At 49.3% G+C, this 85,518-nt stretch carries 66 protein-coding genes and 2 tRNA genes; 38 read left to right on the top strand and 30 right to left on the bottom strand.

Annotated features, from left to right (window positions below; genetic code table 11):
- The 4 genes from BUB38_RS12255 to BUB38_RS12270 form a co-directional block, all read left to right on the top strand.
- Nucleotides 1-810, top strand: an 810-nt coding sequence (locus BUB38_RS12255; protein WP_073160971.1) for an RHS repeat-associated core domain-containing protein, incomplete at its 5' end; no start/stop codon positions are given.
- A complete protein-coding gene (locus BUB38_RS12260) occupies nucleotides 807-1,094 on the top strand; it encodes a hypothetical protein (RefSeq protein ID WP_073160973.1) in 288 nt (95 codons plus the stop codon). The genes BUB38_RS12255 and BUB38_RS12260, both read left to right, overlap by 4 nt.
- A 43-nt stretch (nucleotides 1,095-1,137) precedes the next feature.
- Nucleotides 1,138-1,947 carry an RHS repeat-associated core domain-containing protein gene (locus tag BUB38_RS12265; protein ID WP_073160975.1) on the top strand — a complete coding sequence of 270 codons (810 nt, stop codon included), beginning with the start codon at nucleotides 1,138-1,140 and terminating at the stop codon, nucleotides 1,945-1,947.
- 135 nt (nucleotides 1,948-2,082) lie between these two features.
- A complete protein-coding gene (locus tag BUB38_RS12270) occupies nucleotides 2,083-2,367 on the top strand; it encodes a hypothetical protein (RefSeq protein WP_139258437.1) in 285 nt (94 codons plus the stop codon).
- 82 nt (nucleotides 2,368-2,449) lie between these two features.
- Here BUB38_RS12270 and BUB38_RS12275 read toward each other — a convergent pair whose 3' ends face one another.
- The 4 genes from BUB38_RS12275 to BUB38_RS12290 all read right to left on the bottom strand — a co-directional run bounded on the left by BUB38_RS12275 (nucleotide 2,450) and on the right by BUB38_RS12290 (nucleotide 4,259).
- On the bottom strand, nucleotides 2,450-3,040 hold the full coding sequence (locus BUB38_RS12275) for a zeta toxin family protein (protein ID WP_073160979.1): 591 nt from the start codon (nucleotides 3,038-3,040) through the stop codon (nucleotides 2,450-2,452).
- Nucleotides 3,037-3,234 carry a hypothetical protein gene (locus tag BUB38_RS12280; protein ID WP_073160981.1) on the bottom strand — a complete coding sequence of 66 codons (198 nt, stop codon included), beginning with the start codon at nucleotides 3,232-3,234 and terminating at the stop codon, nucleotides 3,037-3,039. The genes BUB38_RS12275 and BUB38_RS12280 overlap by 4 nt, the downstream gene beginning before the upstream one ends.
- Before the next feature lie 139 nt (nucleotides 3,235-3,373).
- Nucleotides 3,374-3,811, bottom strand: coding sequence for a hypothetical protein (locus BUB38_RS12285; RefSeq protein ID WP_073160983.1), 438 nt, complete (start codon nucleotides 3,809-3,811; stop codon nucleotides 3,374-3,376).
- Nucleotides 3,804-4,259 (bottom strand): DUF3990 domain-containing protein, encoded by a 456-nt coding sequence (locus BUB38_RS12290; protein WP_073160985.1) that lies wholly within the window; start codon nucleotides 4,257-4,259, stop codon nucleotides 3,804-3,806. Before BUB38_RS12290 ends, BUB38_RS12285 begins: the two co-directional genes overlap by 8 nt.
- 163 nt (nucleotides 4,260-4,422) lie before the next feature.
- Here BUB38_RS12290 and BUB38_RS12295 point away from each other — a divergent pair, with 163 nt between their 5' ends.
- Entirely contained in the window at nucleotides 4,423-4,719 is a 297-nt protein-coding gene (locus BUB38_RS12295; RefSeq protein ID WP_139258438.1) for a hypothetical protein, read from the top strand.
- A gap of 306 nt (nucleotides 4,720-5,025) precedes the next feature.
- On the opposite strand, the gene BUB38_RS12300 is transcribed toward BUB38_RS12295, so the two are convergent.
- The 3 genes from BUB38_RS12300 to BUB38_RS12310 form a co-directional block, all read right to left on the bottom strand.
- Nucleotides 5,026-6,024, bottom strand: a complete 999-nt coding sequence (locus BUB38_RS12300) for a class II fructose-bisphosphate aldolase (protein WP_073160989.1) — start codon at nucleotides 6,022-6,024, stop codon at nucleotides 5,026-5,028.
- A 111-nt stretch (nucleotides 6,025-6,135) separates the two neighbouring features.
- A complete protein-coding gene (locus BUB38_RS16790; protein ID WP_254793728.1) occupies nucleotides 6,136-7,257 on the bottom strand; it encodes an OmpA family protein in 1,122 nt (373 codons plus the stop codon).
- The gene (locus BUB38_RS12310) at nucleotides 7,257-7,658 is read right to left on the bottom strand and encodes a DUF4398 domain-containing protein (protein WP_073160991.1); all 402 of its coding nucleotides are present in this window, start codon (nucleotides 7,656-7,658) and stop codon (nucleotides 7,257-7,259) included. The genes BUB38_RS16790 and BUB38_RS12310 overlap by 1 nt, the downstream gene beginning before the upstream one ends.
- Before the next feature lie 146 nt (nucleotides 7,659-7,804).
- Between BUB38_RS12310 and BUB38_RS12315 the strand changes: the two genes are divergently transcribed.
- A complete protein-coding gene (locus BUB38_RS12315) occupies nucleotides 7,805-8,992 on the top strand; it encodes an RICIN domain-containing protein (RefSeq protein ID WP_249269344.1) in 1,188 nt (395 codons plus the stop codon).
- Nucleotides 8,993-9,254: 262 nt separating this feature from the next.
- Here the strand turns inward: BUB38_RS12315 and BUB38_RS12320 are convergent.
- The 6 genes from BUB38_RS12320 to BUB38_RS12345 form a co-directional block, all read right to left on the bottom strand.
- Nucleotides 9,255-9,330: transfer RNA gene (locus tag BUB38_RS12320), tRNA-Asp, on the bottom strand.
- A gap of 25 nt (nucleotides 9,331-9,355) precedes the next feature.
- Nucleotides 9,356-9,430: transfer RNA gene (locus tag BUB38_RS12325), tRNA-Val, on the bottom strand.
- An 18-nt stretch (nucleotides 9,431-9,448) separates the two neighbouring features.
- Nucleotides 9,449-9,649 carry a hypothetical protein gene (locus tag BUB38_RS12330; RefSeq protein WP_073160993.1) on the bottom strand — a complete coding sequence of 67 codons (201 nt, stop codon included), beginning with the start codon at nucleotides 9,647-9,649 and terminating at the stop codon, nucleotides 9,449-9,451.
- A gap of 398 nt (nucleotides 9,650-10,047) precedes the next feature.
- Entirely contained in the window at nucleotides 10,048-12,333 is a 2,286-nt protein-coding gene (locus BUB38_RS12335; protein ID WP_073160995.1) for an HD family phosphohydrolase, read from the bottom strand.
- Between the two features lie 16 nt (nucleotides 12,334-12,349).
- The gene (locus BUB38_RS12340; protein ID WP_073160996.1) at nucleotides 12,350-13,324 is read right to left on the bottom strand and encodes a PhoH family protein; all 975 of its coding nucleotides are present in this window, start codon (nucleotides 13,322-13,324) and stop codon (nucleotides 12,350-12,352) included.
- Between the two features lie 16 nt (nucleotides 13,325-13,340).
- Complete coding sequence (locus BUB38_RS12345; RefSeq protein ID WP_073161095.1) at nucleotides 13,341-13,646, bottom strand: hypothetical protein; 306 nt, start codon at nucleotides 13,644-13,646, stop codon at nucleotides 13,341-13,343.
- A 112-nt stretch (nucleotides 13,647-13,758) separates the two neighbouring features.
- On the opposite strand from BUB38_RS12345, the gene BUB38_RS12350 reads away from it, so the two are divergent.
- From BUB38_RS12350 to BUB38_RS12400, 11 genes are all read left to right on the top strand, one after another.
- Nucleotides 13,759-15,138 (top strand): aminopeptidase P family protein, encoded by a 1,380-nt coding sequence (locus BUB38_RS12350; RefSeq protein ID WP_073160998.1) that lies wholly within the window; start codon nucleotides 13,759-13,761, stop codon nucleotides 15,136-15,138.
- A 70-nt stretch (nucleotides 15,139-15,208) separates the two neighbouring features.
- The gene (locus tag BUB38_RS12355) at nucleotides 15,209-18,640 is read left to right on the top strand and encodes an MFS transporter (protein ID WP_073161000.1); all 3,432 of its coding nucleotides are present in this window, start codon (nucleotides 15,209-15,211) and stop codon (nucleotides 18,638-18,640) included.
- A gap of 16 nt (nucleotides 18,641-18,656) precedes the next feature.
- A complete protein-coding gene (locus BUB38_RS12360) occupies nucleotides 18,657-19,553 on the top strand; it encodes a hypothetical protein (RefSeq protein ID WP_073161002.1) in 897 nt (298 codons plus the stop codon).
- A 136-nt stretch (nucleotides 19,554-19,689) separates the two neighbouring features.
- Nucleotides 19,690-19,932, top strand: coding sequence for an acyl carrier protein (locus BUB38_RS12365; RefSeq protein WP_073161004.1), 243 nt, complete (start codon nucleotides 19,690-19,692; stop codon nucleotides 19,930-19,932).
- 28 nt (nucleotides 19,933-19,960) lie between these two features.
- The gene (locus BUB38_RS12370) at nucleotides 19,961-22,357 is read left to right on the top strand and encodes a beta-ketoacyl-[acyl-carrier-protein] synthase family protein (RefSeq protein ID WP_073161006.1); all 2,397 of its coding nucleotides are present in this window, start codon (nucleotides 19,961-19,963) and stop codon (nucleotides 22,355-22,357) included.
- Between the two features lie 22 nt (nucleotides 22,358-22,379).
- Nucleotides 22,380-23,111, top strand: a complete 732-nt coding sequence (locus BUB38_RS12375; RefSeq protein ID WP_073161008.1) for an SDR family NAD(P)-dependent oxidoreductase — start codon at nucleotides 22,380-22,382, stop codon at nucleotides 23,109-23,111.
- Nucleotides 23,108-23,560, top strand: a complete 453-nt coding sequence (gene fabZ / locus BUB38_RS12380) for a 3-hydroxyacyl-ACP dehydratase FabZ (protein WP_073161010.1) — start codon at nucleotides 23,108-23,110, stop codon at nucleotides 23,558-23,560. The genes BUB38_RS12375 and fabZ overlap by 4 nt, the downstream gene beginning before the upstream one ends.
- Nucleotides 23,561-23,568: 8 nt before the next feature.
- The gene (locus tag BUB38_RS12385) at nucleotides 23,569-24,300 is read left to right on the top strand and encodes a lysophospholipid acyltransferase family protein (protein WP_254794955.1); all 732 of its coding nucleotides are present in this window, start codon (nucleotides 23,569-23,571) and stop codon (nucleotides 24,298-24,300) included.
- Nucleotides 24,297-25,145, top strand: coding sequence for a patatin-like phospholipase family protein (locus tag BUB38_RS12390; protein WP_073161014.1), 849 nt, complete (start codon nucleotides 24,297-24,299; stop codon nucleotides 25,143-25,145). The genes BUB38_RS12385 and BUB38_RS12390 overlap by 4 nt, the downstream gene beginning before the upstream one ends.
- Nucleotides 25,146-25,204: 59 nt before the next feature.
- Entirely contained in the window at nucleotides 25,205-25,957 is a 753-nt protein-coding gene (locus tag BUB38_RS12395) for a flavodoxin family protein (protein ID WP_073161016.1), read from the top strand.
- A gap of 170 nt (nucleotides 25,958-26,127) precedes the next feature.
- Nucleotides 26,128-28,332, top strand: a complete 2,205-nt coding sequence (locus BUB38_RS12400; RefSeq protein WP_139258439.1) for a DUF6055 domain-containing protein — start codon at nucleotides 26,128-26,130, stop codon at nucleotides 28,330-28,332.
- Here BUB38_RS12400 and BUB38_RS12405 read toward each other — a convergent pair.
- Nucleotides 28,311-29,075: a thioredoxin family protein gene (locus BUB38_RS12405; RefSeq protein WP_073161022.1), complete on the bottom strand. Its 765-nt coding sequence runs from the start codon at nucleotides 29,073-29,075 to the stop codon at nucleotides 28,311-28,313. The genes BUB38_RS12400 and BUB38_RS12405 overlap by 22 nt on opposite strands.
- 132 nt (nucleotides 29,076-29,207) lie before the next feature.
- Entirely contained in the window at nucleotides 29,208-30,593 is a 1,386-nt protein-coding gene (locus BUB38_RS12410) for a TrpB-like pyridoxal phosphate-dependent enzyme (protein WP_073161025.1), read from the bottom strand.
- 210 nt (nucleotides 30,594-30,803) lie between these two features.
- Between BUB38_RS12410 and BUB38_RS12415 the strand changes: the two genes are divergently transcribed.
- From BUB38_RS12415 to BUB38_RS12425, 3 genes are all read left to right on the top strand, one after another.
- Nucleotides 30,804-31,787, top strand: coding sequence for a UDP-3-O-acyl-N-acetylglucosamine deacetylase (locus tag BUB38_RS12415; protein ID WP_073161029.1), 984 nt, complete (start codon nucleotides 30,804-30,806; stop codon nucleotides 31,785-31,787).
- On the top strand, nucleotides 31,774-32,259 hold the full coding sequence (locus BUB38_RS12420) for a 3-hydroxyacyl-ACP dehydratase FabZ family protein (protein ID WP_254794956.1): 486 nt from the start codon (nucleotides 31,774-31,776) through the stop codon (nucleotides 32,257-32,259). Before BUB38_RS12415 ends, BUB38_RS12420 begins: the two co-directional genes overlap by 14 nt.
- Before the next feature lie 190 nt (nucleotides 32,260-32,449).
- The gene (locus BUB38_RS12425) at nucleotides 32,450-32,740 is read left to right on the top strand and encodes a GIY-YIG nuclease family protein (RefSeq protein ID WP_073161035.1); all 291 of its coding nucleotides are present in this window, start codon (nucleotides 32,450-32,452) and stop codon (nucleotides 32,738-32,740) included.
- A gap of 136 nt (nucleotides 32,741-32,876) precedes the next feature.
- Here BUB38_RS12425 and BUB38_RS12430 read toward each other — a convergent pair whose 3' ends face one another.
- Nucleotides 32,877-33,476, bottom strand: a complete 600-nt coding sequence (locus BUB38_RS12430) for an L-threonylcarbamoyladenylate synthase (RefSeq protein WP_073161039.1) — start codon at nucleotides 33,474-33,476, stop codon at nucleotides 32,877-32,879.
- Nucleotides 33,477-33,568: 92 nt separating this feature from the next.
- Between BUB38_RS12430 and BUB38_RS12435 the strand changes: the two genes are divergently transcribed.
- A complete protein-coding gene (locus BUB38_RS12435; RefSeq protein WP_139258440.1) occupies nucleotides 33,569-33,955 on the top strand; it encodes a hypothetical protein in 387 nt (128 codons plus the stop codon).
- Between the two features lie 4 nt (nucleotides 33,956-33,959).
- Here the strand turns inward: BUB38_RS12435 and BUB38_RS12440 are convergent, their stop codons facing one another.
- From BUB38_RS12440 to BUB38_RS12460, 5 genes are all read right to left on the bottom strand, one after another.
- Nucleotides 33,960-34,370, bottom strand: a complete 411-nt coding sequence (locus tag BUB38_RS12440; RefSeq protein WP_073161043.1) for a YraN family protein — start codon at nucleotides 34,368-34,370, stop codon at nucleotides 33,960-33,962.
- Between the two features lie 148 nt (nucleotides 34,371-34,518).
- Nucleotides 34,519-36,024, bottom strand: coding sequence for a serine/threonine-protein kinase (locus BUB38_RS12445; protein ID WP_073161046.1), 1,506 nt, complete (start codon nucleotides 36,022-36,024; stop codon nucleotides 34,519-34,521).
- Nucleotides 36,021-38,069 (bottom strand): ATP-binding cassette domain-containing protein, encoded by a 2,049-nt coding sequence (locus BUB38_RS12450; protein WP_073161049.1) that lies wholly within the window; start codon nucleotides 38,067-38,069, stop codon nucleotides 36,021-36,023. Before BUB38_RS12450 ends, BUB38_RS12445 begins: the two co-directional genes overlap by 4 nt.
- A 98-nt stretch (nucleotides 38,070-38,167) precedes the next feature.
- Entirely contained in the window at nucleotides 38,168-39,361 is a 1,194-nt protein-coding gene (locus tag BUB38_RS12455; protein ID WP_073161053.1) for a pyridoxal phosphate-dependent aminotransferase, read from the bottom strand.
- Nucleotides 39,342-41,690, bottom strand: a complete 2,349-nt coding sequence (locus BUB38_RS12460; protein ID WP_170932290.1) for an MMPL family transporter — start codon at nucleotides 41,688-41,690, stop codon at nucleotides 39,342-39,344. Before BUB38_RS12460 ends, BUB38_RS12455 begins: the two co-directional genes overlap by 20 nt.
- A gap of 138 nt (nucleotides 41,691-41,828) precedes the next feature.
- Between BUB38_RS12460 and BUB38_RS12465 the strand changes: the two genes are divergently transcribed.
- Entirely contained in the window at nucleotides 41,829-43,310 is a 1,482-nt protein-coding gene (locus tag BUB38_RS12465; RefSeq protein WP_175547687.1) for a BamA/TamA family outer membrane protein, read from the top strand.
- A gap of 45 nt (nucleotides 43,311-43,355) precedes the next feature.
- Here the strand turns inward: BUB38_RS12465 and ruvB are convergent, their stop codons facing one another.
- The 4 genes from ruvB to BUB38_RS12485 form a co-directional block, all read right to left on the bottom strand.
- On the bottom strand, nucleotides 43,356-44,426 hold the full coding sequence (gene ruvB / locus BUB38_RS12470; RefSeq protein WP_073161061.1) for a Holliday junction branch migration DNA helicase RuvB: 1,071 nt from the start codon (nucleotides 44,424-44,426) through the stop codon (nucleotides 43,356-43,358).
- Between the two features lie 4 nt (nucleotides 44,427-44,430).
- A complete protein-coding gene (gene ruvA, locus BUB38_RS12475; protein WP_073161062.1) occupies nucleotides 44,431-45,048 on the bottom strand; it encodes a Holliday junction branch migration protein RuvA in 618 nt (205 codons plus the stop codon).
- A gap of 467 nt (nucleotides 45,049-45,515) precedes the next feature.
- Nucleotides 45,516-46,283 carry a lysoplasmalogenase family protein gene (locus tag BUB38_RS12480; RefSeq protein ID WP_073161063.1) on the bottom strand — a complete coding sequence of 256 codons (768 nt, stop codon included), beginning with the start codon at nucleotides 46,281-46,283 and terminating at the stop codon, nucleotides 45,516-45,518.
- An 83-nt stretch (nucleotides 46,284-46,366) separates the two neighbouring features.
- The gene (locus BUB38_RS12485) at nucleotides 46,367-47,296 is read right to left on the bottom strand and encodes a hypothetical protein (protein WP_139258442.1); all 930 of its coding nucleotides are present in this window, start codon (nucleotides 47,294-47,296) and stop codon (nucleotides 46,367-46,369) included.
- 123 nt (nucleotides 47,297-47,419) lie between these two features.
- On the opposite strand from BUB38_RS12485, the gene BUB38_RS12495 reads away from it, so the two are divergent.
- Nucleotides 47,420-54,211, top strand: a complete 6,792-nt coding sequence (locus BUB38_RS12495; RefSeq protein WP_073161066.1) for a VWA domain-containing protein — start codon at nucleotides 47,420-47,422, stop codon at nucleotides 54,209-54,211.
- Between the two features lie 125 nt (nucleotides 54,212-54,336).
- On the opposite strand, the gene BUB38_RS12500 is transcribed toward BUB38_RS12495, so the two are convergent.
- Together BUB38_RS12500 and BUB38_RS12505 are read right to left on the bottom strand one after the other, a co-directional pair.
- Nucleotides 54,337-55,590 (bottom strand): hypothetical protein, encoded by a 1,254-nt coding sequence (locus BUB38_RS12500; protein WP_073161067.1) that lies wholly within the window; start codon nucleotides 55,588-55,590, stop codon nucleotides 54,337-54,339.
- A complete protein-coding gene (locus BUB38_RS12505) occupies nucleotides 55,590-56,969 on the bottom strand; it encodes a tetratricopeptide repeat protein (RefSeq protein ID WP_073161068.1) in 1,380 nt (459 codons plus the stop codon). The genes BUB38_RS12500 and BUB38_RS12505 overlap by 1 nt, the downstream gene beginning before the upstream one ends.
- Before the next feature lie 153 nt (nucleotides 56,970-57,122).
- Between BUB38_RS12505 and BUB38_RS12510 the strand changes: the two genes are divergently transcribed.
- Both BUB38_RS12510 and BUB38_RS12515 read left to right on the top strand, forming a co-directional pair.
- Nucleotides 57,123-57,953, top strand: a complete 831-nt coding sequence (locus BUB38_RS12510) for a YkgJ family cysteine cluster protein (protein ID WP_073161071.1) — start codon at nucleotides 57,123-57,125, stop codon at nucleotides 57,951-57,953.
- Complete coding sequence (locus BUB38_RS12515) at nucleotides 57,950-58,756, top strand: hypothetical protein (protein WP_073161073.1); 807 nt, start codon at nucleotides 57,950-57,952, stop codon at nucleotides 58,754-58,756. Before BUB38_RS12510 ends, BUB38_RS12515 begins: the two co-directional genes overlap by 4 nt.
- Before the next feature lie 55 nt (nucleotides 58,757-58,811).
- Here the strand turns inward: BUB38_RS12515 and BUB38_RS12520 are convergent, their stop codons facing one another.
- A complete protein-coding gene (locus BUB38_RS12520; protein WP_139258443.1) occupies nucleotides 58,812-62,795 on the bottom strand; it encodes a hypothetical protein in 3,984 nt (1,327 codons plus the stop codon).
- A 23-nt stretch (nucleotides 62,796-62,818) separates the two neighbouring features.
- A complete protein-coding gene (locus BUB38_RS12525) occupies nucleotides 62,819-64,249 on the bottom strand; it encodes a hypothetical protein (protein WP_139258444.1) in 1,431 nt (476 codons plus the stop codon).
- 150 nt (nucleotides 64,250-64,399) lie between these two features.
- Between BUB38_RS12525 and BUB38_RS12530 the strand changes: the two genes are divergently transcribed.
- The 3 genes from BUB38_RS12530 to BUB38_RS12540 are packed head-to-tail and all read left to right on the top strand — an operon-like array spanning nucleotide 64,400 to nucleotide 68,183.
- On the top strand, nucleotides 64,400-65,956 hold the full coding sequence (locus BUB38_RS12530; protein WP_073161080.1) for a FecR domain-containing protein: 1,557 nt from the start codon (nucleotides 64,400-64,402) through the stop codon (nucleotides 65,954-65,956).
- A 32-nt stretch (nucleotides 65,957-65,988) separates the two neighbouring features.
- Nucleotides 65,989-66,987 carry a DUF6175 family protein gene (locus tag BUB38_RS12535; protein ID WP_073161081.1) on the top strand — a complete coding sequence of 333 codons (999 nt, stop codon included), beginning with the start codon at nucleotides 65,989-65,991 and terminating at the stop codon, nucleotides 66,985-66,987.
- Nucleotides 66,987-68,183, top strand: a complete 1,197-nt coding sequence (locus BUB38_RS12540; RefSeq protein WP_073161082.1) for a hypothetical protein — start codon at nucleotides 66,987-66,989, stop codon at nucleotides 68,181-68,183. The genes BUB38_RS12535 and BUB38_RS12540 overlap by 1 nt, the downstream gene beginning before the upstream one ends.
- Here BUB38_RS12540 and BUB38_RS12545 read toward each other — a convergent pair.
- A complete protein-coding gene (locus BUB38_RS12545; RefSeq protein WP_073161083.1) occupies nucleotides 68,158-69,447 on the bottom strand; it encodes a hypothetical protein in 1,290 nt (429 codons plus the stop codon). The genes BUB38_RS12540 and BUB38_RS12545 overlap by 26 nt on opposite strands.
- A 121-nt stretch (nucleotides 69,448-69,568) precedes the next feature.
- Between BUB38_RS12545 and lysS the strand changes: the two genes are divergently transcribed.
- The 10 genes from lysS to BUB38_RS12595 all read left to right on the top strand — a co-directional run bounded on the left by lysS (nucleotide 69,569) and on the right by BUB38_RS12595 (nucleotide 84,951).
- Nucleotides 69,569-71,074: a lysine--tRNA ligase gene (lysS, locus tag BUB38_RS12550; RefSeq protein ID WP_073161084.1), complete on the top strand. Its 1,506-nt coding sequence runs from the start codon at nucleotides 69,569-69,571 to the stop codon at nucleotides 71,072-71,074.
- A 68-nt stretch (nucleotides 71,075-71,142) separates the two neighbouring features.
- A complete protein-coding gene (locus BUB38_RS12555; protein ID WP_083539698.1) occupies nucleotides 71,143-71,559 on the top strand; it encodes a four helix bundle protein in 417 nt (138 codons plus the stop codon).
- Between the two features lie 22 nt (nucleotides 71,560-71,581).
- Nucleotides 71,582-72,826, top strand: coding sequence for an FtsX-like permease family protein (locus tag BUB38_RS12560; RefSeq protein WP_249269342.1), 1,245 nt, complete (start codon nucleotides 71,582-71,584; stop codon nucleotides 72,824-72,826).
- Nucleotides 72,827-72,921: 95 nt separating this feature from the next.
- Nucleotides 72,922-73,686, top strand: coding sequence for an ABC transporter ATP-binding protein (locus BUB38_RS12565; RefSeq protein ID WP_249269341.1), 765 nt, complete (start codon nucleotides 72,922-72,924; stop codon nucleotides 73,684-73,686).
- A 109-nt stretch (nucleotides 73,687-73,795) separates the two neighbouring features.
- Nucleotides 73,796-76,348 carry an ATP-dependent Clp protease ATP-binding subunit gene (locus BUB38_RS12570; RefSeq protein ID WP_073161088.1) on the top strand — a complete coding sequence of 851 codons (2,553 nt, stop codon included), beginning with the start codon at nucleotides 73,796-73,798 and terminating at the stop codon, nucleotides 76,346-76,348.
- A gap of 191 nt (nucleotides 76,349-76,539) precedes the next feature.
- On the top strand, nucleotides 76,540-77,187 hold the full coding sequence (locus BUB38_RS12575) for an adenylate kinase family protein (RefSeq protein WP_073161089.1): 648 nt from the start codon (nucleotides 76,540-76,542) through the stop codon (nucleotides 77,185-77,187).
- Nucleotides 77,188-77,360: 173 nt separating this feature from the next.
- The gene (locus BUB38_RS12580; protein WP_073161090.1) at nucleotides 77,361-79,517 is read left to right on the top strand and encodes a polysaccharide biosynthesis tyrosine autokinase; all 2,157 of its coding nucleotides are present in this window, start codon (nucleotides 77,361-77,363) and stop codon (nucleotides 79,515-79,517) included.
- Between the two features lie 61 nt (nucleotides 79,518-79,578).
- Complete coding sequence (locus BUB38_RS12585) at nucleotides 79,579-80,616, top strand: NAD-dependent epimerase/dehydratase family protein (RefSeq protein ID WP_073161091.1); 1,038 nt, start codon at nucleotides 79,579-79,581, stop codon at nucleotides 80,614-80,616.
- A 295-nt stretch (nucleotides 80,617-80,911) separates the two neighbouring features.
- On the top strand, nucleotides 80,912-81,646 hold the full coding sequence (locus BUB38_RS12590) for a DsbA family protein (protein WP_073161092.1): 735 nt from the start codon (nucleotides 80,912-80,914) through the stop codon (nucleotides 81,644-81,646).
- A gap of 122 nt (nucleotides 81,647-81,768) precedes the next feature.
- Complete coding sequence (locus BUB38_RS12595) at nucleotides 81,769-84,951, top strand: carbohydrate binding domain-containing protein (RefSeq protein ID WP_073161093.1); 3,183 nt, start codon at nucleotides 81,769-81,771, stop codon at nucleotides 84,949-84,951.
- The last annotated feature ends 567 nt before the right edge of the window (nucleotides 84,952-85,518 follow it).

Consider the following 85,518-nt stretch of genomic DNA (forward strand, 5'->3'; position numbering starts at 1 on the left):
GTATACGGAACCTCCGCCTACAACGACACCTATTTTTCTGGCTACAAGGGTGGTGTGCAGGCCGCCTACGATTACCGTGCATTCGGCGAGCAGGTCTCCCTCATGGAACCCGCCGATAAGGTGACGGAAACGTTTACAGGCAAGGAACGCGACGACGAGACCGAGCTGAATTACTTCGGCGCAAGATACCTGGATCCTATGCTCGGATTGTGGACAAGCGTGGACCCCAAGCGACAATTCGCAAGCCCGTATTTGTATGCGGGGAATGGAGTGAATCCCGTGAATGGGGTGGATGATGATGGGAAAGCCTTTAATCCTTTTGGTTTGTTGGTTGGTGTTGGGACAGGTGTTGCTGCATCGTGGGATGCTCAGGCTGAATATAGGCGAGTTAGTGGAGAGAATTACAATCCCGTGACAGAAACTATTGTAGGCGTGGTTACGTATGGCGCCTATGTTGCTGCCGGAGCTGTGGGTATCAATGGAGGTCTTCTTAAGGCTACACTTTTAGGTGGTCTTGTTGGAGGATTAACTAGTGGTGGCTCAACGGCATTTGCTGAAATTCTAGGGTCAGAAAAACTTGAAGGTTTTGATGGAGATAAAGTTGCTGAAGATTTTACTAAAGGGTTCGTGACAACTGCGTTCGGAGCAATGATGGGCGCTGGTGCTACAGAATTATTGGGTGGAGCTGCTCCTGCGGGCTATGTTGCTCCTTCCTCTGCGGAAGCTATCGGTGGTGCTGTTGGTGGTGCTGCTGGATTCGTTCTTGACCAATGTACAACGTCAGAATGGAATAAGGAATTTGCCGAATGATTTATTTTATTGCAAGTATTCCTTTTACTGTTGTGTTTCAAATACATGTTTCGGCGTTGAATAAAACTAAAAATCGTAAGTTTTGGCATTTTTTTTTACAAATACTAGTAGGCCCCGTTTTTTGTTTTTCTTTTTTTGGTCCAGCATTTTTAGGAGCTTGTATGAACGATTCCAGAATTGCTGAAGGAATTAGTATTTACACAACTTCTTTAGTTTTTCTATTTAATATGTCTAGATTTTTTTATGAATTAGTTCGATATGGGAAGGAAAATGAAAAGAAATAATTGGGTTGAATATTGATTAGTATTTTTTTGGTGCACCCCTTAAATGTATCCGTTGTCCTTTTTTAAGCAACAAGTTGCTAATTGCTGTCCGCCATTTGGCGAGCAGGTGGACTTGATGGAACCCGCCGATAAGGTGACGGAAACGTTTACAGGCAAGGAACGCGATGACGAGACCGAGCTGAACTACTTCGGCGCAAGATATCTCGACCCCATGCTCGGATTGTGGGTGAGTGTGGATCCGGCTCGTCAGTTTGCTAGTCCGTATCTGTATGCGGGGAATGGAGTGAATCCGATTTCAAGTGTTGACAATAAGGGCAATTATATGGTAAGGCAACGAGGGGGATCTTATGAGATTCGTCCAATGAGCTATAGCGAAGCTACTGTCGGATGGGTGATAAGAGACTTTGCTGTTGCTGCAGCTTCCATTGTTGGTGCATATCTTTTGACAACAGGTACGGCAGCAGCTGCTTTTGTTGGAGGATTGACTGCTTTATATGGCGCTACAAAAGGATTTGTTACAGGGGGAACAAATCGACTTGGTGGAGCTTCTATTGGAATAGGAGAAGCCGGAGTTCAGCATGTTACGGAAAGAATTATTATTGAAGGATCAGCAGCTGTTGGAAAGACAATGGCCGTCGGCTTAAATGCTTTTGATGCCTTGCTTGGTGCTTCAGATTTGTATTCAAAAGCCGATGATGAAGCTTTTATTGAAGATTTTAACAACAGCTTCGCAAATTGTAACAATGGAGGAGATTGTAATTCATTCCCGACACAACGTGCTGCAGAAGAGTTTGCGGAAGGTCTTGGCGGTGGTAGGGTTGATGTTGGTGACATTATAGTTGAAAAAGAGTGATTTGATATGAAAAGGTGTATCTTATATATTTTGGCATATGTCTTTTTTTCGGTAACGTACATTCTCATCTTTGATCCATGTCCAAAGATTTGTGTTTGGTCTTTTGTTCCGCCGTTTTTCTTTTGGTTGATATTTGTGTTGATGCATTCTCATGGTTGGAAAACAAATGCAGATGTTGTATCGGCACAAATGAAAAGTGGAACATTATTTGATTACGAACATGATGATGAGTTTGACAGTGCTTTGATGAATAAACCTCGTGATGAGAAATTCATTTTAATGGATAAGTATTTAAATCATGATTTTATTCATAATCCTGAGGATGATTTGTTTGATGAAAATATGAAAAAATTAAAGGTGAATAAAAAAGATTCAGAAACAACAATGGTCAAGCGTAATACTCTTAAGGAAAAACCATAACTATCACTACAAACAAGGGTCGCGCCTTCATTGGTGCGGCCTTTTAAAATTACAAGAATGTCCTAGGGTTACAGTGCCTTGATTACAGCAGTTCCTGAACCCAATTGGGCAATATCTCGGCGTACTGCTTATACAAGGCTCCGTCAACCATTCTGCAAATCAGCTTAGGCAACTGATTGTCGACGGAATTGTCGTAGATGTAAGCTCTGTCTACTATGGAGATTGCGACGGCAGCATTCGCTAGTGACTTGTAGTAGCGGGTCACGATTTTAGAAATAGGGACTTCGTGGCCGCCTGTGAGGAAACGGTTTGTTACACGAAGAACGTTAATTGACGGCTTTTCTGTGCATACAAAGAAAAATCGTATGAAGAATCCTGCGTCTTTTGCCTTGCGTATGAATTCAAGCTTCTCGTCTGAGGAAAAAACGGTCTCAAAGACGAAGTTTTTCTTTTCTTCAAGGCATTTGTAGCGAAGTTCGGTAGAATGCTGAGCTGCTTTTAGCACTGCTTCGGGGGAATTCCAGTTTCCGAATATTTCTTGGGCGATGTTGTCCGGGTTGATATAGACGCTATCGGCTGCCCATTCATTTTCCAGCAACTGAATGGTCGTAGTAGTCTTTCCGGAACCGTTTGGACCGGCAACAATGCATAGTGTCGGTTTCTTTTCGCTCATAGCAAACCAAGACGTGATTTTTTCTGGGCGATATTTGAAGCGACTTCTGCACGCATACGATCCATAGCCTCTTCTGCCTTGCGGGAGGATTCACGTGCTGCTGCACCGACCTTTTCCATAAGGGCTTCCAGCATTTCGTCGGAAGGCTCCTCCATGGATGATAGCCTGTATTTTTTCAATTCTTCGTCTGCCATGTCTGTAAATATATGAAAAAAATGTGATGAGTTAATACGTCGTTTTGTCCAAATCCCTGAAAATTTCCTATGATTGGAGAGGTATGCCGGTGGAGTTCAGGATGGAAAGTAAGTCGCGTACGACGGTTCCGGCAGGTGATTATGCAGCCAAAATTTCTCCGTTCTTGTAGCACGCGTCGATATATTCTCGAGATTGGTAAAACAAGTCGGAATTGTAGTTTGAAATCTTTGCCGCAAGCCAGGACCTGAAAATTTCTTTGATTCCAGAAATGGAGTCTTTTTGAGCAAAGTTGTCTTCTACAAGACGTGCGAAGACATCCCCGATGTCCCAATAGTCGGGCACAGTGTATTTGCAGCTGGCTATATTGTCAAATGATCCCAATGGTATGTTGTTCCTGACAATAAAGTCGTCGGCCACTTTTTCGATGGGTTCGCAGTGAAATACATCCTGATAATTGTAAATTCGGTCGACATCTTTTCCGAGTAGTTCAACAACACGAGATCGCTCGTTCTTCGTTATTCGTCCAATGTACTCAATGAGGCTGCATGTATAGAATAAAGCTGTATTCTTAATCATGAACTTCCCTCGCTGTTACAAAGGTCAATGAACTAATTGCGTTCTGGGTGCTAAAGCAAATCTGGTGTGTTGGGTACTTGAATTTAGCCAGGTCCCAAAATGCTTCCCTAGAAATGGTCCCATCTAGAAAACTTTGGACGTAATTAAAGATGGTGTCATCCGCCATGGGCCCTTCAATAACGTCATAATCGTGTTTGACGCCTTGTCTGCAGGCGACGATAAAGTCCAACCATTCGTCGGTCATCTTTTCAAATCTTAGAATATTTAGAGAAGGGTCTTCTTTATAATCATAGACGTTCACAAAGCCTTCACCAAATCGAGTCGCCCATCGGATCGCCTGTTGTTCGATGGAAGTGCAGTAAAAACCGAAATAAAAGTCTTTGTTGTACTTTGAGACTCTTACTTCTGGATGCTCAACAATTTGTGTACTTCCATGGAAAATCTGCATAACCCCAATATAGATAAAATTTTTTGTAAAAATTCGTCAGTCAGATTTTGTTTCATGACATAAAATCGTTCAAAAGATAGGTGTTTAGTGAATTTTTGAACGCACTATTCACAAACGCATGAAAATTTCCTATGATTGGAGAGGAATGCCGGTGGAGTTCAGGATGGAAAGCACACGAGTTTGCAGTATAGGCGATATGGACGCTGGAGGCGTCAACATGCCGCAGGGCCTGGGCCGCTACATGCCCGAGGACGCCTCGGCACCAGTAGTGCCATCGACGACTCTCGACGAAAATGGAAAGCCGACCGACTGGAGCATATTCAATCCTAAATTCGAATGGTATCTCAAGAACCACCTTGGTTCCACCATGCTGGTGTACGGCACAGGTGACGGCGCTGGCAGTGTGAAGGCAGCCTACGACTACCGCGCCACCGTGGTGGCCATGCGCAGTTGTCTATAAACTTATATGCAGAATGCAATCTGTTTATCCATCATAAAGTTCAGGGCTCGTTTGGACGAGCTTGCTTTGAACCGCCATTAAGTTATGCTGATTCTATTATTCGTGGTGAAAATCGTGTCCCACGGCACAGTTTGTGAAAAAAAAGGCACTCGGTGGAACCGAGCGCCTTTTTGAGAGCGAGAGCTACCGGAGGTTTTATAAACCCGCGGATTTGCTCGAGCGGTCTCTTTGTGAAAAAAGGCCACTTGGTTAGAAACCAAGTGACCTTTTCAACTTTTTAGTTAAGCGAGCGGTGCTCGCTAACTATTAAAGCTTGTCGTTAGAACCAAGAACGTCGACGATCTTGTGTTCGTACATCTTCTGCATGTTTTCGCGAGCCGGCTTCAGGTACTGACGCGGGTCGAAGTGATCCGGGTGTTCGTTGAAGTACTTGCGAACTGCAGCAGTCATAGCGAGACGGCTGTCGGAGTCGATGTTGATCTTGCAAACTGCAGACTTGGAAGCCTTGCGGAGCTGTTCTTCCGGAATACCAACTGCATCGGGGAGCTTACCGCCGTTTTCGTTGATGGTCTTAACTTCGTCCTGAGGAACGGAAGAAGAACCGTGGAGAACGATGGGGAAGCCCGGGAGCTGCTTTTCGATGGCTTCGAGAACGTCGAATGCCAGGGGAGGCGGAACCAGGATGCCGTCAGCGTTGCGAGTGCACTGTTCCGGCTTGAACTTGTAAGCACCGTGAGAAGTACCGATGGAGATAGCGAGGGAGTCGCAACCAGTACGGGTTGCGAAGTCGATCACTTCTTCCGGCTTGGTGTAGGTGGAGTGTTCGGCAGAAACTTCGTCTTCAACACCGGCGAGAACACCGAGTTCAGCTTCGACGGTAACGTCGTGAGCGTGAGCGTATTCAACAACCTGCTTGGTGAGGGCGATGTTTTCTTCGTACGGGAGGTGAGAACCGTCGATCATAACGGAAGAGAAGCCGTTGTCGATGCAGTCCTTGCACAGTTCGAAAGAGTCACCGTGGTCGAGGTGGAGAACGATCTGCGGATTTGCGCAGCCGAGTTCCTTGGCGTATTCAACAGCACCCTGAGCCATGTAGCGGAGGATGGTGCCGTTTGCATAGTTACGAGCACCCTTAGAAACCTGCATGATGACCGGAGACTTCTGCTTGACGGAAGCCTGAACGATAGCCTGCATCTGTTCCATGGTGTTGAAGTTGAAAGCCGGGATAGCATAGCCACCAGCAACAGCCTTAGCAAACATTTCCTTGGTGTTAACCAAGCCGAGTTCCTTATAAGAAACTGCCATTTTTTACCTCTTGTTTTTGTAATGGCGACTTGCGCCGCCGGTTTAAGATTACAGGCGAGAATTTAGAAAATTTGAGCCATTTTGGAAACGTTTCCCGCCAAAATATGTGATTTATTGAGCCTGCAGGGCCTTGTCCTGGATAACCAGGTCAACGCGGCGATTCTTCTGGCGGCCTTCCTTGGTGGAATTGTCGGCGATAGGCATGCTCATGCCCAGGCCCTTGGCGGTCAGACGGCCGGCTTCGATACCCTGTTCGACCAGGAAGTTCATCACGTTGTCGGCACGCTGCTGAGAGAGCTTCATGTTATGCTCTTCGGAACCGGTATTGTCGGTGTTACCTTCGATAGACACGTTAAACTGCTGGTATACGGAGAGAATACCGGCGACCTTGGCCAGGCTGGTCTTCAAATCGGACTTGAGGGTGGCCTTGTTCACGTCAAACAGGATGTCGGACATAGAAAGGATAATGCCGCGGGCGTCCTTGGACACCTGGATCAGCTTGGACTGGAGTTCGTTCAGCTTGTTCATGGCATCCTGCTGGCGGGCTTCAGCCTTGGCACGTTCTTCGGCAAGAGCCTTCTTTTCGGCTTCCAGGGCGGCCTGTTCTTCGGCCAGCTTCTTCTGGAGTTCGGCCTGCTGCTTCTGCAGTTCCGCTTCACGTTCGCTGGCGGCCTTCAGGGCGGCTTCCTGGGCTGCAGCTTCTGCCTGGAACTTTTCCTGGTTCTGCTGCATTTCTGCCTGGAGACGTTCCTGCTGACGCTTGGCATCTTCGTTAGACTGGGCTAGGCGGGCCTTTTCTGCTTCGAGGTCGGCGGCCAGGCTAGACATCTTGCCGCTGCGGGCGTTGGCGATCTGTTCCTGGATGGCTTCGATGGAGCGGTTTGTGGCGGCGCGTTTCTGCCAGTTTTCTGCGATATGGTTGCGCAAGGTCTGAGTTTCGGCCTGCATCTTGGCGATTTCGGCGTACTTTTGGCACTTAGCGGCCAATGGGGGAATCTGTTCGGAATTCAGGTCGTCAATTTCTACAGCCTTCAATTCGTTGAGGGTGCCGTAGGCGTGGGCGAGGGTAAGCTTTGCAGAAATAGCGTTTGCCGGTGCAGAAGCCTTGGTGTCCTGGAGGGCGGCTTCACAAACTTCGGAAGCGGTGGGGGAGGGCTGACTTGCGACATCAGCTTCGGCGGCAAAACTCATGGATGCAGCCAGAATACCCAGTGCTAAAATTTTCTTGTTCATTACTTGGCTGCTCCTTCCTTATTGGTTTCCTTGTCGAGAATGCTCTGGTAGAGGAGCTTACGTTCTACGTCGGCTCGCAAATCGGCTTCAACCTTCTGGTCTTCGGCCTTGGCGGCATCGCGTTCGCTAGTAGCAATTGCCAACAGCAATTCAAGTTCACTCTGTTCAAGAAGAACCTGAGCCTGCTCATCTTCGCCGGCTTCTTTTAGAACCCTGGCGGAATCAATCTTGGCGGTGGCGCTTGCAGTGGCGGTGGGGTTGACGCTGTTTTCGCGGGCCACAGCCATCGTGGCCTCGGTCTTACCTATGGAATTGTTCAGTGGACCATGGTTTCCTGCACATCCTGTGAGTGCGGCGAAAGCAGCCAGGCTTAGGCTGCATACTATAACTTTAGCCTTCATTAGGCTCACTCCTATATTTGAAATTTTGTCTTTAAATTATAAAATATGCGGTTTATGTGCGCAGTATATCACAAAAAAAGTTTTTTACTTGCGATAATATATGCATGAAAGTAGATTTTGGGGTGGTGCATGGTGGCGGAGTTGTTATGAATCGAATTTTTGTTTCGGCCTTTGTTTCGGGCCTTTTTTTCTTGTCGTCCGGGGCTTTCGCCAAGGTGGATTATCACCTGAACAAGGTGGCGAATCCGTCTGACGATGAATTGGATGCCTACGAGCATATTGCTGCCGCCATGGATTCCGCGGTATACATGTACAACAAGTACACCCATATGACCAAGCACATCGAGGTCTATTATAACACGGGTGTGCAAACCGCCGACGCCAGCTATAACGGCACCATGCGCTTCGGATCGAACCGTTCCTACATGAAGGTGCGCACGGCCATGCACGAAATGGGTCACACCATGGGTATGGGCACCACCAGCGAGTACACCGCCATGCTTAAGGACGGCGTCTTTCAGGGCGAAACCGCACAGGCCAAGCTGAAGGAACTGACGGGGGATCCCACCGCCGTTCTCAAGGGCGATTCCCAGCATTTCTGGCCATACGGTCTGAATTACGATTCAGAACTTCACTCCGAAGAGGATTTGATTATCCATTGCCAGATTGTAGAAGCCATGTACCAGGACATCTTTAAGGAGAAGTTCTTTATGGAGGCCCGCGTAAGGTATATGTCCGACGATAAGTGCATGGGCATTACGGCAAGCAATGGCCTTGAGATGATGGACTGCTCCGCCGCTGGAACGGTGGCGAAAATCTGGAGCATCGGGGACAGCCCCGTTACCTACCGTTTTGAATTTGGCGACCGCGTCATTGACGTGCCTAATGAATCCACCGCGGCAGGCGTCGTTCTGAGTACCTATTCCTGGAATGCCGGTGCCCATCAGCGTTATGTGCTGGAGTCTGCGCCGGTAGGCAATTCTAACGCCTATTACCTGCAAAATTACAAGAGCAAGCTTTACCTGTTGCCGTCCGAAAAGAACGTTGTCCAGGACGAACGTAGCCGCAGTATTGAATCTGGCGTCTGGGTGCTTGACCAGGTGGAAGAAGGTTCTACAGGCGGTGACACCCTGGTTGCGGATACTTCGACGACAGATACTACGGTTGTGGATCCGTCTGAAAAGGATTCGTCTAACGTGGAGTCTATCGGACAGTCCGCAGGACGGGTGGTTGCCAAACCGCTGAACGTAATGCTGCCTTCAAGATCTTTTGATGTGATGGGTAGGTCTGTAAAGAAGAACCGCAAACAGGAAAAGTTCCGTATAGTATTCTGATAGTAAAATCTTTGGACGCTGAAGATCAAGTGCGATGATGACGCAAATGATCAAGCGAAGGGCCTCCTGCGGGAGGCTTTTTTCGTGAGGCGGGACTGAGGGGGATACAGGTGGGGTGTTGAGATGTTGAGATGCTGAAACAAGTTCAGCATGACATGGTTCAGTATGACATGGTTCAGCATGACGTTGAGCGGGGAGGCTTGGTTTGTTTCACTACGTTCAACAAACGAAAAGACCTTCTCGAAAGAGAAGGTCTTTTTCGCGGGATAGACGAGGCTTGAACTCGCAACCTCCGGCGTGACAGGCCGGTGCTCTAACCAAAATTGAGCTACCACCCCAAAAACGTTTCCGTTTTATTGGTAGTGGGCGATAACGGATTCGAACCGCTGACATTCTGCTTGTAAGGCAGACGCTCTGAACCAGCTGAGCTAATCGCCCGAATGGGTGTGTTCAGAATTACTGAACGTCGTTCTTATCTTCTTTCTTGCCTTTCAAGAGAATTCCCAGAGGGATAACCACCAAGTAGGCGAGACAGAGAATAAGAGGTGCAACCGTAAGGGAAATCGGGTTTTCTGCAGGGCCAGTAGCGAGACAGATGAAACCGACTGCCAGCAAGATAACTCCAAGAGCAATAAGAACAAGATTCTTTTTTGTCATTGTGTTTCCTACCGTTTCACGATTACGAAGCCAAATATACAAAAGCAAAAATATTTGTCAAGGGAGAAAGAGAAAAAAAGTGAAATTTTTTAGGAGTGAGGTACGAGGTATGAGGACGGAGCCTGCGGCTCCTTTGAGCTAGATAGTCGCGCCGAAGGCGCCTTACTTTAGCTCACAGCTCATTACTCACAGCTCATTACTCACAGCTCGTATCTCATAAATCAAATCTACATCACAAGATCCCTCGACTCCACTTCGTTTCGCTCGGGATGACACCCGCTCTTCACTATCCGCTCTTCACTATCCACTGTTCACTAAAAAAGAGCCGTCAGCTAATCGCCCACGACTCCTTTATCCTTTATCCTTTATCCTTTAACCTTTAACCTTTAAACTATACGCTACTTCTGTCCCGGATACTTGACTCGGGTGTGGTATGTTCCGTCGAGGCTGGTGAGGAAAGCCTGTTCCAGCTTGAACAGTTCCTTCACAGACAAGTTACATTCGTTGAACTGACCTTCCATGAATCGACCTTCGATGGTGTTATGAATCATGGCGGTCAGAGCTTCGGGGGAGGTATCAGTCATAGATCGGCTGGTTGCTTCGATGATGTCTGCCAGCATAAGGATTGCGGTTTCCTTGCTCTGGGGCTTGGGACCCTTGTAGCTGTAATCCTTGATGTCGACCTGCGCTCCACTTTCTGCAGCCAGTTCCTTCGCCTTGTGGTAGAAGAACTTGATTTCAGAGGATCCATGGTGTTCGCGAATACCGGCAGCCACCAAGTCAGGAATATTGTATTCCTTGGCAAGGCTAGCACCCTGTTCCACATGCTCCACGATAATCTTAACAGATTGAGCCGGGTCAATATTGTTATGGGGATTCACACCTTGCTTCTGATTTTCGGTAAAGTATTCAGGGCGCATGGTTTTTCCGATATCGTGGTAAAGAGCCATGACGCGGACCAACAGAGAATTTGCGCCGATACTATCGGCAACCTTTTCGGCCAGGTTAGAAACCTGAATGCTGTGGTGGAACGTACCCGGTGCGATTTCAGAGATGCGCTTTAATGCGGGACGATTAAAGTCAGACATTTCCATAAGCGTCAAAACCGTCGTAATACCAAAGACTCGTTCAATCAAATGGATCAAAAGCACCGAGGCCAAGGAAGAACAGATGATCACGTTCATGCCGCCGACAATCATGTTCTGGTAGAAGGCTTCAAAGGAAAGACGGTTACGCAGGAGGAAGATGACGCAGATTGCTGCAGCCATGGCAATAACGCCAGAAAGGATACCCCACACAAACTGAACGCGATAGCGCATTCTAGCAAGAGGGTAGGTAGCGCCAAAGGTCACGCTGAAGGCGCAAATGGCAGCAGCAAGGTCATAACCGTTCAGCACACCAAAAATAAGAGCCGAGAATGCGCTGAAGGCAAATCCCAGACGGCGGTCAAAAAGCACGGTCGCCATAACAGGAGACAATGCAAACGGGTACAACCACATGAAGTCAAAATTTTCGGGCAAGATAGTCAATTCAGACCGGTTCAACGTTCCAGAAAGATTGTGGACAATCCAGAAAGCGACCAGCTGCAGAAGGACCAGCGAGGTGAAACTCCAAAGCTGGCGGGCGTCCTTGAACATGGTGCGGGAGGGAATATTCAGGAAGAACAGGAAGAACATGGTGATGATGATGACAAACACCAAGGCGTTACCGTAAATAGCGGTAAAGGTCTTGGAATTTTCTTCCTTCTGTTGAGCCTGCTGAAGTGCGTCAATCTTTTCAAGAATTTCCTTGGTAATGGGAGCGCCCTGAGTCACGATTTCCATGCCGCGGGGAACCATGCCCTTAATGAGGGTCACCTTGTTGCGAGCTTCTTCGCGGCTGGCCATAGTTTCTTTTTCTAGATAGAAAACGTTGGGCATCATGAAAACAAACAACGTTTCATAGAAGGCGCTAAGGAGCCCCTGTTCATTGGGGAAACTCATTTGCAGCTGGGCGAACGCTTCGTCGATGCGGCGGCGGAGAGGCTGAATGTTCGCCACTTCTACGGTGGATGTTTCATTATTCTTGAGCAAGGTGATGTTGGGCTTGCTGTAGATAATGCTCTTGAGATCCTGCAGATTGTAATTGTCCTTATAGAGCTGGGCTGCAGTTTCGGAGCTTGCCAACAAAGTGTTGGAAATACCCTTCTGCAGAATCTGATTGAACACAGAAAGCAAGGAATCGCGGGCCTTGGCGTTCTGGCTCAAGGGCTTGATGGCAGAAGTGGAAATTCTCTGCTTTACGATTTCATAGACACGGGATGCCTGAACCACCTTGACCTGCACGGTGGAATCGCCACCCTCGGAAGAACTGGCCTGGGAAATCTGGGCCTGGAGGGAACCGTACTGAGCCAACTTGTGCAGGAACACCTTCAGGTCTTCGTACACGCGGTTGGTTTCGTCGTTGTTGAACTCGAAAATGGCGTTTACTTTGTCTGCTGCACGAGCCTTTTCGGATTCAATTTCCTGCTGGGACTTAGGCACTTCGAAATTGATAGGTGCCACAATGGTGCGGGGGCTAACCTGACCCAGACGGGGACGTTCTGCCTGGAGGGCGATGTTCTTGTCGGGGAAGAGGAAAATGGCGGCGGCTACAACGAGAACCCAACCGATAATAAGGTGAATTTTCAGCTGCTTTTTCGTCATGTTCTATAAAGTCCTTTTAGCGTTCTTTTTGCTGATAGGCGAGGAGGATGTCTTTTACAAGGTGATGGCGAAGGACGTCGGTGGCGGTAAAGTCAACCTGAGCGATTCCCCGGATTCCCTTGAGAATATCCATAGCGTGAACCAACCCTGACTTTTGCCCCTTGGCCAAGTCGACCTGGGTGGCATCGCCAGTAATAATCGCCTTACTGTGAGGGCCCAGACGGGTCAGGAACATCTTCATTTGTTCGGGCGTGGTATTCTGGGCTTCATCAAGAATGATGAAGGCTCGCTTGAGGGTTCGACCGCGCATGTAGGCGAGGGGAGCCACTTCAATAGCGCCTGTTTCTTCGTAACGGCGAAGCTTTTCTGCGGGGAGCAGTTCGGCCAGACTATCGTGAATGGGGCGCAGATACGGGGCAATCTTTTCTTTAAGGTCGCCAGGTAAAAAGCCCAAGGATTCACCTGCTTCTACGGCGGGGCGCACCAGGCAGATGCGCTCGGCTTCATGGCGTTCAAGGCTTGCCACTGCCAGAGTGACAGCCAGGAAAGTCTTGCCGGTACCAGCGGGCCCCTTGGCGAAAATGACGTCGTTATGTTCGACCGCCTTCACCAGTTCGGCCTGAGCCTGGGTCTTTGCAAACACGGAAACACCGAAGCGATTTCGGAAGACGGGGGTGCTGGGGATGGAATTGTCCATAGGTTCGCCCAGTTCGACGGGTCCCAGAAGACGTTCCACCTGTCTAGCTCCGATCGCACCGCCATTTCGGGCAGCCATCTTCAGCTGGTCCAGTACGGCAAAAACACCGGCAATGTCGCCCTGTACAGGCTTGCCGTGTTCATCCAGATCCTTGGCGATAATAGTCAGCCCCGGCAGGCGGGTCTGTATCTCAACAGAAAAACGGCTCTCCAGTAATCGGAAAACCGCTTCATTCTCGCCTGAAATCGTACGTTTCAGGTCATCAGATAGGGAATAGCGCTTGATTTCGCTCATTCAATGTTCTTGCCAATTATTCGGCGGCGGAGTCGTCGGCAGTAGACATACCCAGCTTGTTCTTGGCTTCGAAGATTTCCTTACGGAGCTTGTGGTTCTCTTCGGTGAGAGCGGTAGCTTCCTGTTCGGTCTTCTTCAGCTTGTTTTCGTCGATTACTTCCTTGGGAGCGGCCTTCTTCTTGCTGCCGCCCTGGACTGCAGCCGGGGAATCGGAATCATCTTCGTATTCATCGTCGCTGCCACCGTTAGAACCAGCGCAAGCGGTAAACATAGCAACAGTCATAGCTGCAACAATCAACTTCCAATTCTTAAAAAATTTCATTTGTTCAGGCTCCATTTTGGTCTGTGATGGCCTAAATGTATAATATTTTGTGGCGAAAAGAATGTGAAAAACGTAAATTTTGTGGCAAAAATGAATGATTTTGAGGCTCAGAATGTCTTTAAACGAAAAAAAATCTGTTTGCGACCCTTATTCCCAAGTTTTTATATCCTCTAAGGACTACAATTCCAGAAATCTTTACAAAAAACGCCGGGAGGCCATGCTCAGGGAACTGGATTCCTTCTGCGTTATCGCCGGAATGCCCATGGAACCGGGTGGCGAAGAAGCCTTTGTGCAAACCTGGAACAAGATGATCCAGGAACCCGCCTTCCTTTACTTGACCGGAATCAACCAGGCCGGGTGCTATCTGCTGCTTGACCCCAGGGACGGGGCCGAAATCCTGTTCGTACCTGAAAAGGATCCTTTCAAGGAATTCTGGAACGGCAAACGTCTCGGCTATGTGGAAGGGGACCGCGATGTGCAGAAGGTGACCGGTTTCAAGGACGTTCGCCCCCTGGATGAACTTTGGGATACGGTGGTGGAGCGAGCCCGCAAGAAACCCAATCCCGGTTTCGCCTACGCGTTCTATTTTGAAAAGTGGCCCGATGACCATAACGACCAGTTCCGAAAGGAGATGAAGAAGGCCCTGGCCAGCGAGGGTTTGAAGGGATTTAAGCTGAAGAGTGCCGCTAGCCTTCACTGGAAACTGAGACTGCCTCTGGAAAAGGAACGCATTTCTGATGCCTGCGTGGCCCAGAACATTACTGACCAGGCATTCCGCGCAGTGCTAGGCCAGATGTCTAGCTTGAAGAATGAACGTCAGCTGGGCCTTTTGCTGGACTATGAGATGCAAAAACGTAGCGACGGTGATTTGGCTTTCCCGACCATTGTGGCCGGTGGCGCAAATGCCTGCTGCCTCCACTATGTCAAGAAGGATGAACCGCTGCAGGATGGCGACCTGGTGCTCCTGGATTTTGGTATCCGCTACAATTCCCTGCATAGTGACTTGAGTCGCACCCTTCCTGTTAACGGCAAGTTCAACCCGTTGCAGAAAATGTTGTACGAAATCGTACTGGACGCCCAGACGGAATACCAGAAGTCGGTACGCCCCGGCGTAAGCCTCAAGGAAATCGGAAATATTCCCTGGGATTTCATCATGGGTGCTCTGGATGAACGTCTTGTGAAAGGCGCAAAGGGCAAGTTCAAGTTGCTTTATGACCGCCGCCCCCATGGGGTAAGCCATTTTATCGGCGAACAGATCCATGAAGGTGAACCGGGTACCCGTTCCCTGGAAGTGGTGCTGGAACCGGGGATGCTGATTTCTTGCGAACCTGGCCTTTATGGCGAATTTTGGGCAAATATCGGAGGAAAGAAGTTCCACGAGAAGATCGGTATACGCATCGAAGACGACCTGCTGATTACAGAAAAGGGCTTCCGTAACCTTTCTGAAAATATCCCCAAAACTGTAAAGGATTTGGAATCCCTCATTAAATAGGGAATATCAAATTTTTTAGATTTAGGAGCCGAATCTATTTTCGGCTCTTTTTTATTTGAGGCATAGGAAAATGTGGAAAGTTAAAGGTTCTGTTCGATATTTCTTATCGATCCTTGCAACAGTTTTTGTTCAGACAGGTGTGTTTATTTACGCCCAGAAAATTCTTTCGGGTTCCTTTACGGCTGATGGAAGCGGACAGACCTGGCAGGCCTTTATGCTGCAGGTTTTCTTTATCGCCCCTTACATCTTGATGGTCTTTTTTGCGGGATTCTTTACCAACAGGTTCTCCAAGAATAAGGTGTTGGCATGGTCCTCGTTATTGATGACTTGCTTTGTCATTGCCCAGGCGGTGTTGGTGACTTGCGGCATCCCCCGTGTGGCGTTCTGGCTTTCTATTGGCCTTAGCAGTGGTTTTGCCATTCATAGTGCGGCAAAGTACGGCATCCTCAAGGAAATGTTTGGCGTTCGTAATCTGAGTTTCGCCAATGCCTTCCTGCAGATTTTCAGCTTGGGCGGCATGATATTCGCCTCCTGGCTTGCCATTGTCGGTGTGAACTTGATTAACCTGGATTCCCTGGTTTCTTACGAGGCCGTTCACCGCATTTTGTCCCATTCCGTGGTGATTCCCTGGATCTTGACGGGGGTTAGCGTACTTGGTACGATTGCCAGCTTTATGGTGCCTAGGGTAAAGTATGAAAATCCCAATGTGAACATCGCCAAGGTCCGTAAGCACTTGAGTCTGGGCTGGCGTGTTCCCTCCCTCCGTGGTTCCATCATCGCCCTTTCTATGTTCTGGGCTCTGGCCCAGGTGTTCGTGCTGGTTTTCCAGGACGCTTCCGGCTCTCAGATCCTGAACATGATGCAGGATTACCTGGCATTTGCCGTGGTGGGTCTTGTGGTGGGTTCCATTGTGGCTGCCGCCAAGTCCAGGGATTTTATTGAAACCGGATTCATTCCCCTCGGTATGTTTGGCGTGTCCATCTGCATGTTCCTGGTCCCGTTCATGGTGAACCCCTTCGCCCTGGTGGTCCTTTATTCCTTGACGGGACTTTTTGGCGGCTTGTTCCTGGTGCCGGTCAACGCACTTCTACAGTATAACACTCGTCCCAACAATTCGGGCTCCGTTCTAGCCCTTTCCAATATGATCCAGTCCATTGTTTTGATTGGATTCCTGTTTGTTTTCTCTTACCTGGTCCGTTATACCGATATCCTGCCCCAGTACTACTTCCTCGGAATTGCAGTCATTTCTGCATGCGTGTTCCTCTGGTCCATTTCCAACTTGCCTCAGGCCATGATCCGCACGGTGTTGCGCCTGGTGTTTAACCGTTACAAGATTCGCGTGCTGGGTGTGCAGAATATTCCCAACGAAGGTCCGGTATTGCTGGTGGGTAATCACCATAGCTTTATTGACTGGGCCATGCTCCAGATGGCTAGCCCCCGTCCGCTGTGTATCGCCAGCAACAAGGACCATTTCGACAAGTGGTACCTGCGTTCTATTCTGAAGCGTCTGGGCAATATCCGCATCGACAACAATAATCCCAAGCCTGCCATGGATCGCATTCACGAGGCCCTGCTGGCTGGTAAGGCTGTGGTCATTTTCCCCACGGGCGAAGTGTCCAAGTCACCTCATGTGGACCCCTTCCATATCGATTACTCTTCTGCCATTGACGATACTGACGCCGAAATTATCCCGTTCTATATTCAGGGTCTGTGGGGGAGTAACTACAGTTATAGTTCCTCTAACATGTATGGCGCTTCTGCCGATCGTTCCGTGACGGTAGCCTTCGGCGAAAAGATTCCGGCCACCACACCTCCTAACGAAGTCCGCGCCATCGTCCGTAAGATTTCTATTGAAGCCTGGCGCTATTCCGTGAATTTCTTGCGTCCCATTGCCGCCTCCTGGATTCGTACCTGCAAGCGCTATGTGAAGAACGGACCTGCCATCTATAACCCGGACGGAGGCCACTTTTCTGGCTACAAGCTGATGGGCGCCGTCATGGCGTTCCGCGGACTTCTGTGGAAGCTGTTGAATAAGAACGAGCAGAACGTGGGTATCATGCTTCCGCCTAGTCCGGCTGGAGTCATTGTAAACCTGGCCCTGTGGGTCATGGGCAAGACCAACGTGAACCTGAACTACACCTCCTCTGTAGAAAACGTAAAGTTCTGCTGTGAAAAGGCTGATGTATCTACGGTCATAACCAGTAGACAGTTCATTCAGAAACTGAAGGGTAGGGGAAACGACTATAGCCAGATTGCAAGCGACAAGGTTCGACTGTTCTATGCCGAAGACCTGATGAAAATGCTGCCCAAGCCTAAAATTGCCGCCCTTGTACTGCTTTGCGTGGTAATGCCCAGCTGGCTAATCCGTCTGATTTTCTGCAAGCATCGTTCCATGAACGACAATGCGGTGATCGTGTTCAGTTCCGGTTCCGAAGGTACGCCTAAGGGCATCGAACTGACCCAGCGCAATCTGATGGGTAACATCCAGCAGCTGGCCTGTATTTTGAATGTGAGCCGCGGTGACGTGATGCTTTCGGAACTGCCCCTGTTCCACAGCTTCGGCCTGACGGTGACCACGATTCTGAACCTGGTGGAAGGTTGCCCCATTGTGACCGTGGCGGACCCCACCGACGTAAAGACCATGGCTCGCGTCTGCTGCGAATTCCACGTTTCGTTCCTGGTGGCGACCCCCACCTTCTTGCGCGCCTTTACTGTTAGCCGTTACGTGCACCCGCTGGTATTCAAGTCCGTGCGCCTGATTATTGCCGGTGCAGAAGCCCTGCGTCCGGAATTGGCAACCGCATTCCGCCTGAAGTTCGGCAAGGAAATCTTTGAAGGTTACGGCTGTACCGAAACCGCTCCGGTGGCCTCCGTGAATACGGAAAACACCTTGCTGAATGACTATACCACCATGCAGCTCAATAACAAGCCTGGCACCGTGGGTCCTGCTCTGCCGGGAACCCAGTTCCTGATTGTTGATCCCGAGACCAACGAACCGTTGCCTACCGGGGAAGCCGGCATGATCCTGATTGGTGGATGTCAGGTAATGAAGGGCTACCTGAAGGATCCGGACCGCACTAAGGCCGCTATTGTCAACCTTGACGGAATTCGTTATTACCGCACAGGGGACAAGGGCTACCTGGATCAGGATGGTTTCTTGACTATCGTTGACCGTTATAGCCGTTTTGCCAAGCTGGGAGGCGAAATGATCAGCCTCGGAGCCGTCGAAAAGAAGATTCAGGACACTCCGGTCCTTGAAGGTTGCGATTATTTGATTACCACAGTTCCCGATGCAGCCAAGGGCGAAAAGATCGTTTTGCTTTACCAGGGCGAAAAGGAACCGAAAACTGTGCTTGCGGAGCTTCGCGCCAGCAATAACTTCCCGCCCATAATGTTACCTTCTGTAGCTTTCCAGGTAGAAAAGGTTCCTAAGCTTGGTACAGGTAAGGCCGACTTTACTACAGCCAAGAAACTGGCCAAGGAACTGGTGGAAGCTAAATAGGGTAAAATGAGGACAAATGAGTGAAAAGAAAGAGATAAACTACGGGTTGACCGCTGTAAGAACGGGGCGGTTGGTGGCCGCCGTAATCGCCTTTGCCGGCATGTTGATGCTGTTTATTCAGCGGGTTCTTGCAGCGGTTCTTGTTATGGCGAATGATGCAGTGACTTTGGGTCTTGCACGCTATAATAATTTTACAGGGCGATTCGCCTCTAACAACTTTGCAGAAGACAAACAGCTTTTAGGTCTTCTGAAAGAAGTTCAGGATATTTTGCCTGCAGCAGATACGGCGCTGGCCATTTTGTTAGCCTTATCAATCGCCCTGTTGGCAATTGCCTTAATCGGTCTTGCCTTGCCGAGGCAATTTGTCCACATTCTGGTGGCCCTCAAGTTGCTAAAATGGGAAAATGGGGAAGGTGACGACGAAGGAGAAAGGGTTAACCCGCGACAAGTTCTCGAAACCATCGGCAACGTTCCCTTAAAAAAGTTAGCGTTTCCTGTTGCCATCATTATAACACTTATTATACTCTGTTTGGGAATTTCTACCTGTCATCAGCGAGTTATCTCCAATTCCGTTGAGGGAAATCTGGAAGATATGCAGCTGAAAGCCCTGGCCTATATCGATGCCCAGAAAGCCTATTTTGGCAAGAATAAGACTATTGGAGGTCCGGCTGCCTTAAAAATGACAGATTCCCTGTCTACAGACGCATTTGACATGAAGGTAACTGCAACCCGTTTTAGTGCCGTATCTAAAATACCCCTGGGAGAATGTCCGGCAGGGAGCCGTTGGCAGGTTGCGGCCAGCACAAAAGGTGTTTTTAACGTGGAATTATCCCTTTATCGAGGGGTTCCCAAGGACACAAATTGTGTAAAATTGACTCCGGATTTCAAAAATTTAGGACGAAAATCACGCTAAAATTCATTTTTTTCTTCATTCATACGCCAAAATGGCCCATTCATGCACCACGCAGCCTTTTTGGGGATTTTTTGAAGAAAGATTTTTGTATCTTTGTGCCAAAAAAAATTAAACCATAAAAAAAGAGAGGATTAGCATGGCTAATGAAGAAGTTAAGAGCAAGTTGAAGGCATTCTTTATGTCTGATCTGGGTGTGGATGGTGACGTTCTGAACTATGACACCCCGCTTTTCGGTGAAGAAATCGGCCTGGATTCCGTCGACTCCCTGGAAATCATCTCCTTCGTTGACAGCACCTTTGGTGTTTCTATGACTGGCGTGGGTAAGGAACCCTTCCAGAGCATCGATACCATTGCTGACTTTATTGAATCCCACAAGTAATTCAATCTGATTTTCGGATTTATCTTTTATGACTTCTAATGACTGCCGCTGTGTCGTTACCGGTCTTGGCGTTATTTGTGCCATCGGTAACAATGTTGAAGAAACTTGGAAAAATGCCCTAAATTCTGTTTCGGGTATTCATAAGACCACCTCTGTAGATACCAAGAACTGCTATGCAGATCTTGCCGCAGAAGTGAATTGCGACTCCCTGGATGCAATTGATGCTCCCGAAGAAAAGGATCGCGCCTCCAAACTTTGCATTAAGGCGGCAAATGAAGCTCTAAAAGATGCCAATCTCGGAAATTTTGGCGACGACCAGCGTGTCGCCGTGATCATCGGTAGCTGCGTGGGTGGTGTCATTAGCGTGGAACATTACCACCAGAATGGCCGCCCGGCTGCTGATATTCCCAAGATGCCCATCGCTTCCATCGCATCCCAGGTTGCTGAAACTTGTGGAGCTGGCGGCATCGTGACCAACGTGGCAAATGCATGTGCTGCAGGTACCATCTCTATCGCCCTGGCTTGCGACTTGATTCGTGCCGGTCGTGCCGACGTGGTGATCGCAGGTGGTGCAGATTCCTTTGCCGCAGTGCCTTATTCCGGCTTCCTTTCGCTCCACGCACTTGACGAAAACGGTTGCTCTCCCTTTAACCATTGTAATGGTATTACTCTGGGTGAAGGCGCCGGCATCGTAGTTGTGGAATCTTACGAACATGCCCAGAAGCGCGGTGCCAAGCAGTATTGCGAAGTGCTGGGTTCTGGCGTGACAAGTGATGCCCATCACATTACCGCCCCCCGTGAAGATGGACTGTGCCTGACCGAAGCCATGAGTCGCGCTGTCAAGAATTCTGGTATCAAGAAGTCTGACATTGGCTATCTGAATGCCCATGGTACTGGTACCGGCAAGAATGATAATGCCGAAATCAACGCCTTTGGCAAGTTCTTTGCCGAAGAAAATCCCACTATTAGTGTAAGTTCTACCAAGGTGATGACTGGTCATTGCCTGGGTGCCGCAGGTGCTATCGAAGCCGTCTTTAGCATTAAGGCTCTTACCACAAATACCGTTCTTCCCACACTCCATTATACTGCCGAAGATTCTGAAGCCCTCAAGGCCAAGGTCGGTCAGATGGACTTTGTGCAGAACACCCCCAAGTCCAAGGAACTGAACTGCGTTATGAGCAATAACGTGGCATTCGGTGGCACCAACGCAAGCATTGTCTTTAGTAAGATGGCTGGCGATGTAGTAAAGCAGCCGGCAAAGGGCAAGAAGATTGCCGTTACCGGTATCGGTATCGTAAGCCCCCTGGGTAATTCCAAGCAGGCTTACCTGGATGCTGTCAAGAACGATGCCAAGCCCGAAAGTGCCTCTGTCCATTCCACCATCACCAACGATGACTACAAGGAATTGGGAATCAAGATGGCATTCTACCGCAAGTTGGATAATCTGGGTCAACTCCAGACCGTTTCCGGCATGCGCGCTCTCCAGGACGCAAACTTCACCGTTACCGATGACAATGCCAAGGACGTGGGCATTATCGTAGGTACCAGCGAAGGTGGCCTGGGTGCAACTTATGATTTTGAAGAATTGATTGCGGAACAGGGCAATGCCAACGGCAGTGCTTTCAAGTTCCCCCATACCGTTTACAATGCCGCAGGTGGTTACCTTTCCATCTGCTCCGGCATCAAGGGCTACGGCGTGACCATTACGACGGGTCCTGTTTCTGGTCTCGATAGCATCGGATACTCCATGGGCGTTATTTATGACGGTCAGGAAAGCGCCATGATGGCTACCGGTTCCGACGAAAACCTGCCCATTATTACTGAATTTGCCCAGAAGTTGAATGTGGCCGCCGATAAGGTCGTGGCTCCCTTCGACAACGCAGAAGGTTTCGTGGTTGGCGACGGTTCCGTTTCTATTATGATGGAAACTGAGGAATATGCCAAGGCTCGCGACGCCAAGGTTTACTGCTACGCCCTGGGTTACGGCAATGGCCGTAAGAACGTGAAGTTCGGTAAGGTTGCCGGTTCTGGCGAAGCTTTGGACAACGCCATTAACGATGCCCTTAAGGATGCTGGCCTCGCTGTGGCTGACATTGACGCCGTTTGCGGTTTTGCCGACGGTTTCAAGACAGTGGATGACATTGAAAAGGAATCCCTGGCCCGCGTATTTGGCGATAAGCTGGAAACTCTTCCCCTGTTCGAAGTGAAGGAACGCGTTGGCGAAGGCCGTGCCGCTTCTGCCACTTTGGCTGCCGCCGAAGCCGCCCTGCTGCTTTCTGGCGAAATGGAAAGCGACAATGCCTACTTCGTGGCCAAGGACGGATCCGTTTCCAGGAAGAACGTTGACGCAGCTGGTCTTAAGAAGATTTTGGTGGTTGCCTTTGCTACAGGCGGCTCCTATAGCGCCGTAGTATTCGGTAAGTAATTTACTTGAGAAGGAGATATTGATGAAGGTTGCGATTGTTACAGGTGCATCGAAAGGTATCGGTAAGGCTTGCGCCCTGCGCTTGGCCCGCGATGGTTTCACCGTTGTGGTGAACTACTCCAGTTCCGACGAAGCTGCTGCCGAAACCCTTGACTTGATCAAGGCCGAAGGTGGCGACGGCATGGTGTATAAGGCTAACGTTGCCGATCTGGCCCAGGTAAAGGCCATGGTCCGTGATGTGTTTAAGGCTTATGGCCGCATCGATGTGCTTGTGAACAATGCCGGTATCGTCCGCGATCAGTACCTGCTTGAAATCAGCCAGGAAACCCTGGACAAGTGCTTCGACCTGAACGTGAAGGGCTACCTTTACTGCGCTCAGACTGTGGGCCTCAAGATGTTCAAGCAGAAGTCCGGCGTCATCATCAATATGTCTTCGGTCAGCTCCAAGTTCGCCTTGCCCGGCCAGAGCGTCTATAGTGCCACCAAGGGTGCAGTAAACTCCATGACCCAGACTCTTGCCAAGGAACTGGGTGGCTGGGGCATTCGCGTGAATGCCATTGCTCCGGGCTTTATCGCTACCGACATGATCGAGGCCATTCCCGAAGAAACCCGCGAAGGTTACCTCAAGAATATCCCCCTGAAGCGTTTTGGTACCCCCGAAGACGTGGCCAACATGGTTTCGGCTCTTGCTTCTGACCAGTTCTCCTATGTAACCGGCCAGGTATTTGTGCTGGATGGAGGTCTCTCTCTATGAGTTCCATGAATATTTTTGAAATTAGCGAAAAGATCGCCCAGCGTCCGCCTTTCCAGATGATCGAGAAGGTGACGGAACTGGTTCCCAACGAATCTGCTGTGGGCATCAAGAACGTTAGCGTCAATGAACCCTACTTCATGGGTCATTTCCCGGGCACCCCCATTATGCCGGGAGTGCTTATTGTGGAATCCTGCGCTCAGCTCTGCTCCCTGGTGATTGAAAAAAAGCCCGAAGATCTGGATGACAAGCTGTATGTGTTGCTGAAGATTGACGGTTTCAAGTTCGTGAAGCCTGTGATTCCCGGCGACCAGCTTGAAATTGCCGTGAACAAGACCAAGGGTGGTGGCATTATTGTTGGCTTTGACTGTGTGGTCAAGGTAAACGGAAATCTTCACGCCAAGGGCAGTCTTACCTTTACCACCATTCCCAAGGACTCCTTGGGTAAGTAGGTCTGGAATTGAAACGCATCCTAAAGTTGTTGGCGGAACCGTTTATGCAGCTTGCTGTATGGACGGTCATCTACTCGGTTCGAGCATACTTCTTTATTGTATTCCGCCCCAAGGTTACTTTTACCGATCCTTCGGTTCAATCTTATAAGTTCAAGGAACCGCGAATCATTATCGCGAACCATTGTTCTCCTTGCGACCCGATCATGCTCCTTTCACTGATTTTCAAGAACAGGAACATCGTGGTGGCCAAGGACTGGTTCGAGATGAAGTGCTTCCACTGGATTTTGACCCGCGTCCATGTGATTCCCTGTGACCGCTACAATCTGGACACAGAATGGGCCTTGATCGCCAAGAAAAACCTGGAAGCCGGTAAGTCCGTCATTATTTTCCCCGAAGGCAAGTGCCGCGAAGATGGCTTGATGAACGAATTCAAGTCGGGCTTTGCGTTCCTGGCCCGCAGCACAGGCGTGCCTGTTGTGTGCGTCGGTCATGACGGTACTTATAAGCGTGGGCATCGCACTGCGCTGGTCTTTGGCGGAGAAGAAAAGATTGAACGTGTGAAGGGAATTCCTTCTTCCCAGCACCTGGCGGAACGCAGCGAATACTTCCGTCAGAAGGTCTGGAAGCTGAAGCAGCAGGCTCAGGGTAGGAACGTAAACGAAATCCTGCCGCCCCCCGAAGAAACGCCTGAAGAAGTGACAGCAGAAAATGCGGCTAAAAGTGCAGAGGTGTCAAAGTGAAGTTCGGTCTTGTTCTAGAAGGCGGTTCCCGTCAGACTATGTTCAGCGCCGGTGTGCTTGACACCTGGATGGACGAAGGCATAGATTGCTTTTCTTACGTGGCTGGAGTTTCGGCCGGCGCCCACGCCGCTTTAAACTACATCACCCGCCAGCAGGGCCGTCTGCGCTTTATCATGCTGCCTACCCGTCTGCAGAATGGTCATAAGTGGGCTAACAAATATATTGGCATCCACAAGGAATACTACGCCTTGAATTACGATGCCGCCGACGGCAAGATGCCTCTGGATTTCGAAGCCTATTCCAATTCGAAAGTCGAGTGCGAAATTGGCTTGACTTGCTGCGAAACCGGCCGTGCAGAATTCATGTCCGAAAAGAACGACAAGAAGCGCTTGCTGGATTTGATCAGTGCCAGCTGTGCCTTGCCTATGCTTTTCCCCATGGCGCCCATTGGCGATAAGCATTACGCCGACGGATGCATTACGGTGCCGGTTCCTTTTGAACGAGCCTTCGAAAAAGGTTGCGACAAGGTGGTGGCCCTTTCGACCCATTACCCTGGCGAGGCGGTAACGGATTTCCGCAAGTATCGTGCAGTGCTGAACCCGATGTATAAGCGCAAGTATCCCGACTTGTTCCGCGCCCTGATGGTTCGCCTGAAGCGTTACGACAGGATGTTCCTGGAAATGGAAAAGCTTGAAAAGCAGGGCAAGCTATTCCTGATTCGCCCCGAAATCGACTTGTGCGACCAGTTTGATTGCGACATGGGAAAGATGAACGAATCTTACGACCATGGTGTTGAATACGCCAAGCGCCGCATGGATGAGCTGAAAGCATTTTTACAAATCTGATTGTGCAAAAAAGTTAGAAGTTTTAAATTCGCTACCTCATAAACATTAGGAATAGAAAAGTGTCCGATAAGAAGAAAGTGCTTGTAATGGTGGCTAGCCCCAAGAATGAACGGAGCGGAACCCTTGTTCCGACCAATGCCTTTGTTGAGGGCATGCTTGAAGGTGGTGAATTCGAAAGCGAATACATCTACATCGATCGCATGAACATTAAGCCATGCCGCGGTTGCCTTAGTTGCTGGGGTCGCCCCGATGGCAGCTGCTTTATGAAGGACGATGACGTTCCCATGATTCGCAAGAAGTTGGAAGAGGCTGACATCGTCATCTGGAGTTTCCCCCTTTACCTGTTTGGCGTTCCTGGCCAGATGAAGTGCTTGATGGACCGTATTGTGGGTATGGTTCACCCTTATATGGGACAGAAACTGGATGATCCCGACGCGATGAACAAGCCTATGCATGGCTTGCAAAATCAGAAGCCCGGCCAGAAGATCATCTTGCTTTCGAGCTGTGCCTGGTGCGATCTGGATGTTGTTTATGAACCCATCATCAAACAGTTCAACATCATTCTGGGTGCTGATGGTTACACCCTGGTGGCTTGCCCTCAGATGCGCGCACTGCACCATCGTGGCGGCGAACGTCGCCTGAACATGCTTCGAGCCAAGTACAAGAAGGGCGGTCTGGAACTGGCAAAGACTGGTGCCCTTTCCAAGGAAACCATCGACTTGCTGCAAAAGCCCATGTTCAGTGAAGAAGTCTACAAGGAACTGGTGGTGCAGTTTGTGACCCACATGTTCGATCGCGACGACAACTTCTAGAAAAATTCCGCTTTATGAATCGTTTATGTCCCGCTTTAAAAGGCGGGATTTTTTACACGGATTTAAACACAATTAGCGCTTGTCGCCCCGAGGTCCAGGCCCTTTTTTTAGTTAAGAATTTATATTCCAAAGTAGGCCAATTAGGGATGATTGGTTATTAAGGAGTGTTTATGATTGGATTTAAATCGCTGGCGGTAACCGCTAGCCTTATAAGTTTCGTTGGAGTGGGGACCGCCTTCTCGGCCGTTACCTGGAAACCGGTTTGTGCATCGGCGGGTCACACACTTTTGGCAAGCTCAGACCATTTTGAAATCTGCAAGAAGGCGACTCACGACGATGGCTCCGCCAACAATGCCACCTTGGATAATTCCACTGCGCAGAACGCCTTGAACACTCTGGAGCACATTTTCTCGGTTTACCACGATTCCGCAAAGTGGATGTACCCCCAGCCCAGCAACGCCAATGAAAAACTGAAGAGTGTGGCCTACCTTTTCGAGGATTCCAAGATGGCGGCCCTTTACGGCGGCGGCAACACGGAAGCCTGCGTGAAGAACGGGGCAGGGAAGGACGAATGCTCCCCGGGTCTCTGGCTAGGTTCTGGAGCCTTCAAGGACCTGTGGGGTCTGGCACACGAATACGCCCACGGCCTGCAGAGCGTTGCCGGATGGATGGGTTCCAACGCCACCGCCGGCTGGATCTGCGAATCCCACGCCAACTGGATGGCCCATCAGGTGAACCCCACTGACGCCCACTACTGTTCCGAGGCGCTGATCAACTTTCCGTACTTGTATTATGGAAGTTCCCGCGACCGCTATTGCAACTGGCAGTTCATGGAACATCTGAAAGAGGAATTTGGCGGAGGCTGGAAAGGCGTGCAGATGGTGAACCGCATGTGGATGGATAAGATCGACGATGGCGAAATTGGCTACTCCTCCCAGACGCCCTTTAGCGCCATGATTGGCGCCTACGACTGGACTTACGAAGATTTGACTGCCCAGTTCGGCAAGTTCGCCATGAAGAACGCCACCCTGGAATATGCCGGGGCAAAAAAGGCGCTGTACCAAAAGACCTGGGGAGACTACGAATTCGCCACCCGCCGCACCACAGGCTCCGGCGACATCTACCGCAGACACAGCCGTGTTACCATGTTGGATGAAGTGGATAGTTTCTATCAAGTACCCAGTTACTGGGCTCCGCAACGTTTCGGCTACAACCTGGTGCGAATCTATCCCAACTCCGCAGGAAAGGTAACCGTCAAGTTCCGCGGCATTGTGCAGGCTTCTAAACCGTCGTCTGAATTTGGTTGCCTGGGAACCGAAACTGTGTGGGAATGGTCCGATGCCCAGAACAAGTGGGTGCAAAAAAATCTCTGCAACCTGTCACCTGAAATTATGCCCGACCCTGGCTCCAGCTGGACTGTGGGACTGGTGGCCGAAGGCTCCGACGGAACGCCCCGTTACAGTGAAATGAAGTCGGGAACGGCGTTCAATCTGAGCATCGAGACCAAGGCAAACGACAAGGCCCTTTGGCTTGCGGTGACAGCTACTCCCAAGGACCTTTACACCGTTACCTGGGACCAGTTTTACTACACCATCTACAGATACCCCTACATGGTCCGTGTTGAAAACGGCAAACCGGAAGGTTATGAGGATGGGGCTTGGACGCCGACAAGTACCGCTAACTATACAAGGCATTCCAATGGCGGAGGCTGGGTAAGCTCCAAGGCAAAGGTGGCTGCAACCGCCTACGTAGGCCCCGATGCAGTTGTCAACGGGGGAACCGTTAGCGGTGAAGCCCGCATTGAAGATTACGCTGTTGTTAACGGCGGGACCATCAGCGGAAATGCGGTTGTTTCTAGACGCGCCCTGGTGTCTTCGGGAACCATCAGCGATAACGCTAGATTGACGGACGACGCTTGGCTAGTTAGCGGTAGCGTTTCTGGCAACGCCAAGGTGGGCGCACTTTCTATTATCGTGAATTCTACCATCGCAGATGATGCCCAAGTTTATGGCGTCATGTGGGCGGTGGCAAGCAAGAAGCTAAGCGGAACCGCACAACTCCGTGGAGACCTTGAAAACAACTTTACCAAGGAACTGACTTCTGGCGTATTCTACGGAATGGTGGATGACGGTATGCTCAGCGATCCCGTTTATGGAGCAGGCCGTACCCAGGCTCCCGAAGATGCTACCCAACTCCCCGAAATTTCAAAGTGGTACACCATTGACGAAGATAAGGAACTTGTCGAAAATAAGGATCCCACAGGAATTGCCAATCGCGTGCGCCCGACAATAATAAAAAAGACCCAAGGCAAGTTCGATGCCATGGGCCGTAAGTTAAAAGGGCGCAAATTTAATTACTTACACTTGAAGCCCTGAAGTTCCAGGCCAGCCTTCATTTCGGCATAGCTGGACTTGCGCTGCATATTCATTGCCTTGATAAAGGGGCTTTCATTTGCAGTGTGGAGTCTAAAGCCGGTAATCGTTTCTTCTACAGTACCCTTACCGCTTTGAATAAACATTTGCTTTATATGATCACGACGGCTGTCCATTTCAGGCGGAACAAAAACGTCGGTAACCAGGTCGACGTTATCGATATGGTCATCGGTAATTACAAGGGTCATCGTCACATGGTTCTGAAGGCCTCCAAACTGGCCGTTGGCGGAGCAGCTCAACTTCTGGGTGCCGGTCTTTTTCTTTGCCTTGGCTGGCTTTGCTGCGGGCTGGGCCTTAGGAGTATACTGAAGAGCTGCGAGCAAATCCGCTTCGCTGGCGGCACCCTGGATACGGTTGATGACTCGGCCATCCTTAATCAAGAAGAAAGTGGGGAAGGCCTGGATAGGCAAGGTATTCTTGATCTTTTGAACGTTAGGTTCATCAAAGCCCACGGAAGCCACCTTAACATCGGGATACTTCTTTGCGATATCGATGAGGGTCGGAATCATGATCAAACAAGGCGGGCAGCTGGAAGAGAATACATCCAGGATGGTAGGTTTGTCGGTATGGAGAATTTCCTTTTCGAAATTATTGTCATCCACACGGACGATCTTGATGACATCTTCAGCCTGGGCTGCAGAAAAAATCAATGCAACTGAAAGTGCTAAAATTTTCTTAAAGTTCATTGTAAGGCCTTCCTTTTTTATAAACGATAAAATAGAAAAAATCTCGTAGGGAACCCACGAGATTTAGGTTGAAGTTTAAAGGATAAATATTAAAGAAATTTCTTTACGCTTTAACCTTTCTGCTTTCCGCTATTAGACCTGCGGGAGCTTGGCGAGGCTTGCTGCGATGTCTGCATCGGTGGGGATGTAGTCATTCATTTCGCCGTCGTTGAACTTCTGGTAAGCCACCATGTCGAAGTAGCCAGTACCGGTGAGGCCGAAGAGGATGTTCTTCTGTTCGCCAGTTTCCTTGCACTTGAGAGCTTCGTCGATAGTAGCGCGGATAGCGTGGCTGGATTCCGGAGCCGGCAGGATACCTTCGGTCTGAGCGAAGAGCTTAGCAGCTTCGAACACCTTTGTCTGTTCTACGGAAGCAGCGCGCATGAGGCCCTGATCGTAGAGTTCAGAAAGGACAGAGCTCATGCCGTGGTAACGCAGACCACCAGCGTGGTTTGCAGACGGAATGAAGCTGGAGCCCAGAGTGTACATCTTGGCCAGCGGGCAAACCTTACCCGTATCGCAGAAGTCGTAAGCGTACTTACCGCGGGTAAGGCTGGGGCAGCTTGCAGGTTCGATTGCCAGAATATCGTAGTCAGCTTCGCCGCGGAGCTTTTCGCCCATGAACGGGGAGATAAGACCACCAAGGTTAGAACCACCACCTGCGCAGCCGATGATCAGGTCCGGCTTCACACCGATCTTCTTGAATGCAGCCTGAGCTTCCAGGCCGATCACGGACTGGTGCAGCAGAACCTGGTTCAGCACGGAACCCAGAACATAGCGGTAGCCTTCCTGAGTAACGGCTGCTTCAACAGCTTCAGAAATAGCGCAACCCAGAGAACCAGTGGTGCCCGGGAATTCTTCGTTGATCTTGCGGCCAACGTTGGTGTTCATGGAAGGAGACGGGGTGACAGAAGCGCCGTAGGTGCGCATCACTTCGCGACGGAAAGGCTTCTGTTCGTAGGAGCACTTCACCATGTAAACCTGGCAGTCAATGCCGAAGAAGGCGGAAGCCATGGAAAGAGCGGTACCCCACTGGCCTGCACCAGTTTCGGTGGTCACGCCCTTAAGGCCCTGCTGCTTGGCGTAGTAGGCCTGGGCGATAGCGGAGTTCAGCTTGTGGCTGCCGCTGGTGTTGTTACCTTCGAACTTATAGTAGATGTGAGCCGGAGTGCCGAGGGCCTGTTCCAGGAAGTAGGCGCGGACCAGCGGAGACGGGCGGTACATCTTGTAGAAAGTCTGGATGTCCTGAGGAATGTCGATATATGCGGTATCGTTGTCCAGTTCCTGCTTGACCAGTTCGGAGCAGAACACGCCTTCCAGTTCGGCGGCAGTCATGGGCTTACCGGTACCCGGGTTCAGGAGCGGTGCCGGCTTCTTCTTCATGTCGGCACGGACGTTGTACCACTGCTTCGGAAGTTCGGATTCTTCGAGGTAGATCTTGCAAGGACCATCAATCTTAAGAGAGGAGCAATTACGCATATTATTCCTTTTGGTTTGTAAAGCTTGGTCGGGCAAAGCCCGTTTTTGAAAAATCAAAAAAAGTTCGCCTTAAATTTACACAAAAAAAGACGGATGTAAAACGCAAACCTTGTAAAAACATCGTTGAAAATGCGAAAACCGCACTAAAGATGCTACTGACAAAAGGCAAATCACAAGGTATGGAAAGTTATACTATCTTTGCCCAAAGTTATGACGACCAATTCACAGCATTACGAATTTAAGTCTCCGTCGCTGAGCTACAAGAACGCCATGGTGACGGTGGACGTTCTGGAAAGGGATCCTACACACAAGCCCCGAGTGGTCTGGAGCGTAGATGGTAAGGAAGTCTACCGCACGGATCTTTGCAAGATTTTTTCTGACTTGAAGTTTGAAGCTGCCCGTACAGCCATCTACACCTACGACGACGAGGCTCGTGCCCATGCTGTCGGTTTGAACTGCGGTGCTATGGCCAGCCCGGAACATCTGGCTCCTGTTTTTCTGATGTGGCCCCACCGCCGCTTTAACGTGAATATCGTGAGCGGAGCCGATGTGAATTGTGGAGCAGACGGCAAGTCCGCCGCGAAGGTTGCAGAACTTCCCTTGATGGATGGTTCTGCTGCACCGTTTTTCTATGGCCTGCGCCGAGCTGCGGGGGAGCCTGAAGAACTTGTTTTTTACGATGCCCCGGTAAACGCTAACTGGGATTTGAAAACGTCGGGTGATAATCCGCGAACCTATGGCCATGTACGTATCATGCCTGCAGAAACTTTCGAGGTGGAGTACGTTCTGGACCGCAGTGTGGCCCGCGGTGACACCTGCGACTTGCAGTCGGCCGCATCGGTTAGCCTTTATTCTCCAGAGAACCTGTTTCAGATTTTTATGGCCCGCACGTTTATTTCTCAGTTAGAACTTGACGCTGCGCGGTCCAACGGTCTATTAAAAGGCGTAGATGAAAGCTGCGGACTTCTTTTAGACGCAAAAGCCTCCGCAGGATGCCCCTGCAACGAAAATTTCCGTGTCGCCAATGAACCTGCCATGCATAAAATACTAGATTTAATTGGCGATATAACATTCATTTGTCCTGCACTCCCCAAGGTGCGGATTGAAATCACCAACGGTGGGCACGTTTCTCACCGACAAATCATGGAGAAGTTAATACCTTATGTCTCTGCTGGACTCTTTGAAAAAATCTGATAAAGAAGGCGTTCTCTACGGCGAAGATGTTTGCCACGAAGTTCTTCCCCAGAAGTTCCCCTTTGCTTTCGTTGACGAAATCCTGGAATTGAACATGGGTGATGGCACTGCAGAAAATCCCCCTTCTCTGGTGGGCCGTATGCACGTTACTGGCGAACAGGACTTCTTCAAGGGCCATTTCCCCGGCAATCCGGTGATGCCCGGCGTGATCCAGATTGAATCCATGGCTCAGGCAGCAACTCTCCTGACCATGATCGCAATGGAAGATAAGACTGTTGGCAAGCGCCCCGCCTTCATGGGTGTGGAAAACTGCCGCTTCCGCAAGGCTGTGATTCCTCCTACCGATATCATCCTGAAGGTCCGTCTCACTGACCTCCGCATGGCTCGTCGCGGCATCTTCAAGTATGCCGGTCAGGTGTTCATCGGCGAAGACCTGGTGACCGAAGCAGAATTTTCTGCAGCTATGGTTTAATTGCTCTCCCCGCAAGGGGGATCATGCCCACTAAGCACTAAAGTGCTAAGTGGTCAAAGTGTGTCGCGGAAATGCTGGTTCGTTAACGGCGTTACGTCATCCTGAAGGGCGTAGCCCTGAAGGATCCAGTACATAAGTAAAAAAGAGGATTGTCATCAAATGACAGTCCTTTTTTGGTATCTTCGTTTTTATGGAGAAACATAGCTACACATATATACTTTTTAGTCAACGAAATGGGACACTATATATTGGTGTTACTAATGATCTGAAACGCAGAGTTTCCGAACACAAAAGCAAGGCAATTCCTGTTTTTACGCAGAAATATGGAGTTGATAAGCTTGGATATTTCGAAGTGTATAATGATATCCGCTTTGCTATAGAACGGGAAAAAGTGTTGAAAGGGTGGAGAAGGGTGCGCAAGATAGAATTGCTGGAAAGCATGAATCCAACATGGAGGGATTTGTATTTTAATTTGTTCTAGGTTCGTCGTGGATTCTTCGAGCCTGTGGCTCTCAGAATGACGAAATGCGTTTAAGGTTCGTCATGGATTCTTCGAGCCTGCGGCTCTCAGAATGACGATAATTGAAGGCTCGGGATGACGATGGTTGACGTGAAGTCTACATCTCCGGGTCCAGCTCGCCGCGGATGATTTCCACTTCGCCGTGTTTGACCAGGCTGATGATGTTGGTGGGGCAGATTTCGATAGGGCCGCAGTCCACCATCATGTCTACGGAATGCTCGAAGGTTTTCCAGAGTTCGTCGGGCTCGTAGATGTCTTCGTCGCTGAGCTTGGCGGCGGTGCTGAGGATGGGCTTGTCGAAATGCTGGAACAGTTCCTTGAAGAAGGGGTGGGTGGGCATTCTCACGCCGATTTCGGGGCGCTTTACGTCTAGGCGGCGGGCGATGTGATGGTCGGCGGGCAGAATAAAGGTGAAGGGGCCGGGTACGCGGGGCTTCATGATGTTGAAGGCGAAATTGTCGATGCGGGCGTAGTCGGTGGCGGCACGGATATCGGGAATGATCAGGGCCATAAAGAACTTCTTCATGGGCTTTTTCAAGGCATAAAGTTTGTGGATGGCCTTGGGGGATTCTGCGTTACAGCCGATAGCATAACCGGATTCTGTAGGGTACAGAACAAGACCGTCGTCTTCCAGGGCGGCGGCGGCCAGCTTAACAATGCGGGCCTGAGGATTTTGTGGATGTACTTCAAATCGCATGTGCTGAATTTACACAAAAAAGCTTGAATTGGCTCAAAAAAATTTATTTAAGGATAGTCCATGTTGACTATCTTTGCACTATGCGTTATTCTATGATTGTTCTCCTGGTTGTTTCCGCCCTCCTTTCCGGATGTTTTTCTGCGGGGGATGACTTCTATTCCTACGTACTTCTGAAGGGGAGTATCCAGCGCGAAAATCCCGAAGATATGGTGGACGTGGCTGTTGATTCCCGCTGCACCTTGATGGCCAATGACCTGGAAGGCGGTGACTATGAGGTTTCTATCGGAGCCATCGAGAACTGTAACGTGGTATGGACCATCAACAACGAAATTGTCCAGAGGGCGGTGGTTCATAAGGATTGGGATACCCAGAATCACCTGATCGGTATGGAAATTACCGTTATAGATGAACGTTCCAAGTCTAGCAAGACGGTCTATTCCAAGACACCGGATTCCAGAGAATGGATCATCGAACTTTAATGCGCTAACATTGGGGAACCACCTGGGTTCCTTCGAAGGCGTTCTGAATGTGTGAAAATTGCAGGGGAGACTGGTAGACCCTGGCACTCAGTACATCAAAACGACAAGGCTGGTCAAAACCCCTGGGGGCAATCTGGGGGTGAGAGTGGAGAAAGTGGCAGGCGGTGTGCCAGATCTTTTTCTGCTTTAGGCGGTTCACGCGGGCGGCGGGATTCCCCTGCTGATTATTCCAGACGGACTTGACTTCTACAAAGACGATTGTTTCGCCTTGTTTTGCCACAATGTCCAGTTCCCCTCCGCGGTAGGCATAGTTGCGGGCCACCACCTGATAACCGTTACGGGTCAGGAATGCGGCTGCCTGGTCTTCGATGGCGTTGCCTTTTTTGCGTGTGTCAGAATGTACGGTCTTGTTCATGCATAACCTTCTTTTTATTAAAAGTTTAACGAACCGCGCAATGAAATTGCGCGACCCCTCTTTCATATAGTCAATGCATGTCCTGTACACGTTTCGTGTTCAGGTCGACGATTTTTGCCCGTTGCCCGGGCGGTAGAGGCTTTGCCTCTTAGGGCAGTTCCATTCCCAGCAGGCGGATTTCAGAAACAGCGAAGTCTGCGTTTTCACCTTCGTGGACGTTGTCCAGGTAAATCTTCAGTTCGGTGGTTTCCATGGCCTGGATGGTGGGGTACTGCATACCCTTGATGTTTTCCAGCTTTACCTTCTGCTTGAAACCGTCCTTGGTTTCGAGGGTCAGGGTGCGGGGCTTCTTGAAAATGCGGAAGCGGTCACCGAAGGCGTCGTCCACGGACTTCTGGTAGCCAACGGCGATACCGAAATGGGTGACCACGGCGTTGGTTTCAAAGTAAAGGGTCAGAACGGGATTCTGGGGCTTCTGGGGGACGGGGGCCAGCCAGGCGGTCTTCAGGTCATTGTCCTTAAGGTTGTCCAGCGGATATCCCTTCTTCTGGTCGATTTCCAGTGCCTTAGTTTCGTAGTTGCCCATGGCGTCGTTCCACTCCAGTTCGCGGAGGGTGCTTTCGGGCTTGTGGGTGAGCATCAGCAGGATCAGCAGCATGATGATCAGCGGGAAGATGAACACGGCCAGGGCGGTGAGCTTCTTTTGCAAGAGGCGGGCCTTGGGCGAAATCTTGTTGGCCATGTCGGCGATGGACTGGGTGTGCTTGTGGAGCAGAGTCTGGTTTCCCATGCGTCCAGTCTGGCGATCGCGTTCGGTGGTGAACACCTGGTCACAGGCATCCAGGAATTCCTGCATGTCGTGGAAGCGTTCGTTCAGCTTTTTCTTGAGGCACTTGAGGATCAGCTTGGAGAGGCCTGCAGGCATATCCTTGCGGAACTGTTCCGGCGGAGGGGGCTGCTGCTGAACGTGCTTCAGGGCGATTTCGATGGGCTTTTCACCTTCGAAGGGGAGGCGACCGCAGGTCATCTCATAAAGAATGACGCCCATGCTGTAGATATCGGTCTGCAGGGTGACGCTGTCACCGTGGCACTGTTCGGGGCTCATGTATTCCGGGGTACCCATGGTCATGCCGGTGCGGGTCAGGCGTTCCTTTTCCATTTCCTGGATGTAGGAGATGCCGAAATCCATGATGTACACGCGGTTGTCGCGGGTCAGCATGATGTTGGAGGGCTTGATGTCGCGGTGAACGATACCCTTGTTATGGGCGTAGAGCAGGCCGCGGGCAATCTGGCGGATAATGACTTCGATGGCCTCGAAGGAGAGCTGTTCCTTGTTGTGGAGGATGTCCGAAAGGTTGGTGCCTTCCACATAAGTCATGGAAATGAACAGCTGGTTGTTCTGCTGACCAAAGTCGAACACATGAACCACGTTCTGGTGGTCCAGTTCCTTCATGGCCTGAGCTTCCATGTAGAAACGCTTGATGGCCTCTTCATCGGAGGAGGCGTCCAAGATCTTGAAGGCTACTTCGCGGTTAAGCCTTTTGTCCATGGCCTTGTAGACGTTGCCCATGCCCCCTTTACCCAAGGTTCCAATGAGGTCATAGTTTGCGTTAAAAGGACGAGGAAATACTTCTGGCTTCTGCGGTGCGATCATTTTGCGTTCTTGGATCTAAAAAGTTTAATTGCCATCACAATATAAAAACCTACGGCGATGGCGATGGCGGCAACAATGTTTACAACGGGGTCTTGACGCTCTAAAAGTAGGTTCAAAAGGCTATTTTGGTTGTAGCGGGACCAGATTACGGTAGACAGGGCGCGGCCAAGAGCCTGCATCTGATCTAGGGGAACCAGCGCACCGGCAAGTGCTACCTGGGGAATAATAAGCAAGGGGAGGGTAGCGTTTGCCTGTCCGGAATTCCTGGAGAAGGCGCTCACCATTAAGCCCACCATGACGGCTGGCAGGACCATGGCTGCCGTAGTAAGCAAAAGTGCTGTCACGGGAACGTGGGAAGCGATCCTGAAATTGACGAAGGCGTATACGATAAGCGTCTGAATCCAGGCCACCAAGGTGGGGAGGGTGGCCTTTGAAAGCAGGGTGGGCAGGACCTTTACGCCCTTACGGAACTCGCCCTGGAGAATCTGACGTTCCTGAACAATTTCGCGGATCGACAAGGAAAGGGCTAACCAGTTTGCCGAAAGGATGACGGCGAAGGCTACAATCCAAAGAGAAGTCAGCTCCGAGAAAATCAGGGAGAAAAGTCCACCGATAACCAGGGGTTGAATAATCAAGGTGAGGGTCTTTCCCAGGTCGCGGAACCATTGTTTTGCTGTAAGACCTATCTTGTAGAACAGCACAGGGGCAAGTTCATTCTTTACGAAATAAATGTTTGGATGGGCGCTCTCGTCGCCGTTAGAATCGTCCTGATTATCCTGGGCCTTACGTTCCCAGGAGTTCTTCCAGTTGGTGGCGGATTCGTCGTTCAGGTCCGAAAGAATTTCTTCGGGATCCCTGGTGTTGAAATAGCGGAAGGCATCGGCGGGGGTGCCATAAAAACCTTGTTCCCCGTGATGTAATACCAGCACCTTGTTGGCGATGTCCAAAGCTTCGTAGCTATGGGTGGTAAGAATCACCGTGTGCCCCAGGAACGAAAGCTGTTGCAGATGGGTGCAGAGGATCTTGGCGTTGTAAGGATCCAATCCGGAAAGAGGTTCATCGAGAACGATAAGGCCCGGGTTGCCCATGAGTTCGCGGGCCAGGGCCACACGACGGAGTTCGCCTCCGCTCAGAGTCTTTACCAGATTGTCCATGCGTTCGGTCAGACCGAAAAGCTGACAGAACTGCTCCATGCGTTTTTGGGCATTGGCCTTGAATTCATGGCGGTTCATGCTGGTGCGTCCGCCATCCAGAAGTGTTTCGCGGACTGTCAGGTCGCGGCGCAGTTCCGGATCCTGCTCCAAGAATGCAATATGCTTGCGGATTTCTGCATTGCGGTAATCCAGGCCTCCGATGCGGACCTGTGATTTTTCGCCACAGCTGTGAATGCCCTGTAGCAGTCGCAGGAGGGTGGATTTTCCCTGGCCTGAACGACCGATAATAGCCATGATTTCGCCGGCGGGCAGCGTGAAATTCAAGTCGCGGACAATCTGCTTTTTACCTGCAAAAATATCCAGCTGGCGGGCGGTGACGCTAAAACCCTGAGGGGCGTTAAAGCAGGCGACACGGCCTTCCGAAAGTTCCAGCTCATAACCGGGAATCTTGAGAATTTCACCTTCGTTCAGGGGTATGGAGCGAAGGACTTTCCCCTGGGGGGAGACCATCTTCTGTGTAAAGTTGATCAGGGCGGCGCTCGCAGACGTCTCGACGGAAATACCTTCAGGCAGTTCCGTTTCAGAATTGTTGAAGGCATCCATCACCAGTAACGACAGATGGCGATCCTTCAAGGTGGCCTGCAACTTCTGCGTTCCGATAAGAATGACATCGCCATCCTTAATGGGAAGCGGTGCAGAAACGTCGGCACCATTCAGCTGCGTTACGCTGTTCTCGGTCAGGTTCCGCAAAGTCCATTGGCCAGAAACGCACTCCAATACCGCATGCTGTCTAGACACCATCAGGTTATCTAGCACCAGGCAATTATCCGACTTACGGCCGATAGTAAAGGGCTTGTCGGCTGAAGGAGTGACGATCTGGAAGGAATGCATATAACTAATTATAAGGTAGGAATTATGAATTACAAAACTTTAAGATAGTTCTAAAACCATCTTGATGAATCTCATAATTCATAATTCGTAATTCATAATTAAACCAGAGCCTTCAGGCCGGCGATAAAGCGGTCGCATGCCTTTTCCAAAGTTTCGTCACTGGCTGCGTAAGAGAAACGAACACAGGTATCGTCACCGAATGCGGCACCCGGCACAATGGCAAGGCCCTGAGACTGCAGCAAGTATTCGCAAAGTTCAACGGAACCGCCAATGACCTTACCCTCGGGAGTCTTCTTGCCGTAGAAACAGGTCACGGGAGCGAACAGATAGAATGCGCCCTCCGGTGCGTGAGCGGGAACCGGCAGGATTTCTGCGGTACGCTTCAGCATGTAGTTGCGACGCTTCAGGAATGCAGCCTGCATGGCTTCTACGTTAGACTTGTCCATTTCAAGAGCGCCCAATGCGGCGTACTGCGCTACGTTGCTAGGGTGGTGTGTTGCCTGTCCCTGGATTTTGCCGATGATCTTTGCGATGTCGGCGGGGGCTGCGTTGTAACCGATACGCCAACCGGTCATGCAATGGGACTTGGAGAAACCGTTAATGACGATGGTACGTTCAGCCATGCCGGGGAAGGCGGCGGCGCTTGTAAATTCGGTATCGTAGACGAAGTATTCATACACTTCGTCAGAAATGCAGTAGATGTCCTTTTCCACGATTACCTTGGCCAGTTCACCCAGTTCTTCCTTGGTGTACACGGCTCCGGTGGGGTTGCAGGGGTTATTCAGGAGGATTGCCTTGGTCTTGTCTGTAATGGCGGCGCGGAGCTGTTCTGCGGTAATCTTGAACTTGGCTTCCTTGGTAGCTTGTACAATTACGGGCACACCACCAAGCCACTTTACCAGTTCGGGGTAAGTGACCCAGTAAGGAGCGGGAACGATCACTTCGTCACCCGGATTCACAAGTGCAGCCAGGGAGTTGAACACGGCATGCTTTGCACCGCTAGTCATGATGATCTGTTCCGGCTTGTAGTCCAGACCGTTTTCATCTTTCAGTTTCTTGGCCACGGCCTTGCGGACTTCCATAATGCCCACAGGTGCGGTGTAGCGGGTCTTGCCCTCGTCAATAGCCTTGCAAGCAGCAGCACGGATAGGCTCCGGTGTAGGGAAATCCGGTTCACCGGCACCCAGACTGACAACGTCCTTGCCATCAGCAATCATCTGCTTGGCCAAAGTATCGATAGCGACCGTCAAACTGGCGGCAATATTCAAAGTTCTAGTGGATAGAGGTTTCATTTTTTCTGAGCCTTGATTTCTTGATGACGCGGTAAGTATCCAGCGTACTTGCGATAAGGGGGTAAATGGTTAACTGTGAAATGAATATGCAAATCAATCCGATGGCACTGATAATGCCCATGCTGCGAATACCCGGGTGGGACGAAAGCAACATGGCGAAAGAGCCGATAAAACCGGCCCCCTGTGCCGTAAGGATTGAAGAAAGCTTTGCGCGCAGAACGGTCCAGGCGGTTCCATTCTGCTTTTCGTAATAGGATGACCAGAGCTGCAAGGAACCATCAACACTGACCCCAATCAGCAGCACGAATACCAGGGAACTGTAGAACGAAATATGGATTCCCCAACCGTGAACAAGAATGGTCAACCAGCTCATAGAGAACATGGAAGGGAGTACCGTAAAGAAGGCTCGGCTCAATTTATTGTAGTACAGCAGCAGAATGAACCAAAGCATGATAATCCCAAGCACAATGGACTTGTCGACATTCTGGAGCACCAGGTCCAATACGTTTGCTCTAAGGATGGGGGTTCCGCAGACCTTGAATTTGTTGTCCTGGATGCCGTCAAACTTCTGGAGCTGAGCATTAATGTGGCGGCAGGCCAGGCCATTGTCAGGATCGGAAGAGGGGATGATAAAGGCAAATACTCCGGACTGACCGTCCTTGCCCGAGAACTTGCGGCGGATATCTTCAGAAAGTTTGAATTCCTGGATGTCATTCTCATAGTTAGAGAGCATCTCCACGATAGAAACACTGTCGTCTGTGGCCAAGCGAGACAAAATCTGAGGAGTCAGCTCCGCCTTCAGGTGTTCCAGCATATTTTTCTTGTTCTTGCTCATCTTGGGCATGAACTGGTACTGGGTGTAAATTCTTCCCAAGTCGGGAATCTGTCCACGATCCTTCAGGTGTTTGAAGTCTTCCTGGATGCTGCTACTGTATGAGGAGTCCGGCAACATCACAATGACTGGATCGAAGGTGGAGAATCCGGTCTCTTCGATCAGGGCGTTCACCTTCTGCTCATCCAACTGCATTTCGGTCTGCCTGAAATCGTAAAGGAAGGCCAGGTTGTTGCCGCTGTACAAAAGGCCTGCGCTACTGAGGATGCTGATGCATACAATGATGGCCCAGTTCACCTTATTGGGGAACAGCTTGAGACGTCGAGGAATGTGTCGGGAAATTTCGGCAATGTTGAACATCTTCTTCTGCTGGGCAAAGCGCAACAGCGATACACCCAGAAGGGGGCAGATATAGAGGTTCATCAAGACTCCGATGGCTCCAAGGATTGCCAATTCCCGCAAACCCGGCAGAGGAATCAGCAACAGCGAAAGGAACAGGGCTGCCATGATTAGCGAAGAGGCCGCAACCGGAGGCATAATACCCAGGATAGCACTTTCGGTACTGAGGGTGGGGCTTAAGTTTTGGTCACGTTCCTGGAAGAATCGGGTCAGGAGGTGCGTCTGTATTTGCATGGCGTGGCCCGGCAAAATCAAGGCCAGGTTTAACGTAAACAGATTGATTCTTCCAAAAAACAGGTAGGCAATCCCGAACATGAATATGGTGGGAAGTGCAATAGGCAAACCAGAAATCAGGATCAACTGGGGCCGTCTATAGAAATGGAGCATGGACAGCACCAGGAGGATGATGACAGCCATTCCCCCCGCGAATTTTGCCTCGGGCAGAAGTTTCTTACCGGTCTTGATTGACTTGTAAATCTTTCCGGTATAGTAGACTTCAATGTTTCGTGAGCTTGCTGCAGAGTCAAGATAAGCTTTGGCTCGGTTGTAAAGATTGCGATTTGACTGCAGGTCGGTCAGGGAATGGGTGGGGTAGATGTCAATGACACGGATTGTCCCATCATTGTTGGCATGGGACTGTTGGAGTTCCCTAAAGTATTTTTCTTCAATCTGCTTTACCAGTCCATCAGCCTTTTCTGCAGTTGCACCTGCACTATCTGCAGATTCAGTAAGGTCGACTAGAAAGGGATTGCTTTTACGGAAATGGGCGTTTTTGACACTGTCAACCATGTTGACTACAGCGGCAACTTCGTCTTCATTGGCATACAGGAGGCGGTTCTTCTTGAAAAAGTTTTCGTCGGCGGCAAACTCAATAAAGTGAACCAGAGGGTCCTTGGAGAAATCCCTGGCGAAATTACGGGCCAGGTTGAAATTCGTCAAACTGTCTTTTGATTGTAAGACAATAGTGAGGCTGCCTAATCCACCAAAAGAATTTTCAATATCCTGATAATCTAGTTGTACCTCATTTCCCTTCAGAGAATCCTGCAACTGGAGTTCCCAACGCAAATGGTTAATGGGATAGATACAAAGTGCGGCCAATACCAACGATACGATGATATTCGCCCTATAATTTTGCCCTAATCTCTTAACTATTTTTGCGAACGCAGAAAACATGACAACAATATAATTATAAATTGGGGGGGTATGAAGTTGGGTTTATGTAGGAAGATCGCTACGATGGCGTTTTGTTTGCTGCTGATGGCTGCAAGCCCTTTTGCACAAACCAAGGAATCCAATGATCCTGCACCTCAAAATTCAACTTCCGAAAATCCCGAAACAGAGAACGTCGAAGAAGAAGATTCGTTCAAATGGTCTAACCTGTGGAAATGGCCCCTGGACTACATCATCCAGCCAGTACTGAACATCCTCATCTACCCGATAGCGACCCCCATCGATTACGCGGTCAAGAACGGAGTCATCGAAAGGTCGGTGGATTTAATCACCTTCGGCGAACGCAAGAACATATTCATTTACCCTAGTTTCAACTTAAAACCGGGCGCAAGTACCGAACTGGGCGTTGTCTATCGACACCGTAGCGTATTCCTGGATCGAGATTATCTAGTGCTGCAAGGGGAATTTTTTGCCAACGGCGACTTGGCCTTCGATACACGATACACCAAGCAGTCTATCCTTGGGACTCCGCTTTTCGCCGGCGTTCGTTACAGTATCAACTGGAACCGAGACAAACATTTTATTGTTCCCGAAACAAAGGCTAGCTATCTACAGCCGGATTCCAGCTTTAGTATTACCTGGCGACTTGGCGCACCGCTTTCTGACAACCGCAACTGGAATGCTGAAATCTGGACAACCCAAAACTTCATCAAGGCCGATGTTCCCGATATCGAAGACTCCCTGTTATTTAGCAAGAAGTTTTCCATCGAAGACCGCGGACTATATCAAGACCATATGGAATTTCCCATTGGTGCATCCATCATCTACGACGACCTGGATTACCCATACGCCCCATCCCGAGGTTCCCGCGTCAGTTTTTCAGGTTCCTATAACATTGTCAGCAAGTACGACGGCGTAAGTGTCAAGGAACTGGGCGATGAAGCCAAGGACTATTATGACGAAGATATCATTAATGGTTCCAAAAGAAAGCACGATTACATCCGCACGGAGTTCTTGCTCCAGCATTATTTCTTGCTAGGCAGCAGCCCCAACTATATTCTAAGCGCAACAGAAGCCCGACAGAACCGTAAGTTCTATACCGACTTTTCCTGGGATGAAGCCATTCGTGTATGGCGTCCCGAAAACATGATGCAAACCCTTTTTGAGAGAAGGGTTATCGCCTTACAGTATAGGCTAATTGATTTATGGGAAATGGAAAAAGGCGGCGCACCCTTTAACGCATTCCCCACATTGAATGCAAGAACTCCGCTGCGTGGATATGGGGATACATGGGCATCCCATCATATCATGTCCTTAAGCGCAGAATATCGCTGGCCGGTAGACCGCTTTGTTGATGGAGTCGTGTTCGACGAATACGCACTTATCGCCGATAAAATCGACAAGTGGAGTTTCGACCATTACTACAACTCATGGGGCTTTGGCATCCGAGTTCGTCAGCCCAACATGTTCCTGTGCCGTGTGCAGCTGGGATTCCACGGACTGCACGGCGTCAATATGATTATAACCATCGCACCGGAATTCCGATAATAACCGAAGCTGCAGCAAAAGGAACGGCAACAACTCGAGCCGAAACTAAAGAGGCATTTCTTCTTGCAAATTGAAGCCCGCCTGCGTCTGCCCCTGGAACTGCGATACAGCTCTGGGTGGAATCTGCCTGTGCAGCATCTCGTACGCGTTGTGGGTGGCCATGCGCCCTCTAGGAGTGCGGGAAAGCAGGCCCTTTCTAATGAGGTAGGGCTCATACACTTCTTCAATGGTATCGGGTTCTTCGCCAATAGCAGCCCCGATAGTTCCAAGGCCCACTGGACCTCCACCGAAATTGTCTATAAGCATCGTAAGAATTTTACGGTCCATGCCATCTAGGCCTTCGCCGTCGATTCCCAGCATATCCAAAGTTTTCTGGGCAGAATTCAAGTCGATAACTCCAGTTCCACGAACCTGAGCCACATCGCGGCAACGCCTTAACACGCGGTTGGCGATACGGGGTGTTCCGCGGCAACGACCACCTAGCAATCTGGCGGCATCTTCATCCAATTCAATATCCAAAATTCTTGCGCTACGCATCAAGATCAGCATGATATCTTCTTCATCATACAATTCCAGGCGATACTGAAGACCAAATCTATCACGCAAGGGGCCAGTCAGAAGGCCGCTGCGGGTGGTCGCGCCCACCAGGGTAAAATGCTTCAGGGGGAGGTTTACGCTGCGGGCCGCAGGGCCGGAATCCAGCATGATGTCCAACCTGAAATCTTCCATGGCGGGGTAGAGGTATTCTTCTACAACGCGGTTCAGACGATGGATTTCATCGATAAAGAGAATATCGTTTTCCTGCAGACTAGTCAAAAGACCTGCCAAGTCACTGGCTTTTTCAAGAACCGGTCCGCTGGTAATATGGATGTTCACGCCCATTTCCTTGGCGATAATCCCAGCCAAAGTCGTCTTACCAAGTCCCGGAGGACCAGAAAATAGACAATGGTCCAGGGCGTCTCCGCGATGCCTTGCCGCCTCAATGGCGATAGAAAGACTTTCCTTAATGGATTTCTGTCCGGTAAATTCCGCAAGTGATGGGGGACGGAGGGTGTTTTCGGCATCGCCTTCGTCACCAGAACGTCTTTCCGGAGAAATAATACGCTGATCTTCCATAGGATTACAAATACTTTAAAGCTTCGGGAATAAGTTGAGCGGCATCGGCGGAATCGCCCAGAACTTCGACGGCCTTCACAACGGCCTTTTCGGCAGCAGGATCCTTGACACCGAGAGTATGGAGCGCAAGAACGGCTTCAAGTTTAGCCCCGGTAAGGGCGCCCATGCTAGTAACGCCGCTACCTTCTACGTTGCCTAGGCCCTGAAGCATGGTGCCTGCCTTGTCTCTCAAGGTAAGGACCATCTGTTCGCAGGTCTTTTTGCCAAGCCCCTTGATTTTACTCAGGGCAGACTTGTTATCGCTGGCGATCATATTCAGAAGATCCGCCGGCGTGACTCCACTCAGTATGCGCTGGGCCATCTTAGGTCCAACGCCATTGACGTCCAACAACATCAGGAAGGTGTCCTTTTCCGTCTTGTCGGCAAAACCGAATAACGTCATGGAATCTTCACGAACGACCAAGTTTGTATAGATGGTCACTAGGGTGTTACCATCGCCAACTTCAGGCAATTTTCCAGCCGTGTGGGCCGAAACATTGATTCCATAGCCAATTCCATTTACATCCACCACAATAAAAGTGGGGGACTTTTCTATAAGACAACCTTTGACTTGTTCGATCATAGTTCCAAATGTGCAGTATAAAAAACTTACTGCACAAATATACACTCCCGTACGGGCTGTGTCAAGTCGTTTCGTACACAAAAGTGCAGGTCTTATAAAAAAAGAACCCCGCCAGCTTTTGCCAGCGGGTTCCTTTATATTCTAACTGGATAGAAGTCCGTTTATTAATTGGAGTCCTTTATGCAACGGACGGAGAAAAGTCTTGTGTCAGAATCCTCGTGGCTAACACGACTGAATGCATCCTGTTCAACAAGGGAGAGGCCCATAAACAGGGTTAAAGCACTCCAAGCTGCGCTAACCCGAGAAAAACTGAACGATCGCTTTATAACAAACCTTTTTTCTCTAAAATAGGAAATGTTAATATTACCGTCAGTAAAAAATAAGTTTCCGTAGTATGTTTAGGACATGAGATTTATCAAAAAAAGCCGACCTTTATGGCCGGCATTCTCATTTTCATGGTTTGCTTTTTATTTTTTGCGGATTCCACTCAATACTAACATGAGCAACGCAGGAACATAGAAGAACCAAACCAAGTTATTGGCAACGGTAGCAACGACTTCCTGAGTACTATGGTCGTCTCCAGTTGCCAAGGAAAATCCCACGCAGACATCGCCCAAGTAGAAAAGTATCATGCCAAGCCTAATAAGAGAGGCATTCTTTTGGGGGAAGTAACCGTACCTGGACACGCGAAGACCTTCGAAAAGGGCGCAAGTCAAGAATGTTCCATAGACAATGATAGTGGGAACCAGACCGGTTTCAAACACTCCCAGAAGACGAAGGTCAAAGAGGACCAGCACAGAGGCGAAAGGAACCAGGATAATCCACGGAATGCTATCGTCAGTCTCGTTCTTACGGGTAAATCGATAAATGAGAATAGACTGGAACACAATAAAGAAACAGACACCCATGAGCATAAATTCCACGCTGAACTGAGCGAGTGATTTAGCGTTATGCAGAAGCTTAAAGCAAATATCGGCCAAAAAAGCCGCACCCATGGCGGTCAACAACAGACGATGGTCGCGCTTGCCTAGACAATCCTTACCAATAGCAATGGCCAAAATAGCGATAAGCACTGTCGTTGCGAACTTGGTATAGTGCTGCACATAGCTTGAATCTGCCAAGCATTGTTCAACAGCCCCGCACTGGTAAAAAACAAACCAGTCTCTAATAAAATAGAATACAAAAAGGACTGTAATAACGCCCAGAAGGACCTTGATACGCTTTGGAAGAATCATGGCGTAAATAATAAAAAAATATTTATTGCGAAAGTTGCTTTTAACGTGTAAACATTACTTTAATGCAAATTGTCTACCCGCCATTACTTCTTGTTTTTGGCACTCTTTTTAGAGCTAGTCTTCTTGGGCTTGGTATTTTTCACCTTAGCCTTGCGTTTTTTGCCAGTCGATTCCGAAATTTCACTAGACATTTCAACAGATTTGCCATTTTCCGACTGTTTTTCAAGAGCAGACGGCTCCTCAGAAGCTATTTTGGCATTCTTTTGAGCATTTACGACAGTCAGACTGTCTTCGAAAACCTGAAGACTCTCTTCAAAGGAAGAACCATCGCCAGAGTTGGCAGGACCAACTTCGTATTCATCGTCTTCATCATCGGCATTACGGATAATCGTACGACGTTCGTTTCTTCTATGACTAAATTCAAAGCCAACCGAGAGACGAATCGCAATGCGCCCCGAAGAAATTCTAAACTTTTGCTTCTTCCATTCGAAAGACTTAAGAATGGAGGTGTAATCGTAGCCCGCCTCCAGGGCGATACGGTAGGGGAATACACAGCCTGCACCGATGTATACCATAAAATCAGTAGGCGTTTCCCACCAGGGATCGTCGAAATCCAACGGCATAACATAACCTAGACGGGTTACAACATAGGGGTCAAAAATACTTTCGTCGTAAATTGAGCCGAAAGTAAGGTTCAGCCAAAGGGGGAGGGTAGCCGGAGTGAAATCGATTCCATCGCGAGTCTGCTTGCTCTTATAGCCAAGACCTAGACCATAACGAATGGGGGCGTACTGGGCAGTGAACAAAAATTCCAGGTCGCCCTGATACATAAATTGCGTTTTCTGTTTTCTTTCAGACTTCACACCGTCATCGTTATTCTCGATCGTGACAGATGCGGGGGTCAAAAAACCGAAACCCGGGCGAATTTCCATGGCGAAACTGACGACGGAAATTGCAACGACTAGAATTACAATCTTACTGCAATTGGCAAAAATGCGTGACATAGCTTTCATTTCTCCTAACTTCCTTATCCAACCGCGGCCAAAGATAGCTTTTTTTTCTTACAAAATTGCGCTGAAGAAAGAATTTTTTTTCTACATTTCACGTCAATGGGATGATTTCTTAGGAGGTTCTTCATGAAATTGAAGAGCGATTTTGGTGCGTTTCGCATCGTAATGGCTTTTTTGTGTTTCGTTTGCTCTATGGCTTTTGCCTCGGGTACTGTACTTAACATTACCGAAACGCCATTAAGCTTTGATCACACAAACGACTATTACTTATCGAAGTCCAACGGAACCCGATTCTGCTTTAAAGCTCCCAAGGCAGGGAGTTACATCATTCAGTTCTCTACTGTTAGCGGAAGAGATGAACTTTACTACTACGGGTCCGATAGCTCTTTTAGTTCTTATTCTGCGTCTGCGCATAAGGTTCTGTACTATGGCTATACTGAAAATTTCGGTATAACAGCCACTTCAGCTGGAGAGAAATTCTATTTCAGGATAGAACCTTATACCTCTTCCTATTATTCTTATACCCGTACGGTAGTCGCCAAGGACGGGGCCAAAGTCACTTTTGAAAACCTCAAGGCCGACAATGCCAGTTCCGATTCTGTTTACCTGGCTGGAGACACCGTTTCAATCTACGCTCCTGGCGATAAAGACCACAAGTTCAGCAAGTGGAAAGTTTCTTCGGGTACTTGCACCATCGGCGACGCAACCAAGGCAACCACAACCCTCGCCGTTAATGGGAATTGCAAAGTGACCGCCGAATTCACAGATGCCGTCATGTACAAGATTACCACCACACCGGTAGAATATAGCCCTGCGGCCAACTATTATTCCGGATCGGCGACAAACGGGGTCCGTTTTTACCTCATAGCCCCCAAGAGTGGCGGCTATCGCGTTACCGTTTCTCCGAAAAACAACGATCGTTTCTATTTCTACCGCCATGTCACTTCCACATTCGCGACCACCGCCTGGTATGACTACAGCGGTTATGACATGAGCGATTCCATGTTGGTCAGTGCAGGCGACACCCTGTTTTATAGTGTCAGATCCTATAACACTCGCGACTCCAACAAGACATTCTCTATCAGTTATTCCACCATCAAGACAAATACAATTTCCTTGACCAGCGCATCGGCTAATTGTTCTACCGCTGTGGCCCTGGACACAGCCTTGCCTGGTCAAATTGTTTCTTATACGGGTTACAGCAAGGTGGGTTACCGCCCCAACGGCTGGAAAGTGCTGACTGGCGATAAAAAACTTTACGACAGTACCGCTTACACCATTAGCGACACCATCAATACCGATACAAAATACCAGCTGCAGTGTATTGCCGGTAAATATTACGACATTACCTCCCAGAAAAAGGGCTATACCTTCATAAACGATTTCTATGACCGTTCTCCGGAGTATGGTATACGATTCCGTTATACAGCTCTATCTGCCGGAATCTATGCCATCAGAGCCACCTCCAAGAGTTATTCACACTACTTCTACGATTACGGCAATGATTCCACCGCAACTAGTTACAAAAGGCGTAACTCATTCTCCTACTCATCTCCCGTTACCCAGTACATAAAGGTCAATGCAGGAGACAAGTTCTTTTATACCCTTACGTCTAACTACTCTAGCTATTTCAGCGATTCCGTTTACATTGTAGCCAAGAAGGCAGCCCTCATACAATCTCCCAACAAGTCTTATCCAGACACAGTTGCATTGGGCGACACCTTAACTGTTACAGCAAACACCGCTCAGGACACTCGATTTGGCGGATGGTATGTGGAATACGGTTCCGGTAAGTTCCTGGATTCCACTTCCATGACAACCAAGTTCATTCCCTCATCGGATTCCATCAAGATCAATTTCCATGTAGATTCCGCTAAGGTCTATACAATCTCCAGCAAGGAATCAACCTTCGACTATTTCAAGTACGGCAGCAAATCCTATAAATACGGAGTGCGTACCGTATTCGTAGCCCCGGATACTGGAACTTACGCCCTGGTGACGAATACAAATCAGACAACCTACGTCTACGAATACTCTTATAATACATTCGGATCTAACTACAAAGACTATGATTACGCATATTCCGGAACATCAAAAATTATGTTCAACATGAGTAATGTGGGTGATAGTCTATATTTCCTTATCGCACCCTATTCCACCACAGTAAATGACAGTTTCAAGGTAAAGGTTCTCAAGACGGTCAAGGTGCGTGGCGATACCGCAGGATACGGTTATGTCTACGTGGGAACCAATTCAAGGAACTACGACTCTACCTATGTGAGCGGGGATTCCATCCTGCTTAGGGCCTACAGTAGGAATACATCCAAGTTCTCTCACTGGGAACGTGTTTCTGGATCCTGCACGATTTCTGATTCCACCTTGTCAACGACTTACGCCCGCCTGAAGGGGGATTGCAAAGTCCGTGCCGTATTTGTTGATGGTATCATCTACAACATTACCCAGACTCCCACCGCCTACACTGTTGACAAGCACTACTATATCGACAATTATAACAGTGAAGTTCGATTCCGCTTTGTGGCTCCCAAGACCGGCATCTACATTATTGCGGCAACAAGAGAAGTCAGCTCCAGCTACTACGAAAACACCCTATATCTGTATCGATATAGTTCCAGTTCGTTCTCTTCCTATACCGCCAGTAGGAACAAGGCCAACGTAGTCGTGGATTCCATATCGGTTAATGCAGGGGATACTGTCTATTACAAATTCCAGAACTACAGTTCATCTTACGCAAGGAATTTACCGTTCTGGATTAGCTATTCCTCCGCAGATAAAGGCTCTATCACCGTTCTTTCCGACATTCGCGGCCATGTGACTCCCGATACCGGATATGCCTCTGCCTGGCTTAATGTGGCTTACCCCATTTCGGCATCGGCCGACAGCGGATACAGATTCAACAAGTGGCGAGTACTTTCGGGCAACGCCAACATTGCCGATACCCTGGCCAAAAATACCGTAGTTTCTACAAAGGATTCTGCAAAGGTAAAAGCAACCTATAAGAAGGGAACCATCGAAACCTTGACCACCAAGGAACAGAAGTTCTCCTTCATGCACAATTACTTTAGTGATTACACAGGATCGTCTATTTACTTTAAGTGGACTGCACCCGATACGTCCTGGCGTATGATCAGTTTTGTGTTTAGCGAATCGATTAGCGGCACGTTGTACTTCTATGGTAACGACTCCACGTTCTCCAACTCCGTTAGCTATTCCACGATCACTTCCAATTTCCAGAAGGGTTTCCAGCCCGGCAAAAAGGGCGAAACGCAGTACTGGAAGTTCGTATCCAGCACCACCAATAACTTTAGCAATGCAGAGTTCTCGGCCTTGGTGGCAACACCCTATGTGCTTACTGTAAACTCTCCGTCTAAGGGTTACACAAATCCCGCCGGTGACGTGGCTCTGGCTCCAGGAATGGATACCCTGATTTACGCCATTCCCTATGGCGGTTATACCTTTGATTCCTGGGTAACCAGAAAGGGGTCTGTTACCATTGACAATAAAAATAGTTCTAGGACTAGAATGAAGCCTACTACGGCTCAATGTATCGTAGAGGCTACATATTCGTTAGACTTTACAGTTCAGCCCAAGTTGACCATCAATAGTCTGGATCTGAACAACCACCCGGGCGTATGCGCAACCGTATCTGTGATAGACGAAAATTCCGGTCGCGCTATTCCAGGTCTGGATTCAACGGACTTTGTCCTCCATCAAGACAAAAAATCCGTTCCCATTCAGATCTCCTCTGTAGAAAAAATCGGTGGCGTTTCCGTGGTTCTTGTGGTAGACGAAAGTGGATCCATGGGTTCTACAAAAATGACTAGCGCCAAAAATTCCATCCGTCAATTCATTAACGAGATGGGACCTTACGACAGGACGGCTATCGTCGGTTTTGAAAATACTATTCGTGTACACCAGGCCATGACTTCCGACAGGGATGCCCTCCTTAATGCCGTTAATAATTTGAGCGCTCGAGGCGGAACCTACATCAACGATGGCATTTCCAAAGGCCTTGATCAGCTGGTGGGCGAAACTAATGCCACCGCAGTGATTGTTTTCTCTGATGGTTATGACGCTAGTGATGACGAGAGAAAGACTAGTTCTGTTGTTGCTCAGGCCAATGGCATGAATACAACAATCTATTCCATCGCCGTGGAATGTGATTCTGAAGAACCCCTAAAGACTCTTGCCGAAAGTACTGGAGGTTCCTTTACCATGGCCCCCTCTGCCGACCAATTGGCAGACATCTATGCAAGCATCCGCAGTGCCGTGCAGGCTCGATATGTGCTTTGCTACAACAGCCCCGACGCCGTTCTGGATGGAGATACCCACCAGGTGGTCATCAAGGGCACCTTCCTGAACAAGGTTAGCCGCGATACCGCCTACTGGGACGAAAGCTTCTTGCCCCCAGTCGTGACCTTGACCGATTCTACCAAGCGTCTGATTGGTTATCAACAATCTGAAGGAGTGGCAATCACCATTAAGGTTATTGTAAAATCCAAGAAGAATATTGGTTCTGTTTACATCTATACCAAGACATCGGACCTAAAGAATACACCTATGGTGTCTCACGCCATGACCCAGGTTAAGGATAGTCTATGGAGCTATACCATACCTGCAAGCAGTGTGGTCGCTCCGGGTATAGATTTCTATGTGGTGGCCACCGATGTCGACGGACTTGTGGGCAAGAGTCCTTCTGTTCCGAATCCGGCTAAGGAACCTTATACCATTCCCGTAAAGAACAACGTACCTAAAATTACATCTCTTGTCGAAGCCTGTATCGATACGACCAACGGTAAGGGAATCTTTGATTTCCAGGTTTCCGATACCGATGGTATTAATCAGGTTATCCTGTATTACAAGAATGATATTGGCGTCGTGTTCGAAACCCAAAACTTCATGCAGGATAGAGGCGATAAGAACCTCTGGTTTGCCGAAATTCCTACATCCTACTTTGTGGACAGCGAAGTAGAATTCTATGTCCGAGCCCTAGACAATAAAGGAGTTTCTGCACGCTGGAATAAGTTCAAGAATGCATCCGTTCCCGCCTGTAAGGACGGAAAGACCATCAGAGAAGTCAAGGATTCTATCGCCCTGGTAAACGTCTCTAACAAGAACGAGGCCATTGCCCGCGAAACAGAAGTCATCTCGGCGACCCTCACCACAGAAGACTTCTCCCGCGGAGTGGATACCGTGCTGGTGAACCTTTCTTGCCTTGTTTCCGGCGACATGGAAGAAAACCTGAAAATGGTGGAGACTTCTTCGGGCAAGTACAAGCTGCTTAACGACATGAAGAAGGATGAACGCAACGCCAAGCGCAACGACGGACGTCTTTCCTGTACCGCAGCCGACACCATCGTGGTTTCCTACAAGGATCCCATGTTCGGAACCACCGTGGCCGACTCCGCCGCAATCAGTTCCATGGAAGGTATTGAATACCGCTTTATGGATAGTAAGTGCTACGAAGACCTGGATTCTGTACTCACTTCTTCTACAGCACCGTTCTGCCTGGTCATCAATATGGAAAGCCCCACTTTGGACAAGGCTGACACTCTTGACGTAATCCTGTTTACCAACACCGGCGACACCTTGAAGGTAAAGGCTGTTGAAACAGGCAAGTACACATCTGAATTCAAGGTAAAGAATGCATACTTTACTTATGTAAGCGAAAAGAAGGCCCAGAAGGATACTGTACTGGATGCAGTCCTGAATTTTGACGGGGAATCCAACCGCATCAAGATCCAGGCTGAAGTAAAGTCCGACAAGTCCAACCTGAAGACTCGCGACTACCTGATCGTGAACTCCGATTACGTCGGCGCTGAATTGGCAGAACTGTACGACAGCGACCTGGACGGACAAGCCGACTCTATCCGCATTCACTATAAGAAGGCTATTACCGCCAAGATTGAAAGTATCGATACCCTCTACTGGAATAAGGCCGGCGACGAATGGCGTAGCGTCAAAAAATCTGAAATTGTCCTGGAAAGCGACAACAAGTGGATTCACGCCAAGCTAGAAAAGCCTTTCGAATACGGAAAGACCGCAATAGACACTTCTGCCAAGCCCTACCTGCAGCTGACCAAGAGCAAGGGCGATATCATGCAGAAGATGTTTATCGAGGATCATATCGGCGCCGTACCTGTTGAAGCGGTAAAGCATCCTGGCGAAATGACTATTTCTGAATATCTGGATGCATCCGACAAGCTTCCGCCCGATACTCTGGTCATTACCCTTTCTGAACCCATCAAGAACGTTGGCGACAGCGCCGCCTGGAAGAAGCTGTTCCGTTACAGCAAGAGCTGCAGCGATACAGCAACCCATTCCATTAACGCCGAGGCTCCCACCATCGATTCCACCGGAACCGTCTGGACCTTCGTTCTCAAGGATTACAACATTTCTGTGGACAACTGCATCAGGACCAACCCCGCAGCGAACTACGTAGACCGTTCCAAGAACCCCATGGGCCGCGGCGGAATCGACGTGACGGGTAAGGATGGCAGTGTCTACCTGTATGAAGTGGCCGGCAACCCCGCCATCAGCGGTTTGGGCAAGAAGGCCAAGTGGATCCCCGAAAAGGGCGACCAGTGGGAAGTTCAGCCCGACACCATTTCTAGCGTCAGGTTCCAGACCATAGCCCCCTTCCACGCCTTCATCACCATTTACGACGGGCTCTCTCACATTGTCACCTCCTTCCAGAAGGACTTTGGCCATAAGGGCGAAATGGAACAGGAAATCCGCGGTAACGACAAGAACCACTACAAGGTGGGATTCCTGAAGTGGAACCAGAGATCCAGCGATGGCCGCAAGGTGGGTACAGGCGTGTATATCTGGCGAATCGACTTCAAGTTCGAAGACGGACATGCCGAATACAGAATCCTGCAGACCGGCGTAAAACGGTAAGCATTCCCGAAAGTTCGACCTAGAATACTCCTCAAAAAAAAGGAACCCCGCCACACATCACTGTGAATTGGCGGGATTCTTTATTGTGTTTTATATGTGCGATTTAATTGTTTAACGGTCTAACATTAGAAACCGATACTTAACTCAGCCATATAGACACGTTCTTCATCTTGACCGGTGTAATATCCAAGTTCTTCAGCCCAGGTGGCAATTTCCAAGGTAAAGAAACGAAGTGCTTCTACAGCAATACCGGCAGTAGGGTAGCCACCCTTGAAGCCACCAGAAACTCGCAAGGCCAAGGCACGGAAGGCGTTGTTATAGCCGGGCCAGGCCAAGATATTCTGTTCCACTTCCAGACCGAAATTCACATGGGAAAGGGGCTTATAGTTGTTCCCCTTGCCAAAGGCGTCGGCATAGTCGCAGGCGAAATTGAATTTACGGCCATAGGCGGTATTCTTGTTAAAGAAACGGGGGCTATAGTTAAAACCGGCAGAAAGGTTCGGAGTGATCTTATCGCCAGCAAGATCCTTGAAGTAGACATCTCTAAGAGACATACCCAGACGAACTTCGCGAGTCAACTGATACAGCACACCCAGATCCATACCCATAGAAATGGAACTGAAATCCAGAATATGGTCGGTAGCGTCGTGGTAACGATCTTCAAGAGTATCCTGCAGGGTTGCATAGTTCATGATATCCAAGGTCATCATTTCGACCTTGTGACGCTTTGCAGCCTTTACACCGACACCCACAGACAGGTTGTCGGTAAAACCGTATGCCACTCCCGCCTGAGCCACACCATCCACGTAGAACGTATCCACAGCCAGGTAGGGGATAATCAGACCGCCATCCAAATGGGGAGAAATATTACCGTCAACCCAAATGGCACCACCAAAACCATGGAACGCCATTTCAGCATCCATCTTGATTTTCATGGTCAGCGACTTATGGTCATAATTGTTGATCTTGTGGATCAGTTCCGGATGAGCCGCCAGGGAGTCCATGAGAACCTTCGAAGAAGATAAGCCCAAAAGTTTCGCCGTATTATTGGCGTCGTTGTAGATCTTCTGAAGATCCTTGGCTACGTTATAGGTGGAGAAGTAAGTTTCGAAAGGGCCTGCTCCGCCAAGATTCAAACGCATGTCGCCTATGTTACGGGGGTAGTACCCCTGCTCCGGACGCAACTTGTAGTTTCCCAGTCTGTTAATCTGAGAAAGGCCTGCGTAGTTAAAATAAATAGCTTCCTTATCATCTACAACAGCCACATGGGCATTACCCATAGCTTCAGCACGCAGAGAATGGTGTGTAGGCGCCTTGGCAGCAAAGGACAATGCCGCAAGCGAAGTCGCCAGCATCAAAAAGGACTTACAAAAATTCATTAAAAATTCTCCCACTCATTAACCCAAATTCTAAACTGCTCCTCGGTATAGTTCACCCAGCATCCGCCCACGCTATCCTGGCGTGCCTTCAAATTGTAGATCCTTCCAGAATAATCCTGAGCCACTCTCTTCTTGAGGGCCTTGAATTCTTCGGGGGACAAGCCCATGGGGTTGAACTTAATCTTCTTGGCAAACTTCAACAAATAATTCTGGCCATTGCTTTCACGCTTTGCATAAGAGGGATAGATATATTCCCATTCACCGCAATTCTCTTCGGTGCAGAGTTTGCCGTCACGGTCAATATCCACATTCATGTACTTTTCGTTGGGGCCGAAAGAGGAATAGACCACACGGTCCTTGGTCTGTGTTTTACCGGCAGCAATATTCTTTGTCTGCGTTGCCAGGTCAAGGGAAAATTCAGCATTTACGTCACGCAAATCTTCATCAACTTCACCGTCGCCATCGTTGTCCATGCCGTCCATAATTTCTTCATCATAACAGCCATCACCATCGTCATCCATGATAGTGCTCTTGCCAGTAACTGCAATAATGCTGTTGACAGACATATCGATTGCATCTGCATCTTCAGATGGTTCGGTAATGTCGGCAAGGACGCCGCACATGGTGGATGCCACCTGAGTCTGGGAATTATCGGTCAGCCATTCGTCAAAGACGGGGATTGCCTGACCAGCCACAGAGGACATGGTTTCAGGATTACTTTCGCATGTGCTGAAGACTTCGTGCAGAGCGGCAGTAGACTCGCCATCCTTGTTTCTTTTCAAGGTATTGAGGACAGCACCCACATCGCAGCTGTACTTTCCGGTATTAGGATCCACCATACCGCAACCGACAACCAGTTTGGTCGCATCGCGGAGCACGAACAATGTCTGCAACATGTTCAAAAGCATATAGCTTTCAGAAATGGTCCTGTAGGTAATCTTGCCATCCAATCGACCTGTGGTGTCGCGGGCGATAAACTCCTTCAACAGCGTAACCACCGTATCGATACCGGCTTCGTACTTGTCGACCACGGACTGTTCCATATCCAGCAAGGCCAGTCGTTCAGCTCCGCCGCTAATATTCACGTACTTCAAAAGTTCGAAGGTATTCAAGTCCTGTATGTTCAACTTGGCCTTGGCCAATCCATACCAAGCCTCGGAGTGAGTTGAATCTGCAGCGATTGCCTGATTGAAATAATCGGCAGCCAGAGTGTACTCGTTGTTTCTGAACTTGATGTAACCTTCGTAAGTCATGGCATCGGCATCACCAGACCTGATGTTCGCATCTTCAGTAGGGTTGAACAAGTTGCAACCCGCCACACCCAAAGCGGTTGCCAGTGCTGCTGCAAGCACGAATTTCTTAGTTTTGAATGAAATCATCTTTGTTTTCCAATTTTGCTACAAAGATAACATTATTCTTACAATAAATATACTTCATTAGTTTTTTACACTTCGTTTTTTGTATTTTTTTCTTTTATGGACGTCAGAAAATCAAGCGCAAACTGAGGGGATTAAAAAAATTATATTTGGACCATGGATTCTTACCGTGAATATCTCCCGACCAAGGCATTCCGTATTGCCGAAATGCGCCTGGCAACCCTGCTCAGGGCCGAAAATGACCGTCTTGACGCCCTGGCCCAAAGCCTTGGACGCGAGTGCGCCATCGGGCCAGATAACCTGGCTCAGGAACTGCCCAACATCATCAAGTTCACGGACGAGTACCACGACCTTTATATGAAGTACCTGGATGCGGTTCTGCCTCAACAGCCGCGCCCCATCCAGTGCAGGCCCGCCTGTGGCAATTGCTGCCACCATTACCCCATGTCGGTGGAGCCCTTCGAGCTGGTGTTTCTGTATGCCAACCTGCGAAAGCGCGACGACCTGCTGAACATCCTGGAAGCCTGCCAGCTCAGGTCTTCGATGTTCGAGGATTTCTACGAAAAGCGCAAGGCCGAAGACCAGGCGACCCTTCCCATGAATGCAGACCCAGCCAAGGTAACGGAACTGGACGAGTTTGACGACCGCGCCGAAGACCTAGCCCTTCATGATTATTTTTCGGCCTGGAAGCCTTGCCCCTTCTCGAATCCGGTGGGGGACTGCATGGCCTACAAGATCCGCCCTGTTTCTTGCCGCATGTACTTTAGCGAAACTGACCCGCAATTCTGTACGCCGGAACATTTGCAGAAACCCGAAAACGACAGCTATATCGTCTACCTGCCCGACAGCATCGAAGATGCGGTGTACCGCGTTTCGGAGCATTACGCCCTGCTGGACCTGCCCGAAAGCTATTTTGGCGGTCTGTTGGCTGTAAACAAGTACGAAGGTGTCATGAGCAATACCGACGGAGGCAAAGTCGTCGGATGAGTTTTTCGGATTTTGTACACGAAATCCAGATGGACCTTTTTGGTGCGCCTCCTAAGCCAAAGGAGAGCGATAAGCCCAAGGTTCCCAATTCCGTTTCACAGAACGGATTGGTGGGTTTTAAGTACAGTAACTTCATGAAGAAGAGCATCCGCTGTAGGGGCGGAGTACTGTTTGGCCACCCCGAGGTGATTTTCCCGGCCTACATGAAGTCTGATGAATTTGCGCAGGCCCGCGAACTGGCAGCAGAATGGGCTGAACACGCCACCAAGCGCAAGACACAGAAGAACAAGGAAGTGACCAAGGAACTGGTGACCCGTTTCTGGACGCTGGTAGACCAGATTCTTGCCGACAAGGGGGAGGCACCCCTGGCAACCCGCCACAAGCTTCCGCCCATGAAACCCAAGGGCAAATATCACGACCTGACAAATATTTTGTCTGCAATCAACAATACCTATTTCGAAAACAAGCTGACATGCCGCATTACCTGGAGCAATAGGGTAGGGGGTCTCAGTTTTCATTCGGTACGCAAGGACCCTGTAACCGGCGAAGACTTCAACCTGATCAGCATCAGCAAAGGCTACGATGCCGCCAACTGCCCGGAATACGCCGTGGCCGGTGTGGTGTACCACGAATGCCTGCACATCGCCATTCCCCCCGAAGTAAAGAACGGCCGCCGCATTGTACACGGCCGCGCCTTCCGCAAGCAGGAACGTCTATACCTGTACTACGCCGAATGGATCAAGTGGCATAAGGAAGTGCTTCCTAAAAACATCCGCGATATGCGCCGTCATAAGGAATTATAAGGAACTATAAAAAAAGACCAGCAGAAGCTGGTCTTTTTTGACGCTATAAGAAATATTACCTTGTCGGATACCACTGAGTTATATTATCGAAATCAGGTACTGTAAATCCGCCATTTACACCAGAACATTGATTAGAACTTCCAATTTCATAAATGCTGAAATAACCTTCTTTACCCAAAGCATCCGAATAGGTTAAACCAATACTTCGAACCATCTTCAAAGCATTGTTCATATCAGGAAATGTTTCTGTTGGAGAAAAATGAATGTCACCAATTACTTTTTCATAGGAAGACATAAAATCATTCCAGGTAAAGACTAATGTTTTAAGAGAATCATTTCTTGTCTTAGGCAGTAACGCAACAGGCCTTTCATAAGAATAAGGGTCGACTGCACTGTTATCAATAATATCTATCTTAAGGTATGCAGTATCGGTACTTGTATAGGTGATACAAATTCCGTCCCACGAGGAAATGTCTTTCCCTACAGAAAAGGCAACTCCGTTATAAGGAAAGTAATGTTCATATTCAGCCTCAAATCCATACCGCCCGACTACGGCTTTGTACTCGGAAACAACTGCATCTAGAGTTCCAGACTCTTCATTGTTTTCACTAGTTACGATTTCAAAATCTACTGGCCACGTAAATACGGGGTCCTGAGAGTATAATCCAACAACTCCTTCGTTGTGTGCTTCGCTACCGTTCCAATAGAAACACTCTTCTGTATTTTTATTATTGCAACGTGTCTCTATATTGTTATCGAAGTTGCAGAACTCTGTAAGAGGGGAGAAAGTCTTGTTGTTGCACAAATTGTAAATTTTTCCATCTTCGCCGCAGAATTCAGACTGGTCGTTATATTCTTCACCGCCACATTTTTCACGAGGTTCGCCCTTTGAATCACAAAATTGTTCATCCGGGTTATAGGTTTTCGTTTCGCTACAAGCATATACCTTGGGGCCGACAATATTATCCACTTTTTTTAGCGTAGTAATCTCGTAAACCTGGTAATTATATGATTCTTGTGTAAATGAAAAATGACTTACAACGATGCTTTTACCAAAGGGCTTTTCTCCGTCACCAAAGGCAATTTTCGTTGTTGTATAGTTTTCTGTCGCATCAAGGCCATCAGACCATGTATATTTCCCCATGTTATCATAAGTTGCGACTAAAGTAAGAGACGTGCTTGCCTTATAGGTGATACATAGTCCACCCCAATCAGAGATGTCGTGGAGTTCTCCATCAGAAGATATATTTGCTTCCATATTTCCTATGAAATTCGAACCAGATATTTCTCCGACCGAGCATTCAACTCCATCATCATCTTGCCAGCATCCCCAATTCAAGTTTTGTTTTTCGCCCCAACTTGAGTTGTACAACACATTTCCTTCACAAGTTGATTGTACTTCAATCTTCATGGTGTCGCAGGTGATTGTATCCTTGATACCATTGTAGTATTCAATATAGGCTACAGGAGTATAACTGCGTCCTTGTTCATTCAGTTCCAGAGTTGCCATGTTGTTTTCTGTTTCATTGCCAACGGCATCCTTCCAGGTTACTGTAACCAGAGAATCAGGCAACTTTCCAGACATTCCGTTGAGGGTTATAGTTTGAACATTACCATAAGCGATTTCGCTTGCGGCGGTTTCGTAGACGCAACTTTGATAGCGATAGAGAGCCGTTCCTGTAGGGCATTCAATATTTTGATAAACCCCGTCATCAAGAGTGATTCTTAAATTACGACCATAAGACTGCGTACTTTCATCCTCAACAATGAGGGAATCCGTGACTGTTCTTGACGTGGTGTCTCTTTGGAACCATACAAATGTCGGGTTCAGGGTATTAACTACTTCATTGTACAAGAACGAGTATGTAAAGTTCCATCTGAGAGTATCACCCATCAAGACATGTTCTTTTTCGATGTTACAGCTCTTAATAATGTTATCCGTAAAATATGGATCATCGGAATTTTTCATTGCCGAGTATTCGCCAATTTCAAGAAGTTCAAATGCACCCTCCAGAGCACCATCAGTACTATTCAGGGTAAAGGATATCTTGATTTTTTCAGCATTAACAGATCCATCCTTATTATCCACAATGGATTTGCCTTCATTATCAAGGAAGCTTCCAAACTCGAAGCACCTTATATGGAACTTGGTGGGATCAGAGGGAAGTACCGCAGAATATTCATCATTTTCGTTTTCAATGGTCAATCGGGCTGTTATGGGATTCTCTATAGCAACCTTGTTCCAATTATTTTTCCAATTATAGTTTACACAGATTCCTTGCCAGTCTGTAATGTCCTGACTGGTCTTATCTCCCTTAAGATAGAAGAACATCTCAGGATTGTTATTAGTATAAACGGTGGTGTAAATATATCCTTGTTTATTGACACATTCTTTAGCAGTTAAATTGTCTTCTCCGAATCCAAACTTGCCGTTGGATTCCCATTCGCTGGTGATGGTGTCGCCGTCAAACCACATGAAGATATCATCTTTTGTATTAGCATTCCAGCCAAATTTGAAGTAGCCATTTGTAGTATTTCTTACAAATTCCGGAGGCGTGGGAAGGGTTATAGAAGAAGAACATTCATTTAAGCTACCAAAGGTAATCAGGTTAAAGTAGGCGTTCTGGCGCTCGGTCGTCTTGATTACAAAATCGACTTGAGTCAAAGAGCCAACCAGTAACAAGATCTGCTCCAAATCGGTGTTACCCAAGGTATACGTAAACTTGCTGTACTGATCAGTAGACGTAGTTTTAGGCATGTCAATATCGACATATTTATCATCGAGTCCATGCAGTCGCAGATAAGCCCTTGCGGTACTGACATAATCAACACAAACACCTTCCAAATTGTTAATGTCAATAGACTTTTCCATTTTGACAGAAACCAGAACAGAATCCTTTGTATTCGGATAGATTTCGCCGCAAATACCACTACAGGATTGAATGATATCGTCTAGTTTTTCGTTGGCGTCATAACCCACATAATCCTCAGGAACCATCCACATGTCATTGTAGTTTCCAGCCAGTTTCCATTTCCAAGTGTATTTGTCATAGAAGAATGAGCTTCCATTTTGTGCGTTCCATACAAAGCGAGGAGCACTGGATTCATCTGCGCTGGACTTCGGTTCAACACTAGCGCTGGATGCAGGCTTCACGGAATTGCTGGACTTAGGCGCAACACTTGCACTAGAGGCGGGTTTTACTGATCCACTGGACTTCGGCTTAACGATTTCGCTGGAATCGACATCGGCAGATTCGCTGGAGTTTTCCTGAACGTCTTCACTTGATTTCAGGTAAGAGGAACCATCGCTATAGAATCCCAGGGCAACAATGTTGAAACTGAATTTTTCGTCAGAGTCTCCTGCAAAGGAAACCATGATGGCATTGGCTTCGCCCATAAACTTGTTGAAATCGGATTCACCGAAGATATATTCCAGGGAACTGAACGGAACCAGTGTTCCGCGGACCAAAGTATCGTTGGCGAAGTTCTTAAATTCACAGCAGTATTCAGATATAACGGAACCGTTATCATCCAAGTGTAGCAGGCAGATATTTGTGGAGGCGTAGGTGCTGCCAAGAGCTAGAGCGATTCCACTGTAACTGGATTCGTCGCTCAGGTCCACTGATTCAAAACGGAATGCGACACCTGCTTCGGCATAGCCATCTGCATTGTACAAGGAACCTGCAAGGCCCCCACTTCTAGAGACAATTGAACTGATGTCGTCTAGAGAGTTTGTGGCGAAGTTGTTGCCCGATTCATCTTTAGCGTGGAAAATAATGCTGCTTTTATCGTTAGCAATTATAAAAGGGCTGAATCCAGATGAGGTTGTTTCAGAAATGTAATCGTCAGCATAACCCTGCCAAACAAGATAGGCCGATTCAAAATCGTAGGTGGGAATCTCCGTATTACCTTCGGGAGTTATGACTCCGTATGTTCCCTTGTGTTCTTCCTTGAATTCTTCGGCGTAGTCAGTACAGGCAGAGGTGTTCAGCAAAAAGCCCAAAGAAAAAAGGGCAGACAGGCGAGTTGCAAATTTCATGTTATCCTTCATTTTTCAGCCCCTTAGAACAAGAATGTTACACCAACGGCAACAAGGCCTGCGGCGGCGATTCCGATACCGACGGTTCGCATGGTTTGAGCAGATTCAATCTTATCTAACTGATCATTATACTCTTCGTGGCTACTGATGCTCTTTTCACGTTCAGTCTTAGCCTTGTTGTTGAAGACGGCAGCCATAACGCCACCGCCAACAGCGACGGCGCCAGAAATGGCCAGGGGTACCCAGTGGACCTTGAAGCTGGACTTTTTCTGTTCGTTCTTTGCGTCCTTGGCGGCTTCGGCAGCCTGAGCCTGTTTCTGTTCTTCGATGCGGACCTTTTCTTCGGCGGCCTGCTTTTCAAGATTCTTGTCAGAGGAATCCTTGGCAGGTTTGGCGACGGCAGTGGTGGAGTCGGGGAGAGGCTTGACCACGGGAGCAGGAAGGGTAGAATCACCTACGGTTGCAGTCGAAACAATTTCACCCTTGGCAACGGCAGCGGTGGCGTTAGAATCCAGGGAACCCCAGCTCCAGCGGCCCATCAAATCCTTTTCTTGATAGGCAGCGGTAAATTCCACACGTCCCCTAAAATTTTGCATGGAACCGTCGGTTCCCAAGGGGAGTTCTACCTTGCGACGGGGCATGTTTACGAACAGGTGGCTGAACTTACGACCCATGGGGAGGGCTTCTACGCTAAACAGCTTGGCTCCGCTCAAATAGTAAGCGCCAGAAACCGGACGTTTCAAATCAAGATAGAAGTCCAACAGGTCCGGTTCCAACACAATGCGCACATTGGCAGAACTGTTACTCAGGGAATCGTTAATTTTCAAGACAGATTCAATAAAGAGGGGTGCGAACTCGCCACCGCCCTTACGCATGACGATGTCACCACATTTTTCAAGCCAGCGTTCCATAATGTTCTGCTGGGACTTCATACGGTCGGCATCAAAGTACAGGTTGAAGTTATAGGTGGCGTCAAAGGCACCGTCAAAACTTAGGGGTTCAAGGTCTACGGAACCATTCAACTTTAACAACTGTTCCTTGGAAACCAGGATTCCGCCCAAGGCCGTAGCGCAGGTTTTGATCTGTTCGGTACGTTCTGCCAGGGAATTGCCCATCTTCATGGCACCCAGCCGCAGTTCACCGGTAAGTTCCATGTACTTGGTTTCGAATTCGGGGAGTTCAACGGCATAGAAGTGACTACAGGCGTCGTCCAGCACATCGTTGATAGAAATCATGGAGCACTGGTCGTTCATCTTGGCGATCTTGTTGGCTTCTTCCCACAAGGCGTCCAGTTCCGGGTTGCCCTGGCCCAGTCCCTGTTTCAAGGATTCCAAGTCTTTCTGAATGGCCTGAAACTCCGAGGCGTCTTTCACAAAGATGGAGGCGGTGGGGTCGGACCATACAAATTGAGTAAGTGCGACAAGCAAAAGCGCGATTTTAGGCAAAAATCTCATAACTTCCCTTTAAAAATTTTCACAGCAAAAAAATAAGAATTTCTTAAGATTTTGGAATTGCTTGGAAATCGTTTGGGCTGTCTTATAGGGGGAGTCCTGAAAAACTGATATTTTTATTACATTTGGAATAAATTTTGGGATATTCATAGCATGTTTTTGAATTTTGACAAGATGAAGTATTTGGCCGTCGGGGCTGCCCTATGTGCCATTTGTGGATGTAAAGATGAAAATCCTGGGGGAACAAAGGCTTTGGGTACCCAGGTGACCGCCAATCAGGTTCAGTCTGACGAAAATAAGGCTGCCGCAAAGAAAGCGGCCGAAGAAAAGTCCATTATCAAGGGCAAGGTCCGTAAGGTTATTGGCGAATGTGACCTGCTAAAGAAAAACGCGGACTGGAGCCAGTTACGCATGGGTCAGAGGGTGGTGGAAAACGACCGAATCAGAACCGCCCTGGAATCCGAGGCGCTGGTGGGTGTGAACGATGGTTCTACCTTGCTGATTTCGGAACTTTCCGACGTGACTATTTCTGCCGAGATGCTGGATTCCATGTCCAGACGCATTTCTGTGTATGTGAAGCAGGGTAATGTTTACTTTGACGTGCAGAAGCAAGGGGAATCCCAGATGGACTTCCGCACGGGAATTGCCGTTGCTGCTATCCGTGGAACCGCTGGCTTTGTGGGAAACGTAAACGGCAACATGGTGGCCTCTTTAAAGGAAGGCCGTCTCGAAGTGAAGTCGGATAAGGAAACGACCTCTATCGAAAAGAACCAGACCGTGGTGCTGGATAGCGTGGGTAAATCCAAGAAGCTGAAGCTGAAGTCCTCGGGTACCAAGGCCTTGGCTGCTGCCATCGATTCTCTGTCAAAGACGTCCGACGGTTCTATTGAAAAGTTGACCGAGGCTCTTGAAAAGTTCGATAATATTTATGCCGTACGTCAGGCTACTTTTGCCAAGAAACTGGAATCCAGGCAAATCCGCTTCGAGGTTCTGCCTCTTGCCGAAACTACGGAACAGGATAGTGTTATTCTGGTGGCTAGCGCAACGCCTGGCCTGGTGGTTAGCGTCATGGGCGAGGTGGATACGGTTCCTGCAACGGGTCTGTACCAGCATACTTTTAAATGGGAAGAAGGAACCTATGGCATCAAGCGCTTTATTGCCGGCTGTAGGGAAGGTGACCTGGAAATCCCCTGCGGATTGTGGAGTACTGCCTATGTGAAGCCCGCTCCTGCTGTACAGCCCGGCGACACTGCTCAAGCTGCCGTTGAGACCTCTGCCGCTGAACCCGCAAAACCTGCCGCCAAGGACTTGAGCAAGCTTGCAGTTTCTATTGCCGGCAAGGTGGATGAACGGATCCACTACTATCAGGGTACTTACCGCAACAAGATGCGTTTCAGCCTGAAGAATATTTCTGAAGATGACCTGGGCGAACTGGCCAGCATCGAAGTGACCAAGGGCGGAAACAGGGTGGCCCTCTTCGAAGGTAGCGATTTGAGTTCGCTGAACTACAGCGCCGACGTGGAAGTGGAACAGAACCATATCGCCGAATACGAAGTGGTGGCAAAGCTTAAGAACGGCAAGACCAAGCGGGCCAAGAAAACTTATACCGTATTCTGCGGCAACCATTCCCGCAACGGAAACGCACTGGATCCCGACATGACCGAGGCTCAGGAATTCGAAGAGGCCAAGGCTGACCTCGTAAGAGATTAATCAAACTGGAATTTAAACAATTAGGTGTACTTATGAAGACTTTCTATAAAAAATGTGTTGTTTCTTCTGCTTTTGCAGGTTTGCTGATGGCTTCTCTTGTTGGCTGTTCTTCTGCTCCGGCTCCCGAAACAGAACCGACACGCAACAATGCCAAGAACGCCTATAGCGAAATGGAAGACGGCCAAACTGTCGCTCCCGCACAAAGTGCCGCCGCGCCTGCTCCGAAGGCAGAAGCTCCTGCCGAAGAAACTCCGGCTGTGGCCATTTCTAACGTGCAGTTCAAGGTAAAGCCCACCGTTATGGTGTTGCCGGCCATGGGTGCCAAGGGGGCCACAAGCATCGAAGTCATCAAGAAGAATCCTCTGGCCAAAACCGCCATGGAAGTAATCAATGCCTACATGACTGAACGTGGCTACAGTGTCATGAGCCTCGAAACCCAGAACCAGCTTGATGAAGTGGTTCAGCTCCAGGATGACATTGCCGGTAACGATGCCGACTTGGCCTATGTGGCAGGCCTTGCCGTTGGTGCCGACATCAACTTGACTTTTGCCGGAAGTATCCAGAACGACAATCTAGTTATTGACCTGAATGCCAGCGACGCTTCTACCGCACAACTCATCGCCAGCGAATCCAGCCGCCAGAAAGACGAAGGGGAAGGCCAGCGTGTGTTAGTCCAGAAGGCTGTAAAGAATGCCATCGTGGCCCTTGAAAATAAGGTTCGCGATGAACTGGCCGCCGAACTTGAAAAAGGGGTGCAGTACAAGGTGGTTTGCCGTTTGACTGGCGATTTTACCGATGAACAGGCCGAAGAAATTTCCAATACGGTCTCTATGAAGGTCCGCAAAATGTTTAACAAGATGCAGGTGAAGTCCATGACCCGCAACACCTACGATCTTGTAGTCTATGCCGACCCCGACAAGTACGAAGACGCCCAGATGGTTTACGCAGAATTCTACGAAGCCCTCAGCGGAATGGCCAAGGTTCGCCGCCAGAACATCACCAAGAAACTGATTATCCTGGAGATTCAGTAATGAACTGCCGTTCCCTGAAAGCGATTGTATTGAGCCTTGCCCTGGGTGTTTCCCTGGGAACAGCCGAAAATCTGCTGACCTATACCGCATCCTCCAAGGTATCCCAGAAGGACGCCGACCAGAAGGCTCTTGATGGGGTAGCCAAGCAGATGAGCACACGGGTAAAATCTGAAATGGAAACCCGCAAGTCTGAAGACGCTAACGGAAACGTTACCGAATCTGCAGACATGTTCAAGGGCAGCTACACCAATGTGGTGCTGAAAGGCGCAAAGATTGTTCCGGGCCCCAAGCAAAATAACCAGTTTACTTCCACGGTGACCGTCGATCTGGACCAGATTGCCTCCAAGATTCTCCTGGATCTGGATGTCATCCGTAACGACGTAAAGGATAAGGAAAAGATTATCCGCACCGACCTGAAGGCTCACGATTATTACAAGACTTCTGTTGACATGGCCGCCTTAGAAAAGTTGGTGGACCGCTATAACGAAGAACTGGAAAATCTTTCTACAGTCCAGAAAGTTCCCGCTGACTTGAAGCTGGACACTCGACTGAACGCCTTGAGCGAATTCTTTATGGACAATTTGCAGTCTCTGAAGATGGAAACGGACTTGACCAGCGAAGCATTGATCGTGACCGTTACCGACTACGCCAAGCCGGTGGCTTTTATGCCAATCGCCTTGGTGCAAGACCGCAAGAATTTGGTGGTGGAAAAAACCGACGACAAGGGGCAGGCTGTCTTTGACCTGAAGGACGTTATGGCCAAGAAGCCCACAGGCGAAGTGACCGTACTTCCGGATCTTAAGTTCAAGTATGTACGCCCTGCTGCCATCGTTTCGAAAACTGTGCAGTATTCTGCCGAAAGGACAGGCATTGCCTACAGACTTTCCTGCAAGGGAGAAACCGCAGAATGTGGAGCCCTCCGCAAGTTCCTGCTGGAATCGGGCTTCTCCTTCGTAGACGATCCAAAAACGCCTGAACTGGCGGTGACGTTGGACTTTAGCGATAAGGCCAACAGCGGTAAGACCCTGTACACCTCCAAAGCAACCATTTCCATCAAGTCCGGAGACGTCGAAATGGTGGAACAGCCCCAAGGTGTAGGCCGCGACAGCGAAAGCGCTCACGTCAAGGCCATTACCAAGCTGCCCTCCTCCAAGATCCTGCAGAATTTCGCTAAATCCCGGTCAGCAAAACGTTAGCCAGTTCCGAGATGATGTCGTCCTTGTCATCGACATAGGATAGCGGGTCTTCGAGAATTCTTTCGCATTGCATTTTCGTTAGCAGGGTTCTGTAGGGAGAGCTACCGCCAATCTCTTCGGCCCTTTTATTGATGTTCTCCAATGTATCCTGCAAATCCAGGAAGTATTGGAGGACTTTTTTTATGGTTTTGCTATTGCGTTTTAACAGCTGGTCGGCCTTGATTTGAACTGTATTTCGGTACCACAGGGAATTTGGAGCCGTCTTCAGGGATAATTGCAGCAGGGGTTCATGATTTCCTAGGAGGAACTGGTTTAAGGCATCGATATATTGCCGGGTATGCGTTTGTAACTGCAGAAAAAGTCCCGGGAAGTGATCGTCAGCAGTCCCGATTTCCTGATTCAGGTAGATCAGGCGGGAGAGCCTGGCGTGCTGAGGGAGGATTTGTGGGTTGGCCACCCTGAGGAGATCACCAAAACTAAGACGACGACGGTTAATGTGACGTCTGCAGAACATTTCTTCGGCGTCTTTTAGGGTAATGGGTGTTAAGTAAACGGTTTGACTTTCGGGTGAGTACGTTAGACTTCCTGGATTCAACAGCATATCTTGAATAATTTGTTCAAAATTTTCAGAAGCCTCTGCATTTACGGGAATCTTGTACCGCTTAAGTTTGATGTCGAAAGGAAAAATGTCTTTCGATGTCAAAAAAAGGTTGAAGCAAATGTCAAATTTATAGCGGTCGCCTAAACGTTCGAAATCGTCATAGAAGTAATTTTCGCCAGTGACGGCAGTCATGTTCTCGATGCGTATGGAACTGTAGTCGATTTTAAATTCTGCTTCATGCCCCATAAAGGTGGTGGGGAGCACAAGGAAGTCCAGCAACTTGGTGACAAAACTTTCGATATTCGTAAAGTTTAGACTTGACGTATATACCGTGATACGGCTGTCTTCTATGGTGATGGTTTTACGCATCAGGAATTCAAGCCAATTGGGAATCTTGGACTTTGTCTCATGAGGATTCTTGGAAAGGTTGGTGAGAAGCATATCCATGTATTCTTTGACAAGGAAGAATACCTCTGTAAGGGCCTTTTCTGAGTAATTGATTTTTATCTCGCCCTTCTTGTATTTATCGTATGCGGTTTCAAAATTGCGTTCCTTATCATGTAAATCAAAAATACGATTCACATAACGGCTTACCACATAAAGAGTCTGGTGAATTCCGAAGGGTCCGTGGTTTATGTCAAGGGACTTGTAAATTGTCTGCATGAAAACGCTCCTCAACCCTTATATCGTTTCCAATCGCAAAATTGTAAACTTGCCACATATATCTTTTTTCTAAATTTTCGCCGTTCAAAATTTAAACGTGTATATCACGAGGTAACTCAATATGGCAATGCAAGATATGAATGACCAGGTCGTCGCTCGCCTGGCTAAGCTGGATAAGTTCAAGGAAATGGGTATCGAGGCCTATCCTCATAAGTTTAACCGCACCCATGATTCCAAGGTTCTCAAGGAAAATAAGGACGCTCTCATCGCTTCCCAGGAAGAAGTGGCTTTCGCTGGCCGTGTTGTCCGCTTCAATCGTAAGGGCAAGATGTGCTTTATGCACCTGAAGGACCGTTATGGCCGTCTGCAGGTGGTTTGCGCCCGCGACGAAGTTGGCGAAGAAAACTACGAAATCGTGAAGATGACCGACCTTGGCGACTTCATCGGCGTTAACGGTACTATGTTCGAAACCCAGAGCGGTGAATACTCCGTACGCGTGAAGAAGGTGACCATGCTTTCCAAGGCTGTGCGCCCGCTCCCCGTTGCCAAGGAAAAGATTGACGAAAACGGCAACAAGGTGGTGTTCAACGAATTTGCCGACGTGGACGCCCGTTACCGTCAGCGCTATATCGACATGGCCTTGAACGACGACGTGAAGGACGTGTTCATCAAGCGTTCCAAGATTATGCAGTCCATTCGTGAATACCTCATCGAAAAGGGCTTCATCGAAGTGGAAACCCCGACTCTGCAGCCGATTTACGGCGGTGCAAACGCTCGTCCGTTTACCACCCATCACAATGCCTGCGATATGACCCTCTACATGCGTGTCGCTCCGGAACTCTACCTGAAGCGCTGCATTGTTGGCGGTATGGAAAAGGTTTTCGAATTCTCCAAGAACTTCCGTAACGAAGGTATGGACCGTACCCATAGCCCGGAATTCACCGGTCTGGAATTCTACGAAGCTTTCGCTGACTACAACGACATGATGGTCCACTTCGAAAACATCTACGAACGCGCCTGTATCGCAGCAAACGGCACCACCAAGATCATGACCCAGGGCAAGGAAATCGACTTCAAGGCTCCGTGGCCCCGCTACAGCATGATCGAAGCTATCGAAAAGTTCGGTGGCCTGAAGGTCAACGAAATGTCTGACGAAGACATCAAGAACAAGATGGAAGAACTGGGCGGCCACCTGGATGGTGAATTCAGCCGCGGCCGTGGCATCCTGGAACTGTTTGAACTGACTGTGGAAGACAAGCTGATCCAGCCCACCTTCATCAAGGACATGCCCACCGAATCTACTCCGCTCTGCAAGAAGCACCGTACCATCGAAGGCCTCATCGAACAGTTCGAACCCTACGCAAACGGCTGGGAACTGGGCAACGCCTATACCGAACTTAACGACCCCATCCGCCAGCGCGAACTTCTGGAAGACCAGGTCCGCCGTGGCCGCGGTGGTGAAGGCGAAACTCACCCCATGGACGAAAACTTCATGCACGCTATCGAATCCGGTCTGCCTCCTACCGGCGGTGTTGGCTTCGGTATCGACCGTATGGTGATGCTCCTGACCAACCAGGAAACCATCCGCGACGTGCAGCTCTTCCCGCTGATGAAGCCGGAAGTGTAAGCCCGAAGGGCTTACTAGGTCGCTTCGCTCTGAGGTATGAGGTCGCTACGCTTTGAGGTATGAGCTAAATGCGTGATTTTCATTCTCTTGAAATTTGGAACAAGAGTCATATGTTGACTCTTGATATTTATCGTGTAACGGAAAATTTCCCGAAGAATGAAATCTATGCTCTTACGTCACAAGTTCGCAGGGCCGCATACTCCATTCCAATGAACATTGCTGAAGGTTGTGGAAGAAAATCTGAAGCTGAATTTTGCCAGTTTCTCAATGTATCTTCCGGTTCAGCATCGGAATTGGAATATCAGTTGCTGTTGGCTCACGACCTTGGGTATTTGGAGAAGGAATCTTTTGAAAAATTGAGCGCAGATGTTGTGTCAATTCGAAAAATGGTTCAAGCTTTTGCTGCTCATGTCGCATCTCCCAAAGCACCGAAGGTGCGACCTCTAGCCCCAAAGCCTGCTGAAAGCAGGCGACCTCATGCCTAAACCTCTCGTCTCTCGTCTAATTATGAAACTTGAACTACTCATTGCCTGGCGTTATTTGGGGGCTCAGCGTAAGAGTCTCTTCGTTTCGCTTATCGGCATCTTCAGTATGCTTGGCGTTTCCATCGGCGTGTTTGCGCTGGTGGTTGCTCTTGCTGCGGTTAACGGTTTTGAAGAAGAGGTAACTGCCCAGATGATCGGCAAGGACGCTCACTTCGAAATCATGGCCTACAATGGAGAACCGATTGCGCCCTACGACAGCCTGATCAAGGAAGTCCGAGCCCACGATTCCCGCGTGACTGCGGCTTCTCCTTTTATCATCTACAAGGTGGGCATCAGCAGCAAGAAGGTGAACGACGGTATCGTGATTTACGGTATCGACGGCGAATCCTCCAAGGGCGTTACCGACATCCACAAGTACATCAAGTGGGGCAACTACTCTGTAGATAGCCTTGAAGATTTGAGCGGCAAGATGCGTCCGGGAATTATCCTGGGTAACGGCCTTGCCAACAGACTTCGTGTGGTGGTGGGCGACAAACTTGTTCTGCAGACATTCCAGAGTCCCGATGCGGTAGCCGCCAGCGGTGGTCCCAAGATGATGATGTGCGTGGTCAGCGGCATCTTCGAGACGGGCACTTACGAGTACGACGGCAACTTGGCTTATGTGGGCATTCCCGAACTGCAGACCTTGCTTACCATGGGTGACGCCGTTACCGGAATTCAGTTCCGCATGAATGACCATTGGAAGGCTGGGGAGGCTGTAGACAGTCTTGGCACTTGGCTTGGTTATCCTTACTACGCCATGGACTGGAAGACCAAGAACATCACTTTGCTCAAGTGGATGAACTATGAAAAGTTTATCGTGGCTGCAGTGATTTGCTTGATTATTCTTGTGGCCGCATTTAACATCATCAGTTCCTTGATCATGGTGGTAATCGACAAGACCAAGGAAATCGGCATCCTCCGCAGCATGGGTTTCAGCAAGGCAGGAATCATGCGCGTCTTTATGCTCATGGGCAGTTTCATTGGCGTGGGCGGAACCATTGTAGGAGGTTCCATCGGTTTGATTTTGTGCAAACTTCAGGAAGCTTACCATTTTATCAAGTTGCCTGGCGACGTTTACGTGATTCCCTATTTCCCCATATCGGTTCATGTTCTGGATGTGGTCCTGATTTTTGTTATCGGCATCGCTCTTTGTGTGGCCGCCACCATTCTTCCTGCCTGGAAAGCCAGCAGACTTGACCCCGTAGGAGCCATTAGACATGAGTAGTGAGGTCGGGCTTCGCCCTCTGAGGTATGGGGTCGGAGCTTCGCTCCTGGAGGTGTTTAATATGTGCATACGAATTAGGTCGCTTTGAGGTAATAATGAGTATTGATTTAAAGAATGATGCTGAGGTACAGACCAGCGTAACCTCTAGCTCGCTTTGCGAGCGACCTGATAACCTCGTACCTCAATGCCTATTGGAAACTCGCGATTTGCGTCGTGTCTTTAGCGAAACTGGTGAACAGCTGGAAATTCTGAAGGGCGTTAATTTTTCAATGAACGCTGGCGAACTAGTCGCTCTTACAGGTTCCTCCGGTTCCGGTAAATCCACCTTCCTGAATTTGGTGGGTATGCTGGATACGCCCACTTCTGGCGAAATTCTGTTCAAGGGAAAGGAACTTTCGAAGTTCAGCAGCCATGAACGTGACATGTACCATCGAGCTCAAGTGGGATTCGTGTTCCAGTTCCATCATCTGCTCAGCGAATTTTCCGCTCTCGAAAACGTCTGTGTACCGGGTCGCATTCTCGGAACAAGCGAAGCCGAATGCCGCGAACGCGCCGAAATGCTTCTGGAAACCGTTGGCCTGAAAGACCGCCTGAAGCACTTGCCCCGCGAACTTTCCGGTGGTGAACGCCAGCGCATCGCCATAGCCCGCGCCCTGATGAACAAGCCGGATCTGGTGCTGGCCGACGAACCCAGCGGCAACCTGGACGAAGCCAATTCCGCAAAGCTTAACGAACTGATCGGCGAACTGAACGAGAAGTTCAACCAGGCGTTCCTCATTGTAACCCACGACGAGATGTTGGCCAAGTTCGCTAAACGCCGAGTGGTGATGCATAACGGTTTGATCCAGAGTATCGAATAACGTCCTTTAAAAAGTAAGATGGATCCGTTTGATAAAAAAATATGGGACGTCAAGTAGACAAGCGCTAACTATAAAAACGATAGTGAATGAGAATTTTTAGGTAAAAGTTATGTCTGATATTAACGGTATTTTTTCGAAGAAGGCTAAGGCGGTTTTACAGGCCGCTCGCATGGCAGCCCGCAATTTGGGCAGCGACAGCATTAGCACAGAACATTTACTGCTGGGACTGGTCCGTGAAGATTCCGGCTTTGCAGCAGAAACCTTGACCGCCCTCAAGGTGAACTTGAATGAACTGGGCGAAAATGTTCAGCGTTCTTTGACTTCTAACGGTGGAATCATGACTGTGGGCGATGCTCACGGCGCACTCCTTTCGTTTACTATTCGTTGTAAGGCTGCATTGTTCAATGCGGCAAAGATCGCCAAGGACGAAGGGGACCAGTACATCGGTCCTGAACATCTCATGCTTGCCATCTTGCAGCAGAGTGAATCTCCCGCTGCAGGTACACTTTCCACTTTCGGCGTCACCTTTGAAAATTTCCAGCAGGCTCTGCAGCAGATCAAGCGCGATGCTATGGAATCCCAGGTTCCCGGCGAAGAGGGAATGGCTGGCGAAGGTCCTTTCGGGGGAGAACAGCCCCGCGAAGGTCAGCCCCGCGTTGGTGAAACCCGTCAGCAGGCTCGTTCCCAGTCCCGCTCCAAGACTCCGATTCTGGAACATTTTGGCCGCGACTTGACCGCTATGGCCCGCCAGGGTAAGCTGGACCCGATTATCGGTCGTGAAGCAGAAATTGAACGTCTGATCCAGATTCTCTGCCGCCGCAAGAAGAATAATCCGGCACTCATCGGTGAACCGGGTGTGGGTAAGACCGCCATTATCGAAGGTCTTGCACTGAAGATTGCCCAGAAGAAGATTCCGGAACTGTTGGCCAACAAGCGCGTAGTTAGCCTTGATGTGGCAGCCATGGTGGCAGGCACAAAGTACCGCGGACAGTTTGAAGAACGTGTGAAGGGCCTTATTATGGAACTTCAGCGCGTAGATAATTCCGTCATTCTTTTCATCGATGAATTGCATACCATCGTAGGCGCAGGCGGTTCTGAAGGTAGCTTGGATGCTTCCAACATTTTCAAGCCTGCACTTGCCCGTGGCGAACTCCAGTGCATTGGCGCGACCACCATCGATGAATACCGCAAGTACATCGAAAAGGATGCCGCCCTGGAACGCCGTTTCCAGACCATCGTGGTGAACCCGCCTTCTTCTGAAGATTCCATCCAGATTCTGGAAGGTCTGCGAGCCAAGTATGCGCAACATCATAAGGTCCGTTATACGCCCGAAGCCATTCGCGCCTCCGTCACCTTGGCAGAACGTTATATTTCCGACCGATTCTTACCGGACAAGGCCATCGACGTCTTGGATGAAGCAGGAGCCCGTGTCCGCCTGAATTCCATCCGCACACCTCAGGACTTGAAGGAAATGGAAGATGCCTTGGCAGAAGCCCTCCAGCAGAAGGAAGAGGCTATTGCCGAACAGCAGTACGAAACGGCTGCCGCCCTCCGCGACAAGATTGAAGCTCTTACAAACCAGATTGCAGAACGTCGCGAAGCTCTCAACAAGGAAGATTCCGCAGAACTTCCCGTAGTTGACGAAAACGAAATCCGCGATTGCATCAGTAAGATGACCGGCATTCCTGTTAGCCGCTTGGCTGGCGAAGAAGCACAGAAACTTCTGAAGTTGGGTGACGAAATCAAGGAACGTGTTATTGGTCAGGATCAGGCCGTAGATGCAGTCGTAAAGGCAATCCGCCGTACCCGCGCCGGCATTCGCAATAACAAGCGCCCCATGGGTAGCTTCCTGTTCCTGGGTCCCACCGGTGTGGGTAAGACTGAACTTGCCAAGGTCTTGAGCTTGAGCCTGTTTGGTAGCGAAGAATCCATGATTCGTATCGACATGAGCGAGTACATGGAAAAACATAGCATTAGCCGCCTGATCGGTGCGCCTCCGGGATACGTTGGCTTCGAAGATAACGGCGGACAGCTTTCCGAGAAGGTCCGCAAGCGCCCTTATTGCGTGGTGCTCCTGGATGAAATTGAAAAGGCTCATCCGGACGTTTACAACTTGCTACTCCAGATTCTGGATGATGGTATTCTTACCGATAGCTATGGTCGCAAGATTAACTTCAAGAATACAATCATCATCATGACCAGTAATGCCGGCGCCCGCGAAGTCCGCCATAGCTCTGGCATGGGCTTTACCAAGATGGGGGAGACCGACGACTACGAACGTATGGAAACCGCTATCCGCGAAGAAGTAAAGCGTGTATTCTCTCCGGAATTCCTGAACCGTATCGACGAACAGATTGTGTTCCGTCCGTTGACCAAGAAGGACTTGTCTTCTGTTGTGGATATCCAGCTGACCTTCTTGCAGAAGAACTTGTCTGAACGCGGAATCCTGCTGGAAGTTTCCCAGGCCGCCAAGGAATTTGTAGTTAGTCACAATTACGATTCCGCCCTGGGCGCCCGCCCCATCCGTCGTTCCATTCAGCAGTTGATCGAAGATGAAATTGCCGAAGGACTCCTCCTTGGAATCTACAAGGACTTCTCCACGATTTCCCTGGATGTGGTGGATGGCAAGCTGAAGTTTACTTCCGAGGCGTTGCCTAGTTAGGTACAGGTCGCACCTGACGGTGCTAGAGGTGATCAGGTCGGAGCTTCGCTCCTAGAGGTTGATGCCGGAGAATGGGTAATTACCTCTAGGCGTAAGCCGACCTCTAGGCCGCAGGCCGACCTCACACCTCATACCTTATTTACTATCTTTTGACTGCAAATAATTCAAACAATCAACCAAAGGACAACATCATGGCAAAGATTTCTGCCGTTCTTATCTTCGGTGCACCGGGTTCCGGTAAGGGTACCGTCGGCGCTAAGCTCGCTGCAACCACTTCTCTGAAGCACCTCTCCACTGGTGACATCTTCCGCGGCATCGCTCCCTCCAGCGAATCCGGCAAGCTCCTCGCTTCCTATTCCAGCAAGGGTCTCCTGGTTCCCAACGAAGCTACCGTTGAAATCTTCGGCCGCTATGTTGAAGGTCTTGTCAACACCAACAAGCTGAATCCCGAAAAGGACACCCTCCTCCTCGACGGTATTCCTCGTACCGTTGAACAGGTCAAGCTCATCGAATCCATCGTCGACGTGAAGCACATCTTCGTGCTCGACATCAAGGATGAAGCTACCATCGTTGCTCGCCTCCTGAACCGCGCCAAGATCGAAGGCCGTAAGGATGACGCAGACGAAGCTGTTATCAAGAACCGCCTCAAGGTTTACAAGGAATCCACCGCCAAGGTTCTTTCCAAGTACAACAAGAAGATCATTTCTCACATCGTTGGCGACAACACTCCGGACGAAGTGTTCTGCGACGTGCTGAAGGCATACGTTGACTTCTGCAAGGCTTCCGCTCCCAAGGCTAAGAAGCCGGCTGCAAAGAAGACTGCCAAGAAGAGCAAGTAATTCTTGACCCAAAAGTCTGAAGGCACCCCGTTTTTACGGGGTGTTTTTTATTGTGCTTAAATCAACACAAAATATTACAAAAACCTTTCGGAATACTGAATGTTTTTTATATTTGCTCAAAATTTGTTTAAATACCGCGTAAAAAGATTTTCTGACGGGAATATTGGTTAAAAATGGATAACTCTCAAGTTAACGCAAAAAACGGATCCAATACAGGCAGTGCAAAGAACGACGACGAAATCGATCTCCTCGAAGTTCTAGGAATTCTTCTTAAGCACAAGCTATTCCTGTTTTTCTGTCTAGTCGTCGGTGCTGTTGTAGGTTTCCTGGCCTCTAACTGGGTTCGCCCGCAATATACTAGCGACGCTCTTCTTCAAATTGATGTTAAGGGAAACAAGGCCGGAAAGGCCATGGGCGAAATGGGCGCACTCCTTGATGTAGCCAGCCCCGCAGAAGCAGAAATCGAACTTCTCAAGAGCCGCATGGTCTTGAGCTACGTCGTCGAACAGGAAAGACTTTGCTTTAACGCCTATCCCAAGGGACCCATGAAACGTCTGACCCATAAGGAAGGACGTATGGACCTTGAAAACCTGCATATTCCTGAAATTGCCATTACCGAAAAATGGTATGCCCTGGTTACCGGTCAGGATGAATTCATTGTCATTACCCCGGAAGATACGGAACTGGTAAAAGGTAGGGTAGGTGAACCTGTTTCTGCCCCCTACGCAGGAGATTCCCTGGTTATCCAGGTCAAGGCTCTCCGTGCAGAACCCGGCCAGATGTTCGTTCTCGTCGAATCTGATCCGCTGGCCGCAGTTCGTGAACTCGTGAAGCAGCTGAACGTTGCTGAAAGGGGTAAGCAGACCGGTATCATCGGCGTTTCCTATACGCATCAGTATGCAGACCGTGCCGCCTCCATCTTGAACACCATCGCCAATATTTATCTGCGCCAGAATGTTGAAATGCGCAGTGCTGAAGCAGAAAAGACCTTGGAATTCCTTGAAAATCAGCTGCCCGGTGTTAAGGCAAAACTTGATTCCGCCGAAAAGAAGTTGGCCGACTACCGTCATAAGATTGGTTCCGTGGACCTGAGCGGCGAAACCCGCACTCACCTTGAAAAGGAAGCCAACCTCGAAAAGCAGATTCTTGAACTGGAACAGAAGCGTCAGGAACAGACCCGTTTGTTCAAGGATGAGCATCCGGCCGTGGTCACCATTGTAAAGCAGCAGGATCGTCTACGCGCCGAGCTGGCCCGACTGAAATCTTCTGCCGCCAAGATGCCATTGACTCAGCAGGAAGTGATTAGCCTTCAGGAAGAAGTTGCCGTGAACAACGCTCAGTATACTTCCATGCTCAACAACATCCAGCAGCTCCGTGTGGTCCGTGCTGGTGAAGTGGGCAACGTCCGCATTGTGGACTACGCTCAGATTGAACGCAAGCCTAGCAAGCCCAACAAGAAGCTGATCTTGATCGGCTGCATTGCAGGTTTCTTCCTCCTGGGCGCCCTCCTGATTTACCTGCTCCAGATGACCAAGCGTGGCGTGCGTAGCTCTCTTGAAATTGAACGCGAAACTGGCGTTAGCGTTTACGCCAAGATTCCCAAGTCCGAAAACAGCATCCTCAGCCTCCGCAAGAAGGGCAAGAACACCCTGCCTCTCGTCGAAGAAGATCCCGAGGATCCTGCCAGCGAAGCTTTCCGTTCCCTTTATACTGCAATTGATTTCTCTGTGGGTGAACAGAAGGTTATCATGGTCACCGGTATGATTCCTGGCGTCGGCAAGAGCTTTGTATCCAAGAACCTGGCCGCCCTGTATGCTGCCGCTGGCAAGAAGACCTTGCTGATCGACGCCGACATGCGCCGTGGTGTGGTCTACAGCCATCACAAGCAAGGTCTCGGCGACGTACTTTCTGGAAGATGCACACTGGAAAGCGCTGTCGCAGACTCCATCACAAAGAACTTGTTTGTAATCGGTGCCGGTATAACAGATGTTTCTCCCAGTGAATTGCTGCGCGGAACCAAGTTCAAGGAACTCCTTGATAGCGCTTCGGAAACCTACGACACCATTATCGTAGATACTCCGCCTCTGAATCTGGTCACTGACTCCGAATTGATTTTCCCGGTTGTGGATTTCGCCTTGTTCGTTCTCCATTACGGACGTCATTCCATGGAACAGATCAAGGAAGCCATGATCAAGATCGAACGCTGCGGCAACAAGCCTCACGCCCTCGTGATGAACCATTGCGAATCCGACGGTCATGGTTATGGTCACTACGGATCCTACGGATCCTACGGCTCTTATGGCAGCTACAAAAAGAAGAAAAAGCGCTAAGTAAATCAGCGGCCACAGGGCCGCTTTTTTTATATTTGGGATGGAAAAGTTAGAGGTATAAATGAAGTTTCTGATTACAGGTGCAGCAGGTTTCATCGGATCCAAGATTATGCAGATGCTTGCAGATCGCGGTGATGAAGTTGTAGGGCTTGATAATATCAACGACTATTACGATCAGCGTCTCAAGTACGGAAGACTTCGTGAAAACGGTTTTGAACAGCCGGACAGCAATTTTGAATTTGGCAAAATGTTGACCAGTACCAAGTGGTCCAACTGTCGCTTTATCCGCATGGATATTGCAGACAAGGAATCCCTGGACACCCTCTTCGCCTCCGAAAAATTCGACAAGGTCATGAACCTTGCGGCCCAGGCCGGAGTCCGCTATTCAATTACCAACCCCTATGCCTATATGCAGAGCAATATGGTAGGCTTCCTCAACATTCTTGAAGCCTGCCGCAATACCAAGGTGCCCTACCTGGTATTCGCCTCCAGCAGTTCTGTATACGGTCTCAACAGCAAGGTTCCCTACAGCGAAGACGACAAAGTCGATTCCCCGGTGAGCCTCTACGCCGCAAGCAAGAAGAGCAACGAGCTGATGGCCCACGCTTACGCCAAGCTCTACGGAATCAAGGTAACCGGTCTCCGCTACTTCACTGTTTATGGTCCCTGGGGCCGCCCCGACATGTCACCTATGCTTTTTGCCAAAGCCATATCCAAGGGCGAAGCAATCAAGGTGTTTAACAATGGCGACATGATCCGCGACTTCACCTACATCGACGATATTGCTGAAGGTTCTATTCATGTATTGGACCGCGAACCCGAGGCCGCAAACTGTGAAAACAACGTTCCATACCGCATTTTCAATATCGGCTGCAGCAATCCGGTAAAGCTGATGGACTTCATCAGCGAAATCGAGAACGCTTATGGCGAACCCGCCAAGAAGGAATTCCTGCCCATGCAGCCGGGAGACGTCTACCAGACCAACGCCGACACCACCAAGCTAGAACAGCAGTGCGAATACAAACCCCACTGGAGCCTCCACGACGGCATCGCCAAGTTCATGGAATGGTACAAGAGCGACGCAAATCCGCTGAGATGAGCAAATAGTGAATACAGAACGCACCTCATACCTTACTGCAGATATCAGGCCGGCCTTACGGCCTTTTAGGTATTAGGCCGCACCTGCGGTGCTTTGGGGCAATCAGAACAATTCACAATTCATATCTCATATCTGATAATTCATACCTGGTAGCTCATATCAGATATCTCGCCACAAGCCTTTTTGGGCCATATTCTCTCGTCTCTTCTCTCTCGTCTCTCCTCTATTATATATATTTCCTCAAAATTGCGGGCGGACCACGCCTGCTAGACTTTGTTCAACTAAAAGGAAAAAAATGAAACGTCTCTCCATTGCCGCTATGGCTATTTGTGTTGCTGGTCTTGTTGCTTGTAACCAGGCTTCCGCCGGTGGTTCCTTCAACCAGCAGGCTCGCCTCGACCAGCTCGAAAAGGATTTCAACCAGGTTAAGGAAGAATTCGAAATTCTTAAGTACGCTCTCGACAAGCGAGGCATTTCTCTCGAAGCTGCCAAGGCTGAAATGGAAGCAGACAACAAGGTCTGGGACATTCCCGTTGACGAATCTCCGGTCTTCGGCAACACCACCAACCCCAAGCTGACTATCGTGGAATTCACCGAATTCCAGTGCCCGTACTGCTCTCGCATCGCTCCCACCATGAAGGACCTCATGGACAAGCACCCGGGCGAAATCAAGTTCATATACAAGAACTTCCCGCTGTCCTTCCATGCTAACGCCAAGCCGGCAGCCGCTGCAGCAATCGCAGCTCAGAAGCAGGGCAAGTTCTGGGAATATCGCTATGCTCTGGCACCCCATTCCCGCGAACTGGGCGACTCCATCTACGTAGCCGTGGCTAAGGAAGTTGGCCTGAACATTGAACAGTTCGAGAAGGACCGTGTTCTGGACGATGCTATGAACGCACGTATCCAGAAGGACTTCGATCTGGGCGTCAAGGTTGGCGTTCAGGGCACCCCGAACTTCTACATCAACGGTAAGCGCCAGGATCGCTTCAGCCCCGAACTGGTTGAAAAGATGCTGAAGGAAGCCAAGTAATTTTGGTTCAATCTGTGTACGCGACTTCGCGCCGCGTGCACCTTTTTTGGCCTCAAAAGATTTAATTTCGAATAGCAAATTAAAACAAAGATCAAACTAACACAAACAAAAGGATACGATATATGATGAAGCGTACATTGACTGCTGCATCCATTGCCCTTCTGGGTTTTGGTGTGACAGCTACAATGGCTCAGCCGAAAGCACCTCGTGTAGTTCCTTACAAGTTCTTTGACGATGCATATCGCCAGGGTGGCTTCGACTACGCATACGGCGGCAAGAGCAAGGGTATCACCATTACGAAGGACGGCGGATACAAGTCCAAGTCCGCTCTGAATATCAAGCTGGACCCCAGCGAATATTCCGGTGCTTCCGTTTGCCTTTACAACGAAACTTTCGACCTGAACAAGTTCATGCTCGACTCCAAGCTCGAATTCATGATCAAGGGCGCAAAGGGTGGCGAAACTGTTAAGGTCGGTCTCCTCGATGAAGAAGTTTCTGACGGCAAGAAGACTCAGGTCGTTCTTCCCATGAACAAGTACATCGAAGGTGGCTCCGTCACTACCGAATGGAAGAAGGTTTCCATTCCTCTGGTCGACTTCCCGGATCGTGGTCTCTACTGGGACAACACCCGTAAGTCTGAATTCCCCGCACGTATCGACTGGGATAAGATTGCAGAAATCCGCTTCTCTATCGACAAGAGCGCCGAAAAGACTTTCGAAGTCTGGGTTGACAACATCGAAATCGTCAAGGGTAACAAGAAGGCCAAGCCCAAGGCCAAGATGGTTTACTGGGATGAAAACAACGACGTCATCGACGGTCCTAAGAACCCCGAAAAGCTGGACGGCAAGGCTAAGCCCGTTGCCAACGGCATCTTCTACTCTGATGGCCTGAAGGGCTTCAGCTACAGCTACGGTGGTCTCTCTGCCCAGCGTGAAGCTGACTCCAAGACTCCGGGTAACAAGAACGTTCTCGCTCTCTACATCGATAACAACGACTGGTCCGGTGTGACCTACTCTCTGGGCGAAGGCAAGTATGTTGACTTGTCCAAGGTCCGTAACAAGGGTGGTCTCTACTTCTGGATCAAGGGTAAGCTCGGTGGCGAAAAGGTATACGTTGGTATTCTGGACAACCAGGGCAACGATATCAAGAGCCAGACCAAGATTAGCCTCAACGACTGGATCGAAGGCGCCAAGGTTGGTACCGATTGGAAGCTCGTCAAGATTCCTCTGAAGAAGTTCGGCGACAAGGGTAAGGCTTGGGACGCTAACAAGCAGGCCGAAGTTGCTAAGGATATCCAGTGGAACAAGATCCAGGAACTCCGCTTCTCTGTCGGCAAGGGTGAAAACCAGGGCGAACCGGGCAAGCCGGCTCCTGTGACCATCTACGTTGACCAGGTTACCTTCACCGAAAATATCGACTGGGTTGACCCGGATATCAAGTGGGATAACTGGAAGGGCAATGCTCCTGACTACGTAATTTCTGACTTCGAAAGCAAGTTCAACGGCGACAAGTGGGAACCGTCTAAGGGCCCGAAGTCCAAGGTTGAAGTTGATGTTCCGTTCAAGACTTCCAAGCTCGATGGCAACTCCCTCAACGTCAAGCATTTCGAAATGTCTGACTGGGTTGACGTTGTGCTCGACCTCAAGAAGAACAACCGCCCGGCTGCTGACCGTGACTGGACCAAGCACTGGGGCATCATGTTCGACGTTTACTCTGAACGTCCGTGGCAGTCCATTACCGTTCAGGTCGGCGACGCTGGCAGCGAACTCTTCGTTGCTAACACCGGTGTACCTCGCGGTCGTACCACTGTGATCGTTCCGTTCCGTAACTTCAGCAAGTTCCCGTACTACCAGCCGCCTGAAGCAAAGGAAAACGGCCTCTTCGACCTGAAGGGTGTTGTTTCTCTGGACTTCAAACCGGGTGGAGAAGGTTCTAACGGTTCCTTCGAAATCGATAACATTAAGCTGACCAACCAGAAGGAAGTCAAGGCTGCTGCCCGTCCGGCAGTTGTCAAGGTTGACGTCAAGGGTTCTTCCGACGTGATCAACCCGAACATCTCTGGCGGCCTCTTCGGTATCAACGCTGCCCTCTGGGACGGCGACATGCTGGACAACAAGAAGTTCAAGACCCAGACTTGGGAATATGCAAAGCGCATCAACCACGGCATTATCCGTTACCCGGGTGGTCTCCGTGCTGATGACGACCACTGGAAGGAAATCCTCGACAACCACGACTGGATGGTCGATACCGACGAATTCCTCGCTTGGTTGAAGAAGACCGGCTCCAACGCTATGTTCACCGTGAACTTCGGTTCCGGCACCGAACAGGAAGCTGCAGCATGGGTTAAGCACACTAACGTAGACAAGAAGGCCAACATCCTGTACTGGGAAATCGGTAACGAAGTCTACGGTAACTGGCACCCGTACTACGAAAAGTATGGTAAGGACGGCGGTACCGTTTATGGTAAGCGCGCACGTAAGTTCATCGAAGCTATGAAGAAGGTTGACCCGACCATTAAGGTTGCTGTGCTCGGCGTTCTCGATGGCGACTGGAACGAAAACGTTCTCCGCGAAACCGGCGACATCGCTGACGGTCTTATCGTTCACCACTATCCGCAGCACTTCGGTGAAGAAAACGACTTCGCCATGCTCTCTGCTCCTCAGGACCTGACCCCGATCTACAGCCGTCTGCACAAGACCGTAGATAAGTGGACCAAGAAGTTCAACAAGGACAAGAAGATCGAACTGTGGCTCACCGAATGGAACTCTGTTGACTTCAACCCGGGGCCGCAGACCATCGCTCTCGAAAACGGCCTGTTCGTTGCTGACTACCTGGCTATGCTCGCAACTGAAAATGTTGACAACGCACAGTACTGGGATATCCACAACGACATTACCCCGGAAGGCGGTGACTACGGTTACCTGACCCGATCTGCAGAAGAATGCATGAACTGCCCGCGTCCCAGCTACTGGGCATTCCAGATGGCTTCTGACGCTCTCCGCGGCAAGCTCCTGAAGACCACCATCACTGGCGATAAGGAATCTCTCCTCACTACTTACTACACCGAAAACGGTAAGAAGAAGAGCCTCCTGGTCATCAACAAGAGCCCCTACAGCGACTACGAATTGAAGCTGGATATCCCGGGCTTCAAGGGCAAGGCTAAGATGCAGGTCTTGGACAAGTCCTCCGAAAAGCTGAAGGAAGGTTGGGCAAACGATCCTTCCAAGAAGGCTAAGGATGTTGACCTGTCTAAGCCGGTTAAGGTTGGCAAGCGCACCGTTACTTTGATCGTTCTCGACAAGTAATCACCTCAAATTAGCTCTAATGCCGCAAAGGTTGATGGGCTAAATTGAAATCAAAGAAATCCCGTCGGATAAATACCGGCGGGGTTTCTTTTTTGTAAAAGTTAAGTATGTGGACAATTCTTTGCTTGTTAACTAAATTTGTTTACGTTTGGGGTTAGATTCTAAAAAATCTTTCCGTTACATTTTTGATTAGGACGTAAGGTGGGTGATGCCATCTTGTTTCTGGGATTAAGCAAAACACTTGCTGTTTTGCGTTGTTGAGTTGTTGGTTAGGAGACCACAAGAAAGGCGACGCGGCCTGGGGGTTGCGTCGCTTTTCTTATTCCCTTGTCATTGGGGATGCTCCACGGTAAAGTCTAAAATTCCCGATTGATCCTTCGGTAATTCGCCTTGACTTTTTTTACGTCCTTTATAAAATTTGTGGCTCTTCATCAACATGTGTGGGTGGCTTCGCCACCCTTTTTTGTTGACATTCGCCTAAATTAAACAAAAAATGGGCTATTTTCTAAAATTTAATCGCCAAAAAAAACAGAAGAAAAAGCCCATGTCAAAATTATACAAATCCAT

The organism is Fibrobacter sp. UWH5, from assembly GCF_900142505.1.
Taxonomy (GTDB): domain Bacteria; phylum Fibrobacterota; class Fibrobacteria; order Fibrobacterales; family Fibrobacteraceae; genus Fibrobacter.

What these genes read in the sequence shown, in the direction of transcription:
- BUB38_RS12485 (WP_139258442.1), bottom strand. Translation starts at nt 47,296, where the DNA reads ATGAAAGCTATGTCACGCATTTTTGCCAATTGCAGTAAGATTGTAATT.
- fabZ (WP_073161010.1), top strand. Translation starts at nt 23,108, where the DNA reads ATGAGTTCCATGAATATTTTTGAAATTAGCGAAAAGATCGCCCAGCGT.
- ruvA (WP_073161062.1), bottom strand. Translation starts at nt 45,048, where the DNA reads ATGATCGAACAAGTCAAAGGTTGTCTTATAGAAAAGTCCCCCACTTTT.
- BUB38_RS12275 (WP_073160979.1), bottom strand. Translation starts at nt 3,040, where the DNA reads ATGAGCGAAAAGAAACCGACACTATGCATTGTTGCCGGTCCAAACGGT.
- BUB38_RS12315 (WP_249269344.1), top strand. Translation starts at nt 7,805, where the DNA reads ATGAATCGAATTTTTGTTTCGGCCTTTGTTTCGGGCCTTTTTTTCTTG.
- BUB38_RS12455 (WP_073161053.1), bottom strand. Translation starts at nt 39,361, where the DNA reads ATGAAACCTCTATCCACTAGAACTTTGAATATTGCCGCCAGTTTGACG.
- BUB38_RS12590 (WP_073161092.1), top strand. Translation starts at nt 80,912, where the DNA reads ATGAAACGTCTCTCCATTGCCGCTATGGCTATTTGTGTTGCTGGTCTT.
- BUB38_RS12430 (WP_073161039.1), bottom strand. Translation starts at nt 33,476, where the DNA reads ATGCGATTTGAAGTACATCCACAAAATCCTCAGGCCCGCATTGTTAAG.
- BUB38_RS12330 (WP_073160993.1), bottom strand. Translation starts at nt 9,649, where the DNA reads ATGACAAAAAAGAATCTTGTTCTTATTGCTCTTGGAGTTATCTTGCTG.
- BUB38_RS12335 (WP_073160995.1), bottom strand. Translation starts at nt 12,333, where the DNA reads ATGACGAAAAAGCAGCTGAAAATTCACCTTATTATCGGTTGGGTTCTC.
- BUB38_RS12265 (WP_073160975.1), top strand. Translation starts at nt 1,138, where the DNA reads ATGTATCCGTTGTCCTTTTTTAAGCAACAAGTTGCTAATTGCTGTCCG.
- BUB38_RS12545 (WP_073161083.1), bottom strand. Translation starts at nt 69,447, where the DNA reads ATGCAGACAATTTACAAGTCCCTTGACATAAACCACGGACCCTTCGGA.
- BUB38_RS12350 (WP_073160998.1), top strand. Translation starts at nt 13,759, where the DNA reads ATGTCTTTAAACGAAAAAAAATCTGTTTGCGACCCTTATTCCCAAGTT.
- lysS (WP_073161084.1), top strand. Translation starts at nt 69,569, where the DNA reads ATGGCAATGCAAGATATGAATGACCAGGTCGTCGCTCGCCTGGCTAAG.
- BUB38_RS12450 (WP_073161049.1), bottom strand. Translation starts at nt 38,069, where the DNA reads ATGCATTCCTTCCAGATCGTCACTCCTTCAGCCGACAAGCCCTTTACT.
- BUB38_RS12440 (WP_073161043.1), bottom strand. Translation starts at nt 34,370, where the DNA reads ATGAACAAGACCGTACATTCTGACACACGCAAAAAAGGCAACGCCATC.
- BUB38_RS12585 (WP_073161091.1), top strand. Translation starts at nt 79,579, where the DNA reads ATGAAGTTTCTGATTACAGGTGCAGCAGGTTTCATCGGATCCAAGATT.
- ruvB (WP_073161061.1), bottom strand. Translation starts at nt 44,426, where the DNA reads ATGGAAGATCAGCGTATTATTTCTCCGGAAAGACGTTCTGGTGACGAA.
- BUB38_RS12520 (WP_139258443.1), bottom strand. Translation starts at nt 62,795, where the DNA reads ATGAAATTTGCAACTCGCCTGTCTGCCCTTTTTTCTTTGGGCTTTTTG.
- BUB38_RS12465 (WP_175547687.1), top strand. Translation starts at nt 41,829, where the DNA reads ATGGCGTTTTGTTTGCTGCTGATGGCTGCAAGCCCTTTTGCACAAACC.
- BUB38_RS12375 (WP_073161008.1), top strand. Translation starts at nt 22,380, where the DNA reads ATGAAGGTTGCGATTGTTACAGGTGCATCGAAAGGTATCGGTAAGGCT.
- BUB38_RS12575 (WP_073161089.1), top strand. Translation starts at nt 76,540, where the DNA reads ATGGCAAAGATTTCTGCCGTTCTTATCTTCGGTGCACCGGGTTCCGGT.
- BUB38_RS12295 (WP_139258438.1), top strand. Translation starts at nt 4,423, where the DNA reads ATGGAAAGCACACGAGTTTGCAGTATAGGCGATATGGACGCTGGAGGC.
- BUB38_RS12425 (WP_073161035.1), top strand. Translation starts at nt 32,450, where the DNA reads ATGGAGAAACATAGCTACACATATATACTTTTTAGTCAACGAAATGGG.
- BUB38_RS12300 (WP_073160989.1), bottom strand. Translation starts at nt 6,024, where the DNA reads ATGGCAGTTTCTTATAAGGAACTCGGCTTGGTTAACACCAAGGAAATG.
- BUB38_RS12535 (WP_073161081.1), top strand. Translation starts at nt 65,989, where the DNA reads ATGAAGACTTTCTATAAAAAATGTGTTGTTTCTTCTGCTTTTGCAGGT.
- BUB38_RS12290 (WP_073160985.1), bottom strand. Translation starts at nt 4,259, where the DNA reads ATGCAGATTTTCCATGGAAGTACACAAATTGTTGAGCATCCAGAAGTA.
- BUB38_RS12285 (WP_073160983.1), bottom strand. Translation starts at nt 3,811, where the DNA reads ATGATTAAGAATACAGCTTTATTCTATACATGCAGCCTCATTGAGTAC.
- BUB38_RS12405 (WP_073161022.1), bottom strand. Translation starts at nt 29,075, where the DNA reads ATGAACTTTAAGAAAATTTTAGCACTTTCAGTTGCATTGATTTTTTCT.
- BUB38_RS12280 (WP_073160981.1), bottom strand. Translation starts at nt 3,234, where the DNA reads ATGGCAGACGAAGAATTGAAAAAATACAGGCTATCATCCATGGAGGAG.
- BUB38_RS12435 (WP_139258440.1), top strand. Translation starts at nt 33,569, where the DNA reads ATGATTGTTCTCCTGGTTGTTTCCGCCCTCCTTTCCGGATGTTTTTCT.
- BUB38_RS12360 (WP_073161002.1), top strand. Translation starts at nt 18,657, where the DNA reads ATGAGTGAAAAGAAAGAGATAAACTACGGGTTGACCGCTGTAAGAACG.
- BUB38_RS12595 (WP_073161093.1), top strand. Translation starts at nt 81,769, where the DNA reads ATGATGAAGCGTACATTGACTGCTGCATCCATTGCCCTTCTGGGTTTT.
- BUB38_RS12530 (WP_073161080.1), top strand. Translation starts at nt 64,400, where the DNA reads ATGTTTTTGAATTTTGACAAGATGAAGTATTTGGCCGTCGGGGCTGCC.
- BUB38_RS12355 (WP_073161000.1), top strand. Translation starts at nt 15,209, where the DNA reads ATGTGGAAAGTTAAAGGTTCTGTTCGATATTTCTTATCGATCCTTGCA.
- BUB38_RS12415 (WP_073161029.1), top strand. Translation starts at nt 30,804, where the DNA reads ATGACGACCAATTCACAGCATTACGAATTTAAGTCTCCGTCGCTGAGC.
- BUB38_RS12480 (WP_073161063.1), bottom strand. Translation starts at nt 46,283, where the DNA reads ATGATTCTTCCAAAGCGTATCAAGGTCCTTCTGGGCGTTATTACAGTC.
- BUB38_RS12565 (WP_249269341.1), top strand. Translation starts at nt 72,922, where the DNA reads ATGAGTATTGATTTAAAGAATGATGCTGAGGTACAGACCAGCGTAACC.
- BUB38_RS12495 (WP_073161066.1), top strand. Translation starts at nt 47,420, where the DNA reads ATGAAATTGAAGAGCGATTTTGGTGCGTTTCGCATCGTAATGGCTTTT.
- BUB38_RS12500 (WP_073161067.1), bottom strand. Translation starts at nt 55,590, where the DNA reads ATGAATTTTTGTAAGTCCTTTTTGATGCTGGCGACTTCGCTTGCGGCA.
- BUB38_RS12560 (WP_249269342.1), top strand. Translation starts at nt 71,582, where the DNA reads ATGAAACTTGAACTACTCATTGCCTGGCGTTATTTGGGGGCTCAGCGT.
- BUB38_RS12365 (WP_073161004.1), top strand. Translation starts at nt 19,690, where the DNA reads ATGGCTAATGAAGAAGTTAAGAGCAAGTTGAAGGCATTCTTTATGTCT.
- BUB38_RS12370 (WP_073161006.1), top strand. Translation starts at nt 19,961, where the DNA reads ATGACTTCTAATGACTGCCGCTGTGTCGTTACCGGTCTTGGCGTTATT.
- BUB38_RS12510 (WP_073161071.1), top strand. Translation starts at nt 57,123, where the DNA reads ATGGATTCTTACCGTGAATATCTCCCGACCAAGGCATTCCGTATTGCC.
- BUB38_RS12555 (WP_083539698.1), top strand. Translation starts at nt 71,143, where the DNA reads ATGCGTGATTTTCATTCTCTTGAAATTTGGAACAAGAGTCATATGTTG.
- BUB38_RS12340 (WP_073160996.1), bottom strand. Translation starts at nt 13,324, where the DNA reads ATGAGCGAAATCAAGCGCTATTCCCTATCTGATGACCTGAAACGTACG.
- BUB38_RS12540 (WP_073161082.1), top strand. Translation starts at nt 66,987, where the DNA reads ATGAACTGCCGTTCCCTGAAAGCGATTGTATTGAGCCTTGCCCTGGGT.
- BUB38_RS12410 (WP_073161025.1), bottom strand. Translation starts at nt 30,593, where the DNA reads ATGCGTAATTGCTCCTCTCTTAAGATTGATGGTCCTTGCAAGATCTAC.
- BUB38_RS12515 (WP_073161073.1), top strand. Translation starts at nt 57,950, where the DNA reads ATGAGTTTTTCGGATTTTGTACACGAAATCCAGATGGACCTTTTTGGT.
- BUB38_RS12260 (WP_073160973.1), top strand. Translation starts at nt 807, where the DNA reads ATGATTTATTTTATTGCAAGTATTCCTTTTACTGTTGTGTTTCAAATA.
- BUB38_RS12400 (WP_139258439.1), top strand. Translation starts at nt 26,128, where the DNA reads ATGATTGGATTTAAATCGCTGGCGGTAACCGCTAGCCTTATAAGTTTC.
- BUB38_RS12525 (WP_139258444.1), bottom strand. Translation starts at nt 64,249, where the DNA reads ATGAGATTTTTGCCTAAAATCGCGCTTTTGCTTGTCGCACTTACTCAA.
- BUB38_RS12570 (WP_073161088.1), top strand. Translation starts at nt 73,796, where the DNA reads ATGTCTGATATTAACGGTATTTTTTCGAAGAAGGCTAAGGCGGTTTTA.
- BUB38_RS12505 (WP_073161068.1), bottom strand. Translation starts at nt 56,969, where the DNA reads ATGATTTCATTCAAAACTAAGAAATTCGTGCTTGCAGCAGCACTGGCA.
- BUB38_RS12345 (WP_073161095.1), bottom strand. Translation starts at nt 13,646, where the DNA reads ATGAAATTTTTTAAGAATTGGAAGTTGATTGTTGCAGCTATGACTGTT.
- BUB38_RS12310 (WP_073160991.1), bottom strand. Translation starts at nt 7,658, where the DNA reads ATGAAGGCTAAAGTTATAGTATGCAGCCTAAGCCTGGCTGCTTTCGCC.
- BUB38_RS12580 (WP_073161090.1), top strand. Translation starts at nt 77,361, where the DNA reads ATGGATAACTCTCAAGTTAACGCAAAAAACGGATCCAATACAGGCAGT.
- BUB38_RS16790 (WP_254793728.1), bottom strand. Translation starts at nt 7,257, where the DNA reads ATGAACAAGAAAATTTTAGCACTGGGTATTCTGGCTGCATCCATGAGT.
- BUB38_RS12445 (WP_073161046.1), bottom strand. Translation starts at nt 36,024, where the DNA reads ATGATCGCACCGCAGAAGCCAGAAGTATTTCCTCGTCCTTTTAACGCA.